Source organism: Mycobacterium shottsii (assembly GCF_010728525.1).
GTDB lineage: Bacteria > Actinomycetota > Actinomycetes > Mycobacteriales > Mycobacteriaceae > Mycobacterium > Mycobacterium marinum.
This window is the reverse complement of sequence record NZ_AP022572.1, coordinates 5,186,909-5,302,251: the sequence shown is the minus strand read 5'-3', so window position 1 is coordinate 5,302,251 and position 115,343 is coordinate 5,186,909. Positions and strand designations below refer to the sequence as shown.

The window sequence follows — 115,343 nt, the reverse complement described above, 5'->3', positions numbered from 1 at the left end:
CATCTCGGTCAAACTGTTCGACGACTGGAGCAATCTGGGCTCCGTGGCTGATCTGTCGGCCTCACGCGTGCTGGACCCCATCAATGGGGTGACGAAGTTGCTCTCCGGTGTCGCCAACCTGCAGTCGCAGGGCAACGAGGTCATCAACGGAATCCAGACCAGCAAGATCACCGGAACGCTGCCAACAGACAGCGTCAAGATCTTGGACCCTGGCGCGCGCAGTCCGCGACCGGCGACCGTGTGGATCGCCCAAGATGGTTCGCACCGCCTCGTTCGGGCCAACGTGGACCTCGGTTCCGGGGCCGTCGAGGTCACGTTGTCCAAATGGAATGAACCGGTCAACGTCGACTGATCGCCCGGGCCGGCCGCTGACCGGTGCCTAGGTGTGCTGACCACAGACGCTGGTGAGCGTGGCGTGGCGACATGACGAAGATCTCCGAGTGGGGTGCGAGCTGTCTAGGAATGCACCAACTCAATCTCGAAAGTCGAGCCCTTTCACCGCACCTTGGCCGACGAGTGGGCCTACGCCCGTCGCCACACCAGCGATACCGAACGCTACGACGAATTCCCCAGGTGGTTTCACACCGACAATTACCACCGCGGCCACACCGTGCTCGGCGGCCGACCACCCGCCAGCCGCGTCCCTAACCTGTCAGGTCAGTACACCTAGTCGGTTGCTAGGTCGGGCTCGGCGACCGGCTCGGCCGCGACGGTGCGGTCAGCCCGATCTTGCATCGCGGCCGGAATGCACACCCGTGCCACCACCGTCAGCGCGGCGACGCCGAACAGCACCACGGTGCCGATCTGACTCAGCGCGCCCACCGACCCGGCTGAGACCAGCACCAATCCCAGGCCGAAGACCGCGGTCAGGGCCGCCAGCGGCGCACCGGCGCTGCGCAGCGCCGCGGTATCCGCGGGCTGTGCATCGGGTGTGATCGGGGCTTCGGTGGTGATCGGGGTGCCCGTGCGATCCAGGAGATAGGGAAGCCCGCACGCCGCCAGGATGGCGAAGGACACCAACGGTACCGCTGCGGGTATCTCACGTCCCGCCAGATATTGCCAGAGGGCTGTCGAAATGCCCAGCGCAGCGAGGTAGGCCGCGAGCAACCCGACGGCCATCACAACGGCCGTGAGCGCTCCGCGCCACATGCTGACCAGAACCAGCACCGCCAGCATCATGGCGGCCAGCAGCACGGCATCGTGGGTGAGGGAGCCCCGGACGTCGGTGGCCACTTGGGCGGCCCCGTTCACGGTGATTTCGGCGTCCTCGAGGCTGCCGTACTTCATTGCCTTGCCGGCCGCGGCTTCGAGCTGTTGTGCCCTTGCCGACGCGTCCAGACCGAGGTTGCTGTCGGAGAAGACGAGTAGCCGGGTGGCCGTCCCGTCCGCCGAAAACATCGACTGCCGTACCTGCTGGTAAGACGGGTCCGCGAGGGTCTTACCCGATACATAGAAGCCACCCTGGCCGGTGTTGGCGAAATCGAGCCTGAGATTCTTCAAGAACGCCGACACCTGCACGAGTTGCGGGAGGGTGTTCTCGATGGTCGTTTCCAGGTTGGGCACAAAAGACTGCAGCTGGGCCAGTGCCGATCGCATTTGAGCGACCACCTGCGGCGCGGAGGAGAAGGCGCCCAGCGTCTTGCGCGATACCGCGGCGATGCGATCAGCCCCGTCGGTGAGCAACTTCACGTCGTCGACCATCCTGTCGACGGGATCGATGACCTTGCCCGCGGCGACACACAACATGTCGGCGGGACAGTTCGGGACGTCGCCCATCCAACCGCGGACCGGATCCAGATATCCGGACAACTCCACTGTCACGCCTTTGATGTTGTTGGTGCCAGATATCAGGACGTCGACGTTCTGCTGAATTTGGGCTGCCCCGGCCAGACCGGCGGTGACGCTGCGGTCCAGCTCGTCGACCGCGCCGGACATCTGATCGACGATCGACCCCAACGTCTTTATCGCTCTCACCTGCGGCATGAAGGAGCCGGCCCCGCGATCGAGCTCATCGCTGAGTCTTCCGGCAGCGGCGGTCAGCGACGCGTCCGTCCATGGCACACCGGCCGGCCATGCCGCCGACTCCACCCTGCGGACGCCGGGAATCTCCATCAGCCGGTGGCTGACCTGGTCGATGGCAATGAGCCCGGCTGGGTCTGACAGATCGTGCTTGGCTTCGAGCATCACCACGTCGGGCAGTGGTTGCCCAGGCAACACCCGCTTGGTGCCGCCTGCGGCCGGTTTCACCGGGCCGTCACCGATGCCCCATTGCATCCCGATGACCGGTATCGCACACACCGCGAGCACCAGGGCGGCGACTACGGCGGTGCGCGGTATCGACACGGGCAGTGAACGGCGGGCGCCGACGGGTCGTGACGAGGACAGCCGTGACGGCCCGGTGAGCCCGATCAGGGCAGGCAACAGTGTCAGCGAAGCCGCAAGTGCCACAACGACACCCAGCGCGGCGACGCCGACTCCGTGGAGCGCGGGCGTTCGGGCCAGCAGTAGCGGGGCGGTGAGTATCGCGACGCCCGCTGCGGGCATGGCCAACGCGGCCAGGTTGTCGCGGGATGCCGCTCGGCCCACCGGCTGGGCCGCCGTGGCACCCGGGTGATGTCCGGGCCGTGCGACCAGCATGGTGGAAGCGGCGATCGTGCCGATTGTCAGTATCGCGGCCAGGGTCGCGGAGAACACGGTGAAGACCGAGATGTTCTGTCCGGGGATAGCGCGCAGCGCGGCGGCCAGCGGCCACGCCACCGCGAGCGAGAGGCCGGCGGTCAGCAGCACGACTGCGGCGGCCACGAGCGAGCGGCGCGCCCACAGCAGTAGTAGGACGGCAATCACCGCAGTGGCGAGCACGATCACCGCGCCCTGCCACGCCGTCATGTGCGCGGGCACGCTGCTCGACGTCGTCGGACCTACGACGCGGGCGCGTAGCCCCGCACTTGCCGGCAGATTGTGCACCACCGATTGCGCGGCTTGCAGCGATTCCCGCGCCTGGGTTGACCCGGCCTGGCCGACCAGCCAGACCATCGCGATCGCCGAGTGGCCATCGGAGCCGGTTCCCAGCGGGACTGTCAGAGGATCTGACCACCAGTCGAGGACGGAACCGATGTGGCGGCTGTCCGCGCGCAGCGCGCTAACCGCCGCGTCGTAGTAGTTCTGATCGGCGGGCCCAAGGGTGTCGCGCCCATCCACCACCAGGTAGGCGACCGCGTTGGTGCCGGTGCCCGGGAAGGCCTGCCCAATCCGGCTGCTGGCGGCAGACGCCGTGGAATCTGGCGACAACAGCGCCGAGCCGGCGTCGCTGGATTTTCCCGGCGCTAGCACTACAGCCAGGTTCGCGATCACCGCCACCGCAATCCAGGCGGCGACGATGAGGAAGTTGACCAGCCGCGACGACCTATGGGTACCGTCGGTTGACACGCTAGGCGTCCAGGCGGGCGAACTGCTGCTGTCGATACTGCTCGACGCACGCAGCCCGCCTGACCTTGCCGCTGGTCGTGGTCGGGATCGAACCCGGCGCTACCAGAACCAGATCCGCGACGCTGAGGCCGTGCGAATTCGACAGGGCCGAGGTGACTTCACGCTTGATGGCGCCGAGTATCTCGAGGGTGTCTTGAGCCGAGTCGCCGCGCTTTCTGAGTTCGATGATGGCGACCAATTTCTCGGTGCTGCGATCACCGGGGACGGATATCGCCGCGCAGCGGCTCCGGGTGATTTCCTGAATCGTGGCCTCGATGTCATCGGGAGAGTGGTTGCGTCCATACACGATCAAGAGATCCTTGATACGGCCGATGATGAACATTTTCGTGTCTTCGATGAATCCGGAGTCTCCGGTTCTTAGCCATGGACCTTCGGGGGTGCCTTCGGATGGCGAGGCTAACTTTCCGCCGAAGGTGCGCTCGCTTTCCTCCGGCTTGTTCCAATAGCCGATGGCGACGTTGTCGCCATGCACCCAGATTTCGCCGACCGTCCCCTCCGGGCATTCGGTGCAGGTATCGGGGTCGACGACTCGCACCAACGGTGAGCGCGGCAAGACGTAGCTGACCAACTGGGTGCCGGCTCCGCTTTCACACCGCTTCGCCTGACCGGCGGTCAAACTTTCAGCCTCGAAGTCCAGGATCTCGGGGGGCTGAGCTGGCCTGCTGGTCGACACGTAGACCGTTGCCTCGGCCAGGCCATACGACGGGCGGAGCACCCTTTCCTGCAGATTGAAGCGGGCAAAGCGGTCGGCGAAGCGCTTCAAGGTTGCGGGTTGTACCCGCTCGCTGCCGCTGAGGATGGTCAGCACATTGCCCAGATCATGTCCGGCCATGTCGTCATCCGACACTTTTTTGGCCGCGAGTTCGAAGGCGAAGTTCGGTGCTGCCGAAAATGCGTGCGAACTGGTGGCCAGCATCTGCATCCACCGCGCCGGACGCTGCAGGAACGACACCGGGCTGGTAAGCACTGCCTGATATCCACCGAGAATCGGTGCGCAGACCCCCAGAACCAGACCCATGTCGTGGTAGAAGGGCAGCCACGACACCAGCGTCGCGTCCGGTGGCGCGAGCCCATCGGTGTCGGCAAAGTAGCCCGACATCAGCTGTTCGAAGTTGGTTCTCAGATTCTGGTGCGAAAGCTCGACGCCGGCAGGCTCGCGGGTCGATCCCGACGTGTACTGCAAATACGCCGTAGCCGGGTAGTTTTCGTCACCGGCACCAGATCCGGCCGAAGCGTCCAGGTCCAGCCGGTCGAGTTCGATGATCGAGGGAGCCGGCCCGGCGGACTGAGCCGAAACATGCTGGGTTACATCGTCGATGACCGGCGATGTGGTGAGAATCGCGACCGGGGACGCGTCACGTAGCACCGATGTGGCGCGGTCATCGCTGGCGCCGCCCTGGGGAACCGAAAGCGGAACCGCGATCCGTCCGGCCTGCAGCGCGCCGAGGAAAGCGACGATGTATTCGAGTCCCTGCGGAGCCAAGATCACCGCACGGTCACCGACCGCCCCGCAACTGCTCAGGTCTCGGGCCACGTTCAGCGTTCGCCGATACAGCTGCGACCACGTCAGCGTCTCCGCTACACCGTCCCAGTCCCGTTCGTAGTTCATGAAGGTGAACGCTGGGTCGTTGGGCTGCAGGCGGGCGCAGGCACGAAGCGCCGCGGGAAGGGAACGCACACTCATGGGCATCACGTTACCGGCCTGGATGCAACGTTGCCCCGGCCTGCCCACGAATCCGGGCGGCGGGCACCCCGCAGGGGCGTCAAAGTTGCATTTCGCGAGTTCAACGGTGGTCTAGTGGACATTCACCAAACGGCGGGGGTAGGTCGAGCGACCTGGTTGATCTTGATTTCTTGTGCGCACGGATGCGCGGGGAAATGATTGCCGTCGATCTGCCCCATTTCTTGGGCGGGTTCGGGTCGCGTCACTTCCGGCGGTGGGGGCCGGCTAATCGAGGGGCGCAGCAAATGGCCTTGTCCGTATTCCCGGCCATCACCGCAGTGCGGTGGCGGGTTGCGCCGCATTTTCACGGACGCGCCGTTGCCGTTCTTGCCGTTCTTACCGTTCTTGGACAGGTGCTCTGCCATACTGCTTCCCCGTGGCCTTAAGTCGTACCCACCGTGTCGTCGCCGGCGTCGCACACACCCGGGTCTACAAGAAAATTTGGAAATACTGGTATCCGCTTATGACCCGTGGGCTCGGTGCCGATGAGCTTGTGTTCATCAACTGGGCTTACGAGGAAGATCCGCCGATGGACCTGCCATTGGAGGCGACCGACGAGCCGGACCGATGCCACATCAACCTGTATCACCGGACGGCGACCCAGGCTGATCTGAGTGGTAAACGCGTGCTGGAGGTCAGTTGCGGCCATGGCGGCGGGGCCTCCTACCTCACCCGTACCCTGGGCCCCGCCTCGTATACGGCATTGGACCTTAACCCGGCCGGCATCAAGTTCTGCCAACAACGGCACAACCTGCCCGGTTTGGATTTCGTGCAAGGCGATGCCGAGGACCTACCTTTCGAGGACGAATCCTTTGATGTGGTGCTCAACGTGGAAGCCTCACATTGCTACCCGCGGTTTCCAGTTTTCCTCGAAGAGGTGAAGCGGGTGCTGCGCCCAGGGGGGGGTACTTCGCATACGCGGATATCCGGCCCTGCACTGAGATCGCCGAATGGGAGGCCGCACTGGCCGCCGCCGGGCTGCAGCAAATTTCGTACCGAGAGATCAACGCAGAGGTTCTGCGCGGCATCGACATCAATACGCCGAAGTCACGAGAACTGGTAAAGCGCCATCTGCCGATCTTTTTGCGCGCCGCGGGCCGCAACTACATCGGTGTGACGGGCACCCCCCTGTACCGCCTAATGCAAAGCGGTGATATCTCGTACCGGATGTACAGCTTCGGCAAGGAGTAGCCGCCCCACCGGTCCCTGCCTGCTCCGCAGCAACGTCATGCGAATGCGTTGGGGCAGAACAGGATTGACGGCGGGATTGAGGGCCGGGCTGGTGGGGGAGAACCTGGTGGGGGCCGGCCTGGTAGGTCCGCGCGCGGCTTCGGGGGTCCCTGCGTCCTGGTTCGGTGCCTCGCCCACGTGTGCCACCGGGTGACGCGAGATTGGCCGGCCGGATCGATTCATCTCACAGCTGAAGGTCATTCTTCTCACAGCAGGCCGGTCAGACCATCCGATCTCGGGGTCCTTCGGGTCCGGCCCCTTGATATACACCGTGGTGATCGGGGCCACTCGCCGCTCAATCGGTCGGACCCGTCACAGGCCGGGTAATCGCGCAAGCCGTGCTCCCGGCGTGCCCTGAGTCGTCTAGGCTTGCTTGCGAGACCCGCCAGCGGTGTCGAGATCCGGCTTGGCCTGGATTGGCGGCTTCGGAACCGGCGTTGTAGCCATTTCGTTGCCCTTGTGAATGATTCGGTGGTGTCGTCGGTGTCACACCGGTTGAACGGTGTGAGATCGGTCGAGCTGAGACAAGGAATATAGATTTATGCAAAAACCTGCCACGCCCGTTGCGATTATCGGGATGGGATGCCGGCTGCCCGGAGGCGTCGACTCGCCCGAGAAGCTCTGGGAGTCCTTGCTGCGCGGTGACGACTTGGTCTCCGAAATTCCACCTGACCGGTGGGACGTTGACGACTACTACGACCCCGAGCCGGGCGTCCCTGGTCGAACGGTGTCGCGATGGGGTGGGTTCATCGACGACGTCGCCGGTTTCGACGCCGATTTCTTTGGCGTCAGCGAACGGGAAGCGACCTCGATCGACCCGCAGCATCGGCAGTTGCTGGAGACCGCGTGGGAGGCGATCGAGCACGCCGGTCTCGATCCGGCGTCGTTGTCGGGATCCTCGACGGGTGTGTTCGTTGGGCTGTCCCACGAGGACTATCTGGTGCGCACGGTCCTCGCGGGCGACTTGGCGGGCCCCTACGCGTCGACAGGCCTCATCAACAGTGTGGCGTCCGGGCGCATTGCCCACACGCTGGGCCTGCACGGTCCGGCGATGACGGTGGACACCGCATGCTCTTCCGGTTTGCTCACGGTGCATCTGGCCTGCCGCAGCCTGCACGAGGGGGAGAGCGACCTCGCGTTGGCCGGCGGCTGTGCGTTGCTGCTGGAGCCCAACGGCAGTGTTTCCTTGTCCTCGCAGGGCATGCTCTCTCCGACCGGTCGCTGCCACGCGTTCGACGTCGACGCGGACGGTTTTGTGCGTTCCGAGGGTTGCGCGGTGGTTGTGCTCAAGCGACTGTCGGATGCGCTGGCCGACGGAGACCGGATCCTCGCGGTGGTACGCGGTACCGCTGCCAATCAGGACGGGCGCTCCGAGACGTTGCTCATGCCGTCGGAGACTGCGCAGGTCGCCGTCTACCGCGAAGCCCTGGCGGCGGCAGGAGTGGACCCAGCCAGCGTGGGAGCGGTGGAGGTGCACGGCACCGGTACCCCGGTCGGTGACCCGATCGAGTATCGGAGCCTGGCGCAGGTGTACGGCGCCGGCGGCAGCCGCTGCATGCTCGGATCGGTCAAGACCAATATTGGGCACAGCGAGTCCGCCGCGGGAACGGTAGGACTGATCAAGGCGACCCTGTCGCTTGGACACGGGGTGGTGCCACCGATGGTGCACCACACCCGACTGCCCGACGAGCTTGCGGAGATCGAGACGGGGCTCTATGTGCCCCACGAGATCACGCCATGGCCCGAGGACCAGGGGCCGAGGCGGATCGCGGTGTCCTCGTTCGGGATGTCGGGGACCAACGTGCACGCCATCCTCGAAGAACCGCCCACACCAGCGCCGGCAAGCGATCAAGGCCCCGCGGAGCCCGGCATGGCCAGCCCATTGCTGTTCGCTTTGTCCTCCACCTCGGCTGACGGGCTCCGGCAGACCGCACGTGAGCTCGCCGAGTGGGTGGGTAGTCGCGCGGACTCCGCGGCCTCCACCGAGGAGGTCGACCTGGCCTACACGCTGGCGCGCCGGCGTGCGCATCGGCCGGTGCGCACCGCGGTAGTCGCCGCCAGCCTGCCCGAACTGGTCGAGGGTTTGCAGGAGGTCGCCGAGGGTGACCTCATGTATGAGGCCGCGGTCGGACGCGGCGACCGGGGACCCGTATGGGTGTTCTCGGGGCAGGGGTCGCAGTGGGCCGCCATGGGCGCCGACCTGCTGGCCAACGAACCGGTGTTTGCTGCGACCGTTGCCGCGGTAGAGCCGATGATCGCCCACGAGTCGGGTTTTTCGGTGACCGAGGCGATGACGGCGCCGGAAAAGGTGACTGGGATCGACAAGGTGCAGCCGACCCTGTTCGCCATGCAGGTTGCGCTGGCCGCCACCATGGAGAAGACCTACGGGGTGCGCCCGGGTGCCGTGATTGGGCACTCGCTGGGTGAGGCGGCCGCGGCCGTCGTCGCTGGCTCGCTGTCGCTGGAAGACGGCGCACGCGTCATCAGCCGCCGGTCCAAGCTGATGCTGCGGATCTCCGGAGCCGGCGCGATGGCATCAGTGGAACTACCTGCCAAGCAAGTGAATTCGGAGCTCATGGCCCGCGGCATCGATGACGTCGCCGTCGCGGTAGTGGCCTCGCCGCAGTCCACGGTAGTCGGCGGTGCCACCGAAACGGTGCGTGATCTCGTTGCGCGGTGGGAGCAGCGGGAGGTGATGGCGCGCGAGGTTGCAGTGGACGTGGCGTCGCACTCGCCTCAAGTCGACCCAATCCTCGAAGATCTGGCCACGGCGCTGGCGGATATCGTCCCGTCGGCTCCCAAGGTTCCGTACTACTCGGCCACTCTGTTTGATCCGCGAGAGCGGCCCACCTGCGACGCCGCTTACTGGGTGGACAACCTGCGCAACACCGTGCAGTTTGCTGCGGCGGTGCAGGCCGCGCTAGAGGACGGCTTCCGAGTCTTCGCCGAGCTCTCGCCGCACCCTCTGCTGACCCACGCCGTCGACCAGAACGCCCGCAGTCTCGACATGTCGGCGGCCGCTCTGGCCGGTATGCGGCGGGAGCAGCCGCTGCCGCACGGGTTGCGCGGCCTGCTGACCGATGTGCACAGCGCTGGAGCCGCCGTGGACTTCTCGGTGCTCTATCCAGCCGGCCGGTTGGTGAATGCGCCGCTGCCGGCGTGGACGCACCGGCGCTTCTTCGTGGACGGTGAAGGACAAGACAGCAAGGCGCAAGGTGCCTGCTCGCTCACCGTGCATCCGTTGCTCGGCGCACATGTGCGGCTGAGCGAGCAGCCGGAGCGCCATGTTTGGCAGACCGATGTCGGCACCGACACCTTGTCGTGGCTAAGCGATCACCAGGTGCGCAACGTGGCCGCCCTTCCCGGCGCGGCTTACTGCGAGATGGCGTTGGCGGCCGCCGGCGAGGTATTCGGCGAAGCATTCGAGGTCCGCGACCTGGCCTTTGAGCAGATGCTGTTGCTCGATGAGGAGACCCCGATCGACGCCGTCGCGTCGCTGGACTCGCCGGGTGTCGCCAACTTCGTGGTGCAGACCCATGTTGACGGTGAAACCACGCGCCACGCCACCGCGGCGTTGCGCGCCAGCGACGACGAATCCGTGCCGCCGGCCTACGACATCGCAGCGCTGTTGGCGGCCCACCCCGTCTCGGTCAACGGAGCCGAGTTTCGTGAAGCGTTCGTCGAACGTGGCATTCAGCACGGTCCCGCATTCAGCGGTCTGACCATCGCGCGTACCGCGGAGACAGAAGGCAGCACGGTGCTGGCCGAAGTGGCGCTGCCCGCGTCGATTCGGTTCCAGCAGGGGGCCTACGGCGTGCACCCGGCGCTGCTGGATGCCTGCTTCCAGTCCGTCGCCGCGGGCGTCAAGAGCACCGGCGGTGGCGGCTTGCTGTTGCCATTGGGTGTGCGCAGCCTGCGTGCCTACGGGCCGACCCGCAATGCCCAGTACTGCTACACGCGGGTAACCAAGGCCGACGCCAATGGAGGCGAGGCCGACCTGGAGCTGCTCGATGAGCAGGGTTGCGTGCTATTGGCCGTGCGTGGGCTGCGCCTGGGCACCGGGACCTCCGAAAGCGGTGAACGCGACCGCGTACTCAGCGAGCGTCTGCTGACCCTCGAGTGGCAACAGCGACAGCTGCCCGAGGTCCTCGACGAGGAGACCGGCTCGTGGTTGCTCATCAGCGCCTCCGATGGTGAGGACTTGATGGCAACGATGTTGGCTGATGCTCTGAAATCCCAGGGCGCGGAGTGCGCCAGCATGGTCTGGTCGGCACAGGACGATCTGGCCGGCGGCATCGAAAAGCTGCGCGCCCAGCTTCGGGCCCGTGCCAACAAGGGTGTGGTGATCGTCTGTGGGCCACGTAGCGGCGACGCGGATGAGCAGAGCCTGCTGCAGGGTCGTGAGCAGGTGCGCCACCTGGTTCGGATCACCCGGGAGTTGGCCGAGCTGGAAGGTGAGCTGCCGCGTCTGTTCGTGGTGACCAGGCAGGCTCAGCGAGTTCGGCCAGAAGACGAGATCAATCTGGAGCAGGCCGGACTGCGCGGCCTGTTGCGGGTGATTGGCAGTGAGCATCCGCTGTTGCAGACAACCCAGGTCGACGTCGACGAAAGCACGCAGGCCGAACAGCTGGCCCAGCAACTGTTGGGAGGATCCGAGGAAGACGAGACCGCCTGGCGCGGTGGCGAGTGGTACGTGGCGCGCCTGTTCCCCGGCCCACTGAGCGCTGACGAACGGCAAACCGCCATCGTCGACCACGAGCGTGACAACATGCGGCTGCAGATCCGCACGCCGGGTGACCTGCAGACGCTGGAACTCGCCGCCTGTGACCGCGTTCCGCCGGGGCCCGGTCAGATCGAGGTCGCGGTGACCATGTCCAGCATCAACTTCGCCGATGTCCTGATCGCCTTCGGCCGGTACCCCAGCTTGGAGGGACGTCTGCCGGAGACGGGGACCGACTTCGTCGGCGTGGTGACGGCGGTCGGGGAGGGCGTCACGGATCACCAGGTCGGTGACCGGGTTGGCGGCTTCTCCAAGGACGGATGCTGGCGGAGCTACCTCACCTGTGATGCCAACCTCGCTGTCACACTGCCGGCGGGCCTGTCCGACGAGCATGCGGCCGCGTCCTCCACCGCCCACGCCACCGCGTGGTACGGCCTCAACGACCTGGCCGGAATCAAGGCCGGGGACCGGGTGCTGATCCACTCCGCAACCGGTGGTGTGGGGCAGGCGGCCATCGCGATCGCGCGCGCCGCAGGGGCGCAGATATTCGCAACAGCCGGCAATGCGGAACGTCGGCAGCTGTTGAACGACATGGGCATCGAGCACGTTTACGACTCGCGCAGCATCGAGTTCGCGGATCAGATCCGGCGCGACACAAACGGGTACGGCGTCGATATCGTGCTGAACTCGCTGACGGGTGCCGCCCAACGCGCGGGCCTGGAGCTGTTGGCCTTCGGCGGACGGTTCGTCGAGATCGGCAAGGCCGATGTGTACGGCAACACCCGGATGGGGCTGTATCCGTTCCGGCGTGGCCTGACGTTCTACTACGTGGACCTCGGGCTGATGTCGGTCATCCAGCCCGAACGGGTCCGCGAGTTGCTCTCGACGGTGTACAACCTCACCGCCGAAGGTGTGCTGAGTGCACCGGAGTGCACTCACTACCCATTGGCCGAAGCCGCCGAGGCTATCCGGACGATGAGTAACGCCGCACACACCGGCAAACTGCTGCTCGACATGCCGCGAAGTGGGCGCAGAGGGGTAGTGGTACCTCCGGAGCAGGTTGAGGTGTTCCGCAGCGACGGATCCTACATCATCACCGGCGGCCTGGGCGGCCTGGGGCTCTTCTTCGCCTCGAAGATGGCCGCGGCGGGCTGCGGCCGGATCGTGCTGACTGCCCGCTCACAGCCCAACCCCAAATCGCGGCAGGCCATCGAGCGGCTGCGGGCTAATGGGGCTGACATCGTGGTTGAGTGCGGCAATATTGCCGAGCCGGAGACCGCTGACCGTCTGGTCAGTGCGGCGACCGCCACCGGGCTTCCGCTGCGGGGTGTGCTGCACGCGGCCGCGGTGGTCGAGGACGCCACGTTGAGCAACATCACCGACGAGCTGATCGATCGGGACTGGTCGCCCAAGGTTTACGGATCCTGGAACCTGCATCGCGCATCGACCGGACAGCCGCTCGACTGGTTCTGCTTGTTCTCCTCGGGTGCGGCCCTGATGGGTTCGCCCGGTCAGGGTGCCTACGCGGCGGCCAACAGCTGGGTCGACGCGTTCGCTCACTGGCGCCGTGCTCAGGGCCTGCCGGTCTGTGCCATCGGCTGGGGTGCGTGGGGTGAGGTCGGCCGCGCCACGTTCTTGGCCGAAGGTGGCGAAATCATGATCGCCCCCGACGAGGGTATGTACGCATTCGATCAGATGCTGCGCCATGCCCGCACCTACACCGGCTACATCCCGATCATCGGTGCGCCATGGCTGGCAGACCTGGTCAGGCGCAGCCCGTGGGCTGAGATGTTCCAGTCCAGCGGTCAAAACACCAGGGGCCCAAGTAAATTCCTCGCGGAGCTGAAGTTGCTGCCGCAAGAGGAGTGGGCCGGTCGGCTGCGGCGTCTGATAGCCGAGCAGGCCAGTGTGATCCTGCGTCGCACAGTGGACGCGGACCGGCCGTTCGTCGAGTATGGCCTGGACTCGCTGGGCATGCTCGAGATGCGGACCCACATTGAAACCGAGACGGGGGTGCGGCTGTCGCCCAAGGTCATCGCCAGCCATAACACTGCGCGTGCCTTGTCGCAGCATCTGGCCGACACATTGGCCGAGGAAGAAGCCCAAGCCGCGGCGTCATAACGGCGGATCCGTTGCACTGTAGCGTTCTTCGTGAGCCCACGAGGTGCGCTGCAGTGCAACGGTGCCTTATGGCAGCGAACTAGGCCTGATGGTGGCGAACGAGAGCCGATCTATACAGCCTGCGATCTAACCAAAAGGGTTCGATCCAACAAAAGGTGGGATCTACAGGTCGGATCTACAAAAGCGCGCAGGCTCAGGTCATTCCATGAACAACCCGTACTCTGAGGGAACAGAGCACAGGATGTCGCGGATGGCGTCCAACAAGAGCTGTGGCGCCGGGATGCTGCCGTGCAGCTCGATCGAGAGCCGGTCGGTGGCGATCGAGCAGGCGTAGAAGCCGAAGGGGACATCCATCGCGCAGTGGATCCTGCTGTGGAAGTCCACCAGCTCCACGTCTTCCGGTGTGCGGATCGGCGGCAGCGTACTGACGTTCGTGCACAAGACAAATGGTGGCAGTCCGGGGGGAGTTCCCTCCAGGATCCTGCCGGAACGAAGCGCCGATTGGTGAATCATGCCGTCGGACAAGTCAGCCCGGAAAGTTGCGACGATGTCGGCTGCCAATTCGGTGATGTCGGTGTCGGGACCAATCTCGGCGAGATAGGTTGCCAATCCCACCGGGTTGGTGCTCTCGGTCGCCCCTACCGGAGGGCTCAAAAGGAAGCGCAGATCTACGGCGTAGCAGTAGGGAATTGGGACGTGCGGCGTCTCGCGCAACCGCCACTCGGCGAGCAGGATAGCGGCCGCCAGCACCGCGTTGAAGCTGAGCCCATTGTCTCGGCTGAACGAGACCAGGTCGGCGGTCTCCTGGCTGGTGAGTCGGCACCTGGTGACCGGAACCGGCTCGGGCGCTTCGAACTTGCGCATCTCCTCGGCGATGGGCGGAAGGTCATAGGCGAACAAGAGCGGCAAGAAACGCTCGAACCCGGTCAGCGCTGATTGCTTGATACCGCGGCGCTTCAGCAGCTCTTCAGCTGGTTCGGGCGCCGGCTCGGGTGTTATCGGACCGGGGTCGCCGGTAGTGACCACGTCGGTATAGCGGGACAACAGCTCGTCAAGCAGGCTGCCGAGGTGGTGAGCGTCGGCCAGGCTGTGATGGACATACGCGGTGACCAGGCTCTCCGACTCGCCGAGCGTCAACTGCAGCCTGAACAGCGAGTCGCGCTGATCGAGCTGCACATGGGGGTTTTCGGCCCGCCTGCCGTCGATGACTACCAGCCCCGAGTGCAGCAGGTCATTGGCGACAATGTGGTGGTTCCCGTCGGGGCCTTCCTCCAGATGGGCCGCGAACACCGGATGGGCCTGCAAGAGAGCGTCGAAGGCCTCCGACATCGCATCGATGTCGACCGGACCTCGCACATGCGCTGTGAACGAGGTGAAAGCCTGGTATCGGGCGTATATTTCCTCGCTGAACGCCAGCTTCCGGATTACGGCTCCGGGGAACACGTTAGGACTCTCCGTTCTTCACTGCATGGTGGATCAATGCGTGCTGGCCCGTCGCCAGCCAACGGCCAGGGGAACCGCGCACGCCGCGCAGATGCCGGCGGTCCACAACAGCACCTCGATCATCGGAAACAGGACCGGGCCACCCATCGACAATCCGCGCATCGCCGAGACCGCATAGCTTACTGGCTGATGGGCCACGACCGGCTGAATCCAGTGTGGGTATTGGTCCAGCGGAATCAGACCCGTGGAGAAGAAGATCGCGATTGCCTGGGTCAACTCGACCCCCTCGACGATGACTGCCTGCGACGAATAGAGCGCCACGGTGGTGACCATGACGGCGAAGGCGATGCCGAGCGTCACCGGAACGCACAGCCACATGAGGCTCGCGATCAGACCTTGGCGAAACTCGAAGCCCATCAGGATCCCCACGCCCAGCATCACGAGAGTGGTGAACAGAATCCGAACCGCGTCTGCCAGGATGCGGGCCATCAGACCCGACATCCGGTGCACTGGCAGCACCCACAGTCGGGAGAGCAGTCCGCTGGTGCGTTCTCGCATCAGGTCGATCGCGACGAACGCCGATCCGGTGATCGCGGCGCCGAGTGCGATCAACGGAACGATGCTGTACATCGCATCATGGTAGGTTACGGCATAGATCAGATTGCCGAGCACGATCTTCAACACCAGCATGAACAGAATCGGAAAGACCAGCGCTTCGATGAGGGTGACGAAGTCACGCGACCAGCGCGTGAGTATCCGCTGGGTCTGCACCAGAGTCTGCGAAATGAGCAGCCGGGCAGAGTGGTTGGTGTGCTGGGACTGTGCGGGCGCAAACGCGATTTCTTGACTTGTCATACCGATCATGGCCGCCGGGACAAAACGATGATGGACACGGGCACCAGGAGCAGGGCGAAGCCGGCTAGCCACGCCAAGGTCGGCGTCATTACCGTCCACGTCACCGGTATGGCCGCCTTGGTGGTATCCCCGGCCAACGCGCGCAGCGCCACCACGAATTGCGTTATCGGTTGGTTGCGAACAAACGGGTGGATCCAATGCGGAAACAGCTTGAGCGGCATGAGACCAACGGACAACAGCCCAAAGATCAAGATGGGCAACGACAGCAACGGCAGCATGGCATCGGGGTTCTTGGTGCCGGTGCCGAGTAGGTCGGCACCGAATGACAGCACCGCCCCGATTGCGATCGCCAAAAGGCAGTAGCCGACGATGTAGAGCGGTCCGCGATTGAAGTGGAAGCCGATCGCGTATCCGCAGATCAGCGCCACCGTCAGACCAACGCAGCATCGGTAGATCGCGGCTGTCACGCGGGCGACTACCGGTGTCAACGGGGCGATCGGCATATACCTGAACCGTCGATTGATGCCCTGCAGAGAATCGGTGGCCGCCCGAAAGGCCGAGGAGATGGCGGCGAACGAAATGGACTGCAGCACGATCAGCGGGGCGATGTATTGCCCCAGGCTGCTGGCGACACCGGAGGCGCCGCCACCCACATAGTGATTCCACGGTATGGCGAACGGTATGTAGAAGCCCACCGTGAAGACCACTGGCGCGCCGACCATGGTGATCAGCTCCGGGTCGCGCGGGCGCGGTTTGGTGAAGCGTCCAACGAGCACCCACCATTGCTGCAGCGTCGACAGACGTGGTTTCGCCGGGCTCGGGCCTGCCCCCTTGAAGGTCGGGACTGGGGTCGGGTCGACCGCCGAGATGCTCACAGCATGGCCCCCGATGCCACGTGACTCAGCGCGTGGGCCTCACTGGGATCGGTTGTCATGGAAAGGAATACGTCATCAAGAGACGGCCGGCGCAGCGCGATGTCGGCCAGCTCGATATTGGCCTCATCGATCCTTCGGGCCGCTTCGATGAGGGTGCGGGTGCCATCGGGAGCCGGCATCGTGATGCGGTCCGATTCCGAGGTCACCATGGCCCTGTTGTGCTCGGGCAACAGCGAGCCGAGGGCGGCGACGGTAGCGCCCAGATCCTTCAGATGCCGCGGCACAATCTCGCAGAAGGTGTCGCCGGCGCGGTGCTTAAGCTCATTGGCGGTACCGTCGGCAATGATCTTGCCGTGATCGATCAGGATGATCCGGTCGCTGAGCGCGTCCGCCTCCTCGAGATACTGCGTGGTAAGCAGGGTGGCGATGCCAAGCTTCTTGAAACTGGTGACCAGGTCCCAAATGGCTTGTCGGCTTCTGGGATCCAGCCCCGTGGTCGGCTCGTCCAAGAACGCCACTTGCGGCTCGACCACCAGTCCGCACGCGATGTCGATGCGTCGACGCATCCCGCCTGAGTAGGTGCGCACCAGCCGCTTGCCGGCATAGGTGAGGCCAAATTGATCGAGGAGTTCCTGCGCCCGCTGGCGAGCACGGGACTTGCGCAGCCCGTAGAGGCGGCCGAACAACACCAGGTTCTGCTCCCCGGTCAGCCCGTCGTCGACGGCCACTTGTTGCCCGGTGACCATGATCGAGCGCCGCACTCCGGCCGGCTGGGCGACCACGTCGTATCCGGCGACGTGGGCCGAGCCGGCATCCGGGCGGGTCAAGGTGGACAAGATGTCCACCATAGTCGTCTTGCCCGCCCCGTTCGGGCCGAGTAGACCGATGACCTCGCCGCGGCCAACCTCGAAACTGATGTCGTTGAGAGCCACGACGTCGCCGAAGGCCTTGCGAACCCCGCGAACCTCTACCGCCAAGTCGTTGTTACGCATCCAATCCTCCTCAGCCGGCATCCAGGCTCGAGAGGTCCACCAGAGCGCCGGCTTCGATTACCCCAACCTTTTCGTCTTCGTCGCGCTCTTCCTGCTCCGCCGCGATGCTCTCCTGGATCAGTTCGCTGAGTGCGGTGGGGAACGACCGCGCCAGCGCCGTTGCTGTTTCCGCGGTGATACGCCGGGTGTCGTACCACCAATCCAGATGTAGCGAGCTGCCGGACCGGTAGGCCCGGATTTCGACGGCGTGGCCGAGCCCAGGGAGCGGCTCTCGCACCGGCATTGCCAAGTCGGAATCGAACTGTACCGGAGCATCCACGGGGGGCAGCTCGGGAATCGTGCCGGCGTACCGGAAGTGGATGTCGGGTGTGCGCTGCGCACCCAGCACCCGTCCGGTCGGGGCATACAGGTACCGCAGCAGCCCGTATCCGATCCCATAGTGCGGAACCGACTTGAGGGTGTCGTGAACGGCGTCGAGCCCCTTGAGCGCTGCCGCGCCTTGCCCGGTGGCACACGTCAGGGCAACCGGGTAGTAGGTGGTAAACCTGCCGACGGTCTTGCGCACGTCGACATCCGGCCGCAGCACCGAGCGGTCCTCGCCGTCGAGCTCGACGGCCACGACGCCGTCACCGACGGTTTGGGCGATCGTTCGGCCGAGCGCGGCCAGCAAGATGGTCTGAATCGACCGCCGGAACCGGCGCCGGGCATCGTCGAGCTCGGATGTCTGCTCGGCGTTGAGCACGCTGGGCAGCTTGGTCAGATCGGTGGCGCTGGGTGGCTGGGCGGCATCGCCATCGGTCAACCACAGGTTGGCCTTGGTCGACTGCTCGATCCAGTACGAACGGGTGTCGAGGGCCGCCGGGTGGGTCGCCAAAGCCGCGCAGCGCACCGACCAATCCCGCCACCCGGTGGTGACCGGGTCCAGCTTGATCTCTTGATCGCCGAGCCGCTGCGCGAACGCGGTGATGATGTCGGCGCCCAGCAGCTGACGCGAGGCGTCGTCGGCAACCATTTCGTGCAATGCCAAACCGAGGTATTGCGCACCACCATTGGGTGCAGTGACATGCACGGCGATCAGCGGCGCGTTCGAATCACCTTGCTCGGCAATCAGCTCGGCCACGATGTTGGAGACCGCGCTGTGCTCATCCGCCTCGCCGGCGGCCGGGTCACCGGGAAGCTGCCGGGTGGCAAGCTCGGTGAAGTCTGCAGGCGCTGCGATGTGCTGCTCCCACACTCCGCCGTTCTCGACCAGGCGCAGGCGCAACGCGTCGTGGTGGTTGGTCACCGCGCTCAGCACCGCTCGAATGTCTTCGGGGCCCACTTGGGGATCCAGTCGCAGGATCAGTGGTACTCGCCAGCGGCCGGTGTCGCGCAACCCACGGTCGAGGAAGTACGCGATGTTGGGCGGAACTGCCGGATTTGCGTCGGCCTCCGGGGGCTTGGCCAACCCGCTGGACGCGAACGAGGCATCGATGGCGGCCGTCAACGACGCAAGGGTGGGATGTTCATACAGATCCTGCGGCGTGATGGTCAGACCTTCGTTGGCGGCGCTCATCGCGATGCTGATCGCCATCAGGGAATCGCCGCCCATGTCGAAGAAGTTGGCGTTTCGATCGACCGAGCCGACACCCAGGCACTGCGACCAGATCCGCTGCAAGACATCTTCGGTCTGCGACTCCCCGGTTTGCGCACCGCCGCGGATGCCCGAGTCGGCGCCCGAGCCGAGCTTTGCGCCAACCGAAGAGCCGTTGCTCGCGGTGGGAATCTGCGCCCAGGCCATGTGCTTGGGCTCGACCCAATGCCGTTGGCGGGCAAACGGATAACCGGGCAGGGAGACGATGCGCGGCGAAGCCGCACGCCGCGGCGTCCAGTCCACGTCAACTCCGGCCGACCAGAGTTCACCCAGCGCGCGCAGGAAAGTTTCGCGGTCATCCAGGTTCTGGATCGGGTGACGCATGAGCCGGACGCTGCGGTGCCCGTCCGACCATTTCGGATGCCGGATCGCCGAACCGGTCAGGCTGCCACCGGGCCCGATTTCAACCAGGATCCGGTTCGGTTGGGACAGCACCACGTCGAGTTCGTCAGCGAACCGGACCGTGGAACTGATCTGACGCGCCCAGGTAGCCGGATCGGTGACCTGCTGCTCGGACAGCCACGTTCCGGTGAGGTTGCTCAACAACGGTGTTTGCGGGGCGCGCAACTGCTGGCGGGACAGAAACTCCTGGAACTCTCCGAGCATCGGTTCCATCGAGCTGGAATGGAAAGCGTGGGTCGCGCGGACCCGGCGCACCGGTATCCCGGCTTCGTTGAGGCGTTGGCTGAATGCCCGGATCTCGTCCTTGGGCCCGGCGACCACGCAGTTGCCGGGATCGTTGACCGCGGACAGCTCCACCCCGTTGCCGAGGTACTGCGCAATGTCATCGGGGCCCACAGCCACCGCGACCATGGCGCCGGGGGGTGACTCGTGCATCAGGCAGGCCCGCAACGAGACCGTCTTGATCGCCGTCTCGAGATCGAAGACCCCGGCCAGGGTGGCGGCGATGTATTCGCCGGTGCTGTACCCGATATATGCGCCGGCGCGCACGCCATAGGTGTCGACCAATTTGGCCAGTGCGTATTCCACCGTGAACAGCGCCGGTTGTGAGCGGTCGATGCGCTCCAAGTCGGTGGCGGTTCCGTTGAAGATCTCGGCATTGAGGTCGACACCCATCTCCGCGCGGAATCCCGCGGCGCAGGCGTCGAAGTGTTCGGCGAAGACCGGTTCGGTCTCGTAGAGCCCCTTGGCCATTCCGACGTGCTGGGCGCCCTGGCCGGGGAAGAGGAAGACGACCCGTTCTGCCGCCGCTGTGGTGGCATCGGCGACGCCGGCTACGGATTCGCCGACGAATATGCTGTCGTTGTCGGCCGCGCGCAGCGCCGTTGCCGCTTCTTCACGGTCGCTGACGACGGCGGCCATCGTGACGTTGTGCTTGCGCCGCCGGGACAGCGTGTAGGCCACATCGGAGAGGTCTGGGCTGTCCGACCGCTCCAACACCTCGGCCAGGGCGGTCCGCGACTCCGTAAGCGCCGCAGCGGTTTGCGCCGACAGCAGCAGCACCTGGGGGCCGGCCGGCTCGTCGTGCGCAGGCACCGTCGGTGCCTCCTCGAGCACGACGTGCGCGTTGGTGCCGCCGACGCCGAACGAACTCACTCCGGCGCGCAGCACCCCATCCCATTCCCAAGGGCCGTACTTGTTCTGCACGACGAATGGGCTCTGCTCGAGCCGCAGTTCCGGGTTCGGGCTGGTGTAGTGCAGCGTCGCGGGGATCGCCCGGTTTTTCAGGCACAGAATCGTCTTGATGAGACCCGCGATCCCGGCGGCAACTTCCAGGTGGCCGATGTTCGACTTGACCGAACCCAGCACGCAAGGACCCGTACGGGTGGTCTCAGATGCCTCGAAAGCCGTTCGGAGTCCTTGGATTTCGATGGGGTCACCGAGCGGGGTGCCGGTGCCGTGGCACTCGACGTAGCTCACCGTCGACGCGTCGATGCCCGACACCGCGTGAGCTTCCGCGATGACATCGGCCTGGGCGGCGGGGTTGGGTGCCGTATAACCCATTTTCGCCGATCCGTCATTGTTGATCGCCGATCCGCGGATGACGGCGTGAATGCGATCCCCGGCGTCGATGGCGGCCTGCAATGGCTTGAGGACCACCATCGCGACGCCGCTGCCGAAGACCGTTCCATCCGATCGCACGTCGAACGGTCGGCAGTGGCCCACGGCCGACACCATCGATCCGGGCGAGGTGAAGTAACCGACGTGGTGGGGGACGCACAGCGAGGATCCGCCGGCCAGTGCGACGTCACACTCGCCGGACAGCAGGCTCAGGCAGGCCAGGTGAACCGCGACCAGCGACGACGAGCACGCGGTTTGGACGGCAATGCTGGGGCCACGCAGGTTGAACGCGTGCGAGATCCGCGTTGCCAGGAAGTCCTTGTCGTTCTGCAGGAACAGGCTGAACTGATCGAAGTTGAGCCCTTCCGCCAAAACCGTGTTCGGGTCCCGGTGCGAGAGCAGATTGTGTAGCAGATAGCCACTGGGAGAGGAGGTTCCGTAGACGCCGATCGAGCCGTCGAACTTGGCGGGGTCGCAGTTCGCGTCTTCGAGTGCATGCCAAGCGCACTGCAGGAACAACCGGTGCTGCGGGTCCAGGACCTGCGCCGCCAGCGGTGGGAGCCCGAAGAAATCGGCGTCAAACTCGTCGATCCCGTCGACCAGGGGAGCGCGACGCACATAGGACGGGTCGGCCAGCGTCTTGTCGCTGACTCCGGCTTCGCGCAGTTCCTCTTCGGACAGCGTGACGATCGATTCCTTGCCCCGCCGCAGATTGCTCCAAAAGGTCGAAACATCCTTGGCGCCAGGGAATTTGCCGGCCATGCCGACGACCGCGATCGCGTTGTCGGGGATGGTGCTCACAGGTTCTATCCTCGCTTCCGCCGCATCGCGGCTCCGTGTCGCGCTGCCGCGCGCTGCTGCGCCCGGTCGCGAACAACGTCGACATGTTCGTGGGTCTGCTCATCGCCGGCCAAGTCGAGCTGGCGGATCACGTCGACCGTCAGGTCATGCAACGACGCGCCTTGCAAAATCAGTGTCACCGGCGGCTCCACACCGAAGTCCGCTCGTGCGGTGTTTCGGATACGCACCGCCATCAGAGAGTCCAGACCCAGCTCCGTCAACGGCATGGTGGCATCGACAGCCGACCGGTCAGCGTAGCCCATCACCGCGGCGATGCGCGTGTGCAACCGCTCGGTCACGACTTGACGTGCCTCGGCCGGGTCCGTTTCCTTGAGCGCCTCGGGACCAGCCCAGTCGCCGCCGTCGCCGGCCGCGTCGAGTTCTTGGACCACCAGGGTGAAGTAACCGAGGTTGCGGATCTCGGGGAAGGCGATCAGCGCTCGGTCCGAACGCAGCCGCGCAACGCCGGTGCGGCTGCGTTCGGCGGCGAGCAAGGCGTCCAGTGCCACCACGCCTTCGGCAGGAGTGATCGGGTCCAGCGGGGTGCCGACCAGCGCTTGGGCCACGCCCACCTCTGACCACGGGCCCCAGTTGATGGTGGCGGCCGGCAAACCGGCGGCCCGGCGCCACGCAACCAAACCGTCCAGCCACGCGCTCGCGCACGCGTACGCGGTCTGGCCGGGGGAGCCCAACAGCGAAGCGGTAGAGGAAAATCCCAGCCACCAGTCGAGTTCGCGAGTCGCGGTTGCGTCGTGCAGTCGCAGCGCGCCGGCGGCCTTGGGGGCCCACACTCGTTCGAGGCTGTCCTTGGTCATCGAGAACAGCAGGCTGTCGTCGATGACCGCCGCTCCGTGCACGATGCCGCGCAACTGGCGCTGCTGGTCCTCGGCCGCGGCAACCAGACTTTCCGCCACGCCTTCGGTGGCCGAATCGCCGCAGACCACGACCACCTCTGCCCGGCTTTCCAGCTCGGCCAGAACTTTGCGCTGCTCATCGGAGGGTTCGCTGCGGCCGTTGAGAACCACGCGGCCAGCGCCGCTGTCCACCAGCCATCGGGCGACAACCAAGCCGAGACCACCGAGACCGCCGGTGACGATATAGGACGCTCCCGGGCGAATGACCGGGTCGCGCTGCGGTTCGGGGTCGAGGATCGCGCGGCACAGCTGGGTGACGTATCGGTGGCCATCTCGCCAAGCGACGACGTCGTCGTAGTTCGGGTCGTCACGCGGCGAACTGAGTTCGCCGGCCAGCCTCGTTACCGAATCCGCACCCGTATCCAGGTCCACGAGGGTGGCGCGCAGGTCGGGGTGCTCGTAGGCCAGCACCCGCACCAGACCCTGCAACGCACCGATCGCGGGGCGGCCCGGCTCGTCGTGAACCACGAGGCCGCCTTCGGTGACCAACCACAGCCGCGGTGCCCGCCCATGCCAGGTGCCGACGATCGCGCGAACGACCGTCGAGATCTGCCAGACGGTATCGCGGGACTGGATCAGGCCGTCATAGCTGATGCGGCCGTCGTCGGCAGCGCCGGAGTTGTTCCCCGCGCCCCCAACTAAAACGACGACACCGACGGGAAGCCGCTCGGGATCGCCTGCGGTTTCGGCGAACGCGGCGAGCATGGCGGCTTCATCGCCGAGGTCTGCGGTGATCACCCGGCGTTCCGGCGAGCTCCACCGCGCGACGAACTCGTCGGCCTTGGACTTGGCGTCGGTGAGCACCAGCCAACTGCCGGGAGCATCGGGTTGGTCTGCGCCGGCGATGGATTTCTCCACCCACTCGGTGTCGAAGATCTTCTGCGCCAACGGCAGCGGCACACTGCGGCGCTCGACGCGACGCAGGTAGATGTCGTTGATCTCGACGGTCACATTTCCCGCGTCGTCGGTCAGGGTGATTCGGCCCAGCTTCCCGGCGCCGCCGTCGTTGAGGTTTGTCAGCTGGGCCCGGCAGCGAGCATGCCGGCCGGGGTTGCTGTACACCCGCAACGTCTCGAACGACACCGGCAGATAACTGGCTTCGGCCGACCCGGCGAACTCGTCGTTGGGGACGGCGGCCGCCAGACTTTGCAGAGCCGCATCCAGCATTGCTGGGTGGATGCGATAGCCCTGGTGCCTGGGCGCCTCGTCAGAAAGGGTGATCTCGGTTTCCACGGATCCGTCTGGCCGTCGGAGAATGCGAGTCAGGGCGGCAAACGCCGGACCATGGTTCTGGCCGGCTTGGCGCAGCAGGGCGTACAGGTCGGCCGGTTTGATGTCGGTCTCGTCCTGACGTGACGTGCGTTCTTCCAGCACCGGGGCCGCGCTCGGCGTGGACGTTTCGGCCTTGGCCACGGCATGCCGGCGCCAGCCGCTGGCGGAGCGGGAATAGATCTCGATGCGCGTCTTGTCGTCGGCCCGTCGAGTCAACTGCGTTGTGACCTGAGTGTGCTCGTCCAGATCGAGCATCTGTTCGATCTCGAGCTGGTTGATCGAGAGGGCATCGACCGGCAGATCGAAAGCCTCGCTGGCCGCCGCCAACGCGATCTCGGCGAAACCCGCCGCCGGCATGATGGCCTGACCGAACACCTTGTGGTCGCCGAGCCAGGGGCAAGCCTTGGTTCCGACGTCGGCCTGCCAGACGTGGTCGTGGCCAGAGGGAACCTCGATGTGCACGCCGAGCAACGGGTGGGCAGCCACCAATTCAGACATCCCGGACCGATCCTCGACCCAGAATTGGGTGTGCTGCCAGGGCGTCACCGGGATGTCGGCGAGTTGACCAGTGACAGCGTCGGCGGGCTTTTTGCCGACCGCCGCCAGGTTTGTGTGGAAGGTGATGGCGTCGTCTCCGTCGCGTTGCAAGGTGGCGGTTATCAGTCGGGTTCGGCTCTCGGCTGCGGCCAACGTGTCGGTGATGGCATGCGTCAGCAGCGGGTGGGGGCTGATCTCGACAAAGGTGTGATGTTGCGCGCCGGCGGTGGTGATGGCCTGGTGGAACCGCACCGGATTGCGCAGGTTGGCCGCCCAGTAGTCGGCGTCGAGCACCGGCTGAGGCTGCTCGCAGGTGGTCGTGATCATCGGGATGGCGGGCGGCTGGGGAGTCAAATCCGCTAGCGCGCTTCGCAAGTCGGGCAGGATTGGATCGATGATGGGGTGATGCGAGGCGACATCGACCTCGATCCGTCGGGCTAGCCGATTCTGGCCGGCCACCGCGGCGATCACGGCGTCCACCGACTCGGGCGGGCCGGCCACCACCGACTGGTGCGGCGAGGCGTGCACGGCCAGCGTCACCTGCGGGTAGTCGGCTATCAGAGCCTCGGCGGCATCGGAGTCGAGTTCCAACAGGGCCATCGCGCCCTGGCCGGCTAGCCGCGCCATCAGTCGCGAGCGGGTGGCGATGACTTTGAACCCGTCCGCCGGTGTCAAAGCCCCGGCTACCACGGCGGCGGACACCTCGCCCATCGAGTGGCCCACCACCGCGTCGGGTGTCACGCCGTAGGAGCGCCACAGTGCGGTCAGTGCCAGTTGGATACCCACCAGCACCGGCTGGATGCGGTCGATGCCGGCCACCTCGCGGCCCTCGGCGAGGGTCTGCTGCAGCGAAAAGCCGGCCTGGGCAACGAAATCGGGCTCCAGCTCGGCGATGGCTGCGGCGAATGACGGCTCGTCGGCCAACAACTGCCTGCCCATGCCAACCCACTGCGAGCCCTGTCCGGAGTACACGAACACGGTGCCCGGCTGGTTTTGGACGTCCTGGCAGCCCAGGACTCCGGGGCCAGTCTGGCCGGCGGCCAGTGCCCGCAGTCCCTCGACCGCGCCGGCTCGATCACGCGCAACCACGGCGCCGAACTTGCCATGGCGGGCCCGATGGTGGTTGAGCGTGTGTGCCACATCGGCCAGCGGCGTCTGGGCTCCCGGTCCGTCCACCCAGTCGGCCAGGGCGGACGCCATCGCGGCCACCCGCTGGGGCGTCTTGCCCGAGACGACCAACGCCGACAACCCGGAACGGGGCTGATCCTTCGGCGCGGGCGCCGGGGGCTGCTCGAGCACCACGTGCGCATTCGTCCCGCTCAGGCCGAACGAGGAAACGGCCGCCCTGCGCAGGCCGGCGGGCCATTGCGCGCCCTGCGTGGGCACGAACAGCCGGGTTGACGATGCGTCGATGGCCGGATTCCATCGGGAAAAGTGCAGATTGGGCGGAATGTATCCGTGCGCCACCGCCAGCGTCGCCTTGATGAAACTGGTAATCCCGGCGGCCGCCTCGAGGTGACCGAGGTTGGTCTTCACCGACCCCAGGGCGCACGAGTCCGCACCCTTGTCTTTGCCAAGGCCATAGGTGGCCGCGAGCGCCTCGAATTCGATGGGATCGCCCAACACCGTTCCAGTGCCGTGGGTCTCGACATAGTTGACGCTGTCGGCGGTCGCATCGGCCAGCTTCAACGCCGTGCCGATCACATCACGCTGCGCTGCCGCGTTCGGCGCGGTCATGCCGTTGGATCGACCGTCTTGGTTGATCGCCGAGCCCCGGACCACTGCGAGCACGCGGTCGCCATCGCGGACGGCGTCGACCAACCGCTTGAGCACCACGACCCCGCAGCCTTCACTGCGGACAAACCCGTCGGCCAAGGCGTCGAAGGTTTTACACCGGCCGGTCGGTGACAGGGCGGACCACTTGGACAGCGCGATGCTGGTGAACGGTGACAGCATGAGCTGAACCCCACCCGCGAGCGCCACGTCACTTTCGCGCAATCGCAGGCTCTGGCAAGCCAAGTGCAGAGCCACCAGAGACGACGAACACGCGGTGTCCACGGCCACGGCTGGGCCGCGCAGTCCCAACAAATAGGAAATCCGCCCCACCGCGGCACTGTGCGGATTGCCGGTGCTGACGTACGCGTCGATCTCGGCGCGACGCTCGAGGTTCACGATCGTGTAGTCCCACGCCGACAACCCCATCACCGCCGCGGTTCGGGTGCCGCTCAGCGAATCCGGTGGCAGGCCGGCATGCTCGAGAGCTTCCCAGGCAACTTCGAGCAGCACCCGCTGCTGGGGGTCCATTGCCACGGCCTCGCGCGGGGTGATGCCGAAGAAGTCGGCGTCGAACCCGGCGACGTCGTCGATGAATCCGCCCCACTTCGTCGTCATCCGCCCCGGTGCCCGCGGATCGGGGTCATAGAACGCGTCCGCGTCCCATCGATCGGCCGGCACCTCGTCGACGGCGTCCCTGCCGTCTACCAGCAGCTGCCAAAAGCTGTCCGGCCCCGAGACATTCCCCGGCAACCGGCAACCGATCCCAACCACTGCCACCGGCTCGGCGATATCCGTCGGGAACGCCGTTCCCGCCCGCACAAGTTCACGCGCGAGGACCTCGCGCGCCTTCGGTGACATCTGTGCCGCGCGTTCGGCAAGACTTGTCATTACTCGCTGCTCCCCGTTGCCGTTTCCAGCTCGCTTGCTGCCACGAGGTCGGACAGCAATTCCATTTCTTCGTCCGACAGTGCCGCCTCCGCGTCGGGCGTCTGCTCGACATCGGCTAGCTGCGCATAGCCCAGGCGTTCGCACAATGCGCCGGCAAGATCGGTGATGGTCGGGTATGCCCAGACCAAAGCCGCCGGCAACGTGGTGCCCAGGCTCGCTTCGAGCCTGTTGCGCAACTCGAGGGCCATCAGCGAGTCCAGACCGAGGGACTCCATCGGCCGGTCGACGTCGATCGGCTCGGTTGAGCGCAGCACCGCCCGGATCTCGCCGGCGATCGCGGCCGCGAGCCGGGCGGGGCGCTCGGCGGCGGCCGCACCCTCCAACGCATCCAATTCCGCACGGATCGCGCCGCCAGCACGGCGTTCCGGCGTGGTCGACTCCTGCAGCTTCGAGAACAGCGACGAACCCGCTGCGGCCGGGAAGGATTGGAACCACTGCCGGGCGTCGAGAATGAACACGCCGGTGCGTGCCCGTTCTGCCGATAGCACCAGCTGCATTGCCGCCAGTCCCTGCTCGACGGTGATCATCGAGACACCGAGGTCGGCGAAGAACTGGGCGCGGCCGACTTCGGCCCACGGGCCCCAGTTGATTCCCACGGCGGGCAGTCCGAGCGAACGGCGATAGGCGACCAGGCCGTCGACGAACGAGTTCGCGGCGGCGTAGGAACCCTGACCGGGCGCCCCGAGCAGGGAAGCCACCGACGAGAAGGTCAGCCACCAATCGAGGTCGAGGTCGGCGGTGGCCTCGTGCAGCCGCCAGCTACCGGCGACTTTCGGAGTGAACACCCGGCGCGCGGCCGATTCCGACATGTTCAAGACAATCTCGTCGTCGAGCACCATCGCGCTGTGCAGGACTCCGGCCAGCCGGAAGCCGTTGTTCTGCACCGTCTGCACCAGCCGTTCGGCGGTGCCGGGCTCGGCGATGTCGCCGGTGACGACCTCGATCCGGGTGCCACCGGAGCTCAGATCCGCGATGGCCGCCCGAACGTCGTCGCTGGGCTCCGAACGTCCGTTCAGCACAATCAAACCCGCGCCCTGCTCGGCCAGCCACCGCGCGACCACGAAACCCAAACCGCCCATGCCGCCCACGATGAGGTAGCCGCCCTCCGGGCTGACCAACGGCTCCGGTGGCGGCGAGGCGATCGCCTCGACAGTGCCGCCATCGGGGATCGAGATGACGATCTTGCCGGTGTGCTTACCGGAGGCCATGAGCCGAAATCCGTCGGCCGCATCGCGCAGACCGAATTCGGTGACCGGAAGCACTTCCAGCGTGCCATCGGCCACATGCTCGAGTATTTCCTGCAGAAGTTCGCGGTACTTGGCCGGCTGCAGCTTCAGATTCAGGTCCAGGTCAACCACCGAGAACGACGCGCTCTTCGCCAGCGCGGCCAATCCCAGGTTGGCGTTGGCGTGGACGTCCTTCTTGCCCAGTTCGATAAACCGGCCGCCAGGGGCCAGTATCTGCACGCCGCGCTGAATCGCCTCGCCGGCCAGCGAGTTGAGAACGATGTCGACACCGTAGCCGTCTGTGAGCTCCAGAATTTCGTCGGCGAAGTCCACGGTGCGCGAGTCGCCGACGTAGTCGACGCCCAGGCTGGACAGCATTTCGCGTTTGGCATCCGAGCCGGCCGTCGTGTAGATGCGCGCGCCGATCATCTTCGCGATCGACACCGCTGCCATTCCGACCCCGCCGGTGGCGGAGTGGATCAGCACGCGTTCGCCGGGGGACAGCCGCCCGACCTCGCACAACGAGTGCCACGCGGTGAGATAGGCGATGCCGAAGGTGGCCGCCTCGTTATCGGGCAACGTGTCGGGGATCGGGACGACGAGATCGGCAATCGTGCCCAGATGCGATCCGAATGTGCCTGGGCCGAAGGCGATCACGCGCTGCCCGATCTCGAGCGAGTCGACGTCGTCGCCGATGGCAGTCACGTAGCCGACACACTCGCCGCCGATCACCGGAGCCGCACCGTCGAGTCCCGGGTAGACGCCCATCGCCTTGAGCACATCGCTGAAGTTGAGCCCGGCGGCGGCGACACGAACCTCCACCTGATCGCCTTGAGGCCGGCATCGTTTCACCTGATGCACGGTCAGCGAGTCCAGCCGTCCGGGTTGATCGGTCCGCAGCTGTACCGCCCCGCCGGCGTCCAGATTTACCACGGTGCGGCGAGATTCGAGTTCGAGATCGCCGGTGCCAACCGTCGGTGCGGCCACCAGTCGGTGGACATAGCGTTGTCCGTCCCGAAGCGAGATTTCGTCGTCGTCCGCGCCGGCGAGCAACTCTTGGGTCAGGGCGGCAAGTGAGCCCTCGCCGTCGCCCTCGATGTCGACGAGGGTGGTCTTGAGTTCCGGGTGCTCGAAGGTGAGCACGCGCGCGATTCCTCGAAGCTGTGTCTGTGCCAGGGTGACCTCGTCGGCCGGACTAAGTTGTTGTGCGCCCCGGGTGACGATCCACAGTCGTGGGCTGTTCCGGGCCCCCATCCGCGTCACGGTCTGTGCCACGTCGGCGATCATCAGCGTGCGCTGCTGGGTCAGGTTCAGTTGAGCGTCCTGCGGCAGGGCCTCATCGACGGCCCGTGGCGGACAAACCACGACGATGTCTTGCCACCGGACATCGGTTCGGGTGATGGCCGCGCGCAGCTTGGCTGCGTCGGCCGGCGACACGACGTCCAGCTCGGCGGCGCTGCCGGTCAGCGACGTCTGCAGGGCCGGCAACAGCCGGTCGTCGGCGCCGAGGTCACCGATCAACAACACGGCACCGGGTGTGGCGGCGGTTTGGTCGAGGGGTTTTGGCTCCCATTCCAGAGTGAACAGGCGGCTGGTGAGTTCGGTCGGGCTGGCGCTGGACCCCAGCACCGCCATCTCCACCTCGTCGATGACCAGCAGCGGCTGGCCATCGGGATCAACCAGGGTCACTCGGCCCACGAGGCGATCCGGGCGATCGGTGGCGGCGAGCGAGCCGATCGCGCGGACTCCCTCGGCGATGTCGCCGTACACGTGGATACCCGCGAAACGTATTGGCAGCACCAGGGTGTGGCCAGAATCCTGCTGTTCGGCGAGTTCGAGGGCCATCCGGGTGGCCCCGAGGGTCTGCACCGCGATATCCATCATCACCGGGTGTAGCGCGAAGCCGCGGTAACCGATCCTGGCCGAAGAGGGGAGCCGCACTTCCGCACGGGCCGCACCCGACTCGGTGACGGCGAGGCCGACGATTCCGCGAAACGCGGGTCCGTGCTGTTGCCCGGCACCGCGGAGCCGCTGATAGAGCTGCTCCGGGTCGAGTTCGTCGGTTGGGGCGCCCGCTTCCTCGACCGCCGGTCGCGGTGCGTCGCTATCGGAGGCGTCGTGGCGCGCGAGTGTCGCGGAGGCGTGCTTGACCCACCCCGAAGCGCCGCTTTGGGTGCTGATTTCGATCCGGCAGGTGTGCTCGTCCCCGGTGAGGGTGGTGACAAGTTCGGTGCCGTCGGTGACGTGGAGCAGTTGATGGAGGCTCAGTTCACGAATCACCCAGGGCTGATGCGCGTTTGAGGCCACCGAACCGTCCGGGCCGGCTGGGTCTGCCGAACCCTGGTCGCCTTCAGCGTCTTTGAAGGTGTCCATCGCTGCTGCCAGCGCGACCTCGGCGTAGGCCGACCCCGGCAGCACGCAAAGGTCGTCGATGACGTGATCTCCGAGCCACAGCAGATCCGGACCCAGCTGGGATTCCCATACCCGGGTGCCATTGGTGGGATCGGTGACACCGATGCCGAGCAGTGGGTGGGATCCGGTCGCATAGCGAGACGCGGTCGTGCTGGAAATCCAGTGCTGGCCGTGTTGCCAGGGGGTGGTGGGGAGCACCGGGTGCGGTTCGGCAGGGTGCGGCGTCTGGGGTCCGCGGGTGGTGTGGGTCGCGTTGAAGTTGGTGTGGAACGTCAGGGTGTCATGCGCATCGCGCTGCAGGGTGCCGATGCTCAGATAACTCGCACCGGAATCGGTTTCGCCTTGGGAGCTGTCCTGGCTTGCGGCCAGGGTCTCGCTGATGGCGTGTGTCAACAGCGGGTGTGCGCTGATCTCGATGAAGGTGTGGTGGGCGGTGTCGGCGCCGTTGAAGGCATGGGTGATGGCCTGCTGGAAGCGCACCGGGTTGCGCATGTTGGTGGCCCAGTGCTCGGCGTCGAAGGCCGGGCGACTTTCCAGATCCTCATAGGTGGTTGAGATGATCGGAATGGAGGGCGGCCGTGGGGTGAGGTCGGCCAACTCGGACCGCATCAGGGGCTGCAGGGCATCCATCGCCGGGTTGTGCGGGGCCACTTCGATATTGACCCGGCCGGCGAAGCGGTTCTGCGCGCGTACCTGCTCGATGAGTTCGTCGATCATCTGGGGCGGGCCCGCGATGACGGTTTGGCGTGGCGAGGCGTAGATGGCCAACGTGACCTCGGGGTAGCCAGCGATCAGTGCCGCGGTAGCCGTGGCGTCCAGTTCGAGCATCGCCATGGTGCCCTGGCCCGACAGCGGTGCCATCAGCCGGGCCCGGGTCGCGGTCACCCGCAGGCCCTCGGCCGGTGTCAAGGCACCGGCCACCACCGCGGCTGCCACTTCACCCATGGAATGGCCGATCACCAGATCGGGTGTAACCCCGTAGTGGCGCCACAGCGCGGTGAGCGCCAACTGCATCCCGATCAGACCCAGCTGGATCTGTTGGATGCCTTCCAGTTCTTTTCCGTCGGCGATCACGTCGTGGAGCGAAAACCCGGCCTCGGCCAGGAACACCGGTTCCAGTTCGGCGATCGCCGCGGCGAATGCGGGTTCGTCGGCGAGAAGTTGACGGCCCATTCCGGCCCACTGCGACCCGCGACCCGAGTACACGAACACGGTGCCGGGCCCGAGCGGTTTCTCGGGGCAGCCGACTACGCCGGTGGCCGGCTCGCCGGCGGCCAGCGCACGCAACCCCGTGATGGCTTGCTCGCGGTCGACGGCGGCCACCGTGGCAAATTTGGGTTGGCGGGCGCGGTGATGGTTGAGCGTGTGGGCCACATCGCTCAGTGGCACCTCGCTACCGGGGCCTTCCATCCAATCGGCCAGCGCAGCGGCCGTTGCGGCCACCCGCTGCGCCGTCTTACCCGACACCACCAGCGTCGACACCGCCGGAGCAGCGTCTCGCGGCACCGGCGCCGGATCCGGGGCCTGCTCGATCACCACGTGCGCATTGGTCCCGCTGACACCGAACGACGACACGCCGGCCCGGCGCGGTTGATCGGTCGCCGGCCATTCCATTTCCTCGGTGGCAATGGTCAGCCGAGACACGCCTTCACTGGCGTGGGGAGTGAGCTGGCGGAAGTTCAAGTTGCGTGGAATACGGCCGTGTCCGACGGCCAGCACCGACTTCATGAATCCGGCGATCCCGGCCGCGGCCTCCAGGTGGCCGAGGTTGGTCTTGACCGCGCCGAGCACCAGCGGCTCGCGGCCCTCCCGATCGGCGAAAACCTTACTCAGCGAGTCGAGTTCGATCGGGTCGCCGAGGGGAGTGCCGGTTCCGTGCGCCTCGATGTAGTCGATGTCGGCCGGCGTCAACTTGGCCGAATCGAGCGCCTGCGCCAGCAGCGCTTGCTGGGCCGGGCCATTGGGAACCGTCACGCCACTGCTGGCGCCGTCCTGGTTGACCGCCGAACCGCGCACCACGGCGAGGATCCGATTGCCGTCGCGCTGCGCGTCGGACAACCGCTTGAGCACCACCACGCCAGCGCCTTCGCTGCGCACGTACCCGTCGGCGTCCGCGTCGAAGGTCTTGCATTGCCCCTCCGGCGACAGCATGCCCCACCGGGAGCAGGCGATGCTGGTTCCGGGGCTGAGCAGCAGGTTGGTCCCGCCGACCAAGGCCATGTCGGTTTCGCGCCAGCGCAGGCTTTGGAAGGCCAGGTGGACGGCCACCAACGACGACGAGCACGCCGTGTCCAGGACCACGGCGGGACCCCGGGCCCCGAGCAGATAGGCGGTTCGTCCGGCAGCGAAGTTCGCCGAGTTCCCGGTGAGCAGGTAGGCGTCCAGTTCTTCGGCTCGCACGGCGCCCGACATCATCAGCATGTAGTCATAGGCCGTTACGCCGACGAAAACCCCGGTCTGGGTGCCGCGAATGGTCTGCGGCGGGATTCCCGCGTTTTCCAGGGCTTCCCAGGCAACTTCGAGGAACAACCGTTGTTGCGGGTCCATCGCCGCCGCCTCGCGCGGCGGGATGGAGAAGAATTCCGCATCGAATTCACTAGGCTCCCATGTCGAGAGGAAGCCGCCTTCGCGATTACAGATCGTTCCCGCAAGGGTGTGGTCGTCGGTGTAGAGGGCGTCGGCGTCCCACCGCTGGGAGGGAACCCGGACGATGCCGCTGCGGCCTTCGTGCAGCAAGTCCCAAAACTGTTCCGGGTTGTCGACTCCACCAGGGAATCGGCACCCCATGCCAACCACTGCGATTGGCTCGGTGCCCGCCTTTTCGGCGATTTCCAGGCGCGCGCTGAGGTCATCGATCTTGCGCAGCGCATCGGTTATGACCGCTCTGCGGTCCGGTGTCGCAGTCATCAGGTTCCTCGCAGCCTCTGCGAAAGCTGTTCCAATAGTTCGGCTTCGGTCAGTTCGTCGTAAACATCGGCTGTCGACTCATCGTCGGTCTCCAGCTCGGGCAGGATAGTCGCCAGATAGTCGGTAAGGCTGTAAACGGTCGGGTAGTCGAAAACCACCGACGGCGGCAGGAACTCGCCGAGGCTGTCCGACAGCGCCCGCTGCAGCGTCACGCTCATCAATGAGTCCATCCCGAGCTGGAAGAAGCCCGTGGAGGGATCCAGCGATTCGCCCGCATGTAAACCCATCACGTTGGCGGCAAGCATTGCCACCTGGTCGTGCAGCATGTCGTGGCGACGCTCCGGTGCACAGTTGCGCAGGGCGACACGGAATTCGCTTTCCAGCACCGTCGTCTCGTCCGAGACCGGCAGCACATCATCGACGATGCGCAGCGACCCGCGGGTTCGGTAGGCGGCGGCCAGCAGCGGCCAATCCGCCGCCACGACTACCGAATGCACTCCGGCGGCTTGGCTCATCACCAGCGGCAATGCGCCGATGGCGACGTCGTCCTGCATGGGCACCAGCCCGGAGCCGAGGCTGACCTGGCTGGCATCGTGTTCGGCGTCGGCGAGGGACTTCCACAGGCCCCAGTTGACCGTGGTGGCCGGCAACCCCATCACCCGGCGCGCGTAAGCCAGTGCGTCGAGGTAGCCGCTGGTGGCGGTGTAGTGGGCTAGCCAGCGTGAGCCGATCAGGCCGGAGATGGAGGAGAACAAGACGAAGTGACGGACCGGGACCTTCAGCGACAACCGGTGCAGTAGGGCAGCGGCGTCGAGTTTGGGCGCAAACATGGCCGTCACGTCGTCGTTTGTCATCTCGGTGAGCAGCACGGGCTGGCCCGCGAAGGCGGCCAGATAGATGCCTTCCAGCGGTGGCAAGTCGGCACCGAACCGGTCGAACAACGCGGTCATCGCGGCTTCATCGGTGGCATCAGCGGCCGCGATGACGAGGTTAACCCCTTCTGCGCCAAGGTTTTCAGCCAACTTCTGCAGCCGCTGACCGGGATTGCGCGATACGGCGACGATGGTCTTGGCGCCCATCTCGGCGAGCTGGTTGATCAGGTGCGGCCCGATGTTACCGGTGGCGCCGATCACCAATTGGCTAGCGCCGGCATCCAGCGCGACCGGTTGCGCGGCGAGGGAGTGTCTGCGCAACCGGGGAACGTGGCGCACCCCCGACCGGTAGACCACCTGGTCCTCCGAGTCGGTGGCGTCGGCTTCGTCCAACACCTGGCGCGCGACCACCTGGGCCGGCACCGAGTTGTCGAAATCAATGATTGCGCCCCAGATTTCGGGGTGCTCGAGGGTTATGGTGCGGCCCAGACCCCACAACACGCCATGGCTGGGGTTCGCGGGATCGCCTTCGGCGATCGGCTGGGAGTTACGGGTGGCGATGAGCAACTTGGCCGGTGAGCCGTTGGCGATCATCGCCGTGGCGAGGCGGCGCACCTGGTGGAACAGCTGGTAGGCCTCTCCGACATCGAGCGGGTCGGCGGGGACCGGCGGCGCGTAGAGCACGTAGTCGACATCGCTGAGCGCCCGGGCCAACGCGGCCGGCTCGCTATCGCTGTCCAGCACGTCCGCGCCACGACCCAGTTCGGCGGCCAGGTCGGCATTGCCCAGCACCAGCCACCGGCCGTTGACCGCGGTCTGCGCACTCGGCGTGTCCGGCAAGGACTGCGCCGCCCACACAACCTTGTGGGACCACTCGTCGAGGAGGCTGCCGCTCTCCGGTGACCAGCGGGTATCCAACGCAGCCCCGGTACCGTCTCGAGACTCCGACCGCGACAGCGCGGGTGAACTCGAGGCCGCGTTGTCGATCCAGTGGTGGGTGTGGTGCCAAGGTGTTGTGGGGATTTGGGGGTGTGGTTCGGGGGGGTGGGGGGTTTGGGGTGGGGCGGTGCGCACGGTGTTGAGGTTGGTGCGAAAGACGATGGTGTCGTCGCTGTCGCGTTGCAGGGTCCCCAGGCTGGTGTATTTGCTTCCGGGCTGCACGGTGTGCAGGGTTTCCAGGATCGCTTGGGTCAACAGCGGGTGTGCGCTGATTTCGATGAAGTTGTGCTTGTCGGTTGCCGCTGCGGTGATGGCTTGTTGGAAGTGCACTGGGTTGCGCATGTTGATGGCCCAGTGCTCGGCGTCGAAGGTCGGGCCGGATTCGCGGGCGGCGCCCAGGTCCGCGTAGGTGGTGGAGATGATCGGGATTGTTGGGGTCCGCGGCGCCAGATCCGCTAGTTCCGAACGCATCTGGGGTTGCAGCGCATCCATGGCCGGGTTGTGTGGGGCCACTTCGATGTTGACTCGGGTGGCGAAACGGTCTCGGGCGCGTACGACGGTGATCAACTCGTCGATCTGGTCGGTGGGCCCGGAGATCACGGTCTGGCGCGGCGAGTTGTAGATGCCCAGCGTGACCTGTGGGTAGTCGGCGATCAGCGCCTCGGTCTGGGGCACATCGAGCTCCAGGAGGGCCATGGTGCCTTGTCCGGACAGTGGGGCCATCAGCCGCGAGCGCACGGCGGTCACCCGCAATCCTTCGGCGGGGGTCAGTGCTCCGGCGACCACGGCGGCGGCGACCTCGCCCATGGAGTGGCCGATGACCAGGTCGGGCTGGATTCCGTAGGAGCGCCACAGCTCGGTGAGGGTGAGCTGCATGCCGATCAGGCCTAGCTGGATCTGTTCGATCCCGACTAGTTCTGTTCCGTTGTCCAGGACGTCGTGCAGGGAGAACCCGGCTTCGGCCACGAATACCGGTTCCAGTTCGGCGACGGCTGCGGCGAAGGCGGGTTCATCGGCCAGCAGTTGGCGGCCCATTTCGGCCCACTGCGATCCGCGGCCGGAGTAGACGAACACGGTGCCCGGCTCGGGCGGGGCGTCGGCTGGATTGACCACGCCGGGGGCGTGTTGGTTGGCGGCCAGCGCGCGTAGTCCGGCCACCGCTTGGGCGCGTTCCCGGGCGACCACGGTGCCGAACCTGGCCTGCTGGGAACGGTGATGGTTGAGCGTGTGGGCCACATCGGCCAGCGCCACCTCGGCGCCCGGGCCCTCCATCCAATCGGCCAGCATCCCGGCCGTAGCAGCCACCCGCGCCGGCGTCTTACCCGCCACCACCAGCGTCGTGACCTCATCGTCGGTGCCGCGCCGGTTGGCTGGCGACAGTTCCGGACCCTGCTCGACGATTGCATGCGCATTCGTCCCGCCCAGGCCGAAGGAGGAAACCGCCGCCCGTCGTGGACCCGAATCTGACGGCCAAGCAATGTTGTCGAGCGGAACGAAAAGCCGCGTCGATGCCGCGTCGATGGCCGGATTCCATTGTGAGAAGTGCAGGTTCGGGGGGATTTGGCCGTGTTGCACGGCCAGTACCGCCTTGATGAACCCGGCCACGCCGGATGCGGCCTCGAGGTGACCGATGTTGGTCTTGACGGCTCCCAGCGCGCACGAGTCGCCATCCTGGCCTTTGATGAGGCCATAGGTGGCCGCCAGCGCCTCGAACTCGATCGGGTCCCCGAGTTGGGTTCCGGTGCCGTGGGTCTCCACGTAGTGCACACTCTCCGGCGCGACATCGGCCGAGCGCAACGCGTCGGCGATCACATCGCACTGGGCGGCCGTGTTCGGTGCCGTGATGCCGTTGGAGCGCCCGTCCTGGTTGACCGCGGAACCGCGCACCACCGCCAGTATCTGATCCTGGTCACGTAGCGCGTCGGTAAGACGCTTGAGCACCACAACCCCGGCACCTTCACCACGGACGAACCCGTCGGCGGCCGCATCGAAGGTGGCGCACCGGCCTTCCGGTGAGAGCAGACCCCACGCCGAGATGGCGATCTGGGTCTCCGGGCGCAGGGTCGCGCTGACCCCGCCCGCCAGTGCCAGATCGGTTTCGCGCAGGCGCAGGCTTTGGCACGCCAGGTGGATCGCCGACAAGGACGACGAGCAGGCCGTGTCGATTGCCGCGGCCGGGCCACGCAGCCCCAGCAGGTAGGAGATCCGCCCGGCGGTGATGCTGTGCGAGTTGCCGGTTCCGGTGTAGGCGTCCACGTTTTCGCGGCTGGACGCCAACATGGATTGGTACTCGTTGAAGTAGACGCCCATCATGACCGCGGTTCGCGTGCCGGCGAGGGATTCCGTTGGAATGCCGGCATGTTCGAGGGCTTCCCAGGTGACCTCGAGCAGCATCCGCTGTTGCGGGTCCATCGACGCCGCTTCGCGCGGGGTGATGCCGAAGAATTCGGCGTCGAATCCGGCGATGTCTGCTACGAAGGCGCCCCACTTGGTGGTCATGTGCCCGGGCGTCAACGGGTCGGGGTGGTAATAGTCGTCCGCGTCCCAGCGCTCCGCGGGAATCCCCGAGATGGCGTTGCCGCCTTCGACCAACAGGTCCCAGAAGCTGTCGGGGCCCGTTACGTTCCCCGGAAAACGGCAGCCGATACCCACGACCGCCACGGGCTCTGCCGTGGTGGTGCGTGAGGCCCGGGAGAACTCCTCGGACAGGGCAGCACGCTGCTGAGCCGTCATACTCGAGATGCGGCTGTACACAGATCGCATTACCCAGGGCCCTCCGGGAGCAGTGAAGACGACTCGATGCGGTCGAACAGGCTGTCCAATGTGCTTCCCGCTGAAGCGGACAATTCGGCCATCTGGTCGTTACTTAAATTATCTTGTGGCGCAACACGGTTAGCGAGATAGCTGGCAAGTGATGCGACAGTCGGGTGATTGAACAGCATGGTTGCCGACAACTCGATACCCACGAACATCTCGGCCTCGCGCCGAATCGCCATCGCCATCAGGGAATTGAGCCCCAGTTCGGCAAGCGGCCGGTCGGTTTCCAGATCTGACTCCGAAACCCGCAGCTCGCGGGCGACTATCTTGCGTAGCCCCGCTTCAAACTCGGTGCGCACTTCCTGCGCCGACAGGTGCGACCAATCTCGCGCCGGAATCGTCGAAGCCTCCGCGAAATCGCGCAGCAGGTCGTCAACGATGTGCAGGGACCCCCGGGTTCGGTAGGCGGCGGCCAGCAGCGGCCAATCCGCTTCGACCACAACGGAATGCACTCCGGCGGCTTGGTTCATCAGCAGCGGCAGTGTGCCGATGGCGACGTCGTCCTGCATCGGCAGTAGTCCGGATCCCACGCTGACCTGGCTGGCGTCGTGCTCGGCGTCGGCGAGGGACTTCCACAGGCCCCAGTTGACCGTGGTGGCCGGCAACCCCAGGGCGTGGCGTGCGTAGGCCAGTGCGTCGAGGTAGCCGCTGGTGGCGGTGTAGTGGGCGAGCCAGCGTGAGCCGATCAGGCCGGAGATGGAGGAGAACAAGACGAAGTGGCGCGCCGGGACCTTCAGCGACAACCGGTGCAGCAGGGCCGCGGCGTCGAGCTTGGGTGCAAACATGGCGCGCACGTCGTCATCGGTCATTTCGTTGAGCAGGACCGGTCCGCCGGCAAAGGCCGCTAGGTAGATCCCCTCGAGGCGCGGCAAGTCGGCACCGAACCGGTCGAACAGCGCTGTCATCGCTGCTTCGTCGGTGGCATCAGCAGCTTCGATGACGAGGTTGGTCCCTTCTGCGGCAAGACTTTCAGCCAGTTCTTGGAGTCGCTGTCCGGGATTGCGCGACACCGCGACAACGGTCTTGGCGCCCATCTGCGCCAGCTGACGGATCAAGTACGGGCCGATGTTACCAGTCGCGCCGATGACGAGTTGACTGCTGTTGGGGTCCAGCGTCACCGGCGCCACGTCAGGCGCCGTGCGGCGTTGCAAGCGGGGCACGTGGCGACCGCCACACCGGTAAACGACCTGGTCTTCGCCATCGGTGCCGGTGACTTCGCCCAGTATCTTCGGCGCCGCCAGCTCGGCCGGCATCGATTCGTCCAAATCGATAATGCCGCGCCAAATTTCGGGGTGCTCCAGGGCGATGGTGCGGCCCAGGCCCCACAGCACTCCGTGCGCGGGGTTGGCGCGATCGCCCTCGGCGATCGGCTGCGCGTTGCGGGTAACGAGCAACAGTTTCGCCGTCAAAGACGCCTTGGTCATCACCGTGACCAGGCGGCGCACCTGGTGGAAGAGCTGGTAGGCCGCGTTGACGTCAAGGGACTTTCCTGCGGGTGGGGCGTAGACCACATGCTCGACGCCGGCAAGCGCCGCGAGCAGCTCGCTCTCCTCGGTCAGCGCGGACGGGTCGATGACGTCGACGCGTGTTTGTGCGCCGGCGGCCAGGCCCAGCTCGGCACCGAGCTCTGCGTCCGCGAACACCAGCCACCGGGTACCGCTTGCGGTCTCGGTGCTTGCCTCGGCATCAGCCAAAGGCTTGGTGGGCCAGCCCACCCGGTAGTGGCAGGAGTCAACCGCATCGTCGGAGTCGCCCGACACCGAGGGCTCGCTGGACCCAGCGGCGTCCTTGTCCGGGGTTGATGCCGATCGGCTGGCGACTGCTGGGGTGTCGATCCAGTGGTGGGTGTGGTGCCAAGGTGTTGTGGGGATTTGGGGGTGTGGTTCGGGGGGGTGGGGGGTTTGGGGTGGGGCGGTGCGCACGGTGTTGAGGTTGGTGCGAAAGACGATGGTGTCGTCGCTGTCGCGTTGCAGGGTCCCCAGGCTGGTGTATTTGCTTCCGGGCTGCACGGTGTGCAGGGTTTCCAGGATCGCTTGGGTCAACAGCGGGTGTGCGCTGATTTCGATGAAGTTGTGCTTGTCGGTTGCCGCTGCGGTGATGGCTTGTTGGAAGTGCACTGGGTTGCGCATGTTGATGGCCCAGTGCTCGGCGTCGAAGGTCGGGCCGGATTCGCGGGCGGCGCCCAGGTCCGCGTAGGTGGTGGAGATGATCGGGATTGTTGGGGTCCGCGGCGCCAGATCCGCTAGTTCCGAACGCATCTGGGGTTGCAGCGCATCCATGGCCGGGTTGTGTGGGGCCACTTCGATGTTGACTCGGGTGGCGAAACGGTCTCGGGCGCGTACGACGGTGATCAACTCGTCGATCTGGTCGGTGGGCCCGGAGATCACGGTCTGGCGCGGCGAGTTGTAGATGCCCAGCGTGACCTGTGGGTAGTCGGCGATCAGCGCCTCGGTCTGGGGCACATCGAGCTCCAGGAGGGCCATGGTGCCTTGTCCGGACAGTGGGGCCATCAGCCGCGAGCGCACGGCGGTCACCCGCAATCCTTCGGCGGGGGTCAGTGCTCCGGCGACCACGGCGGCGGCGACCTCGCCCATGGAGTGGCCGATGACCAGGTCGGGCTGGATTCCGTAGGAGCGCCACAGCTCGGTGAGGGTGAGCTGCATGCCGATCAGGCCTAGCTGGATCTGTTCGATCCCGACTAGTTCTGTTCCGTTGTCCAGGACGTCGTGCAGGGAGAACCCGGCTTCGGCCACGAATACCGGTTCCAGTTCGGCGACGGCTGCGGCGAAGGCGGGTTCATCGGCCAGCAGTTGGCGGCCCATTTCGGCCCACTGCGATCCGCGGCCGGAGTAGACGAACACGGTGCCCGGCTCGGGCGGGGCGTCGGCTGGATTGACCACGCCGGGGGCGTGTTGGTTGGCGGCCAGCGCGCGTAGTCCGGCCACCGCTTGGGCGCGTTCCCGGGCGACCACGGTGCCGAACCTGGCCTGCTGGGAACGGTGATGGTTGAGCGTGTGGGCCACATCGGCCAGCGCCACCTCGGCGCCCGGGCCCTCCATCCAATCGGCCAGCATCCCGGCCGTAGCAGCCACCCGCGCCGGCGTCTTACCCGCCACCACCAGTGTCGACAGCGCCGGGGTCAAGCCCGCCTCGGGCGAGGAAGCCGCTTGTTGACCCTGCTCGATCACCACGTGGGCGTTGGTGCCGCCGAATCCGAATGACGACACGCCGGCCCGCCGCGGATGACCCGTGTCCGGCCAATCAGTCAGTTCGTCAACGACCTTCATCCGCAGGTCGGCGAAGGCAATGTGTGGGTTGGGGCTCTCGAAACGCTGGTTGGGCGGAATCTGGCCATGCTGCACCGCCAGCACCGCCTTGATGAAACCGGCGATTCCGGCCGCTGCCTCGGTGTGGCCGAGGTTGGTCTTGACGGCGCCGATGAGCAGCGGAGATTCCTCGGGACGACCGCGGCCCAGCACCGAGCCCAGGGCGCGCGCCTCGATCGGGTCGCCCAGCAATGTTCCGGTCCCGTGCGCTTCGACGTAGTCGACCTCGCTGGGCTGCATCCCCGCGTTCGTGTAGGCCGCACGGAGCACGGCCTGCTGCGCGGCCGGGTTGGGAGCCATCAGACCGTTGGAGCGACCGTCCTGGTTGATCGCCGAACCGCAGATCACTGCGAGCACTCGATCGCTGTCTTGCTGCGCGTCGGTCAACCGCTTGAGCACCACCACCCCGGCACCTTCACCACGGACGAAACCGTCGGCGGCCGCGTCGAAGGCGCGGCAGTTGCCGGTTGGCGACAATGCGCCGACCTGATCGAATCCGCGAAACACCGCCGGAGACAACAGCAAATTCACCCCGGAGGCGATCGCCAGGTTCGAGTCCTGCATTCGAAGGCTCTGGCAGGCGAGATGAATCGCCACCAACGACGACGAGCAAGCGGTGTCAACTGCCACCGAAGGGCCACGCAGGTCAAGGAAGTAGGAGAGGCGGTTGGCGATGATGCTCATCGCGCCGCCGGTGTTGCTCCAGCCATCGACTTGAGTAAGGTCGGTGGAAGCGATGGCGCCGTATTCACTCAGACATGAGCCGGCGAACACCCCGGTTTGCGAACGGCGCAGCGAGCTCGGCGGAATTCCCGCGTGCTCCAACGCTTCCCACGCCACCTCCAGCAGCAGGCGTTGCTGCGGGTCCATCTTGTCGGCCTCGCTGGCGGAGATCTCGAAGAAATCCGCGTCGAAGGCATCGATGTCGGACAGGTACGAGCCCCACCGGGTGGTGCGGGCCAGCAGCGCTTTTACCGCGGGCGATCCGTCGTCGAATTGCGCCCACCGTTCGTCGGGAACCCGACCGATCGAGGACTTGCGATCACAGAGGAACTGCCACAACGCTTCCGGTCCGGATATCCCGCCCGGAAACCGGCACCCCATGCCGACAACGGCGATGGGCTCCTCGAGTGAGCCGCGCACGGTGCGGCTCACTGCGGCTTCGGCCCCCGTGCTGGACTCGGGCGCGGTTAGGTATGCGGCCAGGTCATTGATGTTCGGATGTTCCCAGAAGTCGATCGGGGAGACGGTCCTGCCCAGCAACTCGGTCAACTCGCCCGACAGCACAACGGCGTCACGGGAACTCACGCCGAGGTCAGCCAGCGAAAGGTTGGGGTCGACCTCATCGGGTGGGCAGCCGATGTTGGTGACCAGGTAATCGACGAGCCAGTGGCGGAGGTCGGCTTCTCCACCGATGCTCGGTGTCATACCGTCACGTCCAGCCGATTGAATCCGTCGCTGCGATAGCGTTCGACGCAGGCCGCACGCCGGATCTTTCCGCTGGTGGTGATCGGGATCGAGCCGGGCGGTACCAGCACGACGTCGGCCACCCGCAGACTGTGTGACTTCGAGATCGCCGAGGTGATCTCGCGCTTCACCGAGCGGAGCTTGACCATGGCTTCCTCCGCAGAAGCCCCCCGCCTCTTCAGCTCGATGATCGCCACCAGTTGCTCGGTGATGTTGTCCGGCACGGCAATGGCCGCCACGCGCCCGCCGGTGATCTCCTGGATCGTCGCTTCGATGTCGTCGGGGTAGTGGTTGCGGCCGTCCACGATCACGAGGTCCTTGATCCGGCCCATGATGAACAGTTCGCCATTGGACATGACGCCCAAGTCTCCGGTGCGCAGCCACGGTCCCTCAGGTGTTCCGGGCGCGGGATTGACGATCAGTGCGTTGAACGTGCGCTCGCTCTGCTCGGGCTTCTGCCAGTACCCCATGGCCACGTGCTCGCCATTCGCCCAGATCTCACCGACCGTCCCCGATGGGTTCTCGATCATGGTCTCGGGGTTGACGATTCGCACGGCCGACGGGTCGGGCGACCCGTAGCTGATGAGTTCAGTGCCGACCGATCCGTCAGCCCGGCACGGCCTGGCGTGGCCGGCGGTCAGGGACTCGTAGTCGAACCGGACCGTCCTGGGGGTGGTGCCGGGTTCCGGTGCGGCCACGTAGAGGGTTGCCTCGGCGAGGCCGTAGGACGGTCGCACCGCAGCTGGGCTGAGGTTGAAGGGAGCGAAACGCTCGGTGAACCGCTTGATCGTTGCCACGTGAATGCGCTCACTGCCGCTGACGATCCCGAGCACGTCACCCAGGTCGAGTCCGGCCAAGTCCTCGTCGGTCGTCCTGCGCACCGCCAATTCGAAGGCAAAGTTCGGTGCCGCGGAAAAGCATTTGGGATGGCTGGCCAGCAACTGCATCCAACGGGCCGGCCGGCGCAGGAACGACATCGGGCTCAACAAGACGGCGGTGCAACCGGTCACCAATGGGGCGCAAATTCCGAGGATGAGACCCATGTCGTGAAACAGCGGCAGCCATGACACCAAGGTGGTGTCCGCCGGCATCTTGTCGGGACCGCCGAAATACCCGTACAGGCTCTGCGTCACGTTCGCGATGACATTCTCGTGCGAGACGATGACGCCGGCCGGGGTGCGGGTCGACCCAGACGTGTACTGCAGATACGCGGACCCGGAGGAGGGCTGCGGGAGAGCTTGCAGCGGGCGCGGGGTGTCCAGGTCGAGCAGGTCGACCTCGATGACCGACGGAGCGGGCTGTCCGTCTTGTGAGCAGGCGTATTTTGTGACGTCACCTACCACAGCCGAGGTTGTGAGAATGGCGACCGGTTGGGAATCCAGCAGTACCGCGGATACACGTTCGTCGTGAACGCCGTACTGCGGTGTTGAAAGTGGGACCCCGATGAAGCCGGCCTGTAGTGCGCCGAGGAACGTGACAACGTATTCCAGCCCCTGCGGTGCCAAAATCGCTACTCGGTCACCCGGGACGCCATACATTGTGAGTTCGTCAGCAACGACGCAGGCACGCGCATAAACCTGCGACCAGGTCAACGTCTCGGCAAAGCCGTTGGGATCTAAGTCGTAGTCCAGAAAAGTAAAGGCAGTCTCGTTGGGCCGCTGCTCGGCCTGCTCCTTCAGCAAAGAGGGGATGGAACGGTCGGTCACCGGCATCGAACTACACTCCCATTCGGCTGTCTGCTCAATTATGTGTTGCGGAAGCTGTGAACCCGCTTGCGATCTCACAGCGAGACTTCTCAGCGCTGTCTAACCGCGCTGGTCCGCATTGACCAGGCCGCTCTGTTGCTGCCGCAGTTTTGCACCTCGCAAAGCACGCCTGCGTGGCACCAGCAGTCGGCCCTAGACTAAACCCAGTTCCCCGAATAACGAATCCCTAGCTGTAGGGTATGCGCCTTCGGAGACAGGTGCGGGCGGTATTCGGAAAATCTGGTCGCTGCTTGCGACGCCCGCAGATCGCACTATCTAGTATCCCAGCGCTTTGATCAGCATTGAGCGCTAATTTCATGCCCCCCGGGGGAAGCGGTCGTACGTTCTGTGAAATTTGAGGCATGTGTGACCAATGTCTAGTTGCGTGAGATATGAGGCTTCGACTGCTAGGACCAGGATGCCAGCGGTTTTGGGACTGGCGTCCAGTTGTGACAAAGGTAACATCGGCGAAACCTCCGTCGCGGGTGATCCATGGCACATTGGCTCAGGCTAGGTGGCATGCGGGGGTGAAACCGGGCCGGCTTGCGGCGGCCCGGCGGCCCTCCGCCGGCGTGCAGCGAACCGGGATGCCGGAGCGTGGTAAGCCGCCCGTCAGCCGGCGTCGCGGGCCCAGGTTTCGCCCTAGCTAAATTTGGTCAAACTGCTGCAGCGTTCCGATCTCTATGTCGCTTACCAGCTCTGGCAAATTTTTGTTCAGGTAAAAATGGTCGCCGGGAAACTCGCGGAGCGAAAAGTCTCCGGTGGTGCGCTCGCGCCACGGTTCCATGTCTTCTCGGGTGGCAATCCAATCTTTGCTCCCGATAAATGTGTAGATTGGGCACGATAATTTGTTTTCCGGTGGGCAGCTATAACCGGCGATGGCTCGAACTGCCCTCAATGTCGGCAGGACTCCCACTCGAAATTCTTCATCGTTGAAGAATTCTGGATCGGTTCCAGTTGCCCGGGCGACGAGGTCGAGCATCTCGTTATCCGAGTAGCCCTTCAGTTGCTTGTACTTGATGTGGCCCGGTGCCGAGCAGGCCGACAGAAACAGGGCAAGTACCCGATAACCCGCCGCCTCGAATCGCAATGCCACTTCGAACGCCAGCATTCCGCCCATGCTGTGACCGAAAAGCGCGACCGGAGTGTCAATCCGAGCCGCTGGCTTCATGATCGCGAAGATTTCCTCGGCGAGGCCGGGGATGCTTTCCAGTGGCGGCAGGCCGTACCCGTCCTGCTGGCCGGGGTATTGGACGGCTACCCGCTTCACTTCGCCGGAAAATTCCTTAGCAAATGGAACGTAATCCTTCGCCGTTCCACCGGCATGTGGGAAAATGTATAGCGTAGGTGCAGTTAGCTTTTCGTCGCTTTTACTGTTGCTTGAGCGCCCGTTCACGGGGTCACCATACCTTGGTTTACAAACCGCTTGTATCGGCGTTCTTCCTCGTAGTGGTGGTTAGACGACTCACTGGCGCGGTGCCGCGCGGGCCCGGCGATGACCGCTTCGGCGGCCACACCCGCCGGCCCGGGCCGCCGCTGGGCGTGGCCGTGTGCTGCAGGAACCGCCGTATCGCGGGTCGCCGAGACCGCGTTGAAATCTGGAAATAGACCCGACACACCGGTGCCGCACCATCGTCACAGGGATAACACCGGGCACACTGGTAACAACAGCAGTGCCAGTGATACCAGGAGGGTATGGCCGTGTACCGAGTCTTTGAAGCGCTCGACGAATTGGGCGCAATCGTCGAAGAAGCCCGCGGCGTGCCGATGACGGCCGGATGCGTTGTGCCCCGTGGCGACGTGCTCGAGCTGCTCGACGACATCAAAGACGCGATTCCGGGTGAACTTGACGACGCCCAGGATGTGCTCGACGCGCGCGACTCAATGCTGCAGGAGGCCAAGGCGCATGCCGACTCGATGGTGTCCTCGGCGACCACCGAGTCGGAATCGATGCTCAACCACGCCCGTGCGGAGGCTGACCGGATTCTCTCCGATGCGAAAGCTCAGGCCGATCGGATGGTTGGTGAGGCGCGCCAGCACAGCGAACGAATGGTAGGGGAAGCGCGCGAGGAGGCCATTCGTATCGCGGCCGCGGCCAAGCGCGAATACGAAGCGAGCATGAGTCGGGCCAAGTCGGAATGCGATCGGCTCATCGAAAGCGGCAATATCTCGTACGAGAACGCCGTGCAGGAGGGCATCAAAGAACAGCAACGCCTGGTTTCGCAGAACGAGGTGGTCCAGGCGGCAAATGCGGAAGCCACCCGGCTGGTCGATACCGCCCACGCCGAGTCCGACCGGCTGCGTGGTGAATGCGATGTCTATGTGGACACGAAACTTGCCGAGTTCGAGGAAATGCTCAACGGCACGCTCCGTTCTGTCGGGCGGGGACGCCACCAGCTACGCACCGCGGCCGGTACGCACGACTACGCCACGCGCTAGTCGCGAGCGGCCGCCGGGAGGCCGGGCAAACCGGATGGCGCCAGACCGCGGGCTCGCGCCGTAGGATTTCGTCTATGGCAAGGCAGCGTAGCCAGACAAAATCGGGACATGTAATAAGTAGCCCCTTGACGGTCGACATTGCCCGACTCGGGCGCCGCCCCGGGTCGATGGTCACCGTGCGCACCACTGTGGACAGCCCCTCACGCATCGGGCTGGACCTGATCGCGATCGACAAGGGTGCGCCGGTGGAGCTCGACCTGAGGGTGGAGTCGGTATCGGAGGGAGTGCTGGTGACAGGGACCGTCGCCGCGGACACCGTCGGTGAGTGCTCGCGCTGCCTTACTCCCGTCACCGGCAGCGTGCAGGTGCACCTGACCGAGCTATTCGCCTATCCCGACAGCACCACCGAGGCGACCACGGAGGAAGGCGAGGTCAGCCGCGTCGTCGACGAGAGGATCGATCTCGAGCAACCGATCATCGACGCCGTCGGTCTGGAACTGCCGTTGTCGCCGGTGTGCCGGCCCGATTGCTCGGGACTGTGCCCACAGTGCGGTGTCGCCTTGGATGCCGAGCCCGGTCATCACCATGACCAAATCGATCCGAGGTGGTCCAAGCTGGCCGACATGTTCACCCCCGACGTCCCCGAGGCGACGGGGCGGGGTGAGCGGTGAGCGTGTCACGGCAAGCGCTGCTCGACGCGGTGGGCGTCGAGCTGCCTGAGGAACTTGTCACGCTGGCGTTGACGCATCGCAGCTACGCCTATGAGAACGGCGGGTTGCCGACCAACGAGAGGCTGGAGTTTCTGGGCGACGCGGTGCTGGGGCTGACGATCACCGACGAGCTCTTCCACCGGCATCCGGAACGCTCGGAAGGCGACCTGGCCAAACTGCGGGCCAGCGTGGTCAACACTCAGGCGCTGGCCGATGTGGCGCGCCACCTGTCCGAACACGGTCTGGGGGCCCACATGCTGTTGGGGCGGGGTGAGGCCAACACCGGTGGTGCCGATAAATCCAGCATCCTGGCCGACGGCATGGAATCGCTGCTGGGCGCGATATACCTGCACCACGGAATGGAGGTGGCGCGCGAGGCGATCCTGCGCATCTTCGGTCCGTTGCTCGACGCGGCACCCACGCTGGGCGCCGGATTGGATTGGAAGACCAGCCTGCAGGAATTGACCGCCTCGCGCAGTCTGGGCGCCCCGTCTTACGCGGTGACATCCACCGGCCCGGATCATCACAAGGAGTTCACCGCGGTGGTCGTGGTGAACAACACCGAATACGGATCGGGAGTCGGGCGTTCGAAGAAGGAAGCCGAGCAGAAGGCGGCGGCCGCCGCCTACCAGGCACTCGAAGGTCTGGAAGTCCTCGACGGCGCCATGCCCGGCAACTCGTCGGCCTAGATGCCTGAGCTGCCCGAAGTCGAGGTGGTGCGGCGCGGTCTGCAGGACCACGTGGTGGGCAGGACGATGACCGCGGTGCGGGTCCACCACCCCCGTGCGGTGCGCCGCCACGAAGCAGGGCCGGCCGACTTGACGGCGCGGCTGCTCGGCGCGCGCATCATCGGAACCGATCGGCGCGGCAAGTACCTGTGGTTGACGCTGGACTCTGGGTCGCCCACGACCGGGCGCGATGATCCGGACACCGCGCTGGTGGTGCACCTGGGTATGAGCGGGCAGATGTTGCTGGGGGGCGTTCCACGCGCCGAGCACGTGCGGATCTCCGCCGTGCTCGATGACGGGACGGTGCTGAGCTTTGCCGACCAACGGACCTTCGGCGGGTGGCTGCTTGCCGACCTGGTGAGCGTCGACGGCAGCGTGGTACCGGCGCCGGTCGCGCACCTGGCGCGTGACCCGCTTGACCCGCTATTCGACGCCGACTCCGTCATTAAAGTGTTGCGGGGCAAGCACTCTGAGATCAAACGCCAACTCCTCGACCAGCAGGTGGTGTCGGGAATCGGCAACATCTACGCCGATGAGGCGCTGTGGCGGGCCAAGGTGCACGGCGCCCGGGTGGCCGCCACGCTGACCCGTCGGCAACTGGGCGCGGTTTTGGATGCTGCCGCCGATGTGATGCGTGCGGCGCTGGCCAAGGGCGGGACCTCGTTTGATTCGCTGTATGTGAACGTCAACGGTCAGTCGGGCTACTTCGACCGATCGCTGGACGCTTACGGCCGCGAAGGAGAAAACTGCCGGCGCTGTGGTGCGGTGATGCGTCGGGAAAAGTTCATGAACCGCTCGTCGTTCTACTGCTCGAGATGTCAGCCGCGGCCCCGCCGGTAGCCGGAGTCGAGTTCGTGGGGGTGAGGTGGCGCCGTCCCGGGGCGGTAGTGGTGTCCGGAGCCGGCACCGCAATTTAGTAGAAAGAAGCCATGACGCAACTGTGGGTCGAACGCACCGGCGCCCGCCGCTATGCCGGACACAGCTCGCGGGGTGCGCAGGTACTCATCGGCTCTGAGGACGTCCACGGGGTGTTCACCCCGGGCGAGTTGATGAAGATTGCGCTTGCCGCGTGCAGCGGTATGTCCAGTGACCGGCCGCTGGCTCGTCGTCTCGGCGACGACTACCAAGCCGTGGTCAGGGTTTCCGGTGCCGCCGACCGCGATCAGGAACGCTATCCGCTGTTGGAGGAGACCCTGGAGCTGGACCTGTCGGGTTTGTCCGAAGACGAGAAAGAGCGCGTGCGCGTGGTTGTCGACCGGGCTATCGACCTGGTCTGCACCGTGGTCCGCACGCTGAAGTCGGGCACCGTGGTAAATTTCGAGGTCGCCGATGTCGCGCCCGTGTCACAGCCGGATTTGCGGCTGACCGCATGGGTGCACGGTCACGTCCAGGGGGTCGGTTTTCGCTGGTGGACCCGCTGCCGGGCGCTGGAGCTGGGCCTGACCGGTTACGCCGCCAATCACGCTGACGGCCGGGTGATGGTGGTCGCCCAGGGGCCGCGTGACTCGGGTGTTCAGCTGCTGCGGTTGCTCGAGGGTGATACCACTCCTGGCCGGGTGGACAAGGTCGTCGCGGACTGGTCGCAACCCGTTGAACCGATCAGTGGGTTCAGCGAGCGATAGCCCGGGCGGCGAGATGCGCCGCGAGTGAGGGTGCGCGGGTCCGCCAGCTTGCGGGGGACCGGCTGGGGCGAATGCGCTGCTGGGTAGTCTGGCTGGTCGTGTACCTCAAGAGTCTGACGCTGAAGGGCTTCAAATCCTTCGCTGCGCCGACGACTCTGCGCTTCGAGCCGGGCATCACGGCCGTGGTCGGGCCCAACGGATCCGGCAAGTCCAATGTGGTGGATGCCCTGGCCTGGGTGATGGGTGAGCAGGGCGCCAAGACCCTGCGTGGCGGAAAGATGGAAGACGTCATTTTCGCCGGTACGTCGTCGCGGGCACCGCTGGGGCGCGCCGAAGTCACGGTCACGATCGACAATTCCGACAACGCCCTGCCGATCGAGTACACCGAGGTGTCGATCACCAGGCGCATGTTCCGCGATGGCGCCAGCGAGTACGAAATCAACGGCAGCAGTTGCCGGTTGATGGATGTCCAGGAACTGCTGAGCGACTCCGGCATCGGCCGTGAGATGCATGTGATCGTCGGTCAGGGCAAGCTGGACGAGATCCTGCAGTCGCGACCGGAGGACCGCCGCGCATTCATCGAAGAAGCCGCGGGTGTGCTCAAACATCGCAAGCGCAAGGAAAAAGCCTTGCGCAAACTCGACGCGATGTCGGCCAACCTGGCCCGGCTCACCGACCTGACCACCGAACTGCGTCGCCAGCTCAAGCCGCTGGGCCGACAGGCCGAGGTGGCCCGCCGTGCCCAGACCATTCAGGCCGATCTGCGCGATGCGCGGCTGCGGCTGGCCGCCGACGATGTGGTGAGCAGGCGCGCCGAGCGCGAAGCCATTTTCGAAGCCGAGGCGACGATGCGTCGCGAGCACGACGAGGCCGCTGCCCGCCTGACCGTGGCGGCCGAAGAGTTGGCCGCCCACGAGGCGGCGCTGGCCGAGCTCACGTCCAGGGCGGAGTCGGTTCAGCACACCTGGTTCGGGTTGTCGGCATTGGCCGAACGAGTGGGCACCACGGTGCGCATCGCCAACGAGCGTGCTCAGCATCTCGACGTCGAGCCGGTGACCAACAGCGACACCGACCCGGACGCGTTGGAAGCAGAGGCCGAGCAGGTCGCCATCGCCGAACAGCAGCTGCTGGTCGAGCTGGCCGAAGCCCGCGACCGGCTGGATGCCGCGCGCGCGGAGTTGGCCGACCGTGAGCATCGCGCCGCCGAGGCCGACCGCGCGCACTTGGCGGCGGTCCGCGCCGAGGCCGACCGCCGTGAGGGGCTGGCGCGGCTGGCCGGACAGGTGGAAACCATGCGGGCGCGCGTCGAATCGATCGACGACAGCGTTGCGCGGCTCTCCGAGCGCATCGAACATGCCGCCGCCCGGGCCCAGCAGACCCGCGCGGAGTTCGAGACCGTGCAGGCCCGCGTCGGCGAATTGGATCAGGGCGAGGTCGGTCTGGACGAGCAGCACGAACGCACGGTCGCGGCACTGCGGCTGGCCGAGCAGCGGCTCGCCGAACTGCAGGTCGCCGAACGTGACGCCGAGCGACAGGTGGCGTCGCTGCGGGCCCGCATCGAGGCGCTGTCGGTGGGTCTGGACCGCAAGGACGGCGCGGCGTGGCTGGCCCGCAATCACAGCGATGCCGGGCTTTTCGGGTCGGTTGCCCAGCTGGTCAAGGTGCGTTCGGGTTACGAGGCGGCAGTTGCCGCAGTGCTCGGGTCGGCGGCCGAGGCACTGGCCGCCGACAGTTTCGGGGCAGCCCGCAGCGCGGTCACCGCGCTCAAGCAAGCCGACGGCGGCCGCGCCGCGCTGGTGCTGGGTGATTGGCCGGGTGCCCACGACCACCGGCCGGCCGGTGTCCTGCCGTCCGGGGCGCTGTGGGCGCTGGATTTGATCGAGGTGCCGTCGCGGTTACGACCAGCGATGACGGCGATGCTCTCGGGCGTTGTCGTGGTCAACGATTTGTCCGAAGCGCTGGATCTGGTGCAGGCCCAACCGCAACTGCGTGCGGTCACCCTCGACGGTGATCTGGTGGGTGCCGGCTGGTTGAGCGGCGGTTCGGACCGCAAACCCAGCACGCTGGAGATCACTTCGGAGATCGACAAGGCCCGTAGCGAGCTGGCCGCCGCGGAGGTGCGGGTGGCCGAACTCGGCGCGGCGCTCTCGGGTGCGTTGACCGATCAGACCGCCCGCCAGGATGCGGCCGAACAGGCCTTGGCGGCGCTCAACGAATCCGACACCGCCATTTCGGCGATGTATGAGCAACTAGGCCGCATCGGACAGGATGCGCGTGGGTCCGAGGAAGAGTGGACCAGGCTGCTGCGACAGCGTGAGGAATTAGAGGTTGGGCGAACGCAGACCCTCGAAGAGGTTCTCGAGCTGGAGAGCCGGCTGCGCAACGCTCAAGAGTCCCAGCACGTCCGGGCTGCCGAACCGGTCGACCGCCAGCAGATAGCGGCCGCTGCCGAGAGCGCGCGCGCCATTGAAGTGGAGGCCAGGCTGACCGTGCGGACCGCCGAGGAGCGTGCCAACGCGGTGCGCGGGCGGGCTGACTCGCTGCGCCGGGCGGCCGCGGCGGAACGTGAAGCCCGGGTGCGCGCCGAACTTGCGCGGGCGGTTCGATTGCGCTCGGCGGCGGTGGCCGCGGCCGTCGCAGAATCCGGGCGGCTGTTGGCGTGGCGGTTGAACCGGGTGGTCGATACGGCGTCGCAGCTTCGTGACGAGTTGGCGGCCGAACGGCATCAGCGTTCAGCGGCGATGTCGGCGGTTCGTGAAGAAACCAACTCGCTGAGCGCGCGAGTGGCCATACTGACTGATTCGCTGCACCGTGACGAGGTGGCAAATGCCCAGGCGGCGTTGCGAATTGAGCAAGTCGAACAGATGGTGCTAGAGCAGTTCGGGATGGCGCCATCAGATCTGGTCGCCGAGTACGGCCCAGATGTTGCGCTGCCGCCCACCGAGCTGGAGATGGCCGAATTCGAACAGGCCCGCGAACGTGGCGAACAGGTCGTCGCGCCGGCCCCGATGCCTTTTGATCGCGCCACCCAGCAGCGCCGCGCCAAACGCGCCGAGCGTGAACTGACGGAGCTGGGCAGGGTCAACCCGCTAGCCCTGGAAGAATTTGCTGCGCTAGAGGAGCGCTATAACTTCCTGTCCACCCAGCTCGAGGACGTCAAAGCGGCCCGCAAGGATTTGCTGGATGTGGTTGCCGACGTCGATGCCCGCATTCTGCAGGTGTTCAGTGACGCCTTCGTTGACGTGGAACGTGAGTTCCGGACCGTTTTCAGTTCGTTGTTCCCGGGTGGTGAGGGCCGGTTGCGGCTCACTGCGCCCGAGGACATGCTCACCACCGGCATCGAGGTGGAGGCCCGCCCGCCCGGCAAGAAGGTCTCCCGGCTGTCGTTGCTCTCCGGTGGTGAGAAGGCGCTGACCGCGGTGGCGATGCTGGTGGCGATCTTCCGGGCCCGTCCGTCGCCGTTCTACATCATGGACGAGGTGGAGGCGGCCCTCGATGACACGAACCTGCGCCGGTTGATCGGCCTGTTCGAGATGCTGCGGGACCGATCGCAGCTCATCATCATCACGCACCAGAAGCCGACAATGGAAGTCGCCGATGCGCTCTATGGGGTCACCATGCAGGGCGATGGCATTACCGCGGTGATCTCGCAGCGGATCCGCGGTCAGCAGGTGGGTGCGGGTTCCGCTTAGGGCGCCGGTGGCACCGAACGGCGGCTGCGGCCCATCCCGTCCGTAGGTGGGGCAGGCTAACGGGTAGAACGGTTTTCCGATGGCCCCAACGGAGCGTTCGAAACCGTGATCGCGACCGCAGCCAACACCCCCAGACTTATCTGATTGATACCAACTGGTCCACCGAGTCTGCGGGAAGTTCGCCGTCCACCACCGCGGTGACCTCCATCCTCGTTAGGGTGATCGCGCCATCGTGGTTGTCGAGGAACGCGGTGTCAGCTGCATCGCGTCCGGTGGCGATTCGCACCAGGGACTGCCGCGGAGCGAGCAGTGTTCCGTCAACCACTCGCCATATGCCGTCGACGTAGGCCTCAGCAACGGCATGAAAGTCCATCGGATACAGACCGGGTGCATAGACCGATACGACGCGGGCCGGCACGTTGACCGCGCGCAGCAGCGCGACCACCAGGTGCGCGAAGTCGCGGCACACTCCGGCGCCGGCGAGCAGGGTGTCCACCGCTCCGTCGATGGGATCGCTGGAACCTGGGACGTAGTCGAGCCGGGTGCCCACCCACGAGGAGACCATTTCCAACAGCGATGTGGTGTTGGCGTAGTTGCCGAATTCGGTTGCAGCGAAGCCGTAGAACTTGTCGGCCTCGGCGTACCTGCTGGGCCGCAGGTACATCGACAAGTCGTATTCGGTCACCGGTGCTGGATCGGTCCTGCCCACGATCGTTGCGGCGTAGGCAACTCTCAGGGTGCCCGCCTGGATATCGATCTTGTGGATACGGTTGCCGTGCATTCCGCTGATTTCCTGGGGGTGAACGGCGTTTCCGTCGAGAAAAAACGACAATGACTCGAACACCTCGGCGTTCGGGTGCGGTGCAATGGCAATCTGGAACTCTAATGTCGTCGGCCCTGTGACCTCGACGTCTAACTCTGCGCCCACCTGTCGTTTCATGTCGAAGACCGTCCAGCCGGCGAGTTCTCAGCGATCAGAACCGTCTTCGGAATCATCGAGCCCCTTTCCGCCATCGCCCACGTAACGCGATCCGGTTTCCGGTGTAGCGCATGCGGAATCCCACATTGACTGTGCCGCAGATAATGCCGTTTTGATTGCGGTGCCGGCCAACGTATGGGCGACCTGGCCCTGGCCGAATTCGCCGCACCGCCCGGTTGCGAGGCCAACGTATCGATGTCGGCATGGCCACCGGTGACCAGCGCTTCAGCGATGGGAGTCATGATGCCTTTCGCCTCTGGTATCCGGTGTCCGGCGGACCGCGTCGCGGCCCTCAGCCTCCAACTCGCGCGGGCTTTCTGAATGCGAGCCAGCGTTGCTGGGCATCGGTTGCCAACGTGCGCCGCTGTCGCGCACCGACGCTTATCCCGAGAAGTGTGTCCACCGTGGCGGTGCTATTCGGTGCTGCGGCGTTCGTCACCGCGGCGTGCGCATTGCTTGGATCGCAACAGTGCGGCACCACCAATAGGGCGATAGCCTCACGGTTGATTCCGCGTACTTCGATGGTGTTGGGCGGATGCGGCCGGTGGCAGTCGAGCTGTACGGTTCGATCGCCGTTGATGAGTTTCGTCGGTGTTCTTCCCCATTCGCTGTGGTTGTAGACCACACGGGCGATAGCGCCGAGACGGACTGTGAGCGCCGCCAACAGATCTGGCAGTTCTGCTGTCAGATCATCGCTGTGCGGCCACCATGCTCCGTCGACGTAGCCGCTCCGGGGTTCCTGGGGCTTCAGGCGCAACCGCAAGGTGGGTACCGGCGTGCTGCGGTTTCGGGCATTTCCAGGCGCCGGCTGCCGCGTCATGGCGACGCTCCTAACTGGGCAGCGAGACTGACCGGATTCTCGGGTCGACAACCACACGGTGTGGCTCATTCACGTGTACCAGATGCCACCGATACAAGCCACTCTACGCCGATCCGTGATCGGCTGTTCGGAGCGGCAACGAGCACCCAACAGGGTTTGAACTTCTCTGAACTGCAATAGGTTTAGGTGTGTTGGGCGCTGCACCACCGACGTCGCGACTACGGGTCGCGACGTCGGTGTCGGCCCACCGTTGGTATACCAGTCGGCTGTCGCGACTGGTTTCGGTGAACCTCGCATTGCGTCGACGGCGTTCGGTTACCCATCAGGTGTCGGCGGCCCTGCTGGCCGCGCGCTCCACTGCTGCCAGCAGGCGCATGATTACCAAGTGCGGCGCCATCACGCACACCGTGGCTGTGCAGGTTCATGACCCGGGTGAGCGAGCGAAACGCAAAAATGTATGCTGACAATCATTGTCACACCTCGTCCTATATCAGAATTCCAGTACACGCCTGTTGCGGCGGCATGTCAGCGCAGCGGCAAGCATCACGAAAAATGCCCGTGAAGCGCCCTCGGTGCATCACGTAAAAATGCCCGCGAAACGGTCGATCCTCGGCAGGCATGGGAAGTGGGCTGTCGATGTCGTCTCGGGCCGAGATCACCGCGAAGTTCGCCAGGGCGTATGTGGGGGCGCCGAAGGCGGGCAAGGGGCAGATTCTGGATCAGGTGGTGGCGGTCACCGGCTGGTCGCGTGACAACGCCCGGCGGCGGTTGAGGGCGGCGGCCGCGCCGCCGGGAGCGGGTCGGCAGGTCGCCAAACGGATTCGCCGGCAACGCAATCCGAAGTACTCCTACGATGCGCTCAAGGTGTTGCAGAAGGTGTGGGCGGCCTCAGGCGGGCAGTGCGGCCGGTACCTGGCCGCTTCCATGGCACTTCAGTTGGATGCTCTAGGTCCTGTCTGCTAATTGCGGACGCGATGGTAGGTGATGATGGCGGCCAGGGTGACACCGCCGAGGTAGGTCAGGGCGTATTTGTCGTAGCGGGTGGCGACCGCGCGCCAGTGTTTGAGCCGGTTGAAGCTTCGCTCGACGGTGTTGCGGTGCTTGTAGATTCGGCCTGAGAACCCCGGAGGCCGTCCTCTGTTGCGGCCTTTGGCTTTGCGGCGGGTGATCTGGTCGCTGCGCTCGGGGATGGTATGGGCGATCTTGAGCCGGCGCAGCTGTGCCCGCGTCGAGTCATGGGAGTACGCCTTGTCTGCCAGCAGGCGATACGGGGCGTATGAGTTGCTGCACCGGGCGGCCAGCAGTGGCCAAAGCATCGGATTATCACCGGCTTGACCGGCCGACAGTGCCAGGGTGACCGGACTGCACAGCTGGTCGGTCAAGGCGTGGATCTTGGTAGTCAGCCCGCCGCGGGAACGCCCAATGGCGTGGTCATCGGGCTCATCGAGATATTTCTTGTAATTCGACAGATCCCCTGTGCGGCGCCCGGGCGCGCTCCGGCTGCGTGTTGGTGGGCGCGCACACTGGTCGAATCGACCGACAACAGTGCGCCCAGGTCGGCGTCCTCGGCGTCGAGGTCAGAGGCGATCGCCGCGAAGATCCGCGCGTAGATGCCATCGACCGACCAGCGTAGATGCCTCTCGGCCACCGATTGCCAGGGACCGAAGTGCTCGGGCAGGTCACACCACGGAGATCCCGTACGGTAACGCCAGATAATGCCCTCCAGAGTACGTCGATGATCGTTCCACGGCCGGCCACGCCGCCGCCCGCAGGCAACACCGCCACGATCAGCGACCACAAATCATCAGAAATCGCATGCGTCCGCATCACCCAAACAGCATCAGCCAAAACACCATTCACATTAAGCAGACACGCCCTAGAACGCCACGGCGAACTGGTGGACGGCCGTGACCGTTACGGCCCGGCGGTGCGTGCCGAGCTGTTGGCGATGAGCAGCGCCACGATCGACCGCTACCTGCGCGGCGCCAAGGCCCGCGACCAGATCTCGGGTGTGTCGACGACGAAACCCTCCCGCTGCTGCGGTCCTCGATCACCATCTGCAAAGCAGGCGATGAGGCCGAAGAATCTCCGGGGTTCTTCGAAGGCGACACCGTGGCGCACTGCGGCCCGACACTGAAAGGTGAGTTCGCCCGCACGGTCAACCTCACCGACATGCACATCGGCTGGGTGTTCACCCGCACGGTGCGCAACAACGCCCACCCCACATCCTGGGCGCCCTCAAAACCGGAATTACTAAAATCCCTATAAGGTAACGGGTTTGGACTTCGACAACGGCACCGAATTCCTCAATAAGGCGGTCATCAAGTGGGCCGCGGACATGGAGATCTTCTTCACCCGCTCACGGCCCTACAAGAAGAACGACCAGGCCACCATCGAGTCCAAAAACAACCACCTCGTGCGTCGCTACGGGTTCTACTACCGCTACGACACCGACGAAGAACGCGCCGTGCTCAACCGGCTGTGGCACCTGGTCAACGACCGGCTCAACTACCTGACCCCACCATCAAACCCATCAGCTACGGCTGCAGCCGCGACGGTCACCGCCGCCGGCTCTACGACAAGCCCCAGACCCCTGGACCGGCTGCTGGCCGCCGGAGTCCTCTCAGCGGCCCAACAAACAGAGCTGCTCACCTACCGCAACAGCCTCAACCCCGCCGCGATCGCCCGCCAGATCGCCGACCTGCAAGCCGCCCTGCTCAGACTCGCCAAAGACAAGACCGAACAGCTCTACCTCGCCGCCATACCCGCCGCTCTACCCGCCCTCAAAGCCGGCATCCGCATCAAAAGCAAGACCACCACCTGACCCCGATTTCGCGGGCATTCCTTACCTGATGCATGAACCAGGTTTCGCAGGCATCTTGACTTGATGCATCACGCGCAGTCGCGCGCGGGATTGCCACCGTAGAAATGTCAAGTAAGCAAACAATTTCGACGGTATTCGAGATCAGGACCCAAGGGTGCCGACACGTCGGAAGTGGCTTCCCGGAGGCCCGAACAGGCAGTCATGCTCGTTCGGTGGTAGGACCATCGGTTGAGCTGATCGAGTGACCAGTGCAGCGGAGCGGTTGGTGATTTCCATTCTCGCGCTTTCGACTTCAATGTCCAGATCTCGGCGTCGGTAGCTGTCGGTTGGCGAATCGCGGTCGTGCCGCTTCGGGCCGCGGTGCTGAGCTCCCAGCATGCCCTGCCGAAGCTCAGGAGCGCCGGGCACGTGCCCGGCGTACGGCTTCATCGAGAATCTGTTGGGCCACCTCAGCCATCTTGCGGTGTTCAGCTTGGCTGATCTCCCGCAGCTGTGTGAGCGCCTCCTCGGCGCTACATCCGGTCCGCCCCCATACCAGGCCGATCGCTTGATCGATCACTGGGCGTGTCAAGAGCGCTGTCTGCAGTTGGGCGGTAAGGGCCTTCGCCTGCGTGAGGACCCGGGCGTTGTGTACCGCTACCGCCGCGGGCGCTGCGAACATTTTCCCGAGTTCGGCTGCGCGCTCATCGAAGACGTCTTTGCCGTGTGCATAAACACTGATCGCCCCGATCACCTGTCCAGCCACTAGCAGCGGCAGCGACAGTGCACTGTGCACCCCCAAGCGCCCCACCCGAGGGCCGAATCGTGGCCACATCTTCTCCCTGCCCAATGATCCCGACCGCACGGTGCGTCGTTCGTTTGCCGTGGTGATGCCGGGCCCGTCCTTGACGGTCACGTACTGGATCTTGTCGATATCGGCGACGAATGGGGCGCTAGCCGCGAATGCCTCGACAATGTTGTCCACTCGGTCGACCCGCAACAGGGCCACCCCGGCGCCCTCGGCGCCGGGAATCGCGCGGACCGCGTACGTCGCAACCTGCGCCAGTAAGTCAGCCAATCCCAGACTGTCGGCGACCAGCCCTGCCAGCGCGCCGATCCCGGCCTGCAGATCGGCGATATCGGTGTTGTCCTCCGCTGAGGTCAACGTCTGGTCCCGCGCGCCGCCGCTGTGCCGACTGTGAACTCCGCCATATACCCCTGCCTGTGCTGGGCATCCCGTCGAAGGCCAGTATCCGCGAAGGCCCCGGCGACGTCATCCACGGCGTGGCCTCTGCGAGGTGGGCCTCACCCGGCAACGATCCTTGGATATGGGCTCCGATTGCACCGTTAGCCGGAAATTTGATGTGGCTCAGCAGATTATCAACGAGCACCGGGAGGTGCGAGGTGGGTGTAGCATCGGTGGCAGCTGAGAAATAGCTTGTCCGGGATGAGTTCGGCCGTCCGCTGCGGAACTCCAGGAGTACTGGCTCCGACACCCGACGCTCCGGTGATCGTACGGTCCGGACTTGCCATGACTGCTTTATCTATCGACCCGATGGGCTGGCCGGCCGCAAGCAGATTGGTCTGTCGACGTGACGGTACAGCCTTTCTCGTCGACAACCGCGTTTGCGAGGGACGTGACTCCCAGACAACGACGGTGGTGTTGGGGGCTGAAGTTGGTGATTCACAGGACCCCTTGATTCCCCTTCAACGAGGTTGAGCCCACAGGTAGGGAGTGACAGTGCAAGAAACCTTTGCCGCCAGAACTGACTGGCCGGCAGTAGGCAAGCGACATCCGCTGATGCCCCGACCTGAATCCCCTTCTTCTTCCCCTCCCGCAGCTTCGCAACCAGCGTCATGGGATCAAAGGGACACGCGGTCGGGAGGCGGCGTACCTACTACCGATGTGCCCACCCGGTCGACCGTTCGGACAGCACTACGGTGGCAGCGTGCGTGCGGCACTTTTGACCGCTGTTTGCGGCGAACACTGCTCATGGCAATCGCCCTGTCCGTGATTGATGCGGGCATGGCCCTGTCTGTGATTGATGCGGGCATGATTGTGGTTGTCCTCGCGGTGGTATTGCGACAGAGGCGCACCGAGCATGAAGAATGTGTCCGCACCGGGGAAGTGCGAGACCGGCCCGCCGAACGGTCCCGACCCGTGGGACAGCGTGCGGAGCGGGCGGGCGATACCGGTGCGCGGCGTGTGTTACACAGGCCAGTGGCGACTCCAAGACAGCGATCCGAACCCTGGCAAATCAACCACCAAGAACGACCCTGAACCCGATGGTGTCACGCCCAAGCCCTGGTAACACGTCCGCCGGCCGGCGAGTAGGATGCGGCGCCGTCTGGCCTGAACATTGGTAGACATCTATGGCAATAACGCAAGTCGCGGAATTCGCACACCTGAGCGATGCCGACCTCGAGGCTCTCGGAGCCGACTTGGCGGCCATCCGCCGGGACATCGAGGATGAGCGCGGCGAAAAGGACAGGGCGTACATACTGCGGACCATCGCGTTTCAGCGATTGCTCGACATAGCCGCGCGCATCACCATTGCCGTCAGCCGCAGCAGGTTCGGTTGGTTGCTGGGCGTCACCGCGCTCGCCGCGGCCAAGAGCATCGAGAATATGGAGCTCGGCCATAACATCGGCCATGGTCAATGGGATTGGATGAATGATCCCGAAATTCATTCCAGCACCTGGGAGTGGGATATGGCGGGTGTCTCGTCCCAATGGCGGTATTCCCACAACTATCGCCACCATGTGTTCACCAACGTTGTTGGTGTGGACGACGACCTCGGTTTTGGCGTTCTGCGAGTCACCCGTGACCAGAAGTGGCGCCCGAGTCATTTGTACCAACCTTTGCGAAACGTACTATTGGCAATAATGTTCGAGTGGGGCATTGCGGCGCACGGCCTGCACTCAGAACATGAGCGCGCGGCAACTGACGCCGAGAAATCCGCCCATACCCGTGCGCTGATTCGCAAGATGGCTCGGCAAGCCGGCAAGGACTACTTGTTCTTCCCCACTCTCAGTCTTCGACGTTGGCGCCGAGCCCTGACGGGGAACATCGCCGCGAACCTGCTACGAAATTTGTGGGCCTACATCGTGATCGCGTGCGGGCACTTTCCGGACGGAGCGGAGAAGTTCACCCCTGCCGCGCTGGAGGGCGAAACGAAACCCGAATGGTATCTGCGGCAGATGCTGGGTACTGCGAACTTTCGCGCTGGCCCGGTGCTGGCGTTCCTCAGCGGAAACCTCTGCTACCAGATCGAACACCACCTTTTCCCGGATCTGCCGAGCAACCGCTACGCGCAGATAGCACAACGGGTTCGGGTGGTATGCGCCACCTACGATCTTCCGTATACGACCGGACCGCTTGCCCGCCAGTACCTGCTCACCTTCCGCACCATCTCCAAGCTGGCGCTTCCGGACCGTTTCCTCATTGCCACGTGTGACGACGCCCCTGAGACTGCCTCGGAGATCAAGTTCCGCCACGTCACCGCACCCATGGTGTCGGGTAGGAGCGACAGCGACGCCCGGCGTCGTGGACTGGTCTCTGCGACACGTCAGGGCCAGGTTCGCCAGCGATCGAGACACCACGCACGCCGCGACGTCGCAGGATAGTGACCGGTGCAGTCTTGTGCGAATGGCCAAGACCGCTCGCGATCAATTCGTGCGGACTCGCGATGCTCGGCCCACGACGACAAGCACTGATTCGCCCTCTAGACGCCATAATGCGTATTCCGCTTGGTGGGGCCTGTCGGCGCGAATACCCCGACCTGGAAGGATGTCAGTGTGTCGGAAGGTTTCTGGATCGCCATCGCGGTCGTCGCCGCCCTAGTCCTCATCGGCGCGCTGGTCGTCGGCTTGTTACGGTACCGACGCCGGCAGATCAAGCTGTTGGCCGCGCCAAAATCCGACACTATCGATCGTTCGGGCGGCTACACGGCATCTTCCGGTATCGCTTTCAGCCAGACTCCAACGACAACCAAACCGGTCGATCGGATAGACACCAGCGGTCTGCCCGCGGTGGGGGACGATGCGACCGTCCCGCGCGATGCACCGAAACGCACCATCTCCGAGGTGCATCTTCCAGACGTCGAGTTCGAACCCGAGACCTCGGCCTCGGTTGCCGTGGAACCGGGGCCGCCGCTGGCACCTGAAGCACCCGAGGCGCCCGAAGTGTCTGAAGCGCATGAGGTTGCCGAAGTTGAGGCCATCGAGCCGCCGGAAGGCCGCTTGGAGCGCCTGCGCGGACGCCTCGCCAAGTCACAGAACGCGCTCGGTCGCAGCGTGCTGGGTCTGATCGGTGGCGGTGACCTGGACGAGGACTCCTGGCAGGACGTCGAAGACACCCTGTTGGTCGCCGACCTCGGGCCGGTTGTCACCGAGGCGGTGGTGTCACAGTTGCGCAGCCGGCTGGCCAGCGGCAATGTCCGTAGCGAGGATGACGCCCGGGCGGTGTTTCGTGATGTCCTGATCGAGGCGCTGCAACCCGACATGGATCGTTCGATCCGCGCGTTGCCGCATCCGGACCATCCGTCGGTGCTGCTGGTGGTCGGCGTGAACGGAACCGGCAAAACCACCACGGTCGGCAAGCTGGCGCGGGTGCTGGTGGCCGATGGCCGGCGCGTGGTGCTGGGTGCGGCAGACACCTTCCGCGCGGCGGCGGCGGCCCAGCTGCAGACATGGGCGGCCCGGGTGGGCGCGGAGGTGGTCAGCGGGGCTGAGGGCGCCGATCCGGCATCGGTGGCCTTCGATGCCGTCGACAAGGGGGTCGCCGCGGGCGCCGACGTCGTCCTCATCGATACCGCCGGTCGGCTGCACACCAAGGTCGGCCTGATGGATGAGCTGGGCAAAGTGAAGCGTGTGGTGACCCGGCGCGCGGCCGTCGACGAGGTGTTGCTGGTGCTCGACGCCACCATCGGGCAGAACGGGCTGGCTCAGGCCAAGGTCTTTGCCGAGGTCGTCGACATCACCGGGGTGGTGCTGACAAAACTGGACGGAACAGCCAAGGGCGGCATTGTCTTTCGTGTTCAACAGGAACTCGGCGTGCCGGTGAAGCTGGTTGGGCTCGGCGAAGGCCCCGACGACCTGGCGCCGTTCGAACCCGCCGCGTTTGTCGACGCCCTGCTCGGCTGAAAGCTACTCCACAGCAAGTTTTACGTTAATCCTGATGAAACACGTCGGCACCATTGCTGCAACAACTACTGCGCATGGTTCTGGATCAGGTCACCAGTCAACAAATCTGGGGCCCTCCCAACGCTGACTGGAGGTGATAACGAGTGAGTGACTTCCCGATAATGGGTGTGCCCGACACCGGCGACACCGCCTGGATGCTGGCGAGTTCGGCGCTCGTGCTGCTGATGACGCCGGGGCTGGCGTTCTTCTATGGCGGCATGGTGCGCGCCAAGAGCGTGCTGAACATGATCATGATGAGCATCAGCGCGATGGGCGTTGTGACCGTGCTGTGGGTGCTCTACGGCTACTCGGTCGCTTTCGGCAACGACATGGGCGGCGTCGCCGGAAACCCGACCGAATACCTGGGGTTGAAGGGGCTGATCGGGGGCAATGGGGCGCCCGCGGATCCCGCCACGCAGACCGCGGCGGTGGACATCCCGCTGGCCGGTTCGCTGCCCATGACGGTGTTTGTGGCATTCCAGCTGATGTTCGCCATCATCACGGTCGCATTGATCTCGGGGGCGGTGGCTGACCGGCTCAAGTTCGGCGCCTGGTTGCTGTTCGCCGGACTGTGGGCGACCTTCGTCTACTTCCCGGTCGCGCACTGGGTCTTCTCGTTCGACGGCGTCACCGCTGCCACCGGCGGCTGGATCGCCAACAAGCTGCACGCGATCGACTTCGCGGGGGGAACCGCGGTCCACATCAACGCCGGTGTGGCCGGCTTGGTGCTGGCGCTGGTGCTGGGCAAGCGGCGCGGTTGGCCCACGACACTGTTCCGGCCGCACAACCTGCCATTCGTGATGCTCGGGGCGGGGCTGCTGTGGTTCGGCTGGTACGGGTTCAACGCCGGTTCGGCGACCAGCTCCAACGGCACCGCGGCCACGACGTTCGTCACCACCACCGTCGCTACGGCCGCGGCGATGCTCGCCTGGCTGCTCACCGAGCGAATCCGGGACGGCAAGGCGACCACGCTGGGTGCCGCCTCGGGCATTGTCGCCGGGTTGGTTGCCATCACCCCGTCGTGCTCTTCGGTCAACGTGCTGGGCGCGCTGGTGGTCGGCGCGGTAGCCGGGGTGCTGTGTGCGCTGGCGGTCGGATTGAAGTTCAGACTTGGATTCGACGACTCGCTCGACGTGGTCGGCGTGCACCTGGTCGGTGGTCTGGCCGGCACCTTGCTGGTGGGCCTGATGGCCGCCCCGGAGAGCCCGGCCATCAACGGAGTCGAGGGTGTCTCCAAGGGCCTGTTCTACGGCGGCGGCTTCGATCAGCTGGTACGACAAGCTGTCGGAGCCTCTAGCGTTCTCATCTATTCTGGTGTACTCACGCTCATCCTTGCTTTGATCCTGAAGTACACCATCGGGTTGCGTCTGGGTCCGGAGCAGGAGTCCGCGGGCATCGACGAGGCTGAGCACGCCGAGAACGGCTACGACTTCGCGGTCGCTAGCGGTTCGGTTCTACCTCGTCCCGGCATCGTCGCGGATTCGCGTAACGGCCTAGAGGAGCGAGTAGGCGAGAAAGTGGAGGCGGAGCCGAAATGAAGCTGATCACAGCGATCGTAAAGCCGTTCACCCTCGACGACGTCAAGACCAGCCTCGAAGAAGCTGGAGTCTTGGGAATGACGGTCAGCGAGATCCAGGGCTATGGGCGGCAAAAGGGGCACACCGAGTTCTACCGGGGCGCCGAATATTCGGTGGACTTCGTGCCCAAGGTCCGAATCGAGGTCGTGGTCGACGACTCCATCGTGGACAAGGTCGTGGACAGCATCGTCCGGGCCGCGCGTACGGGAAAGATCGGCGACGGCAAGGTGTGGGTCAGCCCCGTGGACACCATCGTGCGAGTACGCACGGGTGAACGCGGACCTGACGCGCTGTGAGAATAGCCGCGCATTGCGCAACGAATCCGGATGGGCCGGCCGGGCGTGAGACAGCACCGGCCGGACCCGTCCGGGGTATCTGATTCGGAGGTCATGGAGCCGGGGAGTGTCCGCGCGGCAAGCGATTTGGCTGCCGCGCGGCGCCAGTTGTTGTCCGATGATCATCGCGACATGGATCCCGCCGAGTTGCGGCAGGCGTGGCTGGATCTGCATGAGTCCTGGCTGCTCGCCAAGGCCGCGCAGATCGGGATCGCCGATGACAGCGGTTATGCGATCGTCGGGGTCGGTGGGCTCGGCCGGCGCGAGCTGCTGCCGTATTCGGATCTGGATCTGGTGCTGTTGCACGACGGCAAGCCCGTCGAGGAACTGGGCGATGTCGCCGACGCACTGTGGTATCCACTGTGGGACGCCAACATTCGGCTGGACCACAGTGTGCGCACCGTCTCGGATGCCCTGGGTGTGGCCGGTGCTGACATGGCGGCCGCGCTGGGCATGTTGGAAGCCCGCCACATCGTCGGGGACCAACAGCTCTCGGCGAGCTTGATCGACGGCGTACGCCGCCAGTGGCGCAGCGGAATCCGTTCGCGGATGAACGAACTCGTCGACATGACCCACGACCGTTGGCTGCGCTGCGGGCGCGTCGCCAACCGCGCCGAGCCCGATCTGAAGTCGGGTCGCGGTGGCCTGCGCGATGTCCAGTTGCTCGACGCGCTGGCGATCGCCCAGCTCATCGATCGCCACGGCCTGGTCACGCCCGACATGCCGGTGGGTTCACTGGATGCCGCATACCTCACCCTGCTCAATGTGCGTACCGAGTTGCACCGGGTCTCCGGCCGTGGCCGCGACCTGCTGTTGGCTCAACATGCCGACGACATCAGCGCGGCGCTGCATTTCGGCGATCGGTTCGACCTGGCCCGGATGCTGTCCAGCGCTGGCCGCACCATCGCCTACCACGCCGAAAGCGGGCTGCGGACCGCCTGCAATGCCTTGCCCCGGCGCGGCATCTCAGCGCTGCGGCGGCGCCCCAAGCGGCGCCCGCTGGACGAGGGCGTGGTCGAATGTGCCAACGAAATCGTGCTGGCCCGCGACGCCCAACCCGAACAAGATGCCGGTCTGGTACTGCGGGTGGCCGCCGCGGCGGCCCACGCCGGGTGGCCGATCGGTGCCGCCACGCTGCGCCGGTTGGCCGACAGCGCTGCGGAATTGCCGACGCCGTGGCCCCGAGAGGTCCTCGACGACCTGCTGGTGGTGCTGCTTGCCGGTCCCACCGCGGTGGTGACCATCGAAGCGCTCGATCGCACCGGGCTATGGGGGCGCCTGTTGCCGGAGTGGGGTGCGATCCGAGACCTGCCGCCGCGCGACGTGGCCCACAAATGGACGGTGGATCGCCATCTGATCGAGACCGCCGTGCAGGCGGCGCCGCTCACCACGCAGGTGGCCAGGCCCGACCTGCTTGCGCTCGGCGCGCTGTTGCACGACATCGGCAAGGGCAGGGGAGCCGATCACAGCGTGCTCGGCGCCGAGATGGTCGTGGCGATCGGTCAGCGGCTGGGCATTTCCGCCCCCGACATCGATCTGCTGTCCAAGCTGGTCCGCCACCACTTGTTGCTACCGGTCGTGGCCACCCGAAGCGACCTGAATGACCCCAGCACCATCACGCGGGTGTCGGAGGCCCTGGGCGGGGATCCGCAATTGCTCGAGGTGCTGCGCGCGCTGACCGAAGCGGACTCGAAGGCGACCGGTCCGGGTGTGTGGAGTGAATGGAAGGCGTCGCTGGTCGACGACCTGGTGTCGCGCTGCCGCTTGGCGATGGCGGGCGAACCGCTGCCGCGTGCTGATCCCGAAGCGCCACACTATGTTTCGCTGTCGGCTGACCACGGAGTGCACGTGGAGATCGCGCCCGGCGAGAGTGCTCGCATGTACCAGGTGGTCATGGCCGCTCCGAACAAGCCCGGGTTGGTGTCCAAGGCGGCGGCGGTGCTGGCGCTGAATTCGCTGGGTGTGCATTCGGCGTGGGTGAACAGCCACGAGGGCGTCGCGATCACCCAATTCGTGGTGTCACCGCTGTTCGGCACCCCGGCCGCCGCCGACCTGTTGCGTCAGCAGTTCGTCGGCGCGCTCAGCGGCGACATCGACGCCCTGGCCATGGTGGAAAAGTGGGACAGCGAGGCCACCAGCAACGCGTCCCAGCGAGCCGGTGAGGTGGTCGCGGGGGTGCCGGTCACGCGTTCGACCGCGCCGCCGCGCATCCTTTGGCTCGACTCCGCCGCCCCCGATCAGTTGGTGCTCGAAGTTCGTTCGATGGACCGGCCGGGACTGCTCGCGCTGCTGACGCGCGCGCTGGAACGGGCGGGCGCAGACATCGTCTGGGCCAAGGTGAACACGTTCGGGTCGACCGCCGCAGACGTGTTCTGCGTGACGGTTTCGGCCGGGCTCGAGGAGCCCCAAGCACGGGCCGCGATGGAACAACAGCTCTCGGCCGTGCTGGGTGGGTCCGCGGACGTGCTGCTCGACGAGCCCGTCGGCGACTAGCCGTGCGAACCGGTGGGCCGGCCGGCCTCACCCATGTTCGGCGTTGAGTTGGCGCACCGCGTCAATGCGCGCCTTGAGCTGGTCGCGGGTTGCCGCGGCGATCGGCGGTCCACCGCAGCGCCGCCGCAGTTCGTTGTGGATCCATCCGTGCGGCTTGCCGGTCCGGTGGTGGGCTATCGACACGAGGGTGTTGAGCTCGCGGCGCAGCTCGCGGATCTGGCCGTGGGTGGTGGCCGGCTCGGCCAGCGTCCCGACTTGTGTGACCCCTTGTTGCAGCTGGGCCCGCTTCTGCAGTTGTTCGTCTTGGCGACGGTGTAGCAAGGCGCGCATCTGATCGGCATCCAGCAGGCCGGGGATGCCCAGATAATCGGCTTCCTCGTCGCTGCCCGCCGGGGTGGCGGTCCCGAACGAGGAACCGTCGAAGATTACCTGATCGAGTTCGGCGTCGGCTCCCAGCGAGGTGAAGCCCTTCTCGAGATCGCCCTGCTCGTCTTGTGTCTTGGTGGCCGGATCGCCGTCGAGCGGATCATCGATGGATTCGCGATGCGGTTTGCCCAGAACGTGGTTGCGCTGGGCCTCGAGTTCGCTGGCCAACTGCAACAGGTTGGGCACCGAGGGCAGGAAAATGCTCGCGGTTTCGCCCGGTCGGCGGGACCGGACGAATCTGCCGATGGCCTGCGCGAAGAACAACGGTGTCGAAGCGCTGGTGGCGTAGATCCCCACGGACAGGCGGGGCACGTCGACGCCTTCGGACACCATGCGCACCGCGACCAGCCAGCGGCTGGTGCCGTTGGAGAATTCCGTGATCCGTTCCGATGATCCGGGGTCGTCGGAGAGCACGACCGTGGGTGTTTCCCCGGTCATCTTCTGCAGCAAAGCGGCGTAGGCGCGGGCCGCCGTGCGGTCGGAGGCGATGATCATGCCCCCGGCATCGGGCACGTGCTCGCGCAACTGACGCAGCCGCCGGTCCGCGGCCGCGATCACCGCGGGCATCCATTCGCCGGCCGGATCCAGCGCCGTGCGCCACGCCCGTGCGGTCTGTTCGGCCGACAGTGGCTCGCCCAGTCGCGCCTCGTGCTCTTCGCCCGCGCTATCGCGCCAGCGGGCCTGCCCGGAGTAGGCGAGGAACACCACCGGCCGGACCACGCCGTCGGCAAGGGCCTCCGCGTAGCCGTAGGTGTGGTCGGCCTGGGAGCGCAACACACCTTCCCCGTCGGGCTCATAGTTGACGAACGGGATGGGGGAGTCGTCGCTGCGGAAGGGCGTCCCGGTCAGCGCGAGCCGGCGCGACGCGTCGCTGAACGCCTCCCGGATCGCGTCGCCCCAGGTCTTGGCATCGCCGCCGTGGTGGATCTCATCGAAGATGACCAGGGTCTTGCGCTGCTCGGTGCGCACCCGGTGCAGCGTCGGATGCGCTGCGACCTGGGCATAGGTGACCACCACACCGTGATACTCGGCCGAAGTCTGGGCGTTGGAGTTGCTGAACTTCGGGTCCAGCGAGAGGCCCAGCCGAGCGCCCGCCTGCGCCCACTGGGTCTTGAGATGCTCGGTCGGCACCACCACCGTGATCTGCTCTGCGGCCCGCTGACCAAGCGCTTCGGCCGCGATCCGCAGGGCGAATGCCGTCTTGCCGGACCCGGGGGTGGCCACCGCCAGGAAATCACGCGGCTGGGTGCCCAGGTACTTCACCAGCGCCCTGCGCTGCCAGCTGCGCAGCGGTCGAGTGCCCTCGATGATGGGTTCGGCGGGGCTTACCGACTGCATCGACCTTGCTCCCCCCGTAGCTGTTCGGCCGCGCCTGGCGTTCACCAATCGAGCCACTGCCAAGCCCCGGATCCGCGGCGTCGCTGCCGCGCGGTGCCCTCGCGGCGCAGCTCACGACGGTCTTCATCGACCGGTCGACGACTTGGCGAGTGTGAAATCTAGCATGACAACACATTTCGGCACGTGCACGACACCGGTCGGTGCGGTGTTGGGAGCTACCCGGACGCTCGGTGGCGGCTTGCCGGCGCGGTGAATCCGCCGGTGTCGTCGAAGAACGCCCACTGGCCGCCGTCGTTGACCTCCAACCGCCAGCCCAGCCGGGAACTGCCCGCAACCGAGCCGGTGAACCACGTGTGTGCGTCCTCGGCGCTGTCGCAGTTCTTCGTCGCGACGATCGCGCCGTGCGGATCGATAACTCGGAACGCAACCATGGGGCTTGGTTAGCCTTTCCGGCGGGCTTTCAATCGCGGCGGGAGGTCGCGCTGTGGCAAGGCGGGATTTGTCGCGCCGGCGAGCGGACCAAGGGCCACGACAGTGCCGCACCATGATTACGCATTAGGCTGGCGGTCGTGTTTGAATCGCTGTCCGACCGGTTGACCGGTGCCCTGCAGGGGCTGCGCGGCAAGGGCCGCCTCACCGACGCCGATATCGATGCCACTGCCCGTGAGATCCGGCTGGCCCTGCTCGAGGCCGACGTTTCGTTGCCGGTGGTTCGGGCTTTTGTCCACCGGATCAAAGAACGCGCCCGTGGGGCCGTGGTATCCGGAGCCCTCAACCCGGCGCAACAGGTTGTCAAAATCGTCAACGAGGAGCTCGTGGGCATCCTCGGCGGCCAGACGCGCGAGTTGGTTTTCGCCAAGACACCGCCGACCGTGGTGATGCTGGCCGGTCTGCAGGGGTCCGGCAAGACGACGCTGGCAGGCAAGTTGGCCGCACGTCTTCGCGGCCAAGGCCACACGCCGCTGCTGGTGGCCTGTGACCTGCAGCGACCGGCCGCGGTGAACCAGCTGCAGATGGTCGGCCAGCGGGCCGGGGTGCCGGTATTCGCGCCGCATCCGGGCGCCTCGCCCGAATCCGGCCCCGGCGACCCGGTAGCCGTCGCCGCGGCGGGGCTGGCCGAAGCCCAGGCCAAGCATTTCGACGTCGTCATCGTGGACACCGCCGGCCGGTTGGGCATCGACGAGGAGTTGATGGCCCAGGCCTCGGCCATCCGCAAGGCCATCAACCCCGACGAGGTGCTGTTCGTCCTGGACGCGATGATCGGCCAGGACGCCGTGGCCACCGCCCAGGCATTCGGGGAAGGGGTCGGCTTCACCGGGGTGGCCCTGACCAAGCTCGACGGCGATGCCCGCGGTGGTGCCGCGTTGTCGGTCCGCGAAGTGACCGGCGTTCCGATCCTTTTCGCGTCAACCGGGGAGAAGCTCGAGGACTTCGACGTCTTCCACCCGGATCGCATGGCCAGTCGCATCCTGGGCATGGGCGACGTGTTGAGCCTGATCGAACAGGCCGAACAGGTCTTTGACGCCGAGCAGGCCGAACAAGCCGCCGCCAAGATCGGCGCCGGCGAACTGACCCTGGAAGACTTCCTCGAGCAGATGCTCGCGGTGCGCAAGATGGGCCCGATCGGCAACCTGCTGGGCATGCTGCCCGGTGGTGCGCAGATGAAGGATGCGCTGGCCGAGGTCGACGACAAGCACCTGGATCGGATCCAGGCCATCATCCGCGGTATGACACCCGAAGAACGGGCCGACCCCAAAATCATCAATGCGTCGCGTCGGTTGCGTATCGCCAACGGCTCCGGTGTATCGGTGTCGGAGGTCAACCAGCTGGTCGACCGCTTCTTCGAAGCTCGCAAGATGATGTCGTCGATGCTCGGCGGCATGGGCATCCCCGGCATGGGGCGCAAATCCGCGACCCGAAAAAGCAATGGTGCAAAAGGCAAGGCCGGCAAGAAGGGCAAGAAGGGGGGCGCCCGCGGTCCGACTCCGCCGAAGGTGAAAAGCCCCTTCGGCATGCCGGGTATGCCGGCCGGATTCCCGGATCTGTCGCAGATGCCCGAAGGGCTCGATGAGCTGCCGCCCGGCCTGGCCGACTTCGACCTGTCCAAGCTGAATTTCCCGGGCAAGAAGTAGTCCGCCGTGCGACTGCACGTGCGGGGGCGGGGGCTGCCCGACGAGACTGCGGTCGAGCTGTGGATCGTCGACGGCCACATCAGCACGGAGCCGGTCAGCGGCGCCGACACGGTCTTCGACGGCGGCTGGATTCTGCCCGGGTTGGTCGACGCGCATTGCCACGTTGGGCTGGGCCACCACGGTGCCATCGAGCTTGACCAGGCCATCGCCCAAGCCGAAGCCGAACGCGACGCGGGGGCGCTGCTGCTGCGCGATTGCGGGGCACCCACCGACACCCGCCCCCTCGACGACCGCGAAGACCTGCCGCGAATCATCCGCGCGGGCCGCCATCTGGCCAGACCGAAACGCTACATTCCGGGATTCGCGGCAGAACTCGAAGACGAATCCGAGTTGCCCGCCGCGGTGGCCGCCCAAGCCCGCCGCGGCGACGGCTGGATCAAGCTGGTCGGGGACTGGATCGACCGCCAAATCGGCGATCTCGCCCCGCTGTGGTCCGACGAGGTACTCAAAGCCGCCATCGACGCGGCACACGCCAACGGTGCGAGGGTCACCGCGCACGTTTTCGGAGAGGATGCGCTGCCCGGATTGATCAACGCCGGGATTGACTGCATCGAGCACGGCACCGGCCTGACCGACGACACGATTTCGCTCATGCGCGACCACGGGACCGCTCTGGTCCCCACGCTGATCAACGTCGAGAACTTCCCCGGCATCGCCGATTCCGCCGTCCGCTATCCGACCTACGCCGCCCACATGCGCTACCTGTATGCGAGCACCTACCCCCGGGTCGCGGCGGCGCGCGAGGCGGGGATTGCGATCTACGCCGGCACCGACGCCGGCGGCACGATCCAACACGGGCGGATCGCCGATGAAGTCGAAGCCCTCAAGAAGATCGGAATGAGCGCCACCGAGGCGCTGGGTGCCGCGTGCTGGGAGGCGCGGCGCTGGCTGGGCCGGCCCACGGCAGAGCACGGGGCGTCGGCGGACCTGGTGTGCTTTTCCGAAGACCCCCGTCGGGGTGCTGCAATACTTAACCGGCCGGATTTGGTGATCCTGCGTGGCCGGACGTATCGCCCCAACCAACTAGGTCACCGCTAGCTCAGCGGCGGTCGTGCGCGGCTACTCGCGCCTGGCTACTATCGCGAAATGGCCTTGGACAACGGTGCGGTCTATGCCGGCTACACCGTGGTTCGCAGGTTGCGCGCGGACGCGACCGGTGAGAGCTGTCTGGTTAGCGAACCCGGCTTTCCGGGCTGGCAGGTGCTCGAGATCCTTCCGCAGTCGTGGTCATCGGATGACGTATTCCGCCGGCGATTCGAGCGCGACAGCGCGATCGCGGCCAGGCTCTATCACCCGCACATCGTTGAGGTTCGCGCCCACGGTGAGCTGGACGGCAGGCTGTGGATCGCGATGGACTACATCGAGGGCATCGATGTCGGGCAGCTGATGCGCGATCGGTTTCCCGCGGTCTTGCCGGTCGGCGAGGTACTCGAGATCGTGGCTCCGGTCGCCGACGCCCTCGACTATGCCCATCAACGCGGGCTCGTCCACGGCGACGTCAAACCCGCCAACATCGTGATGACGAATGCGGGGGAGGGCCAACCCCGGATCCTGTTGAAAGGCTTCGGCATAGCAGCTCCCCACGGCGCGCCGGGCGACGCGACCGGATCTGTGGCGCCCGAACAACTCACCGGCGCCGAGGCCGACGGGCGCTCCGACCAGTATGCGTTGGCGGCCACCGCCATGATCCTGCTCACCGGCGCGGCCCCGGTTGGCGGTTCCCCATCCGCGGCGCCCAAACTCAGCGACCTGCGTCCCGACCTGGCACGGCTGGATGCGCTGTTCGCCAGAGCGCTGGCAACCGAGCCGGCCGGCCGCTTCCGGACCTGCCACGAGCTAGCAGATGCGCTGCGCGATGAGGTCGGGGGCAGTTTCGGCGCTGCCGGCCGGGACGACATGGAGGTGGGCGCGTCCTGGGACCTCTCCCCGGATGCCGGGGCCACCGGTGCGAGCCAGGACCGCGAGGTCCTTGACTACCCGGCCTACGGCTGGCCGGCGGTCGCACCGCCGCAGCCCCCGGCCCAACCCGTACCCATGCCGATGGCTCCCCAGCCGCCCGCCACCCTGCTGCAGGCGGTGGCAGCGTCGCTGGCACGGCGGCTCAACGAATTCTCCGCGGCGGGCCGTGAGCCGCGCAAGCGCAGGCTACGGCGCATTCTCATCGGGTCGGTGGCCGCGATCCTGCTGGTGGGCATGCTGGCCGTCGCCATCCCGAGCCTGCGTGAGATAACCAGCAGCCCACCTCCAGCAGCGGCCCCCGCAACCAGTTCACCGCCCGCGCCCAGCACGTCGGCCACCAGCCCCCAGGCCGCCACCCCGGAGCCCCTGGACGGCACCTACAGCATAGAAATCCAACGCGCCAAGCAGCTCTACAACGGCAGACCCAGCCCACAGCCGCCCAATGTGACCACCTGGTGGGCCATCCAATCCTCGTGCATACCGACGGGGTGCCTCGCGGCTGCCGCCATGCTCGACGGCTACGGTCATGGGCAGGCCAAGCAGGGTATTCCCCCCATCATCATGGAGTTTTTCGAAGGTCAGTGGCGATCGCGGCCCGATACGGTGCGGTTTGCCTGCATCGGGCCCAATGGCGAGGCGAACACCCAGACCACAGTGCAGGTGCTGACGCTGCGCCCGCAATCCACGGGTGACCTCGTCGGTGATCTGGTGGTCACCGTGGAAACCGATGAGTGCGGCCAACAATCGGCCGTGATCCGGATCCCCGCGGTGGCTAGCCGCAGTGGCGATATTCCGCCTGGGGTCAAGGTGCCCAACCCGGTGACGATTCCCAAAGCTCCTCAGGCGCCTGCCACGTCCGAGTCCCCGTCCGAGACGCCAACGGTCACCCCGACCACCCCGACCACTGCGCCGTCGGGCCCCGGCCGCTGACCGACAACTGCCCAGCACAAATGGGGGAGGAGCGCGAATCCAAAAAAGATTGCGAGTGATCGCTATCTATGTTAGATTGCCTGCAACCCGCAATCTGGAGGAACTGTGACCTACGACGTGATCATCCGTGACGGACTCTGGTTCGACGGAACCGGCAGCGCGCCGCAAACCCGCACGCTCGGAATCCGCGACGGCGTGGTGGCGACGGTGTCGGCGGGCCCGCTGGATGAGACCGGATGCGCCCAGGTCATCGACGCGGCCGGCAAGTGGGTCATGCCCGGCTTCATCGACGTGCACACCCACTACGACGCCGAGGTGCTACTCGATCCCGGGCTGCGCGAGTCGGTACGCCACGGTGTCACCACGGTGTTGCTCGGAAACTGCTCCCTGTCGACGGTCTACGCGGGCGCCGAAGATGCCGCCGACCTGTTCAGTCGGGTCGAGGCGGTGCCGCGCCAGTTCGTCTTGGGTGCCTTGTCTGCCGCCAAGAACGAACGCGCATGGTCGAACGCGGCCGAATACATCACGGCCATCGACTCCCTGCCGCTTGGTCCGAATGTGAGCTCACTGCTTGGTCATTCGGACCTGCGAGCCACCGTCCTCGGGCTCGAACGTGCCACCGACGCGAGCGTGCGGCCCAGCGAAGCCGAGCTGGGGCGGATGGCCACGCTGCTCGATGAGGCACTCGATGCCGGGATGCTCGGCATGTCCGGGATGGACTCGGCGATCGACAAGCTCGACGGTGAGCGCTTCCGGTCGCGCGCGCTGCCGTCGACCTTCGCGACGTGGCGGGAACGGCGCCGGCTGATCAAAGTTTTGCGCAAGCGCGGGCGAATCCTGCAGAGTGCACCCAACGTCGACAAGCCCGCTTCGGCGCTGCTGTTCTTCCTGGCCAGCAGTCGGATCCTGAACCGCCGCAAGGGAGTTCGGATGAGCTTGCTGGTCTCTGCCGACTCCAAGTCGATGCCGATGGCGGTGCACACGTTCGGATTGGGTGCCCGGCTGCTGAACAAGCTGTTGGCCGCCAGCGTCCGATTCCAGCACCTGCCGGTGCCGTTCGAGCTCTACTCCGACGGAATCGACCTGCCGGTCTTCGAGGAGTTCGGCGCCGGCACCGCGGCGTTGCACCTTCGCGAACAAGTGGAGCGCAACCAATTGTTGGCCGACGAGTCCTACCGTCGCGAGTTTCGGCGTGAGTTCGACCGCACCAAACTCGGACTGTCCTTGTAGCACAAAGACTTTCACGACGCGGTGATCGTCGAGTGCCCCGACGAGTCGTTGATCGGCAAGAGCTTCGGGGCCATCGCAGACGAGCGCGGGCTGCATCCACTCGATGCGTTCCTCGACGTGCTCGTCGAAAACGGCGAACGCAACGTGCGCTGGACGACCGTCGTCGCCAACCACCGTCCCAAACAGCTCAACAAGCTGGCCGCCGAGCCCGGCGTTCACATGGGCTTCTCCGACGCCGGCGCGCACCTGCGCAACATGGCCTTCTACAACTTCCCGCTGCGGTTGCTCAAGCGAACCTGGGACGCCGAGCGGGCCGGAAAGCCGTTCCTGTCCCTGCAGCAGGCGGTGTAGCGCCTGACCGGTGAACTGGCCGAGTGGTTTGGCGTCGATGCCGGCACGTTGCGCGAGGGTGACCGCGCGGACTTCGTGGTGATCGACCCGGCCCACCTCGACGAATCGGTCGACGGCTATCACGAGGCGCAGGTGCCGTTCTATGGCGGCCTGTCGCGCATGGTCAATCGCAACGACGCGACCGTGATCGCCACCGGTGTGGCCGGTGCCGTGGTGTTCGGCAGCGGCCAGTTCCGGGACGGCTATGGTCAAACGGTGCGGTCGGGCCGGTACCTGAGGGCGGGGCAGCGATACACGGCAGCTAGCGTCAGCGCCTGAGATGGCCCGGACCCAGCAGCAACGCCGCGAAGAAACCGTCGCGCGGCTGCTGCAGGCCAGCATCGACACCATCGTCGAGGTCGGATACGCCCGGGCGTCGGCGGCCATCATCACCAAGCGTGCCGGCGTGTCGGTGGGCGCTCTGTTCCGTCACTTCGAGACGATGGGCGACTTCATGGCGGCGACCGCCTACGAGGTGCTACGCCGGCAACTGGACACCTTCACCAAGCAAGTCGCCGAAATACCCGCGGACCGGCCGGCGCTGGAAGCGGCGCTGGCAATACTGCGAGACATCACCGCCGGGGCGACCAACGCGGTGCTGTATGAACTCATGATCGCGGCGCGCACCGACGACAAGCTCAAAGAAACCCTGCAGCACGTCCTGGGGCAATATCGCGCCAAGATCTACGACGCCGCGCGCACCCTGCCCGGCGCTATGGGCTTCCCGGAGGAGACCTTCCCGGCCATCGTGGCGTTGTTGACCAACGTGTTCGACGGAGCCGCGATCGTGGGCGCGGTGTTGCCTCAGCCGGACATCGACGAGCAGCGAATCCCGGTGCTCGCCGCGCTACTGAGCGCCGCGGTGCCGGATACCGCTCCCTAGCGGTCGAGCCCGCCGGCGGCTACAGAGATCCGATGCCGGATTGGGGGTTGAGGGCGAATCCCCAGTCGAAAAGACTTCCGGCCTGGTCCCAGTAGGTGGGCCCGCCCTCTTTGACCAGCCCGTACATCATGGCAATCACCAGCCGGCGGCCGTTTCGGGCCGCCGCACCGACAAAGGTCTTGCGGGCGGCGTTGGTGTAACCCGTCTTGCCCCCGATCGCGCCCGGATAGCGCTGTAACAGCTCGTCTTGGTTGACGATCGGGTGCTCACCATCCTCGCCGGGGAACATCGCCGACGGCTCCGCGGTGATGTTCGCGAACACCGGATTGGCCATCGCGGTGCGGAAGATCACCGCGAGGTCATGAGCGGTCGACCATCCCGACCCGCCGGGGCCGTCCAATCCCGAGGGAGTGGCCGTGTGGGTGTTCATGGCGCCCAACGCGGCGGCTTTGGCGTTCATCTTGGCGACCGCGGCGTCCTGGCCGCCGAGCATCTGAGCCAGCGTGTTGGCGGCATCATTGCCCGACACCAGCAGCAGGCCGTCGAGCAGCTGGCGGGCGGTGTAGGTGTGACCCGGTTTGACGCCGACGCAGTTGCACTCCACGTGCGTGTCGGCCTCGTCTGCGACGACGGTCGAGTTCAGGTCGAGCTCGTCGAGCGCCACCAAAGCCAGGAGCACCTTGATGGTGCTCGCGGGCGGGTGGGTGCCATTCTGGTCGCGCCCGGCAAGCACCTGGCCGGTGTCCAGATCGGCGACGATCCAGGTCTGTGCGGGACCGTCGGGGATTGGCACCGATCCGGCCGGCTGCATTTCGGTATCGGCCGATGCGGTGGCACCGCTGATGGTGGCGGCCGTGAGCAGCGCCGCGGCTACGGCCATGACCTTTCGCATGGGCGCAAAGTGTAACTTCCGCGGCTTCGGGACGCCTATTTTCGAACGGATCGGCGGTGTTGAATCGAATCATGTTGAGCCTGCCCGAAATTTCTGACCGGTTAGAGATCCAGCAGCTGCTCGTGGACTACTCCACCGCCATTGACCTGAGCCGATTCGATGACCTCGACAAGGTGTTCACCCCGGACGCCTATATCGACTACCGCGCGATGGGCGGCATCGACGGCCAGTACCCGCACGTCAAGGCGTGGCTTGCCGAGGTGTTGCCCAACTTCGCCAACTACGCGCACATGCTGGGTCTGCCATCGATTCGGCTCGCCGGCGACACCGCGACCGCGCGCACTTTCTGCTTCAACCCGATGGTGTTCGCCGACGATAAGCCCACCACCATGTTGCTCGGGCTGTGGTACGACGACGAGTTCGTGCGCACCGCCGAGGGCTGGCGGATGAGCCGCCGCGCCGAAACGAAGCGCTTCGATCGACGCCCCTGAGGCCGGCGCGCCCCAGCGGTGCGTTGGCGGATCGAGCGAATTTCCGGGATCGCAGGGTGCTCTGGCACAATGGGCGGCTGTCCACCGCGCGACCGTGCATCGTTGCGATACCGCCCGGTGGTTGAACACGCGAGGCAAAACCGGTTCCCGGCATCCCGCCCGGATCGCTGAATTGCAGCGTGCACACACAGGAGAAATCGCTTTCATGGCTGTAAAGATCAAGCTCACCCGGCTCGGCAAGATCCGCAACCCGCAGTACCGCATCGCGGTCGCGGACGCTCGCACCCGGCGTGACGGTCGCTCGATCGAAGTCATCGGCCGCTACCACCCCAAGGAAGAGCCGAGCCTGATCGAGATCAACTCCGAGCGGGCCCAATACTGGCTGTCCGTGGGGGCGCAGCCCACCGAACCCGTTCTCAAGCTGCTCAAGATCACCGGTGACTGGCAGAAGTTCAAGGGCCTGCCCGGCGCAGAGGGCCGGTTGAAGGTCAAGCCCCCCAAGCCCAGCAAGCTCGAACTGTTCAACGCCGCGTTGGCTGCCGCCGAGGGTGGTCCCACCACCGAGGCCACCAAGCCGAAGAAGAAGTCGCCGGCCAAGAAGGCCAAGGGCGGCGAAGGCGACGCCGATGCAGCGGCCGAGAAGGTGGAAGCTTCCGCCGAGGGTAAGCAGACCGAATCGGCCGGGAGCTGACGACCGCTATGAGAACTGTCGTGGTCGACGCTGTCGAGCATCTGGTCCGCGGAATCGTGGACAACCCCGACGATGTGCGGGTGGACATGGTGACGAGCCGTCGCGGACGCACCGTCGAAGTCCACGTCCACCCCGACGACTTGGGCAAGGTGATCGGGCGCGGGGGACGTACCGCAACGGCACTGCGGACACTGGTCGCCGGCATCGGCGGCCGTGGTATCCGCGTTGACGTGGTGGACACCGACCAGTAGCGAAGCCTTGCTCATGGAGCACCGATGGAGCTGGTAATCGGGCGCGTGGTGAAAGCGCACGGGATTACCGGCGAGGTTGTCGTCGAGATCCGAACCGACGAACCGGACCGCCGGTTCACGCCGGGCGCCAGCCTGCGCGCCAAGAGATCCCGAGACGGCGGCACCGGCCGCAATTATGTGATCGAAGGCGTGCGTGAGCACGGTGCGCGGCTGCTGGTGCGATTGGCCGGGGTGAACGGCCGGGACACGGCGGATGGGCTGCGTGGCAGTCTGTTCGTCATCGATTCCGCCGACCTGCCGCCGATCGACGAGCCCGACACCTACTACGACCACCAGTTGGAGGGACTTCGGGTCCGGACCACGGCGGGCCAAGACGTCGGAGTGGTCGCCGAGATACTGCACACCGGTGCCGGCGAGTTGCTGGCGGTCAAATGTGATTCCGGCGAGGTGTTGGTTCCGTTCGTCGTCGCGATCGTCACGTCGGTGTCGCTGGACGACCGCATCCTCGAGATCGACCCGCCCGACGGGCTGCTGGAACTGGGGTCTTAGGGGGTGTCATGAAAATCGACGTGGTGACGATTTTCCCGGCGTACCTGGACCCGCTGCGGCAATCGTTGCCGGGCAGGGCGATTGCGTCGGGCCTCGTCGACCTACAGGTGCACGACCTGCGCCGGTGGACCTACGACGTGCACCACTCGGTAGACGACTCGCCCTACGGCGGCGGGCCCGGAATGGTCATGAAGGCGCCGGTCTGGGGGGAAGCGCTCGACGAAATATGTTCGGCTGAAACGCTTCTGGTTGTCCCGACGCCCGCCGGCTCGCTGTTCGACCAGGCCACCGCGCGACGGTGGAGTGCCGAGCAGCACTTGGTGTTCGCCTGCGGCCGGTATGAGGGGATAGACCAGCGGGTCGCCGAGGACTCGGCCCGGCGCATGCGGGTCGAGGAAGTCTCGATCGGCGACTATGTCCTGCCCGGCGGGGAATCCGCGGCGGTGGTGATGATCGAGGCCGTGCTGCGATTGTTGACCGGAGTGCTGGGCAATCCCGCATCCCACCAAGAGGATTCGTTCTCGCCGGAACTGGATCGGTTGCTGGAGGGGCCCAGCTATACCCGGCCACCGAGCTGGCGGGGGCTCGACGTGCCCGAGATCCTGCTCTCCGGTGACCACGCGCGCATCGCCACTTGGCGCCGGGAGGTCTCGTTGCGGCGCACCCGGGAGCGCCGGCCCGACCTCGCGCCACCGGAGTAGCCCTGCCGAGCAGACACGGAATCGCACATCGCGAAGCGGTTTGGCGCGATTCTGTGTCTGCTCGCCGGTAAGACGGGCGCTGAGGGGCCGTAGGGCCCGCGCCGGACCGGGTCAGATCCGGGCGGCGGGAAACATCGTCTTGACGGCCTGGGTGATCGTTTCGCGCGCGGTGGCGTCATCGGAGGCCTGCAGCGATTCGATCACCATGATGTAGCGGCGGTCCGAGCCGATGATTCCGGTCGACAGATGCATCCAGTCGGCGCCGATGCAGCACATCCAACCCTGCTTGACCGCGACCGGTTCGGCAGAGAGGCCGTCGGGGATGCCAAACCGTTGTGGGTAGCCGTCGATTCCGTTCGGAGTGGACTGGGCCAGGTCGTTGACGATGATGGCGGCACTCTGCAACGGCAGCCCACCCTCCCCGTCGAGCAACATCTCGTAGTAGCGGATCAGGTCAGGTGCGGAACTGAAGGTGTTCCACCAGCGCCCGTCGCTGGGTGGTGCGGTGGCGGCCAATCCGTACCGGGTCGCGATCTCGGTGACGATGGCATCGCCGCCGAGCTCGCCCCAGAACTGCTCGGCGGCGCCGTCATCCGATGAGCGCAGCATGTTGTCGAGGGCCTGGCGATCCTGGGCAGAAAGGGTGGTCATGCCCTGGGACGCCCGCAAAAGCAACTCGTCGGCGATGAACAGCTTGGACACCGAAGCGGTTGCGATGATCGAGGTCTTGCCGTTGGAGACCAGCTGGTGGGTAGCGCGGTCCAGGATCGCGACCGTGATGGTGGCGCCCTTGGCGGCGGCTTCCTCGGTTGCCCGCTGGATGCGTTCTTGAACCCCGACCAGACCGGCCGAGGGCAATAGCGCGGCAGGATCCTCGGGCGGCGTGATGGCGCGCAGCAGCAGTTCGATCAGCTGTTGCTGCTGGGGCTGGGACTGTTGCCGGGATGATTCGCGATCATCGGTGCCATACGCCTTGGCCTGCACCTTTGCCTCGCAACCGGTGAGCACCAGCGATACCACCAATGCCACCGCCGCAGCGGCGGTCAGCATCGTCAGCGGCCGTGCTCGCATGCTTCTCCTTCAGCACTCTCCGGTAACGCGAAGACGCGCAAGTGTTGCGGCCGCACTGCCATCTGCCCCGGGAATCACGCAAAGCTGAGGGTTCGGCCTGCGCGGTTTGGCACCTGTCATATGTACCACTTGCAGGCGCTTTGCGGACGATGTGAACCGCCCGGATTTCCTGTGATTTTCACTGCATGCGTACCGTCTGGCACAATTGGCCAGTTGTCTTTAGCAGTTGTCGGCGGGCCGCTTGCTCCGCCTGCTGCGAGATACACCCATAAAGCCCATATCCATTGGCTTGGTAAGTGCCGCGTGCCTGCGTGTATGCGGTCTGCCGAGCCGCGATCCGGAGGAAGTGTCTTTCCAATGAACAGGCTGGACTTCGTCGACCAGGCGTCGCTGCGCGACGACATCCCGGCCTTCAGCCCGGGCGACACCATCAATGTGCACGTCAAAGTCATCGAGGGCGCCAAGGAGCGTATCCAGGTGTTCAAGGGTGTGGTGATTCGCCGGCAGGGTGGGGGCATCCGCGAGACGTTCACAGTGCGCAAGGAAAGCTACGGCGTCGGCGTCGAGCGGACGTTCCCGGTGCACTCGCCGAACATCGACCACATCGAGGTGATAACGCGCGGTGACGTTCGTCGCGCCAAGCTGTACTACCTTCGTGAACTGCGCGGCAAGAAGGCCAAGATCAAGGAGAAGCGCTGACCGGCGCGGCCTTGGTGGCCATCCCGGCCTGCCTGGGCACCACCGGCGGTTCAACTCGCCAGTGGCTCGCCAGTCTCGAAGGCTACGGCGTGCGCTGGCTACGCTGATCACGTGACCGAAACCACGGACTCCTCATCTGAGCGCGAGCCCGACGCAGGTCAGTCGGAGGCGCCGCTCGCTGCTCGAGGTGCTGATGCCCCGGCTGCGGCGGATCAGGAAGAACCTGGGGCGGAGTCGAGGGCGGCCGACGAGGACGAGTCGAAGCCGGCCAAGAAATCGACCCTGCGCGAACTCGCGACCCTGGCCGTCATCGCGATAGTGATCTACTACGTCATGTTGACGTTTGTGGCGCGTCCATACCTGATTCCGTCGGAGTCGATGGAGCCCACCCTGCACGGGTGTTCGACCTGCGTCGGTGACCGCATCATGGTGGACAAGCTCACCTACCGGTTCACTTCGCCCAAGCCCGGTGACGTCATCGTCTTCAGGGGACCACCGTCGTGGAACATCGGCTACAAGTCGATACGTTCGAGCAACACCGCTCTGCGCTGGGTGCAAAACGCCCTCTCGTTCATCGGTTTCGTGCCCCCGGACGAGAACGATTTGGTCAAACGCGTCATCGCGGTGGGCGGACAGACCGTCCAATGCCGCTCCGACACCGGGTTGACCGTCGACGGTAAGCCGTTCAAGGAGCCATATCTGGATCCGGCCACCATGCTGGCTGACCCATCCGTCTACCCCTGCCTGGGCAGCGAATTCGGGCCGGTGACCGTCCCGGCGGGCCGGCTGTGGGTGATGGGCGACAATCGGACCCACTCGGCGGATTCGCGGGCACATTGCCCCATGCTGTGCACCGGGGACGCCATGGCCGGCACCGTGCCGGTGGCCAACGTCATCGGCAAGGCACGGTTCATCGTGTGGCCGCCGTCGCGGTGGGGCGTGGTGCGTTCGGTGAACCCCCAAACGGGCCAGTAACCGTGGCCACCACCTGGCCGCCACGAACCGTGATCCGCAAGTCTTCCGGACTGCGCACGCTGGAGTCCGCGCTGCAGCGCAGCGGTCTGGGACCGGTTGCCGGTGTGGATGAGGTGGGGCGAGGTGCGTGCGCGGGCCCGCTGGTGGTCGCCGCTTGTGCACTCGGGCCGAATCGCTACGAGAGCTTGGCCGCCCTCGACGATTCGAAAAAACTCACCGAAAAGACTCGGGAAAAGCTGTTCCCGTTGATCTGCCGCTATGCCCTGGCCTACCACGTGGTGTTCATTCCGTCCGTGGAGGTCGACCGTCGTGGTGTGCACGTGGCCAACATCGAAGGCATGCGGCGCGCGGTGGCCGGGCTGTCGGTGCGCCCCGGCTATGTGCTCAGCGACGGCTTTCGGGTCCCGGGATTGTCGGTGCCGTCGCTGCCGGTGATCGGTGGCGACGCGGCCGCCGCCTGCATTGCCGCGGCCAGCGTGCTGGCAAAGGTCAGCCGCGACCGGCTGATGGTGGCGATGGACACCCAGTACCCCGGATACGGATTCGCCGAGCACAAGGGCTACAGCACCCGCGCACACACACTGGCGCTGACCCAGCTAGGGCCCTGCCCCGAGCATCGTCGGTCGTTCATCAACGTTCGCCGAGTGGCCACCCGGTCCAACGGCGCCGCGACGGCCGAGTGCGAAGCGGACCCTCCCCAAGAGCGTGACGGAACCGGGTAGGGAAAGATGGGGCAAGATTTCCGACCGGGCGGCGATCGGCGCCGCCGGTGGCGCGCGGAGTCCTGCAGGGCCCCGAGTGGGAGATTTGGCAAATTGTTGGGAGAAGGACGTCTGAGCAGATGAGTGCAGAGGATCTCGAGAAGTACGAAACCGAGATGGAGCTCTCGCTGTACCGCGAATACAAGGACATCGTCGGCCAGTTCAGCTACGTCGTGGAAACCGAGCGACGCTTCTACCTGGCTAACAGTGTGGAGATGGTGCCGCGCAACGCCGATGGCGAGGTGTATTTCGAGCTACGACTGGCCGATGCCTGGGTATGGGACATGTACCGGCCGGCTCGGTTCGTCAAGCAGGTGCGGGTGGTCACCTTCAAGGACGTCAACATCGAAGAGGTGGAGAAGCCCGAGCTGAGGCTGCCCGAATAGTTCTCCTAGCCGCTGACGGTGGGGTTGACCGTGTCGTCGGTTTCGAGGGCTTCGGGGGGCAGCTGGCCACGGTTTTCGATGACGGTGCGGGCAACATCGGCGAGCTTGATATTGAGGCTCTGGGAATGGTGGCGGAGCAGGTCGAACGCCTCATCCTCGGTGAACCCATTCAGCAACATCAACATGCCGACGGCTTTTCCGATCTCGCGGTTGCTGAGCAGCCCGCGGCGCAGGCTGGCGGCATCCTCGCCGTGTGCGATGGCGTTGACCGCCACGCTCGCAAACGATGCCAGCACCGCCGCACGGCCGGCGGACTCGGTATCGAAACTGTTGGGGGTTTCGCTGAATAGGTTGAGTGCGGCGCCCTTGCGCTTGTCGACCAACAGCCGGAATCCCATGGCGCCGCGTACCGGTGTTTGGGCCAGAAGCGCGGCCGCAAACTTCGGCCATTGCGTCGGAGTGGTCAGGTCCGTTTCGATCTGCGGCGTTTCTTCCTCGATGGCGTCGATGCACGGGCCGTCGCCGGCTTTGCGCTCGAGTTCGTCGACGTGCTGGGCCAGCCGGTCGCTGGCGCCGACGGTGATGTAGCGGTCATCGGTGCGGACCAGCAAGCTGGCATGGTCACACCCCGGAACGATCAGGGTGGCGGCGATGCAGATCGCGGAGTACATCTCGGCGGGTTGGGCTCCCTGATAGATGATCTCGGAGAGGGCCGCAAAGACTGTCGCCGGGTCGGCGGTCGTCCCACCCGGTACCGAGTCCGGGTTGCTGTCCTTCGGTGTGGCCGTCACGTGTTCCCTCACTTCGGGTGGCAGGGGGGAGTCGCCCCCCAGTGCGCTGGCGTAGATTATCGGGCCTCGTCGGGCCCTCAAACTCCGACAGCGCGTTCCAACTCTTTCAGCGATGTCTCCAAGTGCCCGAGCATGCGCTGCAGGCGAGGCACGCTGCGCCGGCAACCGACGAGCCCGAAATCGAGATTGTCGGCGTTGTTGGTAACTGTAATGTTCATCGCCTGGCCGTCCAGGGCAATTGAGAGTGGATAGTTTCCGACCAGCCGCGCGCCCCGCCAATACAGCGGTTTGGGCGCGCCGGGCACATTCGAGATGACGATGTTGAACGGTGGCGGCGCGGTGGCCACGAAACCGGGAACCAGTCCGAACACCAAACCGCCGGTCAGTAAGCCCGACAACGCCAGCTGCTGGATGCGGGGAAGCTGAGCGAACACCTTCTTGTTGTCCGACATCGACTGGCTGATCACCTGGAGGCGTTTCATCGGGTCGTCGAGGTTGGTCGCGAGGTTGCACAGCAGGGTGCCAACCATGTTGCCGCCGCGATCGGCATCGCCTTCCTTGCGCAGACTCACCGGAACCATGGCGATCAGTGGGGCGTCGGGAAGTGCGTGTTGATCGATCAGGTAGGCGCGCAGCGCGCCGGCCGACATCGCCAGGACGACATCGTTGACGGTGACGTTTGCCGCGTTCTTCACCGCCTTGATGCGATCGAGGGACCAGGACTGGGCGGCCACCCGGCGTGCTCCACCGATCCGGACATTGAACGTTGTCTTTGGAGCTCTAAACGGCAGGGTCAGTTGCTGCTCGAGCAGCGCTGCGCGGGCCAGCGACAGCGCCGAGGGCGCCAGAGACGCTGTGGCGCCAACCGTCTCGGTGAGTAGCCGAAGCGGTGAGGATCTGTGCCCCGGGTTCGAGCGGCGCCGCGGTTTTAGTTCCCACGGCACCCGGATCTCGTCGTCATCCGGATCGGTGCTGAATGCGCGCTGCATCAGCTTCTGCGCGGAAACCCCATCCTGCAATGAATGGTGGAACTTGATGTAGACTGCGTAGCGCCCGTAGTTGAGTCCCTCCACCAGATGGGCTTCCCAGAGGGGCCGGTGCCTGTCGAGCAGGCTGCCATGCAGCCGAGAGGTCAGCTCGAGGAGCTCCCGTACCCGGCCTGGCCGGGGGAGAGCGGACCGGCGGAAGTGATAGTCGAGCTCCACGTCGTCGTCGAATGTCCACGCGAAGTTGGTCATCGCGGCCAAGAACGCGGGATGCTTGCGGAACATGGGCTGGACGTCGGTGCAGCCGAGCATGGCTTCATATGCCTCGGTGACGAAGTTCTCGTCGGCATTTTCGGGCGGCTGGAACAGCTGCAGGCCCCCCACATGCATCGGGTGTTCGCGCGATTCGCCGAGCAAGAACATGGAATCGGTGGGTGCGATCAGCTTCATCATTCGTCTCCCCGAACTCGAGCAACACCAACCGGGATAGCCGCGCGCAAGGCCCCGCACACATTGCGGGTTTTGGTCCTGCGTTTGGGCGCGGTCGCTGGCGGAAACCCATTCTAGGTGGGTGTTGCTGTCGCGGTTACCGGGCCGACTGGAGATATCGGCATCTCGGCGGTCACTGCGCTGGAGCGGGAGCCGGCCGTGGCGTCGATCGTCGGTATGGCGCGCCGGCCGTTTGACCCGGCCATCTACGGCTGGTCCAAGACCACCTATCAGCGGGGCAACATCTTGGATCGCGATGCGGTCGACGCGTTGGTCGCCTCGGCCGATGTGGTGGTCCACCTGGCGTTCATCAAGCTCGGATCGCGTGCCGAGAGCGCGCAGGTCAATCTGCAGGGCGCCCGCAACGTCTTCGAAGCCACCGTCGCGGCCCGCCGGCCACGACGCTTGGTCTACACGTCGTCGGTGGCGGCCTACGGCTACCACTCGGACAACCCGGCGGCCATCACCGAGGATGTACCCGCGCGTGGATCACCGGAGCACTATTACTCCGAGCAGAAGGCGCAAAGCGAGGCAGCGCTCGCCAAGATCACCGAGGACTCGTTGCTGCAGGTGTTCGTCCTGCGCCCGTGTATCGTCGCGGGCCCGCACGCCTACTCGTTGGCCGAGGCCATGCCATGCAGGCAGGTGCCCGCGCCGGTGCGCGCGCTGAGCCGGCTGGTGCCGATGCTGAAGCCGATCGTGCCGGATCCGGGTGTTCCGGTGCAGCTGGTGCATCACGACGACGTGGCAGCCGCGATAGCGTTGGCAGCGACCGCACCGGTGCCCGCGGGGGCCTACAACATCGCCGCTGACGGGGTCGTGACGATCACCGACATGGCCAGGGCGCTGGGCGGCCGTCCGGTCCGGGTCCCAGCGGCTGCCGCCTCGGTCGCATCCGCGGCGATTTCTCGATTTCCGCTGGTAACCCCGCTGCTCGAATGGCTTCATGCGGTTCGACAACCCGTGGTGATGGACACCGCCAAGGCGAAACGCGAACTCGGCTGGTCGCCGACGCACTCGTCAGCTGACACCTTGTCGGCGCTGGCTGCAGCGATATGACGGTGGCCGGCCGATCCGACGGGCGGTGCGCAATCGAGGTACGTTGAGGCCGTGTTCGGGTGTTCTGCGGTCCCTGCCGATGCCGTGGCCTGCTGCCGGTGCGATTCGGCGGCGGGGCCAATCGAAGCCGGTCAGTGGGCCACGTAACGGCGCGTCGGCGGGTCAAGCACCTCGCCGCCGGTGATGCGATCACCCGACCGGAAACCCTGGCCGTCGAGGAGCCGCTGGAGATCCGCGTCAATGGTGTGCCGATATCGGTCACCATGCGCACCCCCGGCTCGGATTTTGAGCTCGCGCGCGGTTTCCTGCTGACCGAAGGGGTGATCGCCCACCGTGACGATGTGCTGACGGTCCGCTATTGCGGCGGGCGCGGTGCCGATGGCGTCAACACCTACAACGTCTTGGACATCACGCTGGCGCCCGGGGTAAGCCCGCCGGGCCTCGATGTGACCCGCAACTTCTACACCACCTCGTCGTGCGGAGTCTGCGGCAAGGCGTCGCTGGACGCGGTGCGGCTGATCAGCCGATTTTCGCCCGGCGACGATCCGGCCACCATCACGGCCGGTGCGCTTGAGGCGATGCCCGGCCAACTCCGTAGTGGCCAAAAGGTTTTCGCGAGCACCGGCGGCCTGCACGCCGCGGCGTTGTTCAGCGCGGACGGCACAATGCACGTGATCCGCGAAGATATCGGCCGGCACAACGCGGCAGACAAGGTCATCGGCTGGGCCATCGAGCACGATCGGGTGCCGTTGGCGGGGGCGGTGTTGCTGGTCAGCGGTCGCGCATCGTTCGAGCTGACGCAGAAGGCGCTGATGGCCGGGATCCCGGTGCTGGCCGCGGTCTCCGCCCCGTCGTCGCTGGCGGTCTCGCTGGCCGAAGAATCCGGGATGACGCTGGTGGCGTTTCTGCGGGAAGACTCGATGAACGTCTACACGCGCCCTGACCGCATCGTCTGAATCCGCTGTCGGCCCGTTGTGGACGAGTGTGCGACTGTTGATAATCGGGCGGTTTTGCTTCCCTGACGCCCTCGGTCCGGCGGCCAGTGTCGGGGCCGGCGTGCAGGTTTGGGCGCATGAAGACGTTGACTCGCATGCAACTGGGAGCCCTGGTTGAGCAGCTGGCCGTGGAGCATCTGAGCGGTCAGGGCTACAGATCCGTGATGCATCAAGTCAAGATGCCTGCGAAACCTGGTTCATGCATCAGGTAAGGAATGCCCGCGAAATCGGGGTCAGGTGGTGGTCTTGCTTTTGATGCGGATGCCGGCTTTGAGGGCGGGTAGAGCGGCGGGTATGGCGGCGAGGTAGAGCTGTTCGGTCTTGTCTTTGGCGAGTCTGAGCAGGGCGGCTTGCAGGTCGGCGATCTGGTGGGCGATCGCGGCGGGGTTGAGGCTGTTGCGGTAGGTGAGCAGCTCTGTTTGTTGGGCCGCTGAGAGGACTCCGGCGGCCAGCAGCCGGTCCAGGGGGGTCTGGGGCTTGTCGTAGAGCCGGCGGCGGTGACCGTCGCGGCTGCAGCCGTAGCTGATGGGTTTGATGGTGGGGGTCAGGTAGTTGAGCCGGTCGTTGACCAGGTGCCACAGCCGGTTGAGCACGGCGCGTTCTTCGTCGGTGTCGTAGCGGTAGTAGAACCCGTAGCGACGCACGAGGTGGTTGTTTTTGGACTCGATGGTGGCCTGGTCGTTCTTCTTGTAGGGTCGTGAGCGGGTGAAGAAGATCTCCATGTCCGCGGCCCACTTGATGACCGCCTTATTGAGGAATTCGGTGCCGTTGTCGAAGTCCAAACCCGTTACCTTATAGGGATTTTAGTAATTCCGGTTTTGAGGGCGCCCAGGATGTGGGGTGGGCGTTGTTGCGCACCGTGCGGGTGAACACCCAGCCGATGTGCATGTCGGTGAGGTTGACCGTGCGGGCGAACTCACCTTTCAGTGTCGGGCCGCAGTGCGCCACGGTGTCGCCTTCGAAGAACCCCGGAGATTCTTCGGCCTCATCGCCTGCTTTGCAGATGGTGATCGAGGACCGCAGCAGCGGGAGGGTTTCGTCGTCGACACACCCGAGATCTGGTCGCGGGCCTTGGCGCCGCGCAGGTAGCGGTCGATCGTGGCGCTGCTCATCGCCAACAGCTCGGCACGCACCGCCGGGCCGTAACGGTCACGGCCGTCCACCAGTTCGCCGTGGCGTTCTAGAGCATCCAACTGAAGTGCCATGGAAGCGGCCAGGTACCGGCCGCACTGCCCGCCTGAGGCCGCCCACACCTTCTGCAACACCTTGAGCGCATCCTAGGAGTACTTCGGATTGCGTTGCCGGCGAGTCCGTTTGGCGACCTGCCGACCCGCTCCCGGCGGCGCGGCCGCCGCCCTCAACCGCCGCCGGGCGTTGTCACGCGACCAGCCGGTGACCGCCACCACCTGATCCAGAATCTGCCCCTTGTCCGCCTTCGGCGCCCCCACATACGCCCTGGCGAACTTCGCGGTGATCTCGGCCCGAGACGACATCGACAGCCCACTTCCCATGCCTGCTGAGGATCGACCGTTTCGCGGGCATTTTTACGTGATGCACCGAGGGCGCTTCACGGGCATTTCTCGTGATGCTTGCCGAGATCTTGACCCGAAACTGGCGGTGCCGCTACGGTGAACTCGATGTGATCGCCTGTGAACCTGCCACCCGCACCGTGGTGTTCGTTGAGGTCAAGACGCGCACCGGCGACGGGTACGGCGGGCTGGCCCAGGCGGTGACCGAAGGCAAGGTCCGCAGGCTGCGCCGCCTGGCCGGGTTGTGGCTGGCCGGTCAGGACCGCGGCTGGGCGGCCGTGCGCCTCGATGTCATCGGGGTGCGCATCGGGCGCGGAGCCAACCCCGAGATCACGCATCTGATGGGCGTGGGCTGATGGCGCTGGGGCGGGCGTTCTCGGTGGCGGTGTGCGGGCTGGACGGCGAGATCGTGGAAATCGAAGCCGACATCAGCTCGGGGCTGCCGGGAGTGCATCTGGTGGGTCTGCCCGACGCGGCGCTGCAGGAATCCCGCGACCGGGTTCGCGCGGCGGTCACCAACTGCGGCAACAGCTGGCCAATGGCCCGGCTGACGCTCGCACTGTCGCCGGCGACCCTGCCGAAAATGGGTTCGGTCTACGACATTGCCCTGGCCGCCGCGGTGTTGTCGGCGCAGCGAAAAAAGCCGTGGCAGCGTTTGGAAAAGACGCTGTTGTTGGGGGAGTTGTCGCTGGACGGCCGGGTCCGCGCGGTGCGTGGCGTGCTGCCGGCCGTGTTGGCCGCCAAACGCGATGGCTGGCCGGCCGTGGTGGTTCCGGCGGATAACTTGGCCGAGGCCAGCCTGGTGGATGGCATCGATGTCTGGGGTGTGCGCACCCTGGGACAACTGCAGGGCTGGCTGACGGGTGCTGCCGATTTGGACAGTCCCAGCGGGCCCGCGGCCACCAGCGAGGGGACCTCGGCCGACTTGGCCGATGTGCTCGGGCAGTCCCAAGCGCGTTTTGCGGTCGAGGTGGCGGCGGCCGGTGCGCACCATCTCATGCTGACCGGTCCGCCCGGGGTAGGCAAAACGATGCTGGCACAACGCCTTCCGGGTTTACTGCCGCCGCTGTCGCGCGGCGAGTCACTGGAGGTCACCGCGATCCACTCGGTGGCTGGTTTATTGTCGGGGGACACCCCGCTGATCACCCGGCCGCCGTTCGTGGCGCCGCACCACAGTTCCAGCGTCGTCGCGCTGGTGGGGGGCGGCACGGGCATGGCCCGCCCCGGCGCCGTCAGCCGGGCACATCGTGGGGTGTTGTTTCTCGACGAGTGCGCCGAGATCAGCGTCAGCGCCATGGAAGCGTTGCGAACTCCGTTGGAGGACGGGGAAATCCGCCTTGCCCGCCGCGACGGAGTTGCGTGTTACCCGGCCCGATTTCAGCTGGTGCTTGTCGCAAACCCGTGTCCATGCGCTCCATCGGACCCGCAAGACTGCATCTGTGCGACGGCTGTAAAGCGACGTTACCTCGGCAAACTGTCGGGGCCGTTGCTGGACGGGGTGGACCTGAGGGTGCAGATGCACCCGGTGCGGGCCGGAGCCTTCTCGGCGGTGGCGGGCGAGTCGACCTCGCAGGTTCGTGACCGGGTGGCCCAGGCCCGCAACGCGGCCGCCCAGCGGTGGCGGCCGCACGGCTTTCGCACCAATGCAGAAGTCAGCGGCCCCCTGCTGCGTCGGGAATTCCGGCTTGGCAACTCAGCGATGGTCCCGTTGCGCACGGCGCTGGATCGGGGGCTGCTCAGCATCCGCGGTGTCGATCGAACTCTGCGAGTCGCGTGGAGTTTGGCGGACTTGGCCGGCCGGGCGGCACCCGGCCTGGACGAGGTGTCGACCGCGCTGAGCTTTCGGCAGCCGGGAGCTTGCCGATGAGCGCGTCCGGCAGTGCCTTGCGGGCCTGGGGTTACCTGTCGCGCGTGGCGGAGCCGCCGTGTGCGGAATTGGCTGCCCTGGTGCAACGAGTCGGCCCGGTAGAGGCGGCCGAGCGGGTTCGGCGCGGCCAGGTCGATGGCGAGCTTGCCCGATTGACCCGGGCCAGATGCGAGATCGATCGGGCCGCAGCAGATCTCGAGCAACTCGCGCGCCGTGGCGGGCGCTTGATCACACCCGACGACGACGAGTGGCCGGTGGTGGCCTTCACGGCTTTTTCTGGTTCGGCGATCCGGGCGAAGGGAAACGGCGGAGCTCCGATGGCGTTGTGGGTGCAGGGTCCCGCCCGCCTTGACCAGGTGGTTCAGCGCGCGACCGCTCTCGTGGGAACCCGCGCCGCGACGGCCTATGGCGAGCACATGGCCGCGGATCTGGCCGCCGGCCTGGTCGAACGTGACGTTGCGGTCATCTCCGGCGGTGCCTACGGAATCGACGGAGCGGCCCATCGCGCAGCGCTCATTGCCGAGGGCACCACGGTGGCGGTACTGGCCGGTGGGATCGACATCCCTTATCCCACCGGGCATTCGGCCCTGCTCCATCGGATCGGCCAGCACGGCTTGCTGGTCACCGAATACCCGCCGGGTGTGCGGCCGGCCCGGCATCGGTTCCTCACCCGCAACCGGTTGGTGGCTGCTCTCGGTGGCGCCGCGGTCGTGGTCGAAGCGGGGCTACGTAGCGGTGCCGCCAACATCGCCGCGTGGGCTCGGGCGCTGGGGCGGATCGTGGCCGCGGTGCCCGGGCCGGCGACATCATCGGCTTCGGCGGGCTGCCATGTGCTGCTTCGCAACGGGGCGCAGCTGATCACCCGCGCCGATGAGATAGTCGAACTGGTCGGTCGAATCGGCGAATTGTCCCTCGAACAATCGCGGCCCACTTCCGTTTTGGACGGACTCAGCCAGTCCGAAAGTCAGGTCTATGAGGCATTGCCGGGTCGCGGCGCGATGAGCGTCGACGAGATCGCTGTCGCATCCGGGCTGGTGGCCGAACAGGTGATGGGGTGGTTGGCGATCCTCGAGGTGGCCGGACTGGCCGAGCGTGACGGCGGGCGGTGGCGCCTGGTGCGTGCCGGCCGCGCACGGACCGCGGCCGAGAGCGTGCGGGCGCGGCTCGTATAGTCGACTGGGGTCGGATCTGGACAGGAGGAGTAGTGGCGGGTCGACCTGTACACACCTTCGAAGTCGTGGGTACCCAACAACTCGCGCCCCACATGGTCCGGGTGCGAGTCGGCGGCAGCGGCTTCGACACATTCGTTCCCAGCGAATTCACCGACTCTTACGTCAAGCTGGTTTCGTCGCACATGACGTCGACGTGGCCACACTGCCTCGGCCGTTGACACTGGATAGCTTTTGCAGTCTTCCGCCCGAGAAGCAGCCCGCGGTGCGGACCCTGACCGTCCGTCGCGTCGATGCCGCGGCGCGCGAAATCGTGCTCGACGTCGTGGCGCATGGCGAACACGGGGTAGCCGGCCAGTGGGCGGCGGCCGCGCAACCTGGCGAGCTCGTCTACCTGATGGGACCTAGCGGCGCCTACAAGCCCGACCCGGAGGCCGACTGGCATCTGCTGGCCGGCGATGAATCCGCGCTGCCGGCCATCGCCGCTGCGCTGGAGGCGCTGCCCGCCGACGCTGTCGGCAAAGCGTTCATCGAGGTTGCCGGTCCCGACGACGAGATCGAATTGCGCGCGCCGGAGTCGGTCCAGATCAACTGGGTTTACCGAGGTGGTCGCGCCGATCTGGTTTCAGCGGATCGTGCCGGCGACCATGCGCCGCTGATCGAGGCCGTCAAGACCGCCCTGTGGCTTCCGGGTCAGGTGCACGTCTTCATCCACGGCGAGGCCCAGGCCGTCATGCACAACTTGCGCCCTTACATCCGCAAGGAGCGGGGCGTGGATGCGAAATGGGCGTCCTCAATCTCCGGTTACTGGCGGCGCGGGCGCACCGAGGAGACGTTCCGGCAATGGAAAAAGGAATTGGCGGAGGCAGAAGCGGGTAGCTGACCGCTGGCTGGCATTCTCATCGCATGGCATTCGGCGATTACCAGTACGAGATCTACTTCCAGGGGCTATCCGGGGTAGTGCCAGGGCTGCCGATGGCCTTCGCCGAACTGGAGTCCAGGGCCCAGATGGCGCTGCCGCCGTCGGTGTGGTCATACGTAGTCGGCGGGGCCGGCGACGAGCGCACCCAGCGCGCCAACTGTGAGGCCTTCGACCGGTGGGGTCTAATGCCGCGCATGTTCGTCGGTGCCGCAGAACGCGACCTGACCGTGGAGATGTTCGGACTGACCCTGCCCTCACCGATCTTCATGGCACCGATCGGCGTCATCGGACTGTGCGCCCAGGACGGCCACGGCTACCTGGCCACCGCGCGCGCGGCGGCCCGCACCGGAGTCCCGATGGTGGTCTCCACCCTGACAGCCGACCCCATGGAAGACGTGGCCGCCGAGTTCGGTGACACCCCCGGGTTCTTTCAGCTGTACACGCCGAAGGATCGCGAGCTGGCCGCCAGCCTGGTGCAGCGCGCCGAATCCGCGGGTTTCAAGGGCATCGTGGTCACCCTCGACACCTGGATCCCCGGCTGGCGGCCGCGTGACCTGAGCACCGCCAATTTTCCCCAACTACGCGGACACTGCCTGAGCAACTACACCAGCGACCCGGTGTTCTGCGCCGGCCTGCCCCGCCCCCCCGGAGGAAGACCCGCAGGGGACCGTGCTGCGCTGGGCCCAGCTCTTCGGAAACCCGCTGACCTGGAGCGATCTCGCCTGGCTGCGCGAACTCACCGATCTGCCACTCATCGTCAAGGGCATCTGCCATCCCGATGACGCCCGGCGCGCCAAGGACGGGGGCGTGGACGGCATCTACTACTCCACCCATGGCGGACGCCAGGCCAACGGCGGTCTTCCGGCCCTGGACTGTCTGCCGGGTGTGGTCGAGGCGGCCGACGGGCTGCCGGTGCTTTTCGACTCGGGGATTCGCAGTGGCGCCGACATCATCAAGGCGCTGGCGATGGGCGCGACGGCGGTCGGCATTGGGCGGCCCTACGCCTACGGATTGGCGCTGGGCGGCGTGGACGGCGTCGTGCATGTACTGCGCATGTTGCTCGCCGAAGCCGACCTGATCATGGCCGTCGACGGGTATCCCACGCGCAAAGATCTCACCCCGGACACATTGCGGCGCGTCAACTGAAACCCGCAGCGCTGTCTGCGACGGTGGGGGAGTGCCGGACAACAGCGAAGCGATTCTCGAGGAGTTCGACGAATACCTCGCACTGCAGTGCGGCCGCTCGGCCCACACTCGTCGCGCGTATCTGGGCGACCTGCGATCGCTGCTGGATTACCTCGCTGGCCGCGGCGCTGACCTGCGGGCACTGAGTCTGCCCGTGCTGCGGTCGTGGCTGGCTACCGCGGCGGGGGCCGGGGCGGCCCGAACGACGCTGGCCAGGCGCACCTCTGCGGTCAAGGCCTTCACCGCCTGGGCGGTGCGGCGCGGGCTGTTGGCCACCGACCCCGCGGCGCGGCTGCAGGTGCCCAAGGCGCATCGCACCCTGCCCGCCGTGCTGCGCCAGGACCAAGCGCTGGCGGCCATGACGGCGGCGAAGTCCGGTGCGCAGCAAGGGGATCCGCTGGCCTTGCGGGACCGCTTGATCGTCGAACTGCTGTATGCGACCGGGATCCGGGTGAGCGAACTGTGTGGTCTTGACATTGACGACGTCGACACCGGTCATCGGCTGGTGCGGGTGCTCGGGAAGGGCAACAAGCAGCGCACCGCGCCGTTTGGCCAACCCGCTGCCGAAGCGCTTCAGACCTGGCTGGCAGATGGACGTCCGGCACTGGCAACGGCGGAGTCCGGTCCGGCGCTGCTGCTCGGCGCCCGGGGCCGGCGCCTCGATGTGCGGCAAGCCCGCACGGTGGTTCATCAAACCGTCGCCGCGGTGGATGGGGCCCCCGACATGGGGCCGCACGGGTTGCGTCACAGCGCGGCCACCCATCTGCTTGAAGGTGGAGCCGACCTGAGGGTGGTCCAGGAGTTGCTCGGGCATTCCAGTTTGGCCACCACCCAGCTCTATACCCACGTGGCGGTCTCGCGACTGCGCGCCGTACACGATCAGGCCCATCCGCGGGCCTAGCCGGGCCCTCCGTCGGGGAGCTCAGCCCGTCACGGGCTTGAGCCGGATCGGGGTGGATTTCAGCAGGCCGAGCGGATCGACATAGTGGGCGTCCGACGCCGGCCCCCACATTGCGCCCCAATGCAGGCACGCCTTGGCTGGGCAGCCCGGGTGCCCAGCCACCAGGGTGCCTACCGCTGATCCCGCCGTCACGTGCTGGCCGGCTCGCACCGTCGGGCGCACCGGCTGGTAGCTGGTGCGCAAGCCGCCTGGATGGGCCAGCGAAACGACCGGCCGATCCGCCAAGGTTCCCGCATACACGACGGTCGCGTCACCGGCGGCAAAGATCGGCTCGCCGGGGACCCCGGCCAAGTCGACGCCGCGATGCCCGGGGCGCCAATTCGGTGTGGGTGCATCAAAACCACGCAACACGACCGCCGGCGGCCGCAACGGCCACTGCAACCGGGTGTCGTCGGCATGTGCCGCCGCCGCGCCCAGCAGCGACCAGGATGTCAACCAGGATGTCAACCAGGATGCAGCCATCACCACCCGTCGCACATGATCAGTTCAATGCGCCGACGGCGTCCCTGCCAGCCAAATTCGCGGATCTGTGCGCCACGGGGCCGCTGTGGAAAAACCGTCGCCGGCTTCGGTGTAAACTTCTCTACGCAGCTCGCAACCGCGGGCTGACTTCGCGCGTCTGCTCCGCGACCCGGTAGTTCAGGGATCCGCAACAGCATGCCGAGCGGTCCCGTAGCCGGAGTCTCCGGAGCGGGTTCGGCATCGCAGCAGGCGCCAGGGCCCCGGTTTCAGCCGATACCGGGCGAACAACCGACACAAGTAAGGCATCAGCATGGCTGTTGTAACCATGAAGCAGCTGCTTGACAGCGGCACCCACTTCGGGCACCAGACCCGTCGTTGGAATCCCAAGATGAAGCGGTTCATTTTCACCGACCGCAACGGCATCTACATCATCGACCTTCAGCAGACGCTGACCTTCATCGACAAGGCGTACGAGTTCGTCAAAGAGACCGTCGCCCACGGTGGAACCGTGCTGTTTGTCGGCACCAAGAAGCAGGCGCAGGAGTCCGTCGCCGCCGAAGCGACCCGCGTCGGCATGCCGTACGTGAACCAGCGCTGGCTGGGTGGCATGCTCACCAACTTCTCCACCGTGCACAAGCGGCTGCAGCGCCTCAAGGAGCTCGAGGCCATGGAGCAGACCGGTGGCTTCGAGGGCCGCACCAAGAAAGAGATCCTGGGCCTGACCCGGGAGAAGAACAAGCTCGAGCGCAGCCTCGGTGGTATTCGCGACATGGCCAAGGTGCCGTCGGCGATCTGGGTTGTCGACACGAACAAGGAGCACATCGCCGTCGGCGAGGCCCGCAAGCTGGGTATCCCGGTCATCGCGATCCTGGACACCAACTGCGACCCCGACGAGGTCGACTACCCGATCCCGGGCAACGACGACGCGATCCGCTCGGCCGCGCTGCTGACCAAGGTCATTGCCTCCGCGGTCGCCGAGGGCCTGCAGGCACGTGCCGGAGCGGGCCGCGGTGATGGCAAGCCTGTGGTCGAGGCCGCGGAGCCGCTGGCCGAATGGGAGCAGGAGCTGCTTGCCGGTGCCACTGCCGCCGCCCCGGCCGAAGGCGCTGTCGCAACCGAAACAACCCCCACGGAAGGCTGAAATGGCGAACTTCACCGCTGCCGATGTCAAGCGACTTCGGGAGCTGACCGGTGCTGGCATGCTCGCGTGTAAGAACGCGCTCGCCGAAAGCGACGGAGACTTCGACAAGGCCGTCGAGGCGCTGCGGATCAAGGGTGCCAAGGACGTCGGCAAGCGCGCCGAGCGTGCGACCGCCGAGGGTCTGGTTGCCGCCAAGGATGGCGCGCTCATCGAGCTGAACTGCGAGACGGACTTCGTCGCCAAGAATGCGGAGTTCCAGAAGCTTGCCGACGACATCGTCGCTGCGGCGGTGGCGTCGAAGGCCGCTGATGTTGACGCGCTCAAGGTGGCCAGCATCGGCGGTCAGACGGTCGAGGAGGCCATCGGGGCGCTCTCGGCCAAGATCGGCGAGAAGCTGGAACTGCGTCGCGTCGCGATCTTCGGCGGCACGGTCGAGACCTACCTGCACCGTCGGGCGGCTGACCTGCCGCCGGCGGTCGGGGTGCTGGTCGAGTACACCGGTGCCGGTGCCGAAGCGGCGCATGCGGTGGCACTGCAAATCGCCGCGCTCAAGGCGCGCTACCTCTCGCGCGAGGACGTGCCCGAAGACCTGGTGGCCAGCGAGCGCCGTATCGCCGAGGAGACCGCAAAGGAAGAGGGCAAGCCCGAGCAGGCGCTGCCCAAGATCGTCGAGGGCCGGCTCAACGGCTTCTTCAAGGACGCGGTGCTGCTCGAACAGCCCTCGGTGTCCGACAGCAAGAAGAGCGTCAAGGCTCTGCTCGACGACGCTGGTGTGACGGTCACGCAGTTCGTCCGGTTCGAGGTGGGCCAGGCCTAGCTTGGGCTACCGTTGACCGTATGGTCCGTGTCCACGCTTTCGGTGACGACGTCCTCGGTGACCTTGACGCTGTCGGCCTAGCCGATGCCATCCGGTCCGGCCAGTTTGGTGCGGTCGAGGTTGTCGAGGCCGCCGTCGCGCGGACCGAAGCGGTCAACGCCCGGCTCAACGGCGTAGCGCACGCCGATTTTGACCGGGCGCGAGACGCGGCTCAGCAGCACGGGCGCGGGTCGGGGCGCGGCTTCTTCGGCGGGGTGCCGAGTTATATCAAGGACAACGTCGACGTCAGTGGCCTGCCGACGATGCGGGGCACTGACGCGTGGGTGCCCCGTCGGGCCGGCACCGACAGCGAGATTGCCCGAGAACTGCTGTCTACCGGATTGATCGCGTTGGGTAAGACGCAGATGTCGGAGTTCGGCTTCTGCGCCGCGGCCGAGCATCCCCGGTTGGGCCCGGTCCGTAATCCGTGGAATACCGACCACACCGCGGGCGCCTCTTCGTCGGGATCGGGGGCGTTGGTGGCCGCGGGCGTGGTGCCGATCGCGCATGCCAACGACGGCGGGGGTTCGATCCGAATTCCGGCATCCTGTAACGGCCTCGTCGGGCTCAAGCCGTCGCGCGGTCGGCTGCCATTGAATTCGCAATTGCGCCGACTGCCACTGGTCATCGTCGCCAATGGTGTGCTGACCCGGTCGGTGCGTGACACCGCTGCCATCTACCGCGAGGTCGAGCGCAGCTGGCGGCCGAGTGGATTGCCACCCATCGGGGACGTCACCCGGCCCGGCACCGAGCGGCTCAAGATCGCGGTGGTGACTCGCTCGGTCGACGGTGAATGCGGCACCGAGATGCGGGAACTGACATTGAAGACCGCCGGGCTTCTCGAGGAACTTGGGCACCGGGTCGAATATGTCGAAGAGGTTCCGGTACCGGAGTCCTTGCCCGATGACTTCATCTTGTACTGGGGCTTCTTGGCCACCGCGCAGGTGCTTACCGGCCGCTATTCTTTCGGTAAGTCGTTCGATCGCAACCGGTTGGACAGTTTGACACTCGGGTTGGCTCGCCACGCCAACCGCAATGTGCACCGCTTACCCACGGCGGTGGCCCGGTTGCGTACGCTGCGGCGGCACACAGAGCGGTTCTTCCAACGCTATGACGTGGTACTCACGCCTACCCTCGCGGACCCGCCGCCGCAGGTCGGCTACCTTTCGCCCACTGACTACCACCAGGTCATCGAGCGGCTGCGCAAGTGGGTCACCTTTACCCCGTTGCAGAACGTCACCGGTGACCCGGCGATTTCGCTACCGCTGGCCCAATCCTCGGATGGGTTGCCGGTGGGCATGATACTCACGGCTGACATCGGCCGCGAAGCCCGCCTGCTCGAGCTGGCCTACGAATTGGAGGAAGCGCAGCCTTTCGCGCGCATCCACGTACCCGGGTGAATGTGGACGTGCTCGCTATTCGGTGCCCAGCATCTCCAGCATCCGTTTGAACTCACGCTGCTCAGCTGGGGTCAGCTTGGCCAGGATGCGGTCATCGGCGCCGCGCACGACGATCTCCGCGCCCTTCAACAGGGCCCGCCCGGGTGCGGTCAAGGTGGCCGGCAGGGCGCGACCGGAGGGCACTGATGCTGGGCGCGATACCGCGCCGAGCTCTTCCAATTTGCGCAGCACCGTGTTCATCGCCTGCGGTGTGACATTGGTGTGTCGGGCCAACTCGGCGCTGGACAGGCCGGGTGACGCCGAGAGTATGCGTAGACAGACGAATTCCGGCAACGTCAGCCCCAGGGGGTTCAGTGCGGTAGAAACCTCTGGCCGCAGCACCGCTGCGGCCCGGTAGAGCAGGAACCCTAGCGGGGCTTCTTCGGCTTGACCCATGTCAACCATCCTGACATATCGCGCGGAAGGCGGTCGCGAACCAGCACGGTTGATGGGCTTGCCCAGCAGCGCAAGACATCGCTGCGATGGGCTCGGGCAATAGCTTGGTTCAGCAAAGGCCGGCAATTGATGCCGCTGTAAGAGCTGATGCCAATGATGCTGCAGTGTCAAAGGAAACAAACTGAAAATGCACAGTCCCCGCAGCTAGATCGGTGTGGAAAAACAATTCACGGGTTATCGGTGTTTGGGTCCGGCGGCACCCGGAAACCCAGTGGAAAGCGGTTGGTCCCCATGGCGGGGCGGACTGCTTGAACGACACGAGAGAGAGGGGATAACCGTGGAGTTCGTTGCTACCACCATGAAGACGGCTGTGGGGGCTGCGGCCATTGCGGCGGCAAGCGTTTTCGGCGCAGCGTCAGCGTCGGCCGCGCCACCGACTATTCAAGGCTTCGGGACCAGCGAACGGCTCGTCGACGGGCCCATGGTCACCTCCTACACGGTCGGTAACCTGCAGCTCAGCGATGTCACAATTCCGGGCTACCTACCTCAGGGACAGCTCTACTCGGCCGACGTCACGGCTCGGTCCGTGACCGGAACGATCACCCCGCTGGTGTCGAGCTTCAACGCCCGCGCGGCCAACGGTGACACCTACGGAGTGGTCAACGAAGTCCCGGCACCCGGTGGCCTCAATCCCGCACCGATCCTTCAGGGCAACAGCCAAAGTGGCGTCCTGTACTTCGATGTGACCGGCCCACCGCCTAATGGCGTTGTGTACAACGACGGCGTGCAAGACGTTCTCATCTGGACCAGCAACGTCTGATTGCGCACCGCTAGCCGACATCCTCCCCGCGTCATCTGGCGCGGGGAGGGTTGTTTGGGCCGTCGAAATCCGTTCGAATGGCTGAGTCGTGGGTCTGGCGAACGGGTACTCCTTCGCCATGAGCGCAACCGACACGAGTGCAACCGACCCCAGGCCGGAACCGCTACGGCGACAAGCTCAGCGCCATGCCGAGCGGGCGAGAGTGGCGATGGATGACAAGCGTGAGCGCCGCGACGGCGGACTCAGCTGTTGGGTGGCGCAACGAGCGGGGCGGTGGGACCTAGATGGCCAAGACGAGGCCACCCTACAGCGGCAGAAGTTTTTCTGGAATCTGTTGGTCGACTACTGGTTTCGCATGGAGATCGACGGCTGGGAAAACATCCCGGATTCGCCGGCACTGCTGATCGGCATTCACTCGGGTGCTCCCTTTGTCTGGGATGCGTGGACGGTGGGACTGCAGTGGTGGCGGCGGTTCGGCCCGGAGCGTCCGCTGCACGGTACGGCTCACGATGCGCTGATGGCGATTCCGGGTATTGGGCGCTACTTCCGGTCTATGGGAGTGCTCCCCGCCGCTCCGGACGCGATCGCCACGGCGTTGGCCGAGGGCCGCGACGTGGCGTTGTGGCCGGGCGGCGAGGTGGATTCATTGCGTCCGTGGACCGAGCGCGACTGTGCCAACCTGGCCGGGCGCAAGGGATTCGTGAAGATGGCGATTCGTGCCGGAGTACCGATCGTGCCGATTGCGACCGTCGGCGGGGCGGACGCGATGCCGGTTCTGATCCGTGGGGACCGTCTGTCGCGGGTGCTACACCTTGACCGGCTGCTGCGCTTGAAGGTGTTCCCGCTGGCGATCTCACTGCCATGGGGGATCGCGCCAGCTGCCCTGCCCCAGCTGCCGTTGCCGGCCAAGATCCGCACCCGGTTCATGCCCGCGATCGATCTTGACCACGATCCCGACCTCACCGATGACGACGCGTACATCGACGACATCTACCACCAGGTTGAGGGCAGCATCCAACACGGGATGGACGCGTTGGCGCGCAAGCGCACTCTGCCCCTGTTCGGGTGATCAGCGGACGAGGACCTGTTCGGTCGGCACCGAAATGTCTTGCGGCTCTGGCCCCGAACCCGGGCTGAGTACGGGTTGTCGGGCGGTCCATCGGGGCAGCGGTGGCGTTACCGCCATATAGCCCACGCCCCGCACGGTATCGACCATCGATTCGTGGTCTGCTCCCAGCCTGGCGCGCAGTCGCCGCACATGAACGTCGACGGTGCGGGCCCGTCCGTTGCAGTCGTAGCCCCAGACTTCATGCATGAGCCGCGTGCGGGTGAAGGCTTGTCCGGCGTGGCGGACGAGAAAGTGGAACAGCCGAAATTCGGTGAGTGTCAGGCCTAGGGCTTCGCCGGCCATGGTGACCGTGCAACTGTCCGGGTGAATGGCGAGGTCGCCGAACTCCAGGGTGCCTTTGCGGGCCCGGCGGCGACGCGTGACCGCCAGCCGCAGCCGGGCTCGCAGCTCGGCCGCGCCGGCCGCCGCCAGCAAGACGTCGTCGAAGTGCCAATCGATGTCGATGTCGACGAAGTCGGCCGCGGCGACAACTGCAACCACCGCAACAGACGGCGCGTTGGCGGTCAGCCGCCGGCAGGCGCTGCGGGCAGTTGCCAGGTCGGAGCGCGCGTCGATCATCGCGACATCTGGGCCGGCCCAATCCGGTGGGCCGGCAGCGTCTAGCCGCGCGTGTTGTATTACCGATGCGAACGACTTCAACGTCGGCAGAGTCGATTCGAAGTCAGCGGCATTGCTGAGCAAGAGGACTCTCAAAAAACATCTCCCAACCCCTCGCGGGGTTCCGGCCACCCCGGTCCGCATGCATCTCCCGGGGAGATGTCTCACGGCGCAGCACTGGGTACCCCTTTTCGGCCGCAACTAGGTCCTGTCTGCTAATTGCGGACGCGGTGGTAGGTGATGATGGCGGCCAGGGTGACACCGCCGAGGTAGGTCAGGGCGTATTTGTCGTAGCAGGTGGCGACCGCGCGCCAGTGTTTGAGCCGGTTGAAGCTTCGCTCGACGGTGTTGCGGTGCTTGTAGATTCGGCCTGAGAACCCCGGAGGCCGTCCTCTGTTGCGGCCTTTGGCTTTGCGGCGGGTGATCTGGTCGCTGCGCTCGGGGATGGTATGGGCGATCTTGAGCCGGCGCAGCTGTGCCCGCGTCGAGTCATGGGAGTACGCCTTGTCCGCCAGCAGGTGATACGGGGCGTATGAGTTGCTGCACCGGGCGGCCAGCAGTGGCCAAAGCATCGGATTATCACCGGCTTGACCGGCCGACAGTGCCAGGGTGACCGGACTGCACAGCTGGTCGGTCAAGGCGTGGATCTTGGTAGTCAGCCCGCCGCGGGAACGCCCAATGGCGTGGTCATCGGGCTCATCGAGATATTTCTTGTAATTCGACAGATCCCCCTGTGCGGCGCCCGGAGCGCGCTCCGGCTGCGTGTTGGTGGGCGCGCACACTGGTCGAATCGACCGACAACAGTGCGCCCAGGTCGGCGTCCTCGGCGTCGAGGTCAGAGGCGATCGCCGCGAAGATCCGCGCGTAGATGCCATCGACCGACCAGCGTAGATGCCTCTCGGCCACCGATTGCCAGGGACCGAAGTGCTCGGGCAGGTCACACCACGGAGATCCCGTACGGTAACGCCAGATAATGCCCTCCAGAGTACGTCGATGATCGTTCCACGGCCGGCCACGCCGCCGCCCCGCAGGCAACACCGCCACGATCAGCGACCACAAATCATCAGAAATCGCATGCGTCCGCATCACCCAAACAGCATCAGCCAAAACACCATTCACATTAAGCAGACACGCCCTAGTCCGCTCCCGCGTGCCGGTGGCATGCACGACAGTCCAGAACAAGTCGGTGGGCCCGATCCGTGTCCGGACCGGGCCCACCTTTCCAACAAGCCTGCTTGAAGCCTGCTTGGTCCCCGGCGGGGCGCCGCGGTTGGGGTCAACGGCCCGCGCTCGATGGCGGATTCCCGGGGCCCCCGCCGTTCAAACATCGCTGCGCCGGTGTCCGCGACCTGACACCGGGCACCTTTTTGGTGCCGTTGGATATGAGCGGACACCCCGGCTACCCCGGAGCAGTGCGATGAGGCAGGATATGAGAGGCCGTTCCGGGTGGTTGCCGGGATGGCACTCTCATGCGAGGAGATTCATGACGGAGTCCGACGTCGCCGGTGGGGCGGCTCCGAAGCCGGAGCCGGCAAGCGCCAACGGCGTACCGGCAGCTCCTGTTTCGGGGTCGGTGTCGCAATACAAGCGAGTATTGCTCAAGCTGGGTGGCGAAATGTTCGGCGGCGGTCAGGTGGGCCTGGATCCCGACGTGGTGGCACAGGTGGCCCGGCAGATCGCCGAAGTGGTGCGCGGTGGCGTACAGGTGGCGGTCGTGATCGGCGGCGGCAACTTCTTCCGCGGCGCCCAGCTTCAGCAGCGCGGTATGGAGCGGACCCGGTCGGACTACATGGGAATGCTCGGCACCGTCATGAACAGTCTCGCGTTGCAGGACTTTCTTGAAAAAGAGGGCATAGCTACCCGAGTTCAGACCGCGATCACCATGGGCCAGGTGGCTGAGCCATACCTGCCGTTGCGCGCCGTTCGCCACCTGGAGAAGGGGCGAGTGGTGATCTTCGGTGCCGGCATGGGGTTGCCTTACTTCTCGACGGACACGACGGCGGCGCAGCGCGCACTCGAGATCGGGGCCGACGTGGTTCTGATGGCCAAAGCGGTCGACGGGGTGTTTGCCGAGGATCCGCGAGTGAATCCGCACGCCGAGCTGCTCGCCGTGATTAGTCATCGGGAGGTCATCGACCGAGGGTTGCGGGTCGCCGATGCCACCGCATTCAGTCTGTGCATGGACAATGGCATGCCGATTCTGGTGTTCAACCTGTTGACCAATGGCAATATCGCCCGTGCGGTCGCTGGTGAGAAAATCGGAACGCTGGTCACCACCTAAGAGGAAGACTCAATGATCCGCGCTTGCGACGATGCAGGGCGCAGCGATGAGGAGGAGCGGCGCAATGATCGATGAGGCTCTCTTCGATGCAGAAGAGAAAATGGAGAAGGCCGTATCGGTAGCCCGTGAAGACATGGCGACAATCCGCACCGGCCGCGCGAACCCCGGAATGTTCTCACGGATTGTTATCGACTACTACGGCACCCATACCCCTATCACTCAGCTGGCCAGCATCAATGTCCCCGAGGCGCGAATGGTGGTCATCAAGCCGTATGAAGCCAATCAGTTGCATGCGATTGAGACGGCAATTCGCAATTCCGACCTCGGGGTGAATCCCACCAACGACGGCACCATCATCCGAGTGGCCGTACCGCAGCTCACCGAGGAACGTCGGCGCGACCTGGTCAAGCAGGCCAAACACAAGAGCGAGGAAGCCCGGGTCTCGGTGCGCAACATTCGGCGCAAGGCGATGGAAGAACTGCACCGCATCCGCAAGGACGGCGAGGCCGGCGAGGATGAGGTCGCCCGTGCGGAAAAGGACCTCGACAAGAGCACCCACCAGTACGTCGCGCAGATCGATGAGCTGGTCAAGCATAAGGAAGGCGAGCTGCTGGAGGTCTAACGACCTCTCAGCAGCTAAGCCCGTTTAGGTCCGTGGCCAACACCGACGCCACCACCGGCACCCCGGCCGACGAGCCGGTGCAAGAGCCGCCAAAAAAGGCATCACGAGCTGGGCGCGACCTGCCCGCGGCCATCGCAGTGGGCCTCAGCATTGGTTTGTTCCTGGTTGCAACGTTGGTGTTCGCGCCGCGCGGGTGGGTCGCGATCTGCGCGTTTGCGATGGTCGTCGCTACCCACGAGGTGGTGCGGCGGCTACGTGAAGCCGGGTATCTGATTCCGGTTGTTCCGCTGCTGATCGGTGGACAGCTAACCGTCTGGCTGAGCTGGCCATACGGCGTTCGCGGTGTGCTGGCCGGGTTCGGGGCCACGATCGTGGTTTGCATGTTCTGGCGGCTGTTCATGCAGGACAATCGGCCGCACGACGGTGCTGGCAGCGACGGGGTGCCCGCGTCGGGAACCTATTTGCGCGATACCTCGACCACCGTTTTTCTGGCCGTTTGGGTTGTGCTATTCGGTTCCTTCGGCGCGATGCTGGTCTACCCACCCAACGGCACCGGATGGGTGTTCTGCGTGATGATCGCGATCATCGCGTCCGATGTCGGGGGATACACCGTGGGTGTGCTTTTCGGTAAGCATCCGATGGTCCCTACAATCAGCCCCAAGAAGTCCTGGGAAGGTTTTGCCGGTTCGCTGTTTTGCGGGATCGTCGCAACGACTATCACGGCGACATTCCTGGCGCATGAACCCCCCTGGGTGGGTGCGCTGCTCGGGGTGCTGTTCGTGCTCACCACCACGCTGGGTGACCTGGTGGAGTCACAGGTCAAGCGTGACCTCGGCATCAAAGACATGGGGCGGCTGCTACCCGGCCACGGAGGTTTGATGGATCGGCTCGACGGCGTTCTGCCGTCAGCGGTAGCGGCCTGGATCGTGATGTCACTGTTGACCTGACAGAGTCAGTCAGCCCCGATGTGACAGCCGGGTTCGGCTCGGAGAAGATGCGGCAGCTGCTCGAGGCGTAACGCATCTCCGGTAGATCCATGCCCTCCAAATGCGTTCTATCCGCCATAGAACTCATCTCGGCCGGATTTGCATTTCTCAATTGTGAGATGCAACGAGTCGCTGTCGGTAACCGGAGCCGCAGTTGGCGTAGTCGCGGTGAGATTGCCGCGAGCCTGGCGTGTCGTGACGGCTACTCAACTTTTGACGATCTGATTTTTCTACGGATGCATCGCTGAACTGCGGATATAGCGTGTTTGGACCGGTTAGGTCCGGGTCGGGTCTTTTGTTGGCCTTTGGGTGGATGGGCGGTGGGTGTTGTGTCGTTTGTGAGTGTGGTTCCGGAGTGGGTGGCGGCCGCGGCAACCGATGCGGCCCGGATTGGGTCGGTGGTGGGTGCGGCTAATGCGGCGGCGGCGGGGCGACGACGTCGGTGACGGCGGCTGCCGGTGATGAGGTGTCGGTGGCGATTGCGGCGGTGTTTGGGGGGTTTGGTCGCGAGTATCAGGCGGTGTGTGGGCAGTGGGCGGAGTTTGAGCAACGGTTCGCGCGGGCTTTAGGGGCCGGGGCGGGCGTATGTAGGCTGAGGCGGCCGCGTTGGGGACGTTGTCGCCGCTAGGGTGATTGAGCAGGGCGTGGGGGCGGTGAACGGGCCGGCGGTGGCGGATCGGTGGGGGGGGGTGGCCGGGGTGGATGGGAAAATGGAATGGTGGGTGGAAGTGGAATGGAAGGGGGTGGGGGTGGTGGTGGGTGGAGGTGGCGGTGGTGGGTGGCGGTGGTGCCGGTGAGCACCGGGGTGCGGGCCAGACCGGTGGTGATGGCGGCCGTGCCGGTGATGGGGGCGTTGGGGGGCGGGGCGGCTGGCTGGCCGGTGCCGGCGGCGACGGGGGTGCTGGCGGTGTCGGGGGTGTCGGCGGTGCCGGTGGTGGCGGCGCGGACGGGCTGGTGTTGGGCAGTGACGACGGAGATGGCGGTGATGGCGGGACCGGCGGCTACTCCAACACAGTCGGCGGCGTCGCTGGCAATGGCGGGACTGGTGGTGCCGGTGGCGCCGGCGGCACCCTCGATCACAACGTCGTCTTTACCTCCTCCGGGCGCGGCGGGGTCGGCGGCACCGGTGGTGTTGGCGGCTCCAGCACCTACGGCACCGGCGGGGTCGGTGGCGCCGGCGGGACCGGAGGCACGGCCGGTGCCGCGGATGCCAATAACTATGCCGCTGCCAGCGGCGACGGCGGGACCGGCGGGATCGGTGGCGCCGGGGTCACCGGCGGCGACGGCGGCCGAGGCGGGACCGGCGGTAGAAGCACCTTTGCCGGCACCTCCGGCACCGGTGGGATCGGTGGTATCGGCGGCCTCGGCACCGCCGGGGTCGGCGGCTACGGCGGGGACGGTGGCACCGGCGGCACTGGTAACGGCGCTACGGGGGGCTACGGCGGTGCCGGCGGCCGAGGCGGCACCAGCACCATTGACGGACAACGCATTCCCGGCTACAACGGTGGCCCAGGCCAACCTCCTCCACCCGGCTACGCCGGTCCGCCCGGCGCCGGCGGGACCGGCGGCGCCCCCGCAAGCCCCTGACCCCCGCGTGGTGGGCCGTGTGCCGGTCGAACCACGATGGGGGAGCAGAAAGCCGCGGTTGGTTCGCAATCCCGGCTGCGGCCGCGGGACGGATGTCAAACTGGAGCACATGGCCCAAGAGTTGATGTTTGAGGAGCCGCGTCGCGGGAAGCCGCCGCGGCACCTTGCCGATTTCGACGCGGAGGGCCGCGCGTCGGCAGTGGCCGCGCTCGGCCTGCCGCCATTTAGGGCCAAGCAGCTGGCACACCAGTACTACGGTCGGCTGATCGCCGATCCCCGTCAGATGAACGACCTGCCAGCGGCGGTGCGTGAGCAGATCGCCGAAACGATGTTCCCGAACCTGCTGACGGCGGCGCGAGAGGTCACCTGTGATGCGGGCCAGACGCGAAAGACGCTATGGCGCGCCACCGATGGCGTCACCCTCGAATCGGTGCTCATGCGCTACCTGCAGCGCAACACGGTGTGCATCTCCTCGCAGGCAGGCTGTGGGATGGCGTGTCCTTTCTGCGCGACCGGCCAGGGAGGCCTGACCCGCAATCTGTCGACGGCAGAGATCCTCGAACAGGTACGGGCCGCGGCCGCGGCGTTGCGCGATGAGTTCGGTGATCGGCTGTCGAATGTCGTGTTCATGGGCATGGGGGAGCCGCTGGCCAATTACGTCCGGGTGCTGGCGGCGGTACGTCGCATCACCGAACCGCCGCCGATGGGCTTTGGCATTTCGGCCCGATCGGTGACGGTGTCGACTGTGGGTCTGGCGCCCGTGATCCGCAAGCTTGCCGATGAACGCATCGGCGTCACGCTGGCGCTGTCATTGCATGCGCCCGACGACGAATTGCGCGACACGTTGGTGCCGGTCAACAACAGGTGGAAGATCAGCGAAGCCCTCGAAGCCGCCCACTACTACGCTGAGGTGACCGGTCGTCGGGTGTCCGTCGAGTATGCGCTTATCCGTGAGGTCAATGATCAACCCCGGCGGGCTGATCTGCTGGGCAAACGACTGCATCGCGCGCTGGGGCCTCTGGTCCATGTCAACCTGATCCCGCTCAACCCGACGCCGGGCAGCGATTGGGATGCGAGTCCCAAGCCGGTGGAGCGGGAGTTTGTCAAACGCGTTCGTGCACAGGGGGTTTCGTGCACCGTCCGGGATACTCGCGGCCGCGAGATCAGCGCCGCCTGCGGACAGCTGGCCGCCGAAGGCGGGTAGCTGGAGCGTGGGCGATTGGGGCTGGGCCTGCGGACAGCTGGCCGCCGAAGGCGGGTAGCTGCAGCGGGTGCGATGAACCGCGTCAGTGGGTATTACGTCATCAAGGCAAACACCAGTAAGTGAGGTCTGCTATGACTGTTCGCCCTACGCCCCGCAATCGTTGGTTTGCCGCGGTCCTGATGGCCAGCATGGTCGCGCTTGTCCTGACCCTCGGCCTGATCGCCGCCCCGCGCGCCCGCGCCGCCGATGATCGTCTCGATTTCACCGCGACGACGCTGGGCGGCGCGCCCTTCAACGGGGCCAGTCTGCAGGGTAAGCCGGCGGTGTTGTGGTTCTGGACGCCGTGGTGCCCGTTCTGCAACGCCGAGGGCCCCGCCGCCAGCCAGGTGGCGGCCGCCAACCCGGGGGTCACATTCGTCGGCATCGCCGCGCATTCGGACGTGGGTGCGATGCATGGCTTCGTCGCCAAATACGGGCTGAACTTCACCAACATCAACGACGCCGACGGCGCGATCTGGGCTCGCTACAACGTGCCCTGGCAGCCGGCCTGGGTGTTCTATCGGGCCGACGGTTCCTCGACGTTCGTCAACAACCCCACCTCGGCCATGTCCCAGCAGGAACTGGCCGACCGTGTCGCCGCGCTGACGTCCTGATTCCCCGACCCCGATGAATTCGGCCCTGGTCGCGCTGGCCTTCGCCGCCGGATCGGTGGCCGCGCTAAACCCATGCGGATTCGCGATGCTGCCCGCATACCTGCTGTTGGTGGTGCGCGGGCAGCATGGCGGCGAGTCGGGGGAGGCTGCCTCTCCGATCGGCGCGGTTGGCCGAGCCATCGCCGCCACCATGGGGATGGCGCTCGGTTTCCTTACGGTCTTCGGTGCCTTTGGCGCTTTGACCATCTCGGCAGCTTCCACGGTGCAGCGATACCTGCCCTACCTGACCGTGCTGATCGGTGTGCTGCTTGTCGGCCTTGGGGTCTGGCTGCTGTCGGGGCGTGAGTTGGCCGCGCTGACCCCCAGCGGGTTTGGTCCGCGATGGGCGCCAACGGCCCGCTTGGGCTCCATGTACGGCTACGGCGTCAGCTATGCCGTCGCCTCGCTGTCCTGCACCATCGGCCCGTTTCTCGCGGTAACCGGGGCGGGCCTGCGGGGCGGTTCGATCCTGGGCACGGTGGCAATCTACCTGGCCTACATCGCGGGCCTGACCATGGTGGTCGGCGCACTCGCCATTGCCGCGGCGATCGCCAGCTCGGCACTGGCCGACCGGTTGCGGCGGGTGCTGCCGCTGGTCAACCGGATCAGCGGTGGGTTGCTGGTGGTAGTTGGGCTCTACGTCGGCTACTACGGCTACTACGAGGTGCGGTTGACCTCTGGTCTACTGGTCGATCCCCAAGATCGGGTGATCGGTGCGGCTGGCCGCATCCAAGGTGAGTTGGCCGGCTGGGTCCACCAGCACGGTATCTGGCCGTGGGTGGTGGCGCTGACGTTGCTGGTGGCCGGTGCGTTCAGCGTCAGTTGGTATCGGCGGGCCCGTCGCTAAGCGGCGCGCGCCGAGTTGGTCGGGAAACCGCTATCGGAGCCAGCCGCGCCGGCGGCCCCACAGGTCACGAACCAGGACGGCCAACGTCAGTACAGCGAACCCGATGAGGAACCAGTCTTCGACATGGCCGACGTGGTTGCCGCGCAGCATCGCCAGCAGAAACAAAAAGGCGCACGCTCCGGTGATGTGCCAGGTGCGGTAATTGATCCGGCTCCATCCCCAGCGTGCGGACGGCACCTCGGCGATATCGACGCCGGTGAAAGGCTCCACCTCAGTACTGGCCACAGCGATTCCTCCGGATGGGATTGGCTACTGCACGTCTTCGGATCGAACCCGATCATTCTGGCACATCTGCCCGAAGCGCAGACCGGGATCATCACCTTTGTGCTACCCGTCCGGAGGAACCGCCGTAGCGAAATGCGTCGCCGCTGCCGGTGATGCCTAGCTGGCTAGCTGGGCGGCATCAGCACGGTGTCGATCATGTACACCACGGCGTTGGCGGTTTGCACTCCGCCGCAGACCACGGCCGCGTCACCGACCTGTAGGTCATTGCCAGAACCGGTGACGGTCAGCGAGGCGCCCTCGACAGTGCTGTGGGTGCCGACCACCTGCGACGGACTCAACTGCCCGGGGACCACGTGATAGGTGAGGATCTTTTTCAGCAGCGGCGCATCGGTTTTCAACGAATCGATCGTTGCGGCGTCGATCTTGCCGAACGCGGCATCGGTCGGGGCGAAGACCGTTAATTGGCCGCCGTTGAGGGTGTCGACCAGGTTCACCTGCGGGTTGAGCTTGCCGGACAACGCCGAGGTCAGCGTGGTGAGCATCGGGTTGTTCGACGCCGCCACCGCGACCGGTTCGGCCGCCATGCCGGCTACCGACCCCGGCCCGGTCGGCACTTGCTGTGCGTAGGCACTGCATCCGGGGCCGACCAGCGTGTCTGGCGGGCTGGCCATCGCGCTCGGAGCGGTGGCCACCACCAGGCCTACCGCAGCTGCTGCCGCGAGACCGGTTGCTGCAATTGCTGGGTTGTGGAACTTCATTGCCTATGGCTCCTTTGTTGTCGGGTGGATCTCTGACTGTTATTCGGAGCCGCAGCGGTTTTGGATCGGTGTTGTGGGAAAAATAATTCATCCGTAGGTGAATGAATACACCTGCAATCCTTTGCTGGGATGCACTTCTATCGTGGTTCGCTGCACTTGGTCGCCGGCGACGATTTGATGCGAGGTGGGTGCCCCGCCGATCCGCAGCGTCGTCGACTTGCCGGCTCCGGTCACGGTGAGGGTTCCGGTGCCACCGACCACCAGATAGACGTTCTTGGCGAGGTAGTTCAGCTTGATGCGGCAGTCGTCGCCGTCGGCCGTGGCCCGCTGGTGGTCCAGGGACCAGGGGCCTTGCAGGGCGAAGGTGTCGGGGGGCAGCGCGAGCGGATAGCTGAACGTCGCCGAACCCTGGTCGTAGCCGCTGCCGGCGAAGTTGACCGCTTTGCCCGCGCCGAAATATGTCTCGGGGGTCAGGCTCAGCGCGGGTGTGGTGTCGGCGGCGTCCACCGGTGCCGGCAGTTTGGCGCCCGGATTGGCGTCGGTGAGTAGCCGTCTGATCAGGTTCTCCGTGCCGGCGTAGTCACCCTCGCCGAACTTGATGTGCCGAACGGTGCCACTGGCATCGATCAGATACTCGGCGGGCCAGTATGCGTTGCGGTAGTTCGTCCAGGTCGAATAGTTGTTGTCCAGCGCGATCGGGTAGGTGATGTTCAGATCCGCGGCGCCGGCCGCAACATTTTCCGGCACCTTTTCGAACGCGTACTCGGGTGTGTGCACGCCGATCACTTCCAGGCCGCTGTCTTTGTAGGCCCGGTACCAGCCGACGACGTGGGGGATGGCGCGTTGGCAGTTGATGCATGAATACGCCCAGAAATCGACCAGCACCACGCGGCCTCGCAGCGAACTCAACCGGATCGGTTGGTGCTCAGGGGTGTTGAGCCAGCCGCTGATTCCCGTGATGTCGGGTGCGGTGCCACAGTCTTGCGGTTGCGCGGCGCCGTTGGTGCAGTTGGAGAGCTGCGCGTTTTGGTCAGTCACAAGACCGCCGATGCCGCCCAGGTTGGTGCCGATCTGGTTGGGGCCGCCCATCTGCTCCGGTAGGCCCTGTAGCGCACTGGTGTAGTCGGGGATGGCCCGTTGCAGAGTCGCGGGCAGATTGAGCACCAGGGCCACTGCCAGCAGAATCGTCACGACTCCGGCCCCAATCCGGATCTCGCGCTGGCGGCGACGAAACGCGCTCACCCGCCCTGCCGTCTCGCGCCCGGCCAGGGCGAGGAACAGCAATGGCAAGGCGGTTCCGATGGCGAATGCGCAGGTGAGCACGACGGTGTTGAGCCCGATTCTCGAGGTGGCGCCGGCCAGGATGATGGCGGTGAGCACCGGGCCGGCGCAGGGGACATAGAGCACGCCCAGCGCCAACCCGAGCCCGAAACCGGTGCCGCCAGCACTGATCGAGTTGTGCGGGATGCGGGCAAACGGCCGCTGCAGCCACTGTTCGAGTCGCGGAAAGATCAAGCCCAAGCCGATCGCCACCAGCGCGGCCAGCGCGACCCAGCGGATGGTGTCCTGGCGCAGATGCAGCAACGACAGCAGCGCCGAACCCGTCAGGGTCACCAGGCAGAAGCTGAGCACCAGGCCGGCGATCACCCGATAGGGGCGTGTCTGGACACGCGCGGCCTTCGGGTCCGGCGTACTAACCCCCGTCTGTGTGGTGGCTACCGTGGCGCCGCCCTGGGCGCCGGAGAAGAAGACCACCGGCAGTACCGGCAGGATGCACGGCGAGATCCCGGTGATCAGACCTCCGACGAAGCCGACGAGTGCAAGCGTGACCATGTTCACTATTCGAAACTGCGGAGGTCCTGGATGGCTAGGGCGTGTCTGCTTAATGTGAATGGTGTTTTGGCTGATGCTGTTTGGGTGATGCGGACGCATGCGATTTCTGATGATTTGTGGTCGCTGATCGTGGCGGTGTTGCCTGCGGGGCGGCGGCGTG

79 protein-coding genes and 15 pseudogenes (2 of these 94 running past the window's edge) are annotated in these 115,343 nt (G+C 65.8%); 58 read left to right on the top strand and 36 right to left on the bottom strand.

Annotated features, from left to right (window positions below):
- Together G6N41_RS24495 and G6N41_RS24490 are read left to right on the top strand one after the other, a co-directional pair.
- A protein-coding gene (locus tag G6N41_RS24495) for an LppX_LprAFG lipoprotein (RefSeq protein ID WP_198965923.1) crosses the window boundary here: on the top strand, window positions 1–352 show its 3' portion. 338 nt of this gene lie to the left of the window's left edge; only the last 352 of its 690 coding nucleotides appear in the window; its start codon lies beyond the left edge, outside the window; its stop codon occupies window positions 350–352.
- A 129-nt stretch (window positions 353–481) separates the two neighbouring features.
- Window positions 482–670 (top strand): annotated as a pseudogene (locus tag G6N41_RS24490) (IS481 family transposase); the annotation flags it as partial.
- Here the strand turns inward: G6N41_RS24490 and G6N41_RS24485 are convergent.
- From G6N41_RS24485 to G6N41_RS24475, 3 genes are all read right to left on the bottom strand, one after another.
- On the bottom strand, window positions 667–3,426 hold the full coding sequence (locus tag G6N41_RS24485) for an MMPL family transporter (RefSeq protein WP_198965922.1): 2,760 nt from the start codon (window positions 3,424–3,426) through the stop codon (window positions 667–669). The pseudogene G6N41_RS24490 and the gene G6N41_RS24485 overlap by 4 nt on opposite strands.
- Before the next feature lies 1 nt (window position 3,427).
- Window positions 3,428–5,170, bottom strand: a complete 1,743-nt coding sequence (fadD28, locus tag G6N41_RS24480) for a fatty-acid--AMP ligase FAAL28/FadD28 (protein ID WP_198965921.1) — start codon at window positions 5,168–5,170, stop codon at window positions 3,428–3,430.
- Between the two features lie 122 nt (window positions 5,171–5,292).
- Window positions 5,293–5,574 carry a hypothetical protein gene (locus G6N41_RS24475; protein WP_038579212.1) on the bottom strand — a complete coding sequence of 94 codons (282 nt, stop codon included), beginning with the start codon at window positions 5,572–5,574 and terminating at the stop codon, window positions 5,293–5,295.
- A gap of 11 nt (window positions 5,575–5,585) precedes the next feature.
- Here G6N41_RS24475 and G6N41_RS24470 point away from each other — a divergent pair.
- Window positions 5,586–6,400 (top strand): annotated as a pseudogene (locus G6N41_RS24470) (phthiotriol/phenolphthiotriol dimycocerosates methyltransferase).
- Window positions 6,401–6,980: 580 nt separating this feature from the next.
- The gene (pks2, locus tag G6N41_RS24465) at window positions 6,981–13,280 is read left to right on the top strand and encodes a sulfolipid-1 biosynthesis phthioceranic/hydroxyphthioceranic acid synthase (RefSeq protein ID WP_198965920.1); all 6,300 of its coding nucleotides are present in this window, start codon (window positions 6,981–6,983) and stop codon (window positions 13,278–13,280) included.
- A 198-nt stretch (window positions 13,281–13,478) separates the two neighbouring features.
- Here pks2 and G6N41_RS24460 read toward each other — a convergent pair whose 3' ends face one another.
- From G6N41_RS24460 to G6N41_RS24410, 12 genes and pseudogenes are all read right to left on the bottom strand, one after another.
- Window positions 13,479–14,723, bottom strand: coding sequence for a phthiocerol/phthiodiolone dimycocerosyl transferase (locus tag G6N41_RS24460; RefSeq protein WP_020728220.1), 1,245 nt, complete (start codon window positions 14,721–14,723; stop codon window positions 13,479–13,481).
- 33 nt (window positions 14,724–14,756) lie between these two features.
- Window positions 14,757–15,587, bottom strand: a complete 831-nt coding sequence (locus G6N41_RS24455; protein WP_198965919.1) for an ABC transporter permease — start codon at window positions 15,585–15,587, stop codon at window positions 14,757–14,759.
- Window positions 15,584–16,453, bottom strand: coding sequence for an ABC transporter permease (locus tag G6N41_RS24450; protein WP_198965918.1), 870 nt, complete (start codon window positions 16,451–16,453; stop codon window positions 15,584–15,586). Before G6N41_RS24450 ends, G6N41_RS24455 begins: the two co-directional genes overlap by 4 nt.
- The gene (locus G6N41_RS24445) at window positions 16,450–17,445 is read right to left on the bottom strand and encodes an ATP-binding cassette domain-containing protein (RefSeq protein WP_198965917.1); all 996 of its coding nucleotides are present in this window, start codon (window positions 17,443–17,445) and stop codon (window positions 16,450–16,452) included. Before G6N41_RS24445 ends, G6N41_RS24450 begins: the two co-directional genes overlap by 4 nt.
- 10 nt (window positions 17,446–17,455) lie before the next feature.
- Complete coding sequence (locus G6N41_RS24440; protein ID WP_198965916.1) at window positions 17,456–21,901, bottom strand: type I polyketide synthase; 4,446 nt, start codon at window positions 21,899–21,901, stop codon at window positions 17,456–17,458.
- Window positions 21,902–21,906: 5 nt separating this feature from the next.
- Window positions 21,907–27,327, bottom strand: a complete 5,421-nt coding sequence (locus G6N41_RS24435; protein WP_198965915.1) for a type I polyketide synthase — start codon at window positions 27,325–27,327, stop codon at window positions 21,907–21,909.
- Window positions 27,327–33,935, bottom strand: a complete 6,609-nt coding sequence (locus G6N41_RS24430; RefSeq protein WP_198968001.1) for a type I polyketide synthase — start codon at window positions 33,933–33,935, stop codon at window positions 27,327–27,329. The genes G6N41_RS24435 and G6N41_RS24430 overlap by 1 nt, the downstream gene beginning before the upstream one ends.
- Window positions 33,932–38,506, bottom strand: a complete 4,575-nt coding sequence (locus G6N41_RS24425; RefSeq protein ID WP_198965914.1) for a type I polyketide synthase — start codon at window positions 38,504–38,506, stop codon at window positions 33,932–33,934. Before G6N41_RS24425 ends, G6N41_RS24430 begins: the two co-directional genes overlap by 4 nt.
- Window positions 38,506–39,645 (bottom strand): annotated as a pseudogene (locus G6N41_RS30200) (beta-ketoacyl reductase); the annotation flags it as partial. The pseudogene G6N41_RS30200 and the gene G6N41_RS24425, both read right to left, overlap by 1 nt.
- Window positions 39,646–40,205: 560 nt before the next feature.
- Window positions 40,206–43,314: pseudogene (locus tag G6N41_RS30195) on the bottom strand (type I polyketide synthase); the annotation flags it as partial.
- Window positions 43,311–45,065: a long-chain-fatty-acid--AMP ligase FAAL26/FadD26 gene (fadD26, locus tag G6N41_RS24415; RefSeq protein WP_198965912.1), complete on the bottom strand. Its 1,755-nt coding sequence runs from the start codon at window positions 45,063–45,065 to the stop codon at window positions 43,311–43,313. The pseudogene G6N41_RS30195 and the gene fadD26, both read right to left, overlap by 4 nt.
- Before the next feature lie 679 nt (window positions 45,066–45,744).
- On the bottom strand, window positions 45,745–46,530 hold the full coding sequence (locus tag G6N41_RS24410; protein WP_036426411.1) for a thioesterase II family protein: 786 nt from the start codon (window positions 46,528–46,530) through the stop codon (window positions 45,745–45,747).
- A gap of 269 nt (window positions 46,531–46,799) precedes the next feature.
- On the opposite strand from G6N41_RS24410, the gene sepIVA reads away from it, so the two are divergent.
- The 7 genes and pseudogenes from sepIVA (at window position 46,800) to smc (ending at window position 54,289) form a co-directional block, all read left to right on the top strand.
- Entirely contained in the window at window positions 46,800–47,537 is a 738-nt protein-coding gene (gene sepIVA / locus G6N41_RS24405; protein WP_015355171.1) for a cell division protein SepIVA, read from the top strand.
- 74 nt (window positions 47,538–47,611) lie between these two features.
- Window positions 47,612–48,208 carry a YceD family protein gene (locus G6N41_RS24400; RefSeq protein WP_198965911.1) on the top strand — a complete coding sequence of 199 codons (597 nt, stop codon included), beginning with the start codon at window positions 47,612–47,614 and terminating at the stop codon, window positions 48,206–48,208.
- Window positions 48,205–48,936, top strand: coding sequence for a ribonuclease III (rnc, locus tag G6N41_RS24395; protein WP_020728233.1), 732 nt, complete (start codon window positions 48,205–48,207; stop codon window positions 48,934–48,936). Before G6N41_RS24400 ends, rnc begins: the two co-directional genes overlap by 4 nt.
- Window positions 48,937–49,815 (top strand): DNA-formamidopyrimidine glycosylase, encoded by an 879-nt coding sequence (gene mutM / locus G6N41_RS24390; RefSeq protein WP_198965910.1) that lies wholly within the window; start codon window positions 48,937–48,939, stop codon window positions 49,813–49,815.
- An 89-nt stretch (window positions 49,816–49,904) separates the two neighbouring features.
- Window positions 49,905–50,309, top strand: a pseudogene (locus G6N41_RS29230) (OsmC family protein); the annotation flags it as partial.
- Between the two features lie 6 nt (window positions 50,310–50,315).
- Window positions 50,316–50,597: an acylphosphatase gene (locus G6N41_RS29225; protein ID WP_231609046.1), complete on the top strand. Its 282-nt coding sequence runs from the start codon at window positions 50,316–50,318 to the stop codon at window positions 50,595–50,597.
- Between the two features lie 98 nt (window positions 50,598–50,695).
- Window positions 50,696–54,289 (top strand): chromosome segregation protein SMC, encoded by a 3,594-nt coding sequence (gene smc / locus G6N41_RS24380; RefSeq protein WP_198968000.1) that lies wholly within the window; start codon window positions 50,696–50,698, stop codon window positions 54,287–54,289.
- 136 nt (window positions 54,290–54,425) lie between these two features.
- On the opposite strand, the gene G6N41_RS24375 is transcribed toward smc, so the two are convergent.
- Window positions 54,426–55,229, bottom strand: coding sequence for a transglutaminase-like domain-containing protein (locus G6N41_RS24375; protein ID WP_198965908.1), 804 nt, complete (start codon window positions 55,227–55,229; stop codon window positions 54,426–54,428).
- Between the two features lie 331 nt (window positions 55,230–55,560).
- Window positions 55,561–56,088: a DUF5994 family protein gene (locus G6N41_RS24370; protein WP_198965907.1), complete on the bottom strand. Its 528-nt coding sequence runs from the start codon at window positions 56,086–56,088 to the stop codon at window positions 55,561–55,563.
- Between the two features lie 636 nt (window positions 56,089–56,724).
- Here G6N41_RS24370 and G6N41_RS24365 point away from each other — a divergent pair.
- Window positions 56,725–57,051 carry a hypothetical protein gene (locus tag G6N41_RS24365; protein ID WP_231608696.1) on the top strand — a complete coding sequence of 109 codons (327 nt, stop codon included), beginning with the start codon at window positions 56,725–56,727 and terminating at the stop codon, window positions 57,049–57,051.
- On the opposite strand, the pseudogene G6N41_RS24360 reads toward G6N41_RS24365, so the two are convergent.
- Window positions 57,048–57,918: pseudogene (locus tag G6N41_RS24360) on the bottom strand (IS5 family transposase). The gene G6N41_RS24365 and the pseudogene G6N41_RS24360 sit on opposite strands and share 4 nt — an antisense overlap.
- 67 nt (window positions 57,919–57,985) lie before the next feature.
- On the opposite strand from G6N41_RS24360, the gene G6N41_RS24355 reads away from it, so the two are divergent.
- From G6N41_RS24355 to G6N41_RS24345, 3 genes are read left to right on the top strand one after another with little or no spacing between them, the layout of a single operon-like run.
- Window positions 57,986–58,225 carry a hypothetical protein gene (locus tag G6N41_RS24355; protein ID WP_198913343.1) on the top strand — a complete coding sequence of 80 codons (240 nt, stop codon included), beginning with the start codon at window positions 57,986–57,988 and terminating at the stop codon, window positions 58,223–58,225.
- On the top strand, window positions 58,201–58,356 hold the full coding sequence (locus G6N41_RS24350) for a hypothetical protein (protein ID WP_198965232.1): 156 nt from the start codon (window positions 58,201–58,203) through the stop codon (window positions 58,354–58,356). Before G6N41_RS24355 ends, G6N41_RS24350 begins: the two co-directional genes overlap by 25 nt.
- Window positions 58,357–58,366: 10 nt before the next feature.
- Window positions 58,367–58,912 carry a hypothetical protein gene (locus G6N41_RS24345; protein ID WP_231608695.1) on the top strand — a complete coding sequence of 182 codons (546 nt, stop codon included), beginning with the start codon at window positions 58,367–58,369 and terminating at the stop codon, window positions 58,910–58,912.
- Between the two features lie 391 nt (window positions 58,913–59,303).
- Here G6N41_RS24345 and G6N41_RS24340 read toward each other — a convergent pair whose 3' ends face one another.
- Window positions 59,304–60,056 (bottom strand): GAF and ANTAR domain-containing protein, encoded by a 753-nt coding sequence (locus G6N41_RS24340; protein WP_198965906.1) that lies wholly within the window; start codon window positions 60,054–60,056, stop codon window positions 59,304–59,306.
- 1,208 nt (window positions 60,057–61,264) lie between these two features.
- Here G6N41_RS24340 and G6N41_RS24335 point away from each other — a divergent pair.
- From G6N41_RS24335 to G6N41_RS24315, 5 genes are all read left to right on the top strand, one after another.
- A complete protein-coding gene (locus G6N41_RS24335) occupies window positions 61,265–62,518 on the top strand; it encodes a fatty acid desaturase family protein (protein WP_038579230.1) in 1,254 nt (417 codons plus the stop codon).
- Between the two features lie 171 nt (window positions 62,519–62,689).
- Window positions 62,690–64,036, top strand: coding sequence for a signal recognition particle-docking protein FtsY (ftsY, locus tag G6N41_RS24330; RefSeq protein WP_198965905.1), 1,347 nt, complete (start codon window positions 62,690–62,692; stop codon window positions 64,034–64,036).
- A gap of 143 nt (window positions 64,037–64,179) precedes the next feature.
- Window positions 64,180–65,613 carry an ammonium transporter gene (locus tag G6N41_RS24325; RefSeq protein ID WP_198965904.1) on the top strand — a complete coding sequence of 478 codons (1,434 nt, stop codon included), beginning with the start codon at window positions 64,180–64,182 and terminating at the stop codon, window positions 65,611–65,613.
- Entirely contained in the window at window positions 65,610–65,948 is a 339-nt protein-coding gene (gene glnB / locus G6N41_RS24320; protein WP_198965903.1) for a nitrogen regulatory protein P-II, read from the top strand. Before G6N41_RS24325 ends, glnB begins: the two co-directional genes overlap by 4 nt.
- 93 nt (window positions 65,949–66,041) lie before the next feature.
- Window positions 66,042–68,480, top strand: a complete 2,439-nt coding sequence (locus tag G6N41_RS24315; protein WP_198965902.1) for a [protein-PII] uridylyltransferase — start codon at window positions 66,042–66,044, stop codon at window positions 68,478–68,480.
- A 27-nt stretch (window positions 68,481–68,507) separates the two neighbouring features.
- Here G6N41_RS24315 and G6N41_RS24310 read toward each other — a convergent pair whose 3' ends face one another.
- Both G6N41_RS24310 and G6N41_RS24305 read right to left on the bottom strand, forming a co-directional pair.
- Window positions 68,508–70,244 (bottom strand): DEAD/DEAH box helicase, encoded by a 1,737-nt coding sequence (locus tag G6N41_RS24310; RefSeq protein ID WP_198965901.1) that lies wholly within the window; start codon window positions 70,242–70,244, stop codon window positions 68,508–68,510.
- Window positions 70,245–70,459: 215 nt separating this feature from the next.
- Entirely contained in the window at window positions 70,460–70,675 is a 216-nt protein-coding gene (locus tag G6N41_RS24305; RefSeq protein ID WP_011740092.1) for a hypothetical protein, read from the bottom strand.
- A gap of 138 nt (window positions 70,676–70,813) precedes the next feature.
- Between G6N41_RS24305 and ffh the strand changes: the two genes are divergently transcribed.
- From ffh to G6N41_RS24280, 5 genes and pseudogenes are all read left to right on the top strand, one after another.
- A complete protein-coding gene (ffh, locus tag G6N41_RS24300; RefSeq protein WP_198965900.1) occupies window positions 70,814–72,376 on the top strand; it encodes a signal recognition particle protein in 1,563 nt (520 codons plus the stop codon).
- Window positions 72,377–72,382: 6 nt separating this feature from the next.
- On the top strand, window positions 72,383–73,474 hold the full coding sequence (locus G6N41_RS24295) for a metal-dependent hydrolase family protein (protein WP_198965899.1): 1,092 nt from the start codon (window positions 72,383–72,385) through the stop codon (window positions 73,472–73,474).
- Window positions 73,475–73,522: 48 nt separating this feature from the next.
- Window positions 73,523–75,325 (top strand): serine/threonine-protein kinase, encoded by a 1,803-nt coding sequence (locus tag G6N41_RS24290; RefSeq protein ID WP_198965898.1) that lies wholly within the window; start codon window positions 73,523–73,525, stop codon window positions 75,323–75,325.
- A gap of 75 nt (window positions 75,326–75,400) precedes the next feature.
- Window positions 75,401–77,224: pseudogene (locus G6N41_RS24285) on the top strand (N-acyl-D-amino-acid deacylase family protein).
- Window position 77,225: 1 nt separating this feature from the next.
- Window positions 77,226–77,828 carry a TetR/AcrR family transcriptional regulator gene (locus tag G6N41_RS24280; RefSeq protein ID WP_020728250.1) on the top strand — a complete coding sequence of 201 codons (603 nt, stop codon included), beginning with the start codon at window positions 77,226–77,228 and terminating at the stop codon, window positions 77,826–77,828.
- A gap of 19 nt (window positions 77,829–77,847) precedes the next feature.
- Here the strand turns inward: G6N41_RS24280 and G6N41_RS24275 are convergent, their stop codons facing one another.
- Window positions 77,848–78,720: a D-alanyl-D-alanine carboxypeptidase family protein gene (locus G6N41_RS24275; RefSeq protein ID WP_198965897.1), complete on the bottom strand. Its 873-nt coding sequence runs from the start codon at window positions 78,718–78,720 to the stop codon at window positions 77,848–77,850.
- 71 nt (window positions 78,721–78,791) lie between these two features.
- On the opposite strand from G6N41_RS24275, the gene G6N41_RS24270 reads away from it, so the two are divergent.
- The 5 genes from G6N41_RS24270 to trmD all read left to right on the top strand — a co-directional run bounded on the left by G6N41_RS24270 (window position 78,792) and on the right by trmD (window position 81,403).
- Window positions 78,792–79,211, top strand: coding sequence for a nuclear transport factor 2 family protein (locus G6N41_RS24270; protein WP_198967999.1), 420 nt, complete (start codon window positions 78,792–78,794; stop codon window positions 79,209–79,211).
- Window positions 79,212–79,416: 205 nt separating this feature from the next.
- Window positions 79,417–79,902, top strand: coding sequence for a 30S ribosomal protein S16 (gene rpsP, locus G6N41_RS24265; RefSeq protein WP_198965896.1), 486 nt, complete (start codon window positions 79,417–79,419; stop codon window positions 79,900–79,902).
- Window positions 79,903–79,910: 8 nt separating this feature from the next.
- Window positions 79,911–80,153, top strand: a complete 243-nt coding sequence (locus G6N41_RS24260; RefSeq protein WP_198965895.1) for an RNA-binding protein — start codon at window positions 79,911–79,913, stop codon at window positions 80,151–80,153.
- Between the two features lie 24 nt (window positions 80,154–80,177).
- Entirely contained in the window at window positions 80,178–80,702 is a 525-nt protein-coding gene (gene rimM, locus G6N41_RS24255) for a ribosome maturation factor RimM (protein WP_198965894.1), read from the top strand.
- Window positions 80,703–80,710: 8 nt separating this feature from the next.
- A complete protein-coding gene (gene trmD / locus G6N41_RS24250; RefSeq protein WP_012393603.1) occupies window positions 80,711–81,403 on the top strand; it encodes a tRNA (guanosine(37)-N1)-methyltransferase TrmD in 693 nt (230 codons plus the stop codon).
- A 111-nt stretch (window positions 81,404–81,514) separates the two neighbouring features.
- Here trmD and G6N41_RS24245 read toward each other — a convergent pair whose 3' ends face one another.
- Window positions 81,515–82,474 carry a serine hydrolase gene (locus tag G6N41_RS24245; protein ID WP_198965893.1) on the bottom strand — a complete coding sequence of 320 codons (960 nt, stop codon included), beginning with the start codon at window positions 82,472–82,474 and terminating at the stop codon, window positions 81,515–81,517.
- A gap of 357 nt (window positions 82,475–82,831) precedes the next feature.
- Between G6N41_RS24245 and rplS the strand changes: the two genes are divergently transcribed.
- The 4 genes and pseudogenes from rplS (at window position 82,832) to G6N41_RS24225 (ending at window position 85,295) form a co-directional block, all read left to right on the top strand.
- Complete coding sequence (gene rplS / locus G6N41_RS24240) at window positions 82,832–83,173, top strand: 50S ribosomal protein L19 (RefSeq protein WP_198965892.1); 342 nt, start codon at window positions 82,832–82,834, stop codon at window positions 83,171–83,173.
- A gap of 111 nt (window positions 83,174–83,284) precedes the next feature.
- Window positions 83,285–84,148 carry a signal peptidase I gene (lepB, locus tag G6N41_RS24235; RefSeq protein ID WP_198965891.1) on the top strand — a complete coding sequence of 288 codons (864 nt, stop codon included), beginning with the start codon at window positions 83,285–83,287 and terminating at the stop codon, window positions 84,146–84,148.
- Window positions 84,149–84,150: 2 nt separating this feature from the next.
- Window positions 84,151–84,985: pseudogene (locus G6N41_RS24230) on the top strand (ribonuclease HII).
- Between the two features lie 4 nt (window positions 84,986–84,989).
- A complete protein-coding gene (locus G6N41_RS24225; protein WP_012393608.1) occupies window positions 84,990–85,295 on the top strand; it encodes a DUF2469 domain-containing protein in 306 nt (101 codons plus the stop codon).
- Between the two features lie 5 nt (window positions 85,296–85,300).
- On the opposite strand, the gene G6N41_RS24220 is transcribed toward G6N41_RS24225, so the two are convergent.
- Together G6N41_RS24220 and G6N41_RS24215 are read right to left on the bottom strand one after the other, a co-directional pair.
- Window positions 85,301–86,086 carry a GAF and ANTAR domain-containing protein gene (locus G6N41_RS24220; RefSeq protein ID WP_198965890.1) on the bottom strand — a complete coding sequence of 262 codons (786 nt, stop codon included), beginning with the start codon at window positions 86,084–86,086 and terminating at the stop codon, window positions 85,301–85,303.
- Between the two features lie 77 nt (window positions 86,087–86,163).
- The gene (locus G6N41_RS24215) at window positions 86,164–87,522 is read right to left on the bottom strand and encodes a WS/DGAT/MGAT family O-acyltransferase (protein ID WP_198967998.1); all 1,359 of its coding nucleotides are present in this window, start codon (window positions 87,520–87,522) and stop codon (window positions 86,164–86,166) included.
- 117 nt (window positions 87,523–87,639) lie between these two features.
- On the opposite strand from G6N41_RS24215, the gene G6N41_RS24210 reads away from it, so the two are divergent.
- From G6N41_RS24210 to G6N41_RS24200, 3 genes and pseudogenes are all read left to right on the top strand, one after another.
- Window positions 87,640–88,620 (top strand): NAD-dependent epimerase/dehydratase family protein, encoded by a 981-nt coding sequence (locus tag G6N41_RS24210; protein ID WP_198965889.1) that lies wholly within the window; start codon window positions 87,640–87,642, stop codon window positions 88,618–88,620.
- A 134-nt stretch (window positions 88,621–88,754) separates the two neighbouring features.
- Window positions 88,755–89,576 (top strand): formate dehydrogenase accessory sulfurtransferase FdhD, encoded by an 822-nt coding sequence (fdhD, locus tag G6N41_RS24205; protein ID WP_020728262.1) that lies wholly within the window; start codon window positions 88,755–88,757, stop codon window positions 89,574–89,576.
- A gap of 116 nt (window positions 89,577–89,692) precedes the next feature.
- Window positions 89,693–89,767 (top strand): annotated as a pseudogene (locus G6N41_RS24200) (YraN family protein); the annotation flags it as partial.
- Window positions 89,768–89,848: 81 nt separating this feature from the next.
- On the opposite strand, the gene G6N41_RS24195 reads toward G6N41_RS24200, so the two are convergent.
- The 4 genes from G6N41_RS24195 to G6N41_RS24180 form a co-directional block, all read right to left on the bottom strand.
- Window positions 89,849–90,397, bottom strand: a complete 549-nt coding sequence (locus tag G6N41_RS24195) for a hypothetical protein (RefSeq protein WP_231608476.1) — start codon at window positions 90,395–90,397, stop codon at window positions 89,849–89,851.
- 10 nt (window positions 90,398–90,407) lie between these two features.
- Window positions 90,408–90,563: a hypothetical protein gene (locus G6N41_RS24190; RefSeq protein ID WP_198965232.1), complete on the bottom strand. Its 156-nt coding sequence runs from the start codon at window positions 90,561–90,563 to the stop codon at window positions 90,408–90,410.
- Window positions 90,539–90,820 carry a hypothetical protein gene (locus tag G6N41_RS24185; RefSeq protein ID WP_198965176.1) on the bottom strand — a complete coding sequence of 94 codons (282 nt, stop codon included), beginning with the start codon at window positions 90,818–90,820 and terminating at the stop codon, window positions 90,539–90,541. Before G6N41_RS24185 ends, G6N41_RS24190 begins: the two co-directional genes overlap by 25 nt.
- A 72-nt stretch (window positions 90,821–90,892) precedes the next feature.
- Window positions 90,893–91,108, bottom strand: coding sequence for a hypothetical protein (locus tag G6N41_RS24180; RefSeq protein WP_198968062.1), 216 nt, complete (start codon window positions 91,106–91,108; stop codon window positions 90,893–90,895).
- A gap of 104 nt (window positions 91,109–91,212) precedes the next feature.
- On the opposite strand from G6N41_RS24180, the pseudogene G6N41_RS24175 reads away from it, so the two are divergent.
- The 7 genes and pseudogenes from G6N41_RS24175 to G6N41_RS24150 all read left to right on the top strand — a co-directional run.
- Window positions 91,213–91,500, top strand: a pseudogene (locus G6N41_RS24175) (YraN family protein); the annotation flags it as partial.
- The gene (locus tag G6N41_RS24170) at window positions 91,500–93,011 is read left to right on the top strand and encodes a YifB family Mg chelatase-like AAA ATPase (protein WP_198965888.1); all 1,512 of its coding nucleotides are present in this window, start codon (window positions 91,500–91,502) and stop codon (window positions 93,009–93,011) included. The pseudogene G6N41_RS24175 and the gene G6N41_RS24170, both read left to right, overlap by 1 nt.
- Window positions 93,008–94,183: a DNA-processing protein DprA gene (gene dprA / locus G6N41_RS24165; protein WP_198965887.1), complete on the top strand. Its 1,176-nt coding sequence runs from the start codon at window positions 93,008–93,010 to the stop codon at window positions 94,181–94,183. Before G6N41_RS24170 ends, dprA begins: the two co-directional genes overlap by 4 nt.
- Window positions 94,184–94,275: 92 nt before the next feature.
- Window positions 94,276–94,535 (top strand): annotated as a pseudogene (locus G6N41_RS30190) (siderophore-interacting protein); the annotation flags it as partial.
- A 42-nt stretch (window positions 94,536–94,577) separates the two neighbouring features.
- Complete coding sequence (locus G6N41_RS30185; protein WP_407663846.1) at window positions 94,578–95,063, top strand: siderophore-interacting protein; 486 nt, start codon at window positions 94,578–94,580, stop codon at window positions 95,061–95,063.
- A 23-nt stretch (window positions 95,064–95,086) separates the two neighbouring features.
- A pseudogene (locus G6N41_RS24155) lies at window positions 95,087–96,248 on the top strand (alpha-hydroxy-acid oxidizing protein).
- A 31-nt stretch (window positions 96,249–96,279) separates the two neighbouring features.
- Window positions 96,280–97,188 (top strand): tyrosine recombinase XerC, encoded by a 909-nt coding sequence (locus G6N41_RS24150; RefSeq protein WP_020728268.1) that lies wholly within the window; start codon window positions 96,280–96,282, stop codon window positions 97,186–97,188.
- A 21-nt stretch (window positions 97,189–97,209) separates the two neighbouring features.
- Here G6N41_RS24150 and G6N41_RS24145 read toward each other — a convergent pair whose 3' ends face one another.
- Window positions 97,210–97,710, bottom strand: a complete 501-nt coding sequence (locus G6N41_RS24145) for a M23 family metallopeptidase (protein WP_036455788.1) — start codon at window positions 97,708–97,710, stop codon at window positions 97,210–97,212.
- Window positions 97,711–98,020: 310 nt separating this feature from the next.
- Here G6N41_RS24145 and rpsB point away from each other — a divergent pair, with 310 nt between their 5' ends.
- The 3 genes from rpsB to G6N41_RS24130 are packed head-to-tail and all read left to right on the top strand — an operon-like array spanning window position 98,021 to window position 101,107.
- Window positions 98,021–98,851: a 30S ribosomal protein S2 gene (gene rpsB / locus G6N41_RS24140; protein ID WP_012393618.1), complete on the top strand. Its 831-nt coding sequence runs from the start codon at window positions 98,021–98,023 to the stop codon at window positions 98,849–98,851.
- A 1-nt stretch (window position 98,852) separates the two neighbouring features.
- Window positions 98,853–99,668, top strand: a complete 816-nt coding sequence (gene tsf, locus G6N41_RS24135) for a translation elongation factor Ts (protein ID WP_134427346.1) — start codon at window positions 98,853–98,855, stop codon at window positions 99,666–99,668.
- A gap of 20 nt (window positions 99,669–99,688) precedes the next feature.
- Complete coding sequence (locus G6N41_RS24130; RefSeq protein WP_198965886.1) at window positions 99,689–101,107, top strand: amidase; 1,419 nt, start codon at window positions 99,689–99,691, stop codon at window positions 101,105–101,107.
- A 15-nt stretch (window positions 101,108–101,122) separates the two neighbouring features.
- Here G6N41_RS24130 and G6N41_RS24125 read toward each other — a convergent pair whose 3' ends face one another.
- The gene (locus G6N41_RS24125) at window positions 101,123–101,542 is read right to left on the bottom strand and encodes a MarR family winged helix-turn-helix transcriptional regulator (RefSeq protein WP_198965885.1); all 420 of its coding nucleotides are present in this window, start codon (window positions 101,540–101,542) and stop codon (window positions 101,123–101,125) included.
- A 337-nt stretch (window positions 101,543–101,879) separates the two neighbouring features.
- On the opposite strand from G6N41_RS24125, the gene G6N41_RS24120 reads away from it, so the two are divergent.
- Together G6N41_RS24120 and G6N41_RS24115 are read left to right on the top strand one after the other, a co-directional pair.
- The gene (locus tag G6N41_RS24120) at window positions 101,880–102,362 is read left to right on the top strand and encodes an MPT63 family protein (RefSeq protein WP_020728272.1); all 483 of its coding nucleotides are present in this window, start codon (window positions 101,880–101,882) and stop codon (window positions 102,360–102,362) included.
- Between the two features lie 118 nt (window positions 102,363–102,480).
- A complete protein-coding gene (locus tag G6N41_RS24115; RefSeq protein ID WP_198965884.1) occupies window positions 102,481–103,431 on the top strand; it encodes a lysophospholipid acyltransferase family protein in 951 nt (316 codons plus the stop codon).
- Here the strand turns inward: G6N41_RS24115 and G6N41_RS24110 are convergent, their stop codons facing one another.
- Together G6N41_RS24110 and G6N41_RS24105 are read right to left on the bottom strand one after the other, a co-directional pair.
- A complete protein-coding gene (locus G6N41_RS24110; protein ID WP_231608694.1) occupies window positions 103,432–104,232 on the bottom strand; it encodes a winged helix-turn-helix domain-containing protein in 801 nt (266 codons plus the stop codon).
- A gap of 71 nt (window positions 104,233–104,303) precedes the next feature.
- Window positions 104,304–105,177 (bottom strand): annotated as a pseudogene (locus G6N41_RS24105) (IS5 family transposase).
- Window positions 105,178–105,571: 394 nt separating this feature from the next.
- Here G6N41_RS24105 and pyrH point away from each other — a divergent pair.
- From pyrH to G6N41_RS24070, 8 genes and pseudogenes are all read left to right on the top strand, one after another.
- Window positions 105,572–106,369, top strand: a complete 798-nt coding sequence (pyrH, locus tag G6N41_RS24100; RefSeq protein WP_012393624.1) for a UMP kinase — start codon at window positions 105,572–105,574, stop codon at window positions 106,367–106,369.
- 64 nt (window positions 106,370–106,433) lie between these two features.
- Window positions 106,434–106,991, top strand: a complete 558-nt coding sequence (frr, locus tag G6N41_RS24095) for a ribosome recycling factor (RefSeq protein ID WP_198965882.1) — start codon at window positions 106,434–106,436, stop codon at window positions 106,989–106,991.
- A 32-nt stretch (window positions 106,992–107,023) separates the two neighbouring features.
- Window positions 107,024–107,938 carry a phosphatidate cytidylyltransferase gene (locus tag G6N41_RS24090; RefSeq protein ID WP_198965881.1) on the top strand — a complete coding sequence of 305 codons (915 nt, stop codon included), beginning with the start codon at window positions 107,024–107,026 and terminating at the stop codon, window positions 107,936–107,938.
- Between the two features lie 359 nt (window positions 107,939–108,297).
- Window positions 108,298–108,605, top strand: a pseudogene (locus tag G6N41_RS30180) (PE family protein).
- A gap of 131 nt (window positions 108,606–108,736) precedes the next feature.
- Window positions 108,737–109,564, top strand: a complete 828-nt coding sequence (locus G6N41_RS29655) for a hypothetical protein (RefSeq protein ID WP_265338843.1) — start codon at window positions 108,737–108,739, stop codon at window positions 109,562–109,564.
- 109 nt (window positions 109,565–109,673) lie between these two features.
- Entirely contained in the window at window positions 109,674–110,768 is a 1,095-nt protein-coding gene (rlmN, locus tag G6N41_RS24080) for a 23S rRNA (adenine(2503)-C(2))-methyltransferase RlmN (RefSeq protein WP_198967997.1), read from the top strand.
- Window positions 110,769–110,899: 131 nt separating this feature from the next.
- Window positions 110,900–111,421, top strand: a complete 522-nt coding sequence (locus G6N41_RS24075; protein WP_198965880.1) for a protein disulfide oxidoreductase — start codon at window positions 110,900–110,902, stop codon at window positions 111,419–111,421.
- Between the two features lie 13 nt (window positions 111,422–111,434).
- Window positions 111,435–112,307 carry a cytochrome c biogenesis CcdA family protein gene (locus G6N41_RS24070; RefSeq protein WP_198965879.1) on the top strand — a complete coding sequence of 291 codons (873 nt, stop codon included), beginning with the start codon at window positions 111,435–111,437 and terminating at the stop codon, window positions 112,305–112,307.
- Window positions 112,308–112,337: 30 nt separating this feature from the next.
- On the opposite strand, the gene G6N41_RS24065 is transcribed toward G6N41_RS24070, so the two are convergent.
- The 3 genes from G6N41_RS24065 to G6N41_RS24055 all read right to left on the bottom strand — a co-directional run bounded on the left by G6N41_RS24065 (window position 112,338) and on the right by G6N41_RS24055 (window position 115,183).
- Window positions 112,338–112,592, bottom strand: coding sequence for a DUF2631 domain-containing protein (locus G6N41_RS24065; RefSeq protein WP_020728281.1), 255 nt, complete (start codon window positions 112,590–112,592; stop codon window positions 112,338–112,340).
- 164 nt (window positions 112,593–112,756) lie between these two features.
- Window positions 112,757–113,350 (bottom strand): fasciclin domain-containing protein, encoded by a 594-nt coding sequence (locus G6N41_RS24060; RefSeq protein WP_198965878.1) that lies wholly within the window; start codon window positions 113,348–113,350, stop codon window positions 112,757–112,759.
- Between the two features lie 87 nt (window positions 113,351–113,437).
- On the bottom strand, window positions 113,438–115,183 hold the full coding sequence (locus G6N41_RS24055) for a cytochrome c biogenesis protein DipZ (RefSeq protein ID WP_198965877.1): 1,746 nt from the start codon (window positions 115,181–115,183) through the stop codon (window positions 113,438–113,440).
- 84 nt (window positions 115,184–115,267) lie between these two features.
- Here G6N41_RS24055 and G6N41_RS24050 point away from each other — a divergent pair.
- Window positions 115,268–115,343: pseudogene (locus G6N41_RS24050) on the top strand (IS5 family transposase) (it continues 794 nt past the right edge of the window).

Bases quoted from the DNA above. Each gene is read 5' to 3' on its own strand.
- G6N41_RS24225 (WP_012393608.1), top strand. From the start codon at position 84,990: ATGAGTGCAGAGGATCTCGAGAAGTACGAAACCGAGATGGAGCTCTCG.
- G6N41_RS24170 (WP_198965888.1), top strand. From the start codon at position 91,500: ATGGCGCTGGGGCGGGCGTTCTCGGTGGCGGTGTGCGGGCTGGACGGC.
- G6N41_RS24475 (WP_038579212.1), bottom strand. From the start codon at position 5,574: ATGGCAGAGCACCTGTCCAAGAACGGTAAGAACGGCAAGAACGGCAAC.
- G6N41_RS24275 (WP_198965897.1), bottom strand. From the start codon at position 78,720: ATGCGAAAGGTCATGGCCGTAGCCGCGGCGCTGCTCACGGCCGCCACC.
- rlmN (WP_198967997.1), top strand. From the start codon at position 109,674: ATGGCCCAAGAGTTGATGTTTGAGGAGCCGCGTCGCGGGAAGCCGCCG.
- G6N41_RS24425 (WP_198965914.1), bottom strand. From the start codon at position 38,506: ATGCGATCTGTGTACAGCCGCATCTCGAGTATGACGGCTCAGCAGCGT.
- frr (WP_198965882.1), top strand. From the start codon at position 106,434: ATGATCGATGAGGCTCTCTTCGATGCAGAAGAGAAAATGGAGAAGGCC.
- rimM (WP_198965894.1), top strand. From the start codon at position 80,178: ATGGAGCTGGTAATCGGGCGCGTGGTGAAAGCGCACGGGATTACCGGC.
- mutM (WP_198965910.1), top strand. From the start codon at position 48,937: ATGCCTGAGCTGCCCGAAGTCGAGGTGGTGCGGCGCGGTCTGCAGGAC.
- G6N41_RS24435 (WP_198965915.1), bottom strand. From the start codon at position 27,327: ATGACAAGTCTTGCCGAACGCGCGGCACAGATGTCACCGAAGGCGCGC.
- G6N41_RS24110 (WP_231608694.1), bottom strand. From the start codon at position 104,232: ATGCGGACCGGGGTGGCCGGAACCCCGCGAGGGGTTGGGAGATGTTTT.
- G6N41_RS24370 (WP_198965907.1), bottom strand. From the start codon at position 56,088: ATGACGCGGCAGCCGGCGCCTGGAAATGCCCGAAACCGCAGCACGCCG.
- G6N41_RS24180 (WP_198968062.1), bottom strand. From the start codon at position 91,108: ATGTCGTCTCGGGCCGAGATCACCGCGAAGTTCGCCAGGGCGTATGTG.
- G6N41_RS24375 (WP_198965908.1), bottom strand. From the start codon at position 55,229: ATGAAACGACAGGTGGGCGCAGAGTTAGACGTCGAGGTCACAGGGCCG.
- rpsP (WP_198965896.1), top strand. From the start codon at position 79,417: ATGGCTGTAAAGATCAAGCTCACCCGGCTCGGCAAGATCCGCAACCCG.
- rplS (WP_198965892.1), top strand. From the start codon at position 82,832: ATGAACAGGCTGGACTTCGTCGACCAGGCGTCGCTGCGCGACGACATC.
- trmD (WP_012393603.1), top strand. From the start codon at position 80,711: ATGAAAATCGACGTGGTGACGATTTTCCCGGCGTACCTGGACCCGCTG.
- G6N41_RS24125 (WP_198965885.1), bottom strand. From the start codon at position 101,542: ATGGGTCAAGCCGAAGAAGCCCCGCTAGGGTTCCTGCTCTACCGGGCC.
- G6N41_RS24055 (WP_198965877.1), bottom strand. From the start codon at position 115,183: ATGGTCACGCTTGCACTCGTCGGCTTCGTCGGAGGTCTGATCACCGGG.
- G6N41_RS24075 (WP_198965880.1), top strand. From the start codon at position 110,900: ATGACTGTTCGCCCTACGCCCCGCAATCGTTGGTTTGCCGCGGTCCTG.
- pyrH (WP_012393624.1), top strand. From the start codon at position 105,572: ATGACGGAGTCCGACGTCGCCGGTGGGGCGGCTCCGAAGCCGGAGCCG.
- G6N41_RS24445 (WP_198965917.1), bottom strand. From the start codon at position 17,445: ATGCGTAACAACGACTTGGCGGTAGAGGTTCGCGGGGTTCGCAAGGCC.
- G6N41_RS24215 (WP_198967998.1), bottom strand. From the start codon at position 87,522: ATGAAGCTGATCGCACCCACCGATTCCATGTTCTTGCTCGGCGAATCG.
- G6N41_RS24245 (WP_198965893.1), bottom strand. From the start codon at position 82,474: ATGCGAGCACGGCCGCTGACGATGCTGACCGCCGCTGCGGCGGTGGCA.
- rpsB (WP_012393618.1), top strand. From the start codon at position 98,021: ATGGCTGTTGTAACCATGAAGCAGCTGCTTGACAGCGGCACCCACTTC.
- fadD26 (WP_198965912.1), bottom strand. From the start codon at position 45,065: ATGCCGGTGACCGACCGTTCCATCCCCTCTTTGCTGAAGGAGCAGGCC.
- G6N41_RS24400 (WP_198965911.1), top strand. From the start codon at position 47,612: ATGGCAAGGCAGCGTAGCCAGACAAAATCGGGACATGTAATAAGTAGC.
- G6N41_RS24365 (WP_231608696.1), top strand. From the start codon at position 56,725: ATGTCGTCTCGGGCCGAGATCACCGCGAAGTTCGCCAGGGCGTATGTG.
- G6N41_RS24335 (WP_038579230.1), top strand. From the start codon at position 61,265: ATGGCAATAACGCAAGTCGCGGAATTCGCACACCTGAGCGATGCCGAC.
- G6N41_RS24060 (WP_198965878.1), bottom strand. From the start codon at position 113,350: ATGAAGTTCCACAACCCAGCAATTGCAGCAACCGGTCTCGCGGCAGCA.
- G6N41_RS24270 (WP_198967999.1), top strand. From the start codon at position 78,792: ATGTTGAGCCTGCCCGAAATTTCTGACCGGTTAGAGATCCAGCAGCTG.
- G6N41_RS24130 (WP_198965886.1), top strand. From the start codon at position 99,689: ATGGTCCGTGTCCACGCTTTCGGTGACGACGTCCTCGGTGACCTTGAC.
- glnB (WP_198965903.1), top strand. From the start codon at position 65,610: ATGAAGCTGATCACAGCGATCGTAAAGCCGTTCACCCTCGACGACGTC.
- pks2 (WP_198965920.1), top strand. From the start codon at position 6,981: ATGCAAAAACCTGCCACGCCCGTTGCGATTATCGGGATGGGATGCCGG.
- dprA (WP_198965887.1), top strand. From the start codon at position 93,008: ATGAGCGCGTCCGGCAGTGCCTTGCGGGCCTGGGGTTACCTGTCGCGC.
- G6N41_RS24305 (WP_011740092.1), bottom strand. From the start codon at position 70,675: ATGGTTGCGTTCCGAGTTATCGATCCGCACGGCGCGATCGTCGCGACG.
- G6N41_RS24310 (WP_198965901.1), bottom strand. From the start codon at position 70,244: ATGCAGTCGGTAAGCCCCGCCGAACCCATCATCGAGGGCACTCGACCG.
- G6N41_RS24070 (WP_198965879.1), top strand. From the start codon at position 111,435: ATGAATTCGGCCCTGGTCGCGCTGGCCTTCGCCGCCGGATCGGTGGCC.
- G6N41_RS24315 (WP_198965902.1), top strand. From the start codon at position 66,042: ATGGAGCCGGGGAGTGTCCGCGCGGCAAGCGATTTGGCTGCCGCGCGG.
- G6N41_RS24115 (WP_198965884.1), top strand. From the start codon at position 102,481: ATGAGCGCAACCGACACGAGTGCAACCGACCCCAGGCCGGAACCGCTA.
- tsf (WP_134427346.1), top strand. From the start codon at position 98,853: ATGGCGAACTTCACCGCTGCCGATGTCAAGCGACTTCGGGAGCTGACC.
- fadD28 (WP_198965921.1), bottom strand. From the start codon at position 5,170: ATGAGTGTGCGTTCCCTTCCCGCGGCGCTTCGTGCCTGCGCCCGCCTG.
- G6N41_RS24290 (WP_198965898.1), top strand. From the start codon at position 73,523: ATGGCCTTGGACAACGGTGCGGTCTATGCCGGCTACACCGTGGTTCGC.
- G6N41_RS24185 (WP_198965176.1), bottom strand. From the start codon at position 90,820: ATGGCACTTCAGTTGGATGCTCTAGAACGCCACGGCGAACTGGTGGAC.
- G6N41_RS24455 (WP_198965919.1), bottom strand. From the start codon at position 15,587: ATGATCGGTATGACAAGTCAAGAAATCGCGTTTGCGCCCGCACAGTCC.
- G6N41_RS30185 (WP_407663846.1), top strand. From the start codon at position 94,578: ATGGGACCTAGCGGCGCCTACAAGCCCGACCCGGAGGCCGACTGGCAT.
- G6N41_RS24280 (WP_020728250.1), top strand. From the start codon at position 77,226: ATGGCCCGGACCCAGCAGCAACGCCGCGAAGAAACCGTCGCGCGGCTG.
- G6N41_RS24260 (WP_198965895.1), top strand. From the start codon at position 79,911: ATGAGAACTGTCGTGGTCGACGCTGTCGAGCATCTGGTCCGCGGAATC.
- G6N41_RS24145 (WP_036455788.1), bottom strand. From the start codon at position 97,710: ATGGCTGCATCCTGGTTGACATCCTGGTTGACATCCTGGTCGCTGCTG.